This is a genomic window from Bacillus sp. HMSC036E02, from assembly GCF_001836235.1.
Taxonomy (GTDB): Bacteria; Bacillota; Bacilli; order Bacillales; family Bacillaceae_G; genus Bacillus_A; species Bacillus_A cereus.
Genome location: NZ_KV827856.1, coordinates 1 through 82,744 on the forward strand (window position 1 = coordinate 1; position 82,744 = coordinate 82,744).

The window sequence follows — 82,744 nt, forward strand, 5'->3', positions numbered from 1 at the left end:
TCTGCGCTCTTATTTTATGTTGTTCATACAGTTCTTTTAAACGTGGTTCTAATCGGAAATCTAAATCATTTGTTAGCATATAAGTGCCCCCTTTTCTTACCATGAATATTCAGCTTATTTTTATCTCTAAAAATTTTCTACAAATAAATATTACTTTCCTTTTTTTAAATCAAACATAGCAAACTTGTAACAAAACTCTTTAAGAGTGCTATATTTTCATAGGATTTTTTTATCAAAAGAGGGACCGTTACATCTATTTTCTTTTTTATAAAATAGATATTGAGGCAAACAATATGTTAGTTAGTCAAAATAAAAACTAACCTCAGTAAATACAGAATAACATTCATGGATAAAGATACTCGTCATGTTGTAAATTTTGGTGAGTGTAAAAAGGTGCATGCCTATAAAGAATCGTTTTATAATAAAGATTGATAGTGTTTTATATACACTATCAACTTATTTAGACGTAAGATTATAATCCAATATATTAGATTAAGCGCTTGAAAAAAATATAGTTGATGAGATAGCCTTAAACGACAATTCCCAACAAGCTTAATACACATTGGCTATGATGAGTTAGACCAAATTTTGTGAAACAGTATACAACAAAAAGGGAAGAGGCGATAAATATGCAGTCAACGGAAGCGCATATGAAGGAAAAACAACGAAGAGAAAAAATAGAAATTATATTTAGTCACAGGGTAAAAGGGGAGAATTTTTTTCACGGTTCTTCCTATCAATGGAAAAACATTGTATATCAAAATTATAATAGGATACAACAAAAAGAGTTGGAAATTGAACAACTCATTTCAAAAATGGAAAAAGAAGGGATCCGTTTTACGCAGCACCGTTCCCTCATACACTATCCCGTCATTGATTTCGTAAAATATATAGCTAAGATTTATAAGGAGCCCCTCGAAATAAAATAATCATATTTATAAAAGGTTTATTTCCGGGGGTTTTTTTAACTTAAAATCAGGGGTACCGCCCCATTTCCATCAAGATAAAGTTTTATAACACCCCCAAAACGAAATTTTTAGGTTTTATTGTGAAAAAAGCCTATTTATCATTTTTGGGGTGACCTGTTTTCTTAGGTTGATGGGATACCGCCATCAACCTAAGAAAACAACATGCTAGGAGTATACTAGATTTTATACAGTTTTTCTGCTAATCCAATAACCCAAAAACCATGCCAGGATAGGAATGTATAAAAAATGAATAGAGTTATCGAAAAAGAAAAAGTGGATTACACCACTACTTTCCCTGCTACCCTACTACTAATAGTTATTTAAAACAAACCAGGTAATTTAACACTTAAATATTTAGGAAGAAGGCTCAGAATGAAATTAAATAATGAAAAAGATGGCATTGTGTTTGCAGTACTTTCTTATATTATGTGGGGTATTACTCCAATTTACTGGAAGCTTATTCAACACGTATCTTCAGGAGAAATTCTAGCACAACGAGTCTTTTGGTCCTTTATTTTTATGCTTGTACTTTTATTTTTCATGAAGAAATGGTCTACATATGTTGAATTCATGAAAGAAATTGTTAAAAATCCAAAATTAGTTTTGTCACTTATTATTGCTTCTGTACTGATTAGTTCAAACTGGGGTATCTTTATGTGGGCAGTGCTTAATGGAAAAATATTAGAAGCAAGTCTTGGTCAATACATTAATCCTTTAACAAGTATGTTAATCGGTGTAATCGCATTAAAAGAAAAGTTAAGTGGTTCTCAAATTCTTGCATTTATATTAGCAGGCATTGGTGTATTAACACTAACGTTCCATTATGGTGTGATTCCTTGGATTTCTCTTAGTTTGGCGCTTACCTTTGGATTTTATGGTTTAGCCAAAAAAATGATTAAAACAGATTCAGTCATTGGATTAACACTTGAAACGATGGTAATTTCGCCTATTGCGTTAGTATATTTGACTTACTTGATGTTTCAATCTCAAATACAATTTTTCAATTCTGTTTCAACCAGTTTATTATTAATAGGGAGTGGCATAGTAACAGCTCTACCACTTTTATTATTTACAAAGTGTGCTAAAAAAGTTTCATTATCTATGCTTGGTATTCTCCAATATATTTCACCAACTCTGTCACTAATAGCCGGTGTTTTTCTTTATAACGAAACGTTAACAAAAGCTCATTTTATAGCTTTTACCTTTATTTGGTTAGCCCTTGTAATTTATACTTTTTCTTCCATAACAAAGTCAAGTAAAGAGAGTAAAAAATAAATGAGTTTAACTTATAAATAATGAACTACCTGTAACGAAAATTATGTAAATAAGCTGTCCATATGGGCAGCTTATTGTATTTTTGCTTAGCGTTTTTTTGATGCATGTTGAATTGATGGTATTTTTGTACCAAGTACAAGTATGAATGCAACAAGTGCTAATCCTGTACATAGAAGAAATAGATAATAGAATGAAAATGATTTTATTACCCAAAGATCTAATACTGGTCCTAAAGCCATGCCATTGCTTCTCCACGAAGAGATCGTGGAATACATCAATCACAGCCTTTTCTATTGAACTTGTAGCAACTGCCCAGCTGATTCCATGGAAAATATGTAAAATCACTAAGCATATAGCCCCTGTTATCCAAGTATAAAAATACATTGTCTTTACAAATAATACTCAAACATTTTTGCAACCTTTTCTTTTATTTTTTCTTTTATAGATAATTGGTTGACGTCAGAGGATGTTACTTGCTTTGAATTTTGTAAGTCTGCATTAATCACTGGCTTTATTCTCGAAATATAGATAGGGTCATGAATATAACAGTTCATTTCCTCATTTAAATGAAACGAACGTGAATCAAAATTCACGGTCCCAACCATCAATACTTTTTCATCAATCAAAAATACTTTACCGTGTAACACCCCATTTTTGTAACCATATACTTCCATCCCCTGTTTTAATGCTTTTCGGATATATGGATATGCTGCTTCTTTAACTAATAGTGCATCCGAATGAGGTGAGAATAGAATTTTGACACGGACTCCCCTCTTTCTTGCATCTACTAATGCATTCCAAATAGTTCTGTCTTTTGGTATAAAATAAGGTGTTAATATAATAATGGATTCTTTTGCTTGTTGAAACAGCATTTTATAATCTTGCCCAAGTTTTTCTCCACTATAATATGCAGTAAATCGTTGCGAGGTTGCTCCCTTTTCCTTTACCGCATTGTGTATCGGAATCGGTTTCTCTGAGTTTCTCTTCCAGTCTAATACAAATTGTTGTTCTAAATCTTGAACTCCTTCTCCTCGTATTTGAAGATGATAATCTCTCCAATAACCAAGTTTTTCTTTTTCTCCCAAATACTTCTTTCCAATGTTGAATCCACCAATGTAACCAACCTTTCCATCAATAACTGAAATACGACGATGATTCCGATGATCCAAAGAAGAAAAAAGATAAGGGAAAGCAGGTTTATTGTAATATGTAAAATGAACTCCTTTTTCAACTAATAATTCTCTTTCCTTTTTCTTTAGTAAAATTCCACCTAACCTGTCCAAAGCATAGTATACTTCTACACCTTCTTGACTTTTTTTCCGCAATAACTCTAGAAACTGATGGCTTACTTTATCATCAGCAATAGAAAAAAAGTTAACATGCACGTAATGCTTTGCTTGCTCTATATCTGAGAATAGTTGATTGTTTAACTGTTTCCCATCTGTATACAAAATAATATCACTTTGACGCATAGGGTATTGACTAGAATTTTGGCTAAATACCCCATTTTTTTCTGCTATCGTTCTGTCAATTTCACCCCAAACAAACAGAACTAAACATCCACCGATAAATAAAAAGAGGAATACTCGGAAAATTCTTCTTATCTTTTTCAGCACATTTAATCTCCTTTATATATTATCGTTTTATTTCTGTTAGTTTTTGTTATTGGGACAAAACTATTCCATGCATCTATTAGCTAAAAAAATCCCTCTTTGAATGATTAACTATAAAATTTCTCATTCGCATAACCCTAAAATTGGAAGTCGTACAATGATAATAAAATAGGCACTCTATATTTTGAAGTACATTTACAAGGAGGAATACTACATGACAGTAAGTACTAAACTTAAACAAACTATCGCTGGATTAAAGAGTGCTCAAGCATGCCTAGAAGGATTTGTTCTTGATACTGATAACAAGCAAGCAAAACAATTATATAAAGGTGCAGCACAACAAACTCAAGAAATTATTGAATCTTTAAATCCTCGTCTTCAACAAATTGAACATGAAGAGCCTCAGTACAAGTAATAACATAATACCTTTCACATAGAATATCGTCCCCATGGAAGAGTGCCCAGCTTAAATAACGATTATCATAATGCTAATTATGATTAAAGGGTCTCACCATATTGCCATCAATTTAAGAATTCAAAATTACCCCAAAACGAAAAAATGAGTTCAACTCTCATGGACACCTATGAAAAGATAAAATTTTCGTTTTTGGGGCATTTCAAAATATTAGCTTGATTGGCATAGGGGTACCACCACATACCCATCAAGCTAAAGATGTATATTTCATGCACTTCCGTTCTTGATGCTCACATGCTTGATATTTTTATTTGTTTTTAAAGTTTGCTTTTGATTAAAAGGGAAAATACACGCTATAAAAATAAAACCCCAATCTCTCCATATTAAAATCGAGAAATTGGGGTTTAGTCACGTAACAATATTTTTTATTTAAAACAAATAACTAATTAATAATCCTGCTGACAATAAGAAGCCGAAAATCGTATTTGTCATTGCTGTTGATTTCATTGCGATGCGCATATATCCGGGATCCTTTGCCCCTTTTTGGAAACTTTGAATCGCAGAAATTGGCTTTCTCAAACCTAGGAACATAACTAATGCCCAAGGGCTTATATAACCCATTAATACAATTACGGCAATCCATAAATACGCAATGAAAAAGGCTACCGCTAGTGTTACCACAGCTTTCTCTCTCCCAAGGAGGATTACTAATGTCTTTCTTCCACCTTTAATATCTTCTTCGATATCTCTGATGTTATTCGACATATTGATTGCACCGACTAAAATTCCAATTGGAATGGAAATCAATACACTTTCAATCGTTACAGTATTCGTTTGAATAAAGAAAGCAATGAGTACAAAACATGTCCCCATTAACAATCCAGAAACTAATTCTCCAAACGGGGTGTACGCAATTGGTAGTGGACCACCTGTATATAAATAGCCAACTGCCATCCCAATTAAACCAATAACCACTAACCACCAACTACTATTCATACAAATATAAATGCCAATAAAAGCTGCTACTACATACAATAAAAGCGCAACTGTTAACACATTTTTTGGCTTCAATCCATGACGGACAATTCCACCACCGATGCCAACGGATTCAGCGGTATCTAATCCACGTTTGAAATCATAGTACTCATTAAATAAGTTCGTTGCTATTTGCAATGCTAAACATGCAACCATCATCGCAATAAATAACAGCCAATCAATTTTGGCAATATAAAGTGATGCCACTGTTCCTAAAATTACAGGAGAAAACGTCGCCGTTAATGTATGTGGGCGCGTCATCTTCCATATTAATTTAGCGGAACTAATTTCTTTTTCTGTCCCCATAACTCTGTTCAATCTCCCTACATTTTAAGTATAAATTACTAGCAGTATCTTTCTATCTATTTCCTGCCACGCATCCATTCATTATATCAATAAATGATTATCCTTTCTAACAAATCTACTTTTAATAAGGTGAAAAATTATAAAATGAAACTTTAATCAGTAGGAGTTTTGTCACCCCCACTGATTATTAGTACATATCCATTGGTTTTTTACGGGCAACCCTCCCATTCGTTGAATTTTGTGGTGGGAGTCTTACTGCCCGTTAATGCGGGATAAAAAAGAAGTCAAATTACTTCCAAACAACACCTCGCCTCTCATATTCCATTCTGTATTCAACGGCAGCCGCAATTTTAGGGCTTGCGAATCTTTCCGTGATCCAAAGTCCCAAATCAACTCCTGAAGTAACTCCTCTTGCAGTGATAATATCCCCTTGATCCGCAATTCTGTAATGAAGAAGCTCTGCCCCGTATTCACTCATTTCATCCTGTGCCAAATAGTGCATCGTTGCCTTTCGACCGTTCAATATACCAGAGGCAGCTAATAGCATACCTCCTGTACACACACCAGCAACAATTGTTCCTGCATTGTGCATCTCGCTAATCATTTCGGTCAAAGTACCAAGCTCTGCTTGCTTTCGTGCCCCATGCTCTGCTTTATGATTCCAGCCACCACCAGGTACAATTAACAAATCTGGCCTATTATCCATTCGTAAAAAATCATGTAGTTTAACCGTAACTCCAAATGAAGTCGTAACTTCTTGTTTTTGTTCACTCGAAACGAATTCAATTGTAAATGGAGCCCCTTCTTCTATCGCTCTTTTCAGTACCTCAAACGGTGCGAAAGAGACAAGTTCTCCGAAACCATCAAACAATACTATTTGTATTTTCATTTTCGGACACCTCATATGCTTTCTTTTTTAAATTGTAGATATATATAATGATTGGGCAACCTCAAAGTGTAAATTGTAAAGTATACCTAGATTATTCAAATAAAAAATAATATCCCACATAGTTAAATACATTTGTAAACCCTACATTTTCCACAACTGCAACAGAAGGCTTGTTCAATTCCATACAGTCCCAATATGGAATAATATCATTCTCCAAACAATCTTTCACAAAACTATGCGCTATCTTTTGAGCTAATTTTCTCCCTTGGTGACCTTTTATCGTTTCCATATCTATACAATGTATATTTGCAAATACAAAACCTGAAAAACATACACTTACAATTAGATCATCATAAACAACGCAATAACCGATTCCCTCATCGAAAAAACAATCCGGTGAAGACCAAAACTCTAAAATTTTTGATTGTAAAAAATCAATATTCTTAAATGTATTGTTATTATTTTCATAGAGAGCTTTACTCATTTTCAGCACAGTATATCCCTGTTCAAATTTAGGCTCATGATGATTGTCATAATCCTCTTTTCTTAGCGTATACACTCTTTGATTCCAACTCTTTAATTTACGGTGCTGAAATATTCTTTCAATTGTTTTGTTCCATTTTGAATGATTACCGATTCCTTCAAAGCAATCTAGTCCTACCTTCCTCGCCTCAGGTACTATTACATTATTAATAAAATGATTCATTTCTTTATTAAACTCTTCATTTGCAGAATCTCCAATGAAGAAGAATCCATCATTATTACCTAACCAAATAAGTCCCGAATTAGGAGCAGTACTATTATCTACAAATATACGACCAGGGTTCACTCCTGCAATTACAGCACGTACCTCTAATTGACCTTGTTCATTCACTAAACTATTACACCTATAAAAATCATTCTTGCTTAGTTCACAGATCATACGTTACATCCCCTTTTTTAAACTGTTCTATTCTAACTTTACCACTTTCACATAATATTCTGTATTATTTTCAAGAGTGGTTTTAAAGCGATGCGATAAGTAAATAAAATACATAATAAAAAAAAGTCAATCCCCTATAAGATAGAAGATTGACTCTTTCCTTTATTTACTCCCCTGTTTCAGAAAATCGCTTTATACGTTCACCAATTTCATCACGAACACGTTGAAATTCGGACCACTCTTTTCCTGCTGGATCATCAAATCCCCAATGAACACGATTTACATGCGGCGGAGTAGATGGACAAACAGAATCCGCATGACTACACAGCGTAACGACTAAATCAGCACTATTTAAAATGTTTGCATCAATTATATCTGATGTTTGATTTGTTATGTCGATATTTACTTCGTTCATTGCTTTAATTGCATTTGGATTTACTCCATGTGCTTCAATTCCTGCAGAATATACATTCCATTTATCACCTAAATATTGTTTGCCCCACGCTTCTGCCATTTGGCTTCGGCATGAATTTCCTGTACATAAGAAATAGACTGTCTTTTTGTTTTCCATGGTATTTTCCACCTTTATTTTATATTTAGACTGGTTGGTCATTAAAATATTTACGTTTAAACCAAAAAGCAACGTTTACAAGTGCAATCATTACAGGTACTTCAACTAATGGTCCGATAACTGCTGCAAATGCTGCGCCTGAATGAATACCAAACACCCCAACTGCTACAGCAATTGCTAACTCAAAGTTATTACTACCTGCTGTAAATGCTAACGTTGTCGTCACCGGATAGTTTGCACCAATTTTTCTTCCCATAAAGAAAGATACAAAAAACATTACAATAAAATAGATTAATAACGGAATCGCTATTCTTACCACATCTAATGGTACGCTAACAATCATCTCCCCTTTTAAAGAGAACATAATGATGATTGTAAATAATAATGCAAGTAATGTAAGTGGACTAATCTTCGGTATAAACACCTTTTCATACCATTCTCTTCCTTTTAACTTAACGAGTACAAAACGTGTTAACATGCCTGCTATAAAAGGAATTCCCAAATAGATAAATACTGATTTCGCTACTTCTCCCATTGTAATATCGACAATAGCCCCTTCAATCCCTAACCATTCTGGAATGACTGTTACAAACACGTATGCATAAACGGAGAAGAATAACATTTGAAATACTGAGTTAAAAGCCACTAAACCTGCTGCATACTCTTTATCCCCATCTGCAAGATCGTTCCAAACAATTACCATCGCAATGCAACGTGCTAACCCAATCATAATGAGACCAACCATGTATTCTGGCTTATCAGGAAGAAAAATAATTGCTAACACAAACATAAGTACCGGACCAATAATCCAGTTTTGTACTAAAGATAAAACCAATACTTTTACATCTTTAAATACGCGGCCCATTTCCTCGTAACGAACTTTCGCTAACGGTGGATACATCATGACAATTAAACCAACAGCTAGCGGGATAGACGTTGTTCCAACTTGTAATGTATTCAATCCGTCTACTACACTAGGAAATACAAACCCTAAACCAATCCCAACAGCCATAGCTAGAAAAATCCATAGTGTTAAATATCGATCTAGAAAAGATAAACGTTTCATTTTATTTTCCATCTCCTATTAACAACAAGAATTTTGTTCTACTACGTTAGAAGTCGTGCAACAAGGTGCCTCTTCTATTTTATGAACATCACTCTGTGCTTTTGTATAAAAGAATTCCCACTCGTTCCCATCAGGATCCGTTACCCAAAACTTATCTTGAACCGCATAGCAACAAGTCGTATCCATCTCATCACGCGCAAAGAAACCTTCTTTTTCTAATCTTTCTTTATGTAACGTAATTTCTTCAGCTGTATCCACTTGGAAACCGAAATGATTTACCTGATTTCCCTTCACTTCATCTCGTACGTTTAGCGTGAAATTAAGTCCTGGCGTCTCTAATAAAAATTTTGCATAATCTACTTTCACCTTAACTGGTGACACACAAAATACCTTTTCGTAGAATTCAATAGACTTCTCTAAATCCGTAACATTTATACCGACATGAACATATCTCATAGCTTATTCCTCCTCTTTATATGTTATTAATCAATTTTTTTTGATTAATAACGCAAAATTTTAACAACAACTACCTTTGCCTGTTTTTCTAAAGATACAGCACAATTCTTCTGATAACAAATTATTCACTTCCGCATCATTTAAATCATAATAACTCCACGTACCTTTTGTTTCTTTTACAATTAAACCTGCATCTAATAAAATCTTTAAATGATAGGACAATTTAGATTGCGTCATTTCAAAAATCTCTGTTAAATCACATACACAAGTCTGGCCTCGCTGGCAAAGTTCATACATGATTTCTAAACGTTTTTGATCAGCCAACGCTTTAAACTTTTTCTCATATAACTGAAAATTTTGTGCCACTGTAGTTCACTTCCCTTCATCAACTTTTTTTGATGTTTATAGTATATACGCTAGTGAGTTTATTATGCAACTTATTAATCAATTTTTTTGATTTAGAAAAACTTCCTCCCATTATATCTTTTTACAACTTAATAGTTACAATATTTCCGAGAAATGGAGTCTCTATAACTATTTTAAATTTTAATTTGATCATTATAGAGTAGTGCCCCATCACCATCAATCTAAGAAAAACAAATACCCCAAAATGAGAAAAATCGATATAACTCTTCGGCAAATAAAGATAACTCTTGTTTTTAGTGCATAATCATAAAAAGCACGTCACCCTTTCTCATTAACATAAGAGAATAGTAACGTGCTTTCAATTTCAAAAATAGTCTAAATCCTTAAGTTGATGGTTGTGGGGCGGGCCCCAATAAGAACGGTATCTAAGATTGTATGAAAGGTGTTAGTTCCATTCAAAAGGCCTCAGCCGACGATTAACTCAAGTACCGGTTTCGGATGACCCCCATGTGATGAAGTTCGTGTCCTGCGATGCCGTACGCGAGGGCGCGCGCCGTAATGCTTAGGTTGTTGGCTGTACCCTTGCGGTTCCACGCCTCCGCCGGTAGCCCGCGCAGCAATGTGATCGTTGATTGCCGGACGGCCTGGTAGTCTTCGGCGAGTTGCGCGATTGTCCAGCTTCCGAAAGGAGGCATGAACAATTCCTGATCGAAACCGGTCAGCGGCGTCTGGTCCCCTCTTGCGAACCGGAGCAGGCGGTAGGTCATGACACGTTCCGCGTCTGTAATGTGGCCCACAACTTCTTTCAGTGTCCATTTTCCTTCCGCATACCGATATGCGGCCTGGCTTTCGGTCAACGATGCCAGGAACTCGGTCATTTGCTTTTCCTGAGCGAGCAGAATGTCGATGATGTTACCGTCTGGCACCAAACGGATATATTCGCCGGAGCTCCCAGCGTATTCTTCTTCTGATGGTCTTTGATTCATGCGTAGTCACCTCTTTATGTATATATAGAAAATTATAGCACTCGTCTATGTCTAATAAATTCGCGAAATGATAGAACTTCCCTTCTAATAATTGAGGCTAAGCAACTATTTAGTCGGTCGCCACACTATCCTGATTCCTTAGCGCAATAAGCAATTCTAATCAATAATGCATAAAAATTAGAAGTTATACAATATTTCAAAGTTATTAATATATATTAGTTTATTCCGAAACACACATAAATATATTTTGTCGAAACTATTAAAAAGGGAGAATTTCTCTAGCTGAAGAATTAATAATTGTGTTACCAATATGTAAAAATCTCAATTTAAAACTAAAGGAGAACAAAATGGGACAAATAATTGTATCGATGTACCTCTCACTAGATGGTGTCATTGAGGAACCAGCTTGGACTGCTCCATACTTCAATGAAGAAGTGGCAAAGTTTCAATCCAATTTACTGTTTGAAAGTGAAGCTCTTCTACTAGGGCGAGTAACCTATCAAGGTTTTGCAGCTGCTTGGCCTTCTATGACTGATGAAGAAGGTTTTGCTGATAAGATGAACAGCATGCCTAAATTTGTTGCTTCAACAACTTTGGAAAAAACCGAATGGAATGCAAATCTTATCAAGGGTAATATTGTAGAAGAAATATCGAAACTGAAGGAACAGCCTGGTCAGAACCTTTTAATCTATGGCAGCAGTGATCTTACACAAACATTAATGCAACATGACCTCATTGATGAATATCACTTTATAGTCAATCCCGTTATCGTAGGGAGCGGAAAGCGTCTCTTTAAAGACCAGAACAATACAAAAGCATTAAAACTTATAGAAACAAGAACGACCAGTTCAGGTGTCGTTATTCTTTCCTATCAGCCGGAGAAAAAAGAATAATTACTGATAAATTATATAAACAAAAAAACTCATCAGAATAAATCCTGCTGAGTTTTTTTTATAAGATAATACATATATTAATTTATAAAAATTACACGGGTTAGTACTTTATCAGTCATACCTACATAGGCATCGGATATTCCATATGTTTGCCCTGTTTGGAGAGAGCTCATTAATACCTCCATATCTAGCTGTATATACTCTGTACCTTTCTTTATTCTTCCATCCTGAAAATAATCAGGTTTGCAATTTTTACAGCCCATACAAAGACAAGGATCCAGAGAGTAATGATAATAATGCCTGTTATCCAATTCTTTGGTTTGCTTATTGTCTGTCTTTCCTCTACCTTTCTTTTACAATCCTCCAACACTTCTTTAGGAATAAGTTTTAATGCCAAGTATACACCTAATGGTACAAGAATCAAATCATCAAGATACCCCAAGATTGGAATGAAGTCTGGGATTAAATCTATAGGACTAAAAGCATACGCAACAACAAGCATTGTAAATAATTTAGCATACCAAGGGACTCTTTCATCTCGATATGCCAAATAAAGTACAAGAAGTTGTTTTTTTAAGTTTCTAGCCCATTTTTTCATTTTTTGTATGATAGATATTTTTTCTTCTGTTTCTATCGGTTTATTTTGATTCAAATTATTCCTCTCCCATTTTATTACTTCGTACATCTTCTCAGAATTGTTCTTATTAACTGTATAATAATTGCGTAGCTACTATTGAGTCTAATACTTTATTTTAATAAAAACTATTTATAATATAAAACCTAATGATCAGTCTACATTTTAATAATCAATAAATTAGAAAGATAAGGGATAAGAAACACATTTAAATCAACTAGGTTTAATCTAATCCAGTTTTTAAGTGGGAACAAGCATGTGAGGGAGGGATCCCCAGATTTTCGTTCTGGGGTATTCTTTAATTTTAACCTGATAGACATAGGAGAAAACTTCTAATTTAGTAATTTGTGCAGTACAAGCTGTAACTAAATCTATTAATCTGACATACCATATAAATGTAACTTTAAATCAATAAAAAGTTGCAAAGGAGGCGAATATAAAATGGCATCATTTGAAATTGGAGCAAGATCTCTTTTTAACTTTCGAAACGAACGCTTTTTCTTATTAGTTGAAGATGAAATTACAATTCCAGATAAAGGTGTAGAAATTGATCCAGTTAATATCTATGAAATTGACGAGCAAACTTTCGATTTTATCAGAGATGAAGGAGATACACCTGTAATTGAACCAGTTGATACACTTCCAACTGTACCATCTGAATTTAAATTAGAACGAAAATGTATTTTCACAGTCGATAATTCATACTTTGTAATATACGATTTAGAAGATGGAACTGATAACAACGTCCTATTAAGAATCAGTGCAGCATTATTTAATTCATTAAGAAATTCTGGTGTTCGTGAATGTTTTCCTCAAATTTTCATTTAAGAACATAAATTAATTAGACCTCAAATGGAATACTCTTCGAACAATTTAACCCCTCGTAGTTTTCTACAAAGGGTTAAATTGTTATGTAAAAAGTTTTTTAATTATTAGCAGTTTTTGGCGGTTCGACAGGTACGATTGCTAGTCCAATTCGAGCAACCTAAGAAAAGCAAATACCCCAAACAGTACGATTTTATTTCAAAGACAACGTTCTTACTACACATTTTTTATTTATCCCACACTCTCATATGCTAGTATTACTATTTTTTATTACTAATGTTGCCGTTTCACTCGGATGGCTAAGAGGAAAATGATGGCCATATGGAACAAAATCAACCTTACCAAGATGCGATGGAGCAGAATAACCTCTGTCATAATCCCCCCAAATAATGTGAAGATTATACTTTGTTACTTCATTGAAATCACCTTGATCGTTTTTCAGTAGTAAACTGTTAAGCTGAACCGTAGTATTTAAAATTCTAGGAGAAGTAAAACTGTTCCTTATTTTTTCAATATAATGTTCAGGGATGCTCTCTATACTTTCAAACAAACCATTACTTAATAAATATCGCTCTATGAAATTAGTAGTTGCCAGTTTTAATGTCCATTTGTTCATAAATTGAGGAACATTTAGCGATTTAGCATTTTTTTTAACAACAGGTGGCTGAAGTAAAGTGATTGAATACTTCTTATCTATGTACTCTTGTACCAATGCTTCCAGAAGAATAAATGCACCGAATGAATGACCAATTAGATGTGCACCATTAGTAGCTTTCTCCAATAACTTTTTCACTACATTCAAATAGATATCTAGAAGATTTTTCTCTCGTTTAAAAGGAGAACGTCCCAAACCTGGAAGATCCAAGATCCATACAGGTTGACCAGTTTTTTCATGAAGCTCTTGTGCTAAAGGAAATAAATCCTCTCCATCACTCAATAAACCATGTAATAAAATAAACGGTTTACCCTCTCCTTGTAATTGGTAAAGGGTAGTGTTATCGCATAATGTTCGTTTAAATAAATGATTATGCTGGCCATTTTGATCTATCATTCGATAATCCAGATCAGCTACTACGGCAGGGAGAAATTTCATTACACTCGTCTTCTTAAACCAATCCCCTTCCATAATTTTTTTCGCTGAAACATTTGAAAATTTTCGTTTTGTAATAAAATTCAGTCCATCAGAAGGAATTTTTGTTATTTTACTTACTCCACTATTCATAATTGTTTTCATAAGCGGCATTGGAACCGAGATCTTTGGTGCCCTCATATTCATACTTTCCGACATAATACTTAATAATTCAGCAATGTTCTGATCGTGCTGTTTGTCTTCAACAAGTGTATATGTTTGAATAGTCGGTTGCTCCAACCTGAAAACCTGCACAATAAACTTCGCAAACTCATCGTTTGAAATAAGTGGTAACCTATATCCCTTACCTCCAGGAATCACTGGCATGAGCCCTCTTCGCATACTCATCACAAGCAAACCTAATCCTGCTATCTGCTCTGTACTCCCTGTTTTACTACTACCGACTACAGTTGGTGGATTAATTACAGAAAGCGGATAACCTACTGCTGATGCCTGTTGACGGATATAAAGATCTGCTAAAAATTTTGTTCTCTCATATGGATTTTTTATTTTCAAATAACTGTTTCCTTCTTTAAACACATCAATTGCAATCTTGCTATTTTTATCATCAAAGGGGCTCATATAACCTACAACATGAATAAATTGTTGCAAGCCCTTCAATTGATGAATACTTTTAGCTAATTCACTAATATGTTTCGCGCCATTTAAAAATACGGAAGCTGCCTCTTTACTTGTCGCTTGAATATCCATGGGGCCTCCTGCGTGAATAATCACATCCGTTTTCAACACCCTCTCCTTATCTTCAGCACTTAGACCTAAATCTATTTTCGTCAAATCACCTTCAATAAAGTGCATAACTGCCTTTTTTAAGATGCCTCTTTCTTGAAAAAGGCGTATTGCTTTACTTTTCGACCTCACTAAAAGAAGAATTTTAACATCCTCTTTGGCTAATTCTTTCACTAATTGCTTTCCAATAAAGCCTGTTCCACCAGTTAAAAATACTGTTCTCATATAAAATCTCCTTTTTAGTACTATTCAGTACTAATTCGATGTAAAAAAAATGCTTCTTTTATCGAAGCAATTTTAAAAAATGATCTGCTGTTTTCGTAATTACAGTTGCATCCTTCAATGTTTCTGAAATAAATAACGCTCCTTCAAGATTTGTAATAAAAAGGGATGCAACCTCATCAATATTAATCGTATTTCTGAATTCTCCATTCTCTACCCCTTGTTTAAGTAATAGAGAAACTTTCTTTTGTAATCCTGTAAAAAAAAGACCTATTTTTTCTTTTATTTGCGTGGCCTGTTTAGGACTTTGAATATAAAGAGTAATAAATGGACAGCTCCCCTTATACTCTCTCGACTGAACTCCTTGTGATAATTGCTTTAAAAACTGTTGGATACGATCTTCAACTAAAAATTGGCTCTGAGAAATTATGTCATCAATTGCAGATTGATACATTTCAATCCAATAATCAACGACCCCTTCTAATAGTACTTCCTTATTAGAAAAGTGATAATACACATTAGACTTTGAAACTTTGCTTACACGTACTAATTCATCCATACTTGTATAAGCAAACCCTTTTTCTAAAAATAATGTTGCAGCTACTTCAATCACACGTTTTTGATTCATTAATTTTACCTTTGTCATAACTAGAACTATATAGTACTAATTTAAACATTGCAAGTATTTATGTTAATTTTTAAAAAAGTTTAATTAAAAAAGTTCCACTAACATTGATTTTACTGCAAAAAAATCTTAGCATCAGTGTTACAAAAAAAAGAAAGGGAGTGGATCCCCCACTCCCTTTAACCATCTACCCCTGATTCTTCTGCGCTTCTCTAAACTCCTCCTTCACCTTCTCTAACAACCCTTCTTCCGTAATTAATCGATATGCCGTATTCGCTAGTACTTTTGCCGATGTAATTAATGCTTTATCTCCAAGTTCTGAACGTGCTGCTTCTCTAAATTCATTCGTATGTGCAATTAAATCATCTGGTCCGATTTTAATGTACGGATGAATTGTCGGTACGACTTGACTTACGTTTCCTGCGTCGGTTGAACCAATCCCTACTCTTTCTTTACGATTTACATCTTCACCTAATAGTTCTAGTTCTTCCGCTACGATATCGTTATATGTTTTTGTTACGAGTAATTCATCGATTTCATTTTGGAATTGATGGATTTTTACTTTCGCACCTGTTGCTAATGCTGCTCCCTGTGCAATGTTTCTTACTTTTTCTGTTACTTCCGCGCATCTTTTTCTCGTTGCTGCACGGATGAAGAATCTTGCTGCGGCATAGTCAGGAATAATATTAGGTGCTTTTCCTCCCTCTGTAATGACGCCATGAATTCTCACGTCTGACGGAAGTTGTTGGCGAAGTGCGTTAATACCGTTATAGAGCTGAATAACCGCATCTAATGCGTTAATCCCTTCTTCTGGCGAAGCTGCAGCGTGAGCTGTTTTTCCGTAAAAATGAAAATCAAGCGGATCGACCGCTAGTGAAGGACTCGTTGTCGCTGTCTTTCCGCTTGGATGAATCATAAGCGCCGCATCAATGTTTTTAAATAAGCCTGCCTTTACATAACTCGATTTTGCGCTACCGTTCGGTCCTCCTTCTTCAGCTGGTGTTCCGAACACGACAACTTCCCCGCCAATTTCTTCAAGCGTTTCTGATAATGCAATTGCTGCTGCAACGCTAATTGTGCCGATTAAATTGTGACCACACGCATGGCCTAGTCCTGGTAAAGCGTCGTACTCCGCTAAAAATGCGATTGCTGGTCCTTGTTTTCCAGAGCTTTTTCGCGCGATAAATCCCGTTTCATGTCCAGCTATATTGTGCTGCAACTGAAATCCTGCACTGCCTAGCAATAAACTTAACGTTCTAGATGCATAAAACTCTTGGTTACCAATTTCCGGATTCGCATGAATATCATGACTTGTTTCTATGTACTTTTCCTTATTTCTTTCGATACTCTCTTCAATTGTTTTTCTTTGTGACGCTACTCCTGTCGCTCCCATTTTTCTTCCTCCTTTTATTTTCACATAAAAAAGCCTCTTTCTAAAAGATAGAAAGAGGCTTCTGTATATACAGTCAAAATGAGCTTCTTTCTTATCTTTCAAGTTACCTTGCTGGAATTGGCACAGTATTCATAACGAATCCGCTGCCGAGGTATCATAGGGCCAGTCCCTCCACCTCTCGTGATAAGAATTTTCATAAAATTATATTAAATTATTTTTTATTCTAAGTTCATTCCAAGTAAAAGTCAAGGAATTCCTATCCGAATTTACCGAATATCTAAAAATCCTTTTAATACACCAATTGTCTCAGGTGCTTGCAGTCTTGCACATACGTACGGAAATTCCGTACTACCTTCAAACATCATTTGAGATGTAAGCGGTGCGCCTGCCCAGAAGATTTCATCATCAATTACGATAAACGGGAATGCTTTATTTTGTCTTTGTAACTTTACATTTTTCAGTGGAACTGGTCCATCACTATACACTGTTATTTGCGCATTTGTACGCATTAACGCTTGCCATACTCGTTTATCCACTTGTTTTGTACTTGGAAGTGAAATAATAATTTTTCGTTTTGCGGCTAAAATATCTTTTAATAACCCTTTCGGCTCTTCAAGATTCATTTCCATAAACCAGCGTAAACGTTTCGAAATTTTCCGTTCCCACAATTGTCTTGATGTCGTGCGATCATACACATCTCCGTGACGTTCTATATGAGCTGTTAATTGTGATAATGCTTGTTTTCTCGAAAGGTTTTTACGCATATAATGGCAATCTGATAATTGAATGAACTTCCCTCTCGCCCTTGTCACTGCTACATTGACGAGGCGATGGTTTTTGTGATCAAAGAATAATACGCCAGGTCGTTCTTGCGGATAACTGTCAACCGTATCAAAGATCATCATATCTCTTTCAGAACCTTGGAACTTATGAACTGTCGCCGCTAAAACTGGTATGTTTTGATATTTCGTTCTCTGCAACATTTCTCTAATACACGTCGCTAAAAAGCGTGACTGCGCCCTGTAAGGTGTCACAATACCAATTGATTGCACACCGTCTAACAATCCGATTAACATCATTTGCATTGCTACTAAACCAGACATAATGTTAAAACGTGAACCAGAAGCAGCATCTTTTAACGAAAAAGCTCCCATTTGGCTCGTATCAAATAAAACACTCGCTTCATTTGCGAACGGCTGCAATTGCGCAAGTTCTTTACGCTCTGAAACAGACGGATGATCGTATACTCTATTTTTATAAATAAACGAATTCGTAAACTTCGATATATCCGCATGCATACGTCTTTGTTCCTGCAACATAAATAGGTTTGGGTGTGCTTCTGATTTATTAACAGACTCAACAATCCCAGCATGGTAAAACATATCTTCCCCAAGCCATTTGCGAACGAGTTCATGATTTGCCATCGCAATTGGAGGTAACTGTAAAAAGTCACCGCAAACGACGATACGTTTTCCAAGTGAAGCAGCTAATGCAATTTGCGGAACATATGCCATACTTACTTCATCTACAACAACTAAATCAAATGTGCGCTCATAAATAAGTGAATCAATGGCACATTTTGATAAAGTTGCGCCGATTACTTTTGCATTTTCAATATATTCTTTTTCTACTTCTTTAATTTTAGCCTTTTGCTTTCGAAGATCACTTTCAATCTCTTGTATGCGCTTCTTATCAGCAGATGTTGCTTTATACGATAAGATTTTTTCACGAAGATCTTGTCGTGTCTCTTCTAAATAGAGTCTTTCCTCACCCCAAGATCCGTTCGTCGTTTCAACTAACTTCGACGCAAGTAACGTTTCATGATTTCGTATATGTTCATGTTGACTATAACCGTAACGAACAATTTCGCCAGGCTTCCATTTCTTTTTCTTCTCAATTTGCTTCGTTACTTCACTCATTAATACGTCTACTGCCGCATTACTATGAGCCAACACAAGTACCGATTTTCCTTTTTGATAATGAGCTGAAATAATACGTGATAAATTGTAAGACTTCCCTGTTCCTGGTGGTCCCCATACGTACGTCGTCGGATTGTAAAACGAACGATACGCCAATTCATTTTTCGGATTTTTCATCTTCTCAATATGTTTCGGACTGCTCGTCCCATCAACAAGACGCTTTATACGATTACGTTTCAGCTTATCTTTACGTGCTTCTTTCAACCTCTCTTGTAGTTGCTCTAAAAGTTGCCACGGTTCACTATATAAAACAGCTTCTCGTATTTCACCTTGTATATAATCATTTAATTTCAGTTCTATTTCTAATCCATGTACAGACAATACTTCTCCTGTCGCTTCCTCACCATCAAACTCAATTCGAATGGGTGAACCTTCAGGTAAGCTTACTTCCGAAATAAGCTGAAATACGTATACTGTACTTTCATAATCTGTATATAAAAAACGACCATTCATGATAGAAATTTTACTACCACCTATCGTTTTCCAATGTTTAATTTCATATGCTAATGCATAATGCCACTCTTTCATCGTTTCCGATAATGAAGGAGTTTGAGTAGTTGTATTCATCGTATAATCTCCTTCCTTCTCCCCAAACATACTTTCTCACTATACCATATAAAACGCTAAAATTTGTAAGGTTTTTATCTTGCTTATTTTCTTAATTTTCAATAACATATTGTATATAATTTTCAGAAAGAAGGAATCTACATGCCAGTTAGAAGAATTGAACACGTCGGACTTATGGTTGCAAACTTAGAAACATCTATTTCATTTTATGAAGAAGTAGTCGGCTTACAGCTCATGAAACGTATGGGTCATCCGAATCCAGACTTAAAACTCGCTTTTTTAGGTGTAGAAGAATCAAAAGAAACGATACTAGAACTCATTGAAGGCTACAACTCTTCTCTTCCGGCAGAAGGAAAAGTACATCACATTTGCTTTAAAGTGGATTCATTAGAGGATGAGATCGAAAGACTGAAGAAACACGCAGTAACCTTTTTACTAGGAGAAGAAATCGAAACATTACCAGATGGAACACGTTACATATTCTTCGCTGGTCCTGATGGAGAGTGGATTGAGTTTTTTGAGACGGAGAGATAAAGTAAGACTTTAGGATAGAAAAGGAGCCGGAATTCCGGCCCTTGTTTTTAATGAAACATATTTTATTATAGGAATAAAAAGAAATAGGATATCCTCTCCTATTTCTTTTCTTAGTGTTATAAAAATCTTTCTAATAACTCTAACTTGCACAATGCTTCCCGTTAATATAATAGGCTGATTCTGTGAAAACTGTAAATACAACCTCTACTTCTGGAAGTCCAAAATCCATTACATATGTAGTAATGGCCTTGGCAAATCGATCACGAATTTCCTGTCCACGCTCGAACCATTTCACTTCAATAAGAGGAAACGCTTCTATTTCTTCTCCATTGAATACAAACGTAGAACTTGGTAGTTCCAAGGTGAAATTATCCGTACCACACTCACAGATATCTGCGAGTTCTTCTACCAATGGCTTGCTTATGCTTTTTAATTGTTCAGTAGTAATTCCACGAAACACAACATGCGGCATGTTATTCCCTCCGTTACATAGCTTTATATTTCCTCATATCATAACACAATTTATTTTGCTGCACTAACATCTATTCGTACATTTCAATGACATTCTTAAGAATGATCATATGTTATTGAAGCTAATATAATCAGGAGTTAAGGAAAAGCAGACTGATAGAATTAAAGGTGAAGAGGTAATACTTGACCTCAATTCTAATCGTCATATAATCAATGCCATGCACAAAATGACTCATCAAAAAGTATTATCTCATGAAAAGCAAGGATTTATTAAAATGACTCCAGAAAACATCGAAGCAATACGTTGAGTAATTGATGAAAATAATAGTGGAACCTTACAACATAAAGAATAGTACCTCAAGATTTTGATTGGTTGGTATGAAGGCGATTTTTCCCTTATCGTTTTATGATATGCTAACAACATTTGATAAAATACGGTATCTATAGACAGTCAAACACCTTTAAAGATACCTCGTCCAGTTCTTGCTGTTGCAAGATAAACAGCATGTAATCAGTTAACCACCCACATTAGTAACGAAAACATAAAGAAAAGGCATTCCAAATATGAAACACCTTCTTTCGTTTTATAAAACCATCCAACACGCTGAACTTTTCAATTTAATATAATGACTCGTTTAACTAAAGAAATTGATTACGTGCATAACGCTCTTCTCACTTTTCTTGCAAAATTTAGTGGATCATCAACGTCTTCGATATTAACGTAAATTAAATTTGGATCATCACATAACCACTCATTGTGTATAGACGAAACGATTATTCCTTGTTTAATAATTGTCGCCACAAATTCAGTGACTTCTTTTTGTAAGAGTGCTACTCGGCCTAGGCATAATGCCCGTCCAGTTTTATTGTCTCGTGATTCGAATGAAAAGGAAGTTGTTACTCTAAAACGTTTTCCCAAGATTGTGGCTCGTATTTCATCACGGTTTATTGTTGCCACGCATTTCCCACCAGCGAATCCTTCTTGACCGCCAATGATTCTTGCAAACTGTTGACAAATTGATTCCTCATTAACCGCCATACCTTTAATCATTCCTCCTTTTACTATTAGATTATGAATTCATACATAGGTCTGAAACGGCAATGAATCTAATCTATTATAAAAAAATGATGGCGATCTACCGAAAGCTATTAACTCAATTATTCTTGATCGTATGAATTGTTATCAGAGTTTAAATGGTGCAGAATTTTTATTTTATGCTTAATGGACATCGGAGACTGAAAGCAAAACTCAGCTATTATAATGGTAAGACATTTTTAAAGAGCATAAAAAAGACACCCTAAGGTGCCATCCTCCGACTTGAGAATTATATCTATGTATGGAGAAATTTAGAAAAGACAAATACAAAAGAGAAGATTCTAACTATAATTTATAGAACTCTTATGCCATGACTTACTTACATATTTCCTTATTTACCAGAAGAAGAATCTCAGTTACATTATTTTCTGAACAGTCTCGTTAAAGCCATACCAAGAAATCCAGCGCCCATTCCTATTAGCCATCCAGTTTGGGCATTACCTAACATAGATCCCACTCCTCCACCAAGAAACATACAGCCAACGAATACTAATCCTCCAATTCCCCAATTCGGCCGTTCCATAGTTCCATCACATCCCTTCCATAAAACATATGCGATTAACTAGCCTAACTTTCTTGCATAGGATTGGTAATTATTTTGCTTATGTTTTATTGAAGGGCATTCAAAAGATGCGGAGATTGAGTCATTTGAATAAATTACAGAAGGAGAATTTCATTTTTTCATATCAAATAACTTAAGAGTGTGTTCCACAATTTATGACTCCCCCCACCGCTATCCAGCTCAGATAAGAAAGCAAAAACGAAAATTATATGCATCATTGACTACTGTTAATGAGACGTTATGTTAACCTCACATGAAGACCCTATTCATCCAAATTTACACAAAGTTGTCCTTGCTGATGGTACAATTAAAATCATGGAGGGATATTATGGGAATTTTTTTGTAATAACACTACTTCTTATAGACGGCACTGCAATATTGTTATTTTTCTTGTCTGTTTCACCAAAAATTAAGGCTAAAAACCTATCTTCAATAATGATCTGTTTAGGAATAAATCTAATCATAAGTCCAGCGGCTTTTCTTATAGGTGGGATAGCTGATTATGCAGGTGTAGCAGCTAATTATGGGGCTTATTTTGCGGGCGAGTCGACAACAGCGCCTCCTCTAGTTAGTCGTGCACTTTATTTTTTGGGAGGATTTCTCTTTATTCAGGGAATACCGCTGCTCATACTACTTGCAGCTTTTTGGAAGTTTGCTAGAGCAAAGAAAATAAAACAAGTATAGAAGGATGAGTGGATGCATTTTAGAGTAGGGATCCGCTTTTTTCTCGGTACCAATAATAGGATTTCATGTCATACAATGGAGTTAATATTAGAAAACTGTGGGGATGATTACGTTGATAAAATTTGTAATTAGTTATGCTGCAAGTCTGTTTGCTTTTATTTTTGGATGGTTCTTGATTTCATATATTTCTCATCCTAGCTTTATTCACCCGAACGTTGTATTAGGATTCATTAAAACGATCTTCACTTATGGTAGTATACCAGCTCTTATAGCTTGTCTAATTGGGGAAGTGTTATACAGGAAAATCAAGCGATGTAGAGAATTTCAATTTGGAGTCCCTGTATTTATAGGACAAGCAGCTCTCTATACAATTATACCATTTCTTGTTCTTTTTCCTTTTAATTTTTCGCATTTCTTTGACTTTGTTGCACCTGTTATTATGGGGTCCTTAGCTTTTTATTTCGTACGTAGAAAAATATAATTAACTTCAAGAGTGTGACAAAAAGAAGCCTGATTAGTAAAACCACACTGTGTAACCAAACGGAACGAGAACAATCAAAACGCCGTCATTGCTTCTATTAAAAGAAGAATTGAAAAGTTAGAGAAAAAGAATAAGGTATTTGAGGAAGAAAGTAAGAGTGAAAAAGAAACTGTAAAGCTTACTGATTACCTTTTAAAGTTTACAATCATTTCCTAATTGCAGTTAAATATTGTAGTAAGAAACCGAATCCCACCGCTTAAGGGTTTCGGTTTCTTTATTATTTTTTCTTTTTTTAAGAAGTGGTATTTGGATCCATTCATTTTCCACATTTATTTTTATATTTTTTTCTAAAAGAAGGTTTCCATTCTGATAAATCCTGATAAACAAACGTTATATTATTACATATTCTCTCTGCAGCTTCGTACATATGTTTTATATCATTAGCCGTAAATACTATAGACCCTTTGCGTTGAGTGCTATCTACAATAGTTGGTATGGTGTCACCCTCTTTTACTAATAGATCAATTAATACAACCTCCGATATGTTAGTTAACTCTTTATACTTGATTTCTTTTATGCAACCTGGTTTTGGGATCAGACTTAAAGACATAGCTTGACATTTTGAAGGTACACATCTAAATTCATCTATAGTCTCAGTAGCTAACGCATCATAATAGTATCCAAATTGAGAAATGCCAGTTGTTAGTTCCACCATCTTCCAGATGTTGCCGCCACCTATTCTAACTTGAGATTCTATAATTATTGGCTTATTTTGTTTGTCTATCTTTACTTCTGTATGAGTAATGCCGTTTTCCATTTGCATGTCGTCCAAAAATTGCATTACTTTTTCCATAATTAATTGTTTTTGAGATTCATCTATAGGTGCTGGCATAATAGTATAGTTTATTATAAACGTATCTTCTTTAAATACTTCAGCTGATATCGCTAGTATAGAATGTTTTTTGTTATAAGAAACGGTTTCAACCGTATAAACTATATCACCTTCAATATACTCTTCCACTAAAACAGGTAGTTGAATACCATTCTCTTTAATAAATACCTCTACGTCATCTCCCGTGTCTAGCTTAGATACACCTTTACCACCTGCGCCAATCGGGGGCTTTATTATAATCCTATCTTTTTTGTTCAAAAATTCATTAATACCTTTAATGTTATTGCAAACTTTCGAATCTATAGAAAAGTCTTTACCTGCTAGCATTTCACGCATCATGTCTTTATTACGGGTTATCATATTAGCATTGTAAGAAGGTCCTTTAACATTAAAAATCTTTGCAATTATGCAAGCCGTATCTAATGCTGTTTCGTTGAAAGATACAACCACATCAAATGGTTTCTCTTTGAATAATCCTTCAGCGTAGTATATAGACAAGGGTATGTTTGTCGTGTCTAATTCTTTTTTATAGAAACATTTTTCTAAGATAGCCCCATCAAAATATATGTGTTTAGCGTAAGATCCTATATACGAAACAGTATACCCACTGTCTAATGCATCTTGTATAGGCTTTGTCCATCCCCCTATAAATAAAATGTGTGTTTTATTTTCTATGTCATTTCCTTTTAATACCTTATGCATCATAATCATCTCCTCTAATATGAACTCGTATATTCAATTTCATTTCCTTTTGATACGCCTCGTCTTAACAACGCCACTAAACACAATGTTGTTCCGAAGCCCCCTATAAATAACGTAGTTTGAAGCCCAAATATAGAAATTAAAAATGCACTAGCAAAACTTCCTAATGCCCAAGCTCCCCAATTCAGCGTACGCTGTACAGCATTTACTCGGCCTAGCATGTGATTTGGTGAGGCAAGTTGTCGTATAGTTGCAGCGTAAGGGCCAAATACACCTTCTCCCATACCATGTATGATACTTGCGGCTACTATTCCGTAAACTGTTCCCATATACCCCATTATCGGTATAAAAGCCAAACCGGTAACTGATACAGCAGCGCTATAAATAAGCATTTTTGCATTATTAATTTGTTGACTTTTTTTCATAAGTATCGTATTACCTATTAAAAATCCCACCGCTGCTGAACCTATAACAAATCCTATTTCAATTTCAGATAGATTCATTACCTTATAAAGGAATATTACTAAAATGCTATTTAATATGTATTTAAAAAAACCGTAAACAGCACCACAAGTTACAATCGGCTCCAATACAGGGTGTTTTTTGAAATATACCAAACCTTCATATATGTTTTGGTATATAGATTTTACATTTACGTCTTTTAAAGAACCTTCTGTATGCGGTTTAAACTTTGAAATAATTAATACAAACATAAAGCAAACAAAATACGTTACTGCGTCAACAGTGAATGAGCCTGTTAATCCAACTAGAGTAATGACGATTCCAGCTAGCATAGGACCAATTACTATAGAAAGAGACTCCGAAAGTGCTAGTTGTGCATTTCCTTTTTTTAAGTGGTCTTTATCTGTTACTATTTCCGGTAAAAAAGAAGGAATGGCAATGTTGTAAAACGTGGTGAATATTCCATTTAAAAACATGATAAACACCAACAAAGGGAACGTTATAATATTTGTTACAGTCAGTATGAATACTGATAAAAACAATACTCCTTGACATAAACTACAAATTAGCAAGACATTTTTCCTATGAAAAATGTCTATTAAAGCACCGGCTACTAACCCGAAAATTAGATAAGGAACGAATATAATCCCACGAAGCATAGCAGCATTTGCTTCGCTTGTTTGTAACACCTCTAATGCAAAAAGTGGCAAAGCTACTATTGTAAACTGAATACCCAACAAACTTATAGACTGTCCTAACCAAAGCTTGTGAAAATTAAAATGTTTGCTACCTTTCATAATATCCCCCCACTAAATTCATATTTATAAATTATCAAGTTAACGATATAAATAAGAACAGGAAAAGCCTATCTTTCAACTAATGTCTGTAGCACATAAAAATTCGAAGCCTAATATAAAAGCGATTTTAGTTTCAAAATGAAGACTTGATCTTTAGAGCTCTCTTGGCTATTAAAAAGCTCATTTTCCGAAAAATAATTCTGCATTCGTTTATAAATCAATTGATATACAGATGAGATTTATTTGTAAGAATCTAGTTATTAATTAGCTTGCTTCGAATTCATTTTCCGATTGTATGTCACTTTGAATCACCTCCAGCATCAGTATAACCTTGAAGGCACGCTGTTGTACGCATTTTGGAATGTAACAGCAAGATAACGAAGCTACGATGACGAACTGAATGGATTTAACCTTGTTATTAGAGGACACATATATACATGACAATTGATTAAAATAGGTCATGCACGATGAAATAAATTTTTAGATAAACCAAAATAACCAGCAAAAAGCCCCTTCAAATTTGAAGGGGCTTTTTAATATATAGAAATTAGCTTAAAGCAAAGATAACATCTCTTGAAGGGGGCATTTTTTTATTATTCATGTTTATTGAGGAGCCTTCGCTTGAAGCAACTTTAACCCCATCCCAATAAAAATTAGTCCTGTTACTTTATTTAGAATCATTCCTACCTTTTGACTTCCTCTTAATTTTTTGGTGACATAGGAAGAGAAATAAGCAACAAATAAACACCACAATAGTCCTGTTACTGTAAAAGTAATTCCTAAAATGATAAAAGGTATAGGACCTGAAGCCTTTGTATCTATAAACTGCGGCAGAAACGCAATAAAGAATAAAGAGACTTTTGGATTCGTAAGACTTGTTAAGAGCCCTTGTAAATATATCTTTCTAATGTTCAATTTATTGGATGGGGCTTGAAAATCTACATTTGTCTTATCAAGTATCATTTTCATTCCTAAATATACAAGATAGATAACACCTATAATCTTAATGGTGTTAAATAACACAACGGATTTTGTAAGTATAATAGATAAACCAAAAGCAACCAATAACGTATGGACTAAAGAACCAGTAATAATACCAAAAACAGAATACACACCTGCTTTTCTACCTTGTGAAATACTTTTTCCCACAATATACATGGTGTCTGCACCAGGAATTAGATTTAATAAAATTCCTGTTAGTAAAAACACTTCATAATTAATAATACCGTACATTTTAGCACCCCTATCTATTTTTTAGTGCCCTTATTGATATTAAATGAAACACAAGAAAAAGAAAATAATTTTCTATTTATTCAATAAAATCAGCGAATTCTTGATTTACAATCGATAAAACTGATGGAATGTACCATTCGTATCGCGGACCGAAAACTCACTATTGAATAAATAAAACCCCAGAAATCCAAAGGTCTCTGGGGCTCCATTATATATTTAGCTCTTTTTGCTTTTTGTTTTGTTTATGTCTATACAGCAATTTTCGGCTTATTAGAGAAATCACTAATAAGGTCAGAATTAATAAGATAAGTTGCATAAATGATAAATCAAAATATTTAGCACCTGTAACGATTAAAAGTGTAGAAATCGTGCCTTTTACAACAAAAAAAATAATAACCCATAATCCGCCTTTTTTCCAGTTCATTTTATATTACCCTTTCCTACGTTTAAATTCTTAAAATATTTAATGATAGTTCTTAAATGTGACAACTTAATAGAAATCTATTATATTAACAAAAAATTCATGTCTAATTACATGCAACGATTCTATATTAAATGAAAATGATATTCATCGTCAATTTTATTGACTATTTGAATACTTATTATTTCTTTCTACTTTGTTTCTTATAAGCAACACACTTTTATATTCAAACAAAAACACCTCCATTACATTTGCACACTTAGTATGCGAATGCAAGAGGTGTTTTTTCATATACCATCAGGTAAGATTTCCTGCTTTGTTTATTTCTTGATACGTAGCTATTTTTTAATACACAATAACTGGATCATACGTGTTCAAACTATCATATACAGTTTTTGCAACATTAGGAAGAAGGTTCACACACCCACCTGATCCTCCTGTTAAATAAGCATTATTTCCCCAGTCTTTTCGCCAGCCGGCATCGTGAAATCCTTGACCACTATTTGTGAATGGAACCCAGTAATCTACTTTAACCGCATAATCAGCTTTTCCTACTGCGTTACCTCTTAGCGTATATGGTGTTCGTTTATATAGGACGTACCACACACCTGGTGATGTATCTTCACCAGTACTATGTTTACCAGTTACTACATTTGTTGTAACAACTAATTTTCCATCTTTGTAAATCCAAATTTGTTGCTCTGCAATTGAAACTTCTGCATACGTGTCTCCGATGCCATTATTCGATGTTGTTTTATAACCGATACCTTCCTTCTCCCAACCATTTCCGTGAATATTAGAAGCAGAAAGCGCCTTTTCGCCTTTCTCAAAGGCTTGTTGAACTTGTTTAGTTTCTTTTTCAACATCTAGTGCCCAGCCGTATCCCTGTCCTTTTACTGATATGACTGAACCGGAATGCGTTTTAAATGAGAAATCTTTATTTAATGTTGATTTGGCATTATTAATTTCAGTGATTTTCTTCTTAATGTCACTCGCATCAATTGTAACTTTCATATCCTTTGACATAGAGGCATTTTGAATTAAATCTTTCGCTTTTAAAGGATAAACTTCATCCTGCACTTTATACTCAACAGACTGCCCAAGAAGATTCTGTAGTGCTTTCTCCTCTTTTTTGACAATCGGATCGTCTTCTTTAATAGGTTTTATGTATGCAGACTTCAGATGAATTTCGCTTTTATATTTTTGCTTATCGTAATCTTTCAGTAGACTAGTAACGTCATACTGTTTTCCTTCAACACTTTTCGAAATAACAATTTTTCCTTGTTCTAGCTTCGCCATAGCATCTTGAGGCGCTTTTAACTTCTCATTCATTGAGATGAGCTTTTCTTCTACAAGTTTTTTCATCGTTTCACTACGATACTGATCTGCCTTCTCTGGTAGCAATGAATAATTTTCTCCCTTTGAGGAAGGGAAAAATGTCCACTGTTTTTTTAATAGTTTCTTAACTTGAGGCAAATCTTTTTCCGTAAGTTCCGTTTTTGTATCTTTTTCATCTAAAATTTGTTGTTGATCAACATAGACTTTGTTTGCTAGTCCAGATGTCTTTAATTTCTGTATTGCCTGATCAGCACTCAGACCACCAACTTTTGTGTCATTAATTGTAACATTCGAATTGAAGTGAGTTGCCTGATAATAACTCATTCCCCCAATAAGAAGTGCAAATACACCAATACCCGCTGCAATAAACTTCCAATTTGTATAACGTTTTTTTGATCTTACTCGTTTTTGATCAATTTCTTCAACTGATTCATTTGTTGTATTGTTGTTCATCAATCTTTCCCCCGTATGCATTAACGTCAAACGATTTTCAACTAAAATCATAAACTAGTGTACCTTATTTTTCCTAAAATTTCATTATTTCCGACCACATTTTATCGCAATTTAATGATTAAATTTAGATTTTTCAATAGTACGATGCATTGCACAGCCCTTTACAAGTTATAAAATGAAATTTCAATCAACCGTTATACCAAAGGAATTAACTACATCTTCTTCGGAAAATTTTTTCTCTTTACGCAAAATACGAATTATATTATCCATTTTATAAACATCACCTCCTAATTTTGTCAAAAAAATAAACGATAGTCCTTCTATCTAAAATGTAGAAGGACTATCATTTTTTCAGTTAGAGTATTTGTATAATCGTTTAACTTTTTATTTCCTGAAGGTCAAACGTGATGAAGATGATGAAATTTCATCTCATAGCCTTTAAATGAAAACATTATGTTTTTTATGGCAAACCAAGTTTATTTTCTTAGCTTGATGTACCCACATATCCAGCAGCCTAAGATGAAGTAAGAGTCTGTTCAACTAGATTTTTTCTAATATTTTTAGGAGCATCTTATTTCGCCTCGTCATATTTCACTAATTGAATTTAAAACACATCCGTATGCTATTTAGTAAAATTTACGATTCGAGACGTAATTATTGCAGTAATTAAGATAATAATAGCGGTTATCAAGCCAGATTCTCCAACCCAAATCTCAGTTTGATATCCTGTACTTGCACGTGCGAAAGGTCCTTGAATAATGGCATTCCAAGTAGTATGGATGATAACCGAAGGCCAAACGCTACCTGTGATTAGTCGTAAATAAGCTGTAATATAACTGAATGGCACAATACAAAAATAGATGCCAAGCACTGAAAGTAGGACAGATGGTCCCTCTACATATAGACCAGCAATAACAATTGGAACATGCCACGTTGCCCAAATCAATCCACTAATAAGGATCGGCCGTGAAAACTCTGCATCGACTAGCCTTGTGAGCATATAACCTCGCCAACCCATTTCTTCTCCCAAAACTGGGATTAAGTTAAGCAAACTTCCGAAGATGCCGCTCAATACAACTAGATAAATGAAACTGAATGGTGCCGCTACATACTGAAGTCCAAGTATATTGTAGATCGGTTCTAACATACCACCTTCAGGATGCTGAAACCTCGCAATTCCGCTCAGCCAGGCGATAGAATAAGTAATTCCACAAATAATCATAGGGATTAGCAGAGCAAAACCAATCCCCTTCCATACCTTTAAGTTACCGAGACCAAAAGATACATCTTTAAACCCTTCTTTCAGTATTATGCGAGTCAAAATAGAAGAAAGTGCTGGGGTAAACATATATACCACAATAAGCGGCATACTTTTCGTAATTATTACTACTACATTTAGGATAATAGAAGTAATGATTAAAATACTCAGAAAGAGTTGAAGTCCTATTTTAGCACGTTGGATTTTATCTTTATTGTGGAACGATTTTGCGTGTAATATCATTGTAATCCGCCTTCCCCCTTTCATTCACTTGTTTATCGAATTTACTTCTTGTCATTTCTACAGACACACCTTAGAATAAAAATATTTTGGCATACAGATTCATTCATCTTTAACATCACTCCCAAATTTATAATCTAGTTTTACTTGCAACTCATCCATGTAATTATTATTTATAAGTTGTCATAACCGATAGTACAAAAGTGTAATAATTAGTCTATGACCTGTGTCAATTAACCTTATGACACTATGTAACTAGAAAATATGATATGGAATAAATAACAATTGAATTAAGGCAATTGATTCGTGCAAGTACAATGAATCATTCTTGCTTTTACAAATAATTCAATTGAGGTGGAAAAAATGAATAAGAAAAAAATAATTGCAATGGTTAGTACAGCTCTATTAGTCACAGGAGGTGTAGAAGTAGGAAAGGCTCAAACAGTAGCAGTCGAAAATTCAGGTCAATCAATACAAAAAAATATAGTTAAATCCATACAATCACAGGCTTACCCATTAAAAACGATAGAGCCGTCAAAATCATTTGAGGATTTAAAACCACTTAAGAAAATGATTGGGAGCGCACAATATGTAGGATTAGGAGAGAATACTCATGGAAGCTCTGAAATTTTCACTATGAAGTTTCGCCTTGTGAAATATTTGGTTACTGAGATGGGTTTTACAAATTTCACAATGGAAGAAGATTGGGGAAACGGCTTAAAACTAAATGAATATATCCAAACAGGAAAAGGAAACCCTAGAGATTTTTTAAAGTTGTTATATCCTACTGATGAAATTATAGCCATGATTGAGTGGATGAAAGATTATAATGCTGATCCATCCAATAAAAAAAAGATCCAATTTATTGGGCTCGACTTAAAAACGTTGGACCAAGGCAGCTTTAATAAAGTAATTGATTATGTAAGGGTGCATCGACCGGATTTGTTGGCAGAAGTAGAAGAAAATTATAAAGAATTATCGTCTTTTACTGAAAGTATACAGGAATATATGAAACTTACTCCTGAATTGAAAGAGAAGTTCAAAGCAAACGCTGAGAGGGTAGCTCGATTACTAAAAGATGAGAGTGAGCAAGCCAACACAGAAATAGTTTCACCTGAGTACATCTGGGTGAAAGCAACGGCAAGTGCAATAGAGAAATTTACCACAATGCTACTTCCTAACGACTATCCAAGTATGATAAAGCTACATGAGCAATACTTGGCCGATCATGCAATGTGGGCACAAGAGACATTTGGTGGTAAAACGATGGTATGGGGACACAATATTCATATAGCTAAAGGAATTATCGATGAGCAATTATATCCTGATGTTGCGGGGCAGTTTTTAAAGGAACGTTTAAACAATAATTATGTCACAATTGGTAGTACAACTACGGAGGGGAATTTCACCTTATATAGCGAATATAATCCTTCCACCGGAGGTAAGATTACAACAGACGCTATTCCACAAGATGTAAAAAGTTTCAATTACACTCTCGGAAAAGTGCCCTATAAAACGTTTTTATTGGATAACCGTCACCTTAAAGGACAAGCAGAGAAATGGGTTAAAGCAAAAAGACCATTACTAAGTATAGGAGGACAAATCATCCCCAACAGTTCGGTATACTTTGATACTTCATTGCTTGAGCAATTTGATATTATTTTTCATATTCGAAAAACAAGTCCATCTCATATTAAATAAAAGTACAAAACAATCCCGTTCTTGCAGATGTAAGAACGGGATTGTTTTGTGGGGATTAATAAAGTGAAACTTTAATCAGCAAGTTTTTGTTCATCCCCCACTTATTATTAGCCTTCACCAATCGTGCGTTTACCGGCAGCCCGCCCCCCACCTAACGCTGAATTTTGAGGCGGGGGTCTTACTGCCTGGCAAATAGCGGGATACAAGCATCTTTGTTAACTAGAAGTAAACTGCTCTCCCCCTTTTTAATATCATTTAGAACTGTCATATGACACTTTTACACTAGTGAGAATGACAAAAAAAGCAGTATGATTCGGTTATTACATAGATAGGAGCGATGAACTTTATGAAATCAAAATTCATCCAGAATGGTTATTTTTTATTGCTAACTTTCGTTACAGGATTATTTTATTTTTGTTTTTATCTAATAGCTCTGCTATTCAGTTTTACCCTTTCATTTACGGTAATTGGGATTCCACTAGTTATACGCGTACTACAGACTACGACACCTTTTATCCAATTCGAGCGCATACAGACGAAAATTTATACTGATATTTCGACCGACTCTTACGATAAAAGTATAAAAATGGCTACATCAAACTGGACTCAGGTGAAATTAGTGCTTACAGATCGTCGCACTTGGTCTGCTGTCTTTTGGTTAATGCAGAAATTTGTGATTGGCATTTTCAGTCTCATTAGTGCAATCATTTTTTATGTAATGCCACTTATGCTCCTGTTGGCACCACTACTGTATCGATACATCGATATGAATATTATATTCATACAGATAGATACTTTTGCCAAGTCACTCTTTGTAATGTTTATAGGTATAGTATTTACCGCCATAAGTATTAGGATAGTAGAAGGTTTGACAAAGAAAATTGGGGGCTATACACGTAGTATGATTCGGCAACTAAATCAATAAAAGTTTGCAGTCTGTGAATAGTATCGTAGTTTTAAATTAAAAAGTATAATAAAGCAGGAAGGATTAAATTATAATATAGGAAGAAAATGGTAGGCTATTTAGGGGGTAAAGAACTTGTTAGATATGGTTAAGTATTGGTTTTGGTATGATTGGATTATGTTGGGGGTACGCCTACTTGCTAGTGTGTCTATCATTCTAGCTACATTAAATTTTCAGGATGGTTTAACATTACCACTTTGGAGTATTATTCTTTGGGAAATTATTGCCTTCTCTATTCCATGGGTAGCCTTACTATTCAATTATAAATATTATTTGTTCACAGAAATACTGCTGTATGGTGGACTATGTATATATTTAACCTCATTATTTCCAGGAGCTTACAACACATTTCTTATATCAGTGTTTCTAATTGCTGCGAATAGTAAGCATTTGTCCTATTATTGGACAGCTCCAATAACAGTTTTTATAACGACTGGAATTTTCTATGCGGTTGCGCCAAGTAATAGCTATTGGGTTATGGTCACCTATTATGGATTCGCATATGTAATGGGTTTCGCTTTTCATTTATTAATCGTCAATCATAAACAAAATGAATCAATTCGTAAACAAAACGCGGTACTTGAGCAATATATGTCTCAGATTGAACGCATCACACTGGCGGAAGAACGGAACAGACTGTCGAGTGAGCTTCATGATACAGTTGGTCACGCTTATACTTCTATTATTATGGGGATGGAAACGTTGCGCACCGAACTTGCTACTGAAATGGGTATACAGAGGCTAGATTCTCTGCTTGAAATGGGACGGAAAAGCATCGAGGACGTGAGAGGTTACCTACATCAAATGGATTCTCCGTGTCAATCGCCTTCCTTAATTCAATCTCTCCAAAATCTTGGAGCCGAATTTCAGGAGCACGCTCAGGTTAATGTAAGTTTTCGAGCATACGGAGAGGAATATGAATTGTCTCGGCAAGCAAAGATAGCGTTCATTCGTTGCTTACAAGAGTCCCTTACGAATGCAGTACGCCATGGTCAGGGAACTGAAATTATAGTTTCATTGCAGTTTGAACAACAATATACGAGATTAGAAATTCAAGATAATGGAAAAGGAAATGTAGAATGGCAGGAAGGCTTCGGTATGAATGCGATGAAAGAACGAGCAATGAACTTGCAAGGTCAATTGTCTGTATATACAAAGCCAGAGGAAGGAATGCTTGTTACTTGTACCATACCGCGACAAACTGAAATAAAAGATGGACTTATTCGTTTGTTAATTGTAGACGATCAGCCATTTGTCCGGGAAAGTTTGAGGACACTACTCGATAGATATGAAGATTTAAATGTAGTCGGTTTAGCTGAAGATGGCAATGAAGCCATCGATTTGTGTGGGCGCCTTCAACCCCATGTTATACTTATGGATTTAGATATGCAGCACATGGATGGAGTCGAAGCAACCAAAAAAATCAAGCAACAATGGCCACATATCCGCGTATTAATTTTCACAACGTTTCAGGATACCGAACAGGCGTTGGAATCACTTCGCAACGGTGCGGATGGTTTTTTACTTAAATCTATTGAAACGTTGGAGCTAGCCAATACGATCCGACTTATTCACAAAGGTGGGACACTAATTGATCAGGGAATGTCTCACAAAATATTTGAGAAGTTTGATGAGCAAAAAGAGACACCAGAATCAAAAGCAACCGCTTATGAGCTAACAGCTAGGGAAATAGAAATATTACAGCTAGTAGCAAAGGGACTTCGATACACTACCATAGCATCAAGGTTATATTTATCGAATGGTACGGTCAGAAATTATGCTTCCACAGCTTATACAAAGCTAGGAGTCCGTAACAAAGAAGAAGCTGTTCAAAGGGCTCTAGAAATTGGAATTATTGAATAAAAAAGTGTTTTTTGTTTCTTTACAGCAAGATGAAATGTAGTTACAAGGTACAGTAAAGGATAAAGTGAAACTTTAATCAGCCCTCACCAATCTGGCTGCCCGTTAATGCGGGATAATCATGAAAATTCCCCTTTAAGAAAAAAATAAAAAATCAGACAGTATACTTGAATTGCTCTTCGCATGAGAATATACTAATAAAGCAGGCTATGACGTTCCTTCCTTCTAACTTCTTTGGCCAAATAGGGATGTTACTTTCCTGCTAAACACATAGGCTATGACAATTCTTCCTTCTTTGTAGAAATTTCAAATTGTTTTAGAGTTGTCAATTCCCTATGAAAAATAATTAGACTATAAAACCTCTTTCTTCTTTGGGATTGCATAAACTTTAGTTTATCAACCATTGATGTAGAGGTTTTCTTTTCTTAATTAACAAATTACCACTTAACAACTAAATGTTATATCCCTAATTTTCCACTAAAAAATAGCTATGTACCCTCTGTGCATTTTTCTACAATTAGTGTGTTTATACATATAAAAATAAAAATCTACCACTGAAAGGAGGACAGTCAGACTATTCCCCTCTTTTATAAGGCGTGAATAGCTGGCGTTCTCATGAAAAATTCTATTTACATAAGAAGAAGTTTGAAAGTAATTATAAAAAGAGAAGAAAATAAACTACCGAACATTTATTTAGCCACTGTTTTAAAAAACTTGGAAAATTTAGGATTTACTTTTTCCGAGCCTTTAATAGAAGAGTTGCAAACACTTTCGGTTGATGCATTCACATCGTTTTACAAAGAGTTGGTAAAACATTTAAAAGAAATGGTTGGAGCACATATTCAGTTTACTCCTATGTATCCAAACTTTCCGCAACAAATGATGGATTTAAGTGACGCTGATTTATACATTAATGCCATTATTCATTATGTGACGTTGCGCCTACCTGTATCAAAAGTAGAAGAACGACTCCCTCTTTTAGATAGAGTTGATTTGAAAGTTATTGACTTAGGAAGTGAAGAAGATTTCAATCAAATGATTTCTCAATTGATTAGTGCAAACAGCTCTATTTCCTCAACTGATAAGACGGATGTAGAATGCGCTATTACACACACTGAAGATGTTTCCTGTTTTCTACCTAATGTAATTCCTCATAAGGAAAATATGTCTTTTATAATTGGGGTTTTATTAATAAACAGAAAAATATCAGCCGATGCTGCTGCAAAGTATTTTAAAACAGCAACTGATGTTCTTCGCCTTGCAGTTGCTTTATCTGAAGGCGATGTGAGTTTAGCATCCTCCGTCCGATTCAAGAAGTTTAACCGAGCAGAAAGACGCTTCCTTTTAGGATTGTTAGAGCAATGCGGAAACATTACCGAAGATATGCTTCGATACAAAAAACGTTGGATTCGTTTAGGTGAAATTCTTCATCCAGCAGAATATCATACTCGTTTCCCAAAAACCCACCGAGCATTTGAGATTCTTCGCAACAACATTAAAGTTGAAACATTTAATGGAAAAATAGAAGCAGCTTTGTTGAATCGTGATATCATGACAGCAAAAAATCTTTTAAAAACTCGCCCGGGGGAATTTGCCAGACGCTTGGATCATTTAATCCGTTTATGTAGTGATAAGTCAACAGATGTTTTCAATATTCTCGAAGATTTTCTAAGTATAATAGGAAACGTTTCTACTCCTGTATTACTTCAACTCACAGCTCATTTTAAGCATCGAAATGATAAAAATGAATTTCGTACCTTTTTTCCAAAGGGAAATGCAGCAAAAGCTATAGGTATCGAAAATACACTTCCATTTATCTCAGAGGATATTTGTTTAATGATTGTAAAAATGTGTGAAGATACTTTAAAAAATCGCTTCGCAGAACTTCCAAGTCTCGGAAAAGTATTTTTGGATGAACAGTTAAAAAATCACTTAGTTCCCTTCTCTCAACGTTCAGCCAGCAAAGCGCTTCGCACATTATCTCGAGGAAGTAAAGTAGATTTGCCAGAAGGAGATACGATTCGTTTTTTCCTATGGTGGAAAGAAGGCTATGTGAATGGACAACATACAGGACGTGTTGACATTGATTTATCTGCTGCAATGTACGATGAAGATTGGCAATACAAAGAACATGTATCCTTCACGAACTTACGTTCAAAAAATTTCAAAGCCTACCATAGCGGAGATATTACTTCTGCACCAAAGGGGGCATCTGAATTCATTGATTTCGATATTCCGTCTGTGCTGAAATATGGTGCACGCTATGTAGTAATGACTTTGCTTTCTTACACAGACCAACCGTATAAAGATTTACCAGAATGCTTTACTGGTTGGATGGTTCGTCAATATCCTGGTTCAGGTGAAATATTTGAACCTTCTACTGTTCAAGATAAAGTGGATATTACTGCCGACACCCAAATCTCTATTCCAGTTATTTTAGACTTAAAGGAACGAAAATTGATTTGGACAGATTTGTCTCTTACGAGAGATCTAACTTATGATAATACCATCGAGGCTAATCAAAAAGGTATGATACTAGTTGGGAAGGCTTTAACTAATTTAGTTAAACCGAATTTATATGACTTGTTCCGATTACATATTGAAGCTAGAGGTGAACTCGTTCAAGACATCGAAGAAGCAGAAAGCATTTTTTCTTTGGATAAAGGGATTACTCCTTTCGATATTGAAAAAATAATATCTGATTTTATAGCTGACTCAAAAGGCTAACTACATTACAAACATTGATAATGCGTGGAAAATATCGATGTATAATGTCTATGTGAAACAGGACCTGATAGATGCATATCAGGTCCTGTTTTTTATTTAGTAGATACTAAATAGTCCGGTTAATCACTATTCATCTAAATACACTATACTAATAAAGTGAAATTTATTCGAAAGAAGTTCATTAGTTAATATGTATCTAATTAAGAAACAGTCATATACCAGCCCAAACATCTTTTCCATATCGCCCTTCATCTTGCACACGATCCAACCAATTTCTTGCTTCTTGTTCACTGACTTCATGAATTTCTTGATATGCTTGACAAAGGGTATCTTCTACATCCGGAGCCATTTTACTTCCATCACCACATATATAAAGATGAGCTCCATTATCTAATAACGAAATTAAATTGATTCTATCTTGTTTTATTAAATGCTGTACATATGTTTTTGGATGTCCCTCTAGACGAGAAAAAGCTGTGTGTAAAGAGATTAATCCATCTCTTTCATCATTTTCTAGTTCTGTACGATAAAGATAATCTTTTTCAGGATGACGACAACCAAAATATAGATGTGCTTCTCCTAAGTTAATACCTTTTTGCTTTTGAACACGACGCGCTTGCAAGAATCCACGGAATGGTGCAATTCCAGTACCTGGCCCAACCATAATAATTGGTGTTTCTGGATCTTTAGGTAATTCAAAGTTTGATTGTGGCGTTCGAATGAAACAGATAATCTCATCTTTATTATGACGCTGAGCTAAGTAATTAGAAGCGACTCCTTCATATGTCCCTTCCCCACTCCATGCAGGCGCATTAACAACACCGACCGTAATGCTCAGACGATTCTGTGCAACGAGTGGAGAGCTTGAAATAGAATAGTAACGCGGTTTGAGCGCAGGAAGAAGTTCTAAAAAGCGTTCAAATCGGATTTCACAAGCCTCATACTTTTCAAGAAGGTCCAACATTGAAATCCGTTTCTTTAGTATTTGTTCATGGTAAACTCCTTCTTCTAATAATGCTTCCAATTCTTTTTTATGAGGAGGACATGCTGTGAATGTTACCATTTCTCGTATTTGTGCTCGAGTGGCTGCTTCTTGAACTTCAACACTATAACTAAGAAGGTCCAATAAACTAACAGGACTGTCTAAAGGTATGTGATTTATACTTCGTCCACTTGCACTCAGTATAACTTGATCCTTCCCATTTAATCCAAAACGTTTTAAAATTCGGTTGATATTTTTCTCGCTATTAACTGGCAACACTCCAAGGTGGTCTCCTTCTTTATATGTAGCGCCTTCTGGCAAGGATACCTCGATATGTCGTGTACTTCTATCACTACTGGATGATTGGAGTTCACGATTTTCTAGTATAGATGCATAAACTGCTTCATATGTTCGTGCAAGAGGAGATCCTCCAAGACGACTGACAAATTGCAAACTCAAAGTACTGCGCTCTTTTTCCATATTTTTGTTGAGCTCCAATCCAAATGCCTTCATTGCATCAGACCACATACTTTGTTTCCATTGCTCAAGCTGTTCCTCGAAATCACCACTTGCATCTGCTTCTCCGCGTTTAGAAAATCTTGTTGCTCCTTTTTGAGCCATCTGCTCATCAATGTATCTTGGAATCCGTTGATAGGTACTAGCCCAATTATGATCTCCACAACCAAAAACTGCGTATTGAACACCTTTTAGCTCATCCGGTTTTAGTTCCTCCAACCATTGCACAAACTGCCCTGCATTACTTGGTGGTTTTCCATTATAAGAAGAAGTCACAATAAGTACCGCTCCTTCTTTTGGCAAACTTCCAATTCGATCGTTAAGAGCTACCACTTCCGTTTGAACCCCTTCTAAACTAGCTGTATCCGCTAATTCTCTTGCAATACCTTCTGCTACCCCTGTATCCGAGCCATACAGAACAAGAAGTGAAAGATTATCGGCCCCAATAATAGAAGGTGTCTTCTGAACGTGCTGCTTAATTTCATCGTTTTTCAGCTTGTCCTCTGTAGGTGCAAGAGCAGTAGGATGGCTAATAGTTTGTTTTCGGGGTAGAATCCTAATCTTAAAATCACCGGGCTTTAGCGTTAATGTTTGTTTTACTTCCAGCTGATAGTTTTGATAATCGATTAATTCAAAATGTTGAAGAAGCATTCCCATTACAAGAGTGGCTTCATGAAGTGCAAATTGCATACCGATACATGCTCTCTGGCCATTTCCAAATGGCTTATAAGCATGATTAGGAACCTTATCCAGCTCTTCAAATCGTTCAGGTTGGAATTCTTCCACATTGTCTCCCCATGCATCTTTATCCCTATGTAGCTGTGGAATAAGAACAGAAATACGATCTTCTCCTTTCTTAATTGGGTATTTCCCGCCAATCACTGTATCTTCTTTTGCATAGAGACTGAATGCTGGAGCGGTAGGCCATAGACGCAGTGATTCATTTAAAATCATCCGTATATACTTCAGTTTCATAACTTGTTGGTATGTTGGAGTCGAATCTGTCAAAACACGGTCTACTTCTTCATAGGCTTTTTTCAATTTATCCGGATTCTTTAATAAAAAGTAAATTGCAAAAGATAACAATCCACTTGTTGTCTCATGCCCAGCTATTAAAAAAGTGATAATTTGGAAACGAATGTTTTCATCATCTAATTTTTCACCAGTTTCCGGATCTGGCACATTTAACATACGGGAAAGTAAATCATTTTCTTCCTGATTTCCACTACTTTTACGTTCAGCAATAATATTATCTACTAAAGAAAACATAGATTGGATATCATGCTGAAATTGACGTTTCGTTCTCCACATAAGTTTGTCTTCTATATCCAGCCGCTGCAATTGGTGCATCGCCTCATCTAGAGCACGGGTCATGCTAGTAATAAAAGGATGAGGTGTCTCACGATAAAAGCTATTAAATCGGTAATTAAAACCACATAGACCAATTGTATCTAACGTAAGGCGAGTCATATCCTCTGGAACATCTACGTTTTCATTCGGATTAAGCCGTGCCCATTTTTGAACGAGTTGTACAGCAATATCAACCATCATAGCATGGTAATCTTTCATTGCCCGTTGGCTAAATGTAGGCATCAAAATATTATGAGCTTTTTTCCAGTTAGGCTCGTGAGTCTCGCTTGTAAATAATCCGTCTCCAGCAAAGGCGCGAACTTTTGCTAAAGCACCCTCTATACTTTTATCGAACCGTGTTTCGTCACAGACTTCTGCTACCAGTTCATGTCCGGAAACGACAATAATGGTATCACTTAAAGTTTGAATTTGAAAAATGGGACCATACTCTTCCGCTATCTTGATAAAGGATAGGGTCGGTTTATCTTTATCGATTAATGGGAGATTACCCAGCGGTCCATATGTTTTCGGCTGAGGAATGGCAGATACTTTTTTTTCCATTTAAAACACCCTTTCAAAAAAGCATGAAATAACATATCCCATTTAATAAAGAGGAAATAGCAACTAATCGCCTGGGATAAAGATATGTAATTGATTACCTTATTTTATCTTTTCCCTAACTATTCATGATTATGATATTACGTATAAGCTTGGCAATTAGATTTCTAACTTGTAGAAAAATACTAAATTAAAATGAAGCGAATAAATATAGTTGGAGCCTTTTAATGTTGGTGTTAAAAGATAATCTAAACTTGTAATGTTTATGAGAAATTGCAAACGGATCTCATCTCTTGTATTTGTTTATAAAAACGATTATTTTGATTCATTTTCTTCTAAAACACCCCAAAAATAGAGAAGTTGACGAGCTTAAGATTGTAGTATTCGAAAAATCAGTAGTTTAGTTAAACCAATACGATAAGCAAGTATACCGTGTTACTAATGAAAGAGGACCTGATATGAACATCAGGTCCTCTTTTACTATATAATTATTTCCCTGCTTCTTTTAGTTCTTTTCCAGCTTTAAATACCGGCGCCTTAGCAGCAAAAAACTTGTAGGAATCATTATCAAGCGTTTTATTTTTCTCTACCGATTTAGCTTCTCGACAGCTTCCGCACTTGTATCTACACGTTTAACGAAAAAAACTAATAGTAGTGCAACAACATTCATGCCAAGCGCTACATAAAACGAATATTGAATTCCAGATAATAAAGCCTTCTGAGTTACTATTGCCTTCGTAGTTTCTGTAAAGGTTGTTGGATCTATATGAGACATTAAACTTTCAGCTTTTGTTTTTGTTACAGAGTTCATAATCGTAACAAGAATAGCAGTACCAATCGAACCAGACACTTGTTGAGCTGTATTATTAACAGCTGTACCGTGCGGATTTAAGCGAGTTGGCAATTGATTAAGACCATTTGTCATAAGTGGCATCATAACCATCGCCATCCCAAACATCCGCAGTGTGTAGATAAGAATAATATGTGTGTGACTAGAGTCAATTTGCAGACTTGCCAACATATACGTTGAAACAGCTGTAATGGAAAGCCCCACTATGCCAAGAATCCGAGGACCATATTTATCAAATAGTTTACCTGTAATTGGTGACATAATCCCCATTATTACCGCACCTGGAAGCATCATCAGCCCAGAGCTCAGCGGCGAAATACCACGGACGTTTTGTACATAAGCTGGTGTTAAAATCATACCCGAAAACATGGCCACCGCGTTGACAATTGCAATTACAGACGCAAGTGCAAACATTGGGTACTTGTAAACACGTAAATCCAATAACGGCTCATCCATTTTTAATTGACGAATAATGAAAGCAATTAGGGCAATAGCGCCTATGATTAAGGTTGTTAAGACAACTTTATTCGTCCAGCCATCGGAGCTTGCAGAACTGAATCCATATAACAAACCGCCAAAACCGACAGAAGATAATAGTAATGAGAGATAATCAAGTTTTGCATTTTTGTTTTGTTTCATGACATTCTCAGATTTCCAAATCCCTAACAGTAAGCTAATGATTGCTAACGGTAAAATCATTTCAAAAAGCAAACGCCAGTCATAATACTCTACAATATAACCTGATAGTGTCGGCCCAATTGCTGGAGCTGTAATCATAACTAGTCCAAAAATCCCCATTGCTGTTCCCCTTTTTTCTCTCGGAAAGCTTACTAGCATAATATTCATTAACAAAGGTCCCATAACTGAAGAGCCTGCCGCTTGAACCATCCGACCAGTAAGTAATAAACCAAAGTTAGGTGCTACAGCCGCTAAGGCAGTACCAAGAATAAAAATCACCATAGATGTAATAAATAGGCTCCTATTCGAGAAACGCGTTATTAAAAATGCTGAGGCCGGAATTAATATACCACTTACAAGCATATACCCTGTAGAAAGCCACTGGATCGTTGAATAATCTTGAATGTTTAAATCTTTCATTATTGATGGCAAGGCTACATTTAAAAGGGAGTTATTTAGAAATGAAACAAATGCCCCAATAAAAAGGATTACAAGCATTACATATGGTGGTTTTCTTTTATGTAATGTTTCACTCATATATTTAATTGCCCCTTCATTATAAATTTCATTGATTCGTTTAAATCGTTTACATATTTGCACAAGAAAATATTACCCTTGCAGTATTTTGCCAAACTCTTCGAATGGATATTCTCTTTTTAGCAATTCCACTTGCTCAACATACCATTTTAAAATCTTTTTGTTGATTAAACCTTTATAAAAATGTTTGTTAACGGAATTTAAATTAGGCTGAAATACACAAAATAAGCAACTGAAAATCCCCTTCTAAAATAAAGTGAAGCTTTAAATCAATGGGAATTTTACAGGCAGCGAGAAAAACCAAAAAGACCACGCACCCATTCCTTTAAATACAGGCTTGTAGATCTAGTTATGTAACCATCCATAAAAAGGAATATTACATAGGCTAAGTCTAACATTACATTTTTAAAGTGAGGAGAATAAGCGTATGGACCAATATTGGTATTTGAATTCACAGGGAAATGGGCAACAATATAATAACCAAATTTCATTATATTCACAGTCCGAAATAACTACATCTGAGGTAATGAATGATTTGAAGATTCCTGAAAATTGGAGTTACCGAGTCTATCCAGTTAGTTGGGATTCATCAGCCAATTATACGGGGTTCAATCCCCGCCCCCCTCTCTTCTCTTGGGGGCAGCCAATTAATTATGGAGGGATAATGCCCCAAGGTCATCCTGCTAATTGGACTCCATTACCAAGTCATGCAGGTTTTAATTTTCAAAAACCTCCCTTCCCCTGGGCGCAACCATTCAATCATACAGGGATGTTCGCACAAGGTCATCTTGCAGCTTTACTATCGCCGCCAGCCAAGCCTTTTCATTTCAATACCAATAACTCGGGTGTTTTTGGAAACCCTCCAGGATGGGGTGGTCCGTGGGCCCCAATGGGATGGGGAAATAACGGAGGTAACGGTCAGCTAGGAATGCTTGGAAACTTACTTACAGCAGGAAAAGGCACCATGAGTGGAATAGGAATGATCAGTAGTCTAATCGGGATGGGGAAGTTCTTCTTTTAGTTAATTAGAACAGGAGAATGTGGCTGTAGCTTTAATCAGCCACATTTAAGGACAGTAATCTCCCACCTAACTTCCTAGCATAGCATTCGCGGAAATTTTAGGTGGATATGTATTGTTACAAGTTACTGTTTTACTTTGAGTGCTCCTTTACTTTCTTATCAAGTGCCTTACTATAAGCATCTTTGTTTTCCTGTGATAACTCATAAATTGCTTTTTTCCAATGCTCTCCGTCTACACCTGATAAAAATTCAGTACCTTTCATTGTAGCTTCTTGAATCTTCTGTTTATCTTCTTTACCAGCATCCTTAATTAACTTCGTTGCTTTTCTTGCCTCTGTTACCCCTTCTTGTATGGATTTGTGAATGTCTTTGTATGTATCAGGTACTTTTATGTGTTCCATATTGTCTAAAATTTTATCTATCTCGTTTGATGTTTTTAAAACAGCTTTTGCTTTTTCTTTGTCCTTTAAGGATTCTCCTAAGTTTAGTAACAGTTCATCCTTCTTAAATTGGAACTCTACCACTTGCTCACATATGTAGTACGGATACTGTTGTTCAGAAATTACTGTTTTCGTTATTGCTTTACTAGTTTGCTCAGTCTTATGAGTAGAATCTTTATCTCCTACCTCGCATCCGACTAACAGCATAAATGGAACTGCTAACGTTACTAGTTTCTTTGCTCTCATTATGTATTCTCCTTGTAGAAAGTATTGTAAGTAATTAACATATCAAACTATAACATACATTACATTATGGTTCACTTCCATTACGCTTTTAAAATATAAAATACGAATACACCCCATAAGCCACAAATAAGATTAATAGAATAGAAATGCCGAGTACCGTATATATAATCCATTTTAAATTTGAGTTCATATAATCCTCCCACCTCTCGACAATTCCAGTATATAACAAAAAAGCATTGGATACCCAATGCTTTTTACACTTACGCAAATAAAGAAGTATTCGCATATAAAGCTGGTGAACCACCTGAATGTACGAATAAAATATTGTCTTCCTTATTAAATTTATCTTTTCTAATTAAGTCGATTAATCCCGCTACTGCCTTACCTGTATACACTGGATCAAGTAAAATACCTTCTGTTTTCGCAAGTAACTGAACTGCCTCTACCATTTCCGGCGTTGGTAACGCATAGCCTGGTCCTACATATTCATCAAAGCACGTAACAGCGTCGCGCGAGATAAAGTTTGGAATACCAACATGTGCTGAAGTTTCATCTACAAGTTTTGCTACTTTCTCTTCTTGCTCAGCTTTTCCTCTACTTACGTTAATCCCGATTACAGGAATATGGCTTTGTGTTCCAGAAAAACCAGTAACTAAACCAGCATGCATACCGCCGCTACCACTTACACAAACAACTGAACTGAAATCAATTCCTTGCTCAAATGATTGCGCCATAATTTCTTGCGCACAAGCAACGTATCCCATAGCGCCCGTAGGGTTTGATCCACCAACTGGAATTACATATGGTGTATTCCCTTTTTCACTTACTTCTTTTGCTACTTTATGCATTTCTTCCATCAGGTCTGCTCCGTTCGGTACAACAATTACATTTTCAGCACCTAATAAGTGATATAAGAAATAGTTTCCGTTAAAGTCTCTCTTCTCTTCTGGCTCAAGCCCTTCCTCTAATACAAGGATACATTTCATTTTTTCTTTTACCGCAGCTGCCAGTGTCAGGCGGCAATGATTTGACTGAATACCACCAGCTGTAATTAACGTATCTGCACCATTTTCCTGTGCATCCGCAACTAAAAATTCTAACTTTCTCGTCTTATTGCCACCAGCTGTTAAACCAAGTAAATCATCTCGTTTAAAATAAATAGTTGGGCCACCAAGTGCTTCAGAAAAGTTGTTTAACTTTTCAATTGGTGTATATGATTCTGTATATTTTTTTCTCGGGAATTTAGCTAAATTCATTGTAACGCTCCTTTTGTACTTCTTTCACAATATATGTAACGTTACTATTATTACACGTAAAAATGGTGAAGTCACCTTTCTCGGTTAAAAATGTATTAAAATTCGGTACATGAAATTTATATCGGCGGTTTTTCAAATATATCAGCGATTTTCAATTTATATCGGCGATTTTCAAAATATATCAGCGATTCTCAATTTATATCGGCGATTTCTCAAATATATCGACTTACCGACAAAAAGTGACAAAATAAAAAGAGCCCACACATTCAAATGCAGACTCCCTCTAATCACTTATTTACCGAAAAACGAAGTAACTGTGTTAATCCCGGCTCTAAATTCATTTCACCTTTATGGCGTACGTATACGACTTTATCCCCATCAAATTTCGGAGGGTTTGCTTTACTATACGTATGCCACTCATTCGTTCCTTCTATAGAATACTCCATATATTCAGTTGCACCGACAATTATATTTTCACTATCATCTGCCGTTACATTTGGTGCCATCTGCGCAATTTTTGAATCACTAATTAATAACTTCTTTATATCCTTATCACGTTTGTAATCGTAAGCTGTCACAATTACATCGTTACCATATGCTTTCACTTGTAACCCTTGTTTAAATGAATAGCCATCTGGAGCAGTTTTCTCTCCTCCATTTGGTCCTGCTGACATCCAGCCTGTTTCAATCCCGCCCGTATTTACAACAGTGAAACCTTTTTCATCTCCGCCTTTAATTTTCTTTTTACCAGCCCAGTCAGGTAAGTTTAAATCCCAATGCGTATGGCTCGTGAAGAAAACAACCTGCGGATAGTCTTTTAATATATCGTACAATTTATCCACGTTTAAATAATCTTGTAAATACGGCGATTGTCTTGATCCCGATACCGTATCAGGTAAAACGTGATGAGAGAAAATAAAGATTGGCTTATTTTTATCTTTTTGACTATACTCTTCTAAATTTTGTTTTAACCAACCTAATTGCTCATCACTCATATATACTTCGTCCCACATTTTTGAATCGTGGTATTTCATATATTTTTCAGTTCCTAAAAATAAAAGTGGATAGCCATCTAATTCTTTTTTATGATATACCTTTTCTTGTCCACTAAATTGTAAGTAGCGACCAAATAGTGTTTCTTCCGTTACACCATTTGGCCATGTACTTTGAGAGAGTTTCCCATCCGCTGTCCATTTACCAGCATAAAACTCATGATTCCCAACAGTAGACCATACATTTTCCGGATGCTTATTTTTATTTAACACACGCTTTACATCATCATATTGTGACTGTTGTCCAGTCGGCGTTATATCCCCATTCATAATAAGCGCTCTAGAAAGTGGCGTTACTTTATTCATATCTTTTAATACGTGATCAAAATCTCCTAAATCACCTTGAATGTCACTAATAACATTAAAAGTTGTAGCTGATTTTCGAACTTGCTCTTTCCCTTCCGCATGTGCTGAAAATGTAGGTAATAATGCCGCCATAACTGCTAACGAAGCAACTGTCTTTTTCATACAAATTCTCCCCCTAATAATAGAATGTACAAACTGACATATTCTGCTTTCTCTTAGGTGCTTGTCCAATTCACATTATAGGGGGAGATTGTAAAGATTAATGGAATAAAAAATTAAGTGTTTTTTAAGAGATTTTGTCTTTTTTCACACTCCACAATTAGCAATTCGCGCCAATATAGCTTTCTAGTCTTTAACATTACATAAATGTAAATGAATATGATGAATCTCTTAGTTTAATATGTTGTCTTTTTAATCTCTGTTATATAACCGCCACAAAATATGCTATCTTTTCAAGTTCTCTTTCTTTAATAAACGTTACTCCTCTTTTAATTAGCCTTAAAATTGTAAAGTGGCTTAATAATATGTTTAATATCAATTGTTTCTTTTGTATTCTCAATAATTTCATCCATTGGCTTATATACCATTGGTGCTTCATCTAAAGTACTTTCTGCAACAGATGTAGTCCAAACCTCTGTCATTGTATTTTGAAAATCCTCTAAGTTAAGTACTTCTTTCGCCTTCTTACGGCTCATAATACGCCCTGCTCCATGAGGGCCAGAAAAGTTCCAATCTGGATTTCCTTTACCAAATGCAATGATTGAACCATCTCTCATATTGATTGGAATGATTACTCGTTCATCTTTCTGAGCTGAAATAGCACCTTTTCTTAGAATCATATTGTCCATATCGATGTAGTTATGGATTGTAGTGAATTGATCTGTTACTTTCCAATCCATTTTAGTGACGATTTCATCAATCATTGCTTTACGATTTAACTCCGCATATTTTTGTGCAATTTTCATATCATTCATGTAATCTTTAAATCCTTGTCCTTCTAAATAAGCTAATTCTTTACGAATCACCGGTTTCTTAATTTCACGTAAAGCTTCATGTATTTCTCGTTGTCTGCCTTCTTTCGTTAAACGCTCAATCATTTCTTCTTTAATAGATTTAACGTTTATAAGTTGCTCGTAAGCAAAGTTTTGATAATACTCTGCTACTTGTTTCCCTAAATTACGCGAACCACTATGAATAACAATGTATACATTTCCTTCATCATCCTCATTCAGTTCGACAAAATGATTGCCCCCGCCAAGTGTACCAATACTTTTTTGAGCACGTTGCAATGTAAACGGGGCTCTTACACTATCAAAATCAATCATTTTTGAAAATCTATGTTCCTTATCTCGAATACGAAAACCACTTGGGACAAATTTACGTATCGTTTCGTCTAAGTAATCGAAGTTGATTTCCTCTTTTTTCTTATTAATTATAACAACCTCCATGCCACAACCAATATCGTACTTACCTCCCAGTTTCCTGAAAGTGTGGACTATACCTTCTCTACAGTCATCGAGATATGCAGTCTCTACTGTAGGCTCACCGTATTAATTATTCCTCTTCAACTCAAAATGGATGAGGAATAATTCTGTACCTTAGTCTGCTAACATGGTACAAGTCTCTGAACCATTCGATTATGTCACCATAACCACTGGCTGCTGATTGCCCTCGTCTTTTATCGTTAGGGTTCCCAGTCAATTGAGTGAGTAGTTTAAAGTCTGAGCCGATTAGTTAACCCCGACTAAATTAGGAACAATCTTATCTTGAATTGTCATTGTTGTCCCAATCGTGCAACCTGCACCCGCATGTGTATCTGGCATAATACGAATCTTGCTATCCTTTACGAATTCTTGGTTACAAAGATCAATAATTTGACCTGCTGCCGTTTCTTCTACATTCGTAGTATATACTTTCGCTTCATTGTATTTTCCTCGTAATTTCAACATCTTCTATTTCCCCTTTCCTTTAGTTTCTACAAAACATTAATTTATACATATTATATATTTATAATTATATTTTCCACCACTACAGCTCATTTCCTTTTTTATAAAAAAAGACACAGAGATTCCTCCCCATGCCTACTAATTTCCTACCTTTTCACCGCATGCACATAATGCACTGTCTCAAAAGCTTTCAAATAATCGTTTCGTCCTTCAAAATATAATTTATTTATGTCTTCTGGCGATAAATGTTCATAAATGAGTAAGCCCGCCTTCTCTAACAGTGCTTCCATTTCGGCATAAGAAAAACATGATTTCATCGGTTCTCCGCCTACCGCAGCCATTTTTACCATGTTTTCAACTCGATTGGACAGTCCCTTTTCCGTAAACAAGTTTTCATCGGGATAATCGAAAACGATAGAACTTCCTTCTGGAACCATCTCAAATAAACATTCTATTAAACTAGAAAGTTCCTCTTTCGTTAAATAGTACGTTACACCTAATAGACTAAAGAACGTCTTTTTATTTTCAAATCCTTCATTCCGTAACTGCTCATAGAAAAATCCTTTCGTGAAATCCATCGAAACAAAATGAAGGTTATTTGGAACTTCAAGTTCTACTTCTTTTATTCTTTCCTTCTTAAACGCCTGCGTAGAAGGATGATCCACTTCAAATATTTCTATTTTATTCTCTAACTCTCGGTTTCTAAAACTGAACGTATCTAAGCCTGCACCGAGTATGACGTATTGTTTCGCTCCTAATGTAATTTCATGTAGTAATACTCTTTCACAATATGCGGCACGTGCTAAAGGTGTTGGTGATAACTGAACTTGTGTAATCCATTTTAATATTTCTTTTGGATTGTCTTGAAACTGCTCTGCAATGTCTGTATTGAAAAAGTGAATCCCTTGAACCATGTTCGTTTCAATATTGTTACGTTCTTTTTGTGAAATGAAATCTTTAGCTACATAATCATTAAAGATTTTAGGACTATCAAATTCACTATGATACGCCCTTCCGAATGCTGATACTAACGACGTTACACTTGCTTCACCTTGTTTCACGCACATACACTCTCCTTCATTTTCACAACAAAAATAGGGTTCCCCTGGCCAGGAGAACCCTATTATACACCTTATTTTTATATTGGTAAATTATATCATAAATAAGTTTTTTTGTCAAGTTTTCAGCCTACTAACGCTCCAATAATTTGTGTAATCTCTAGCAGGAAGATTTCAATCTACACCGAATATTCCAGTTCATAACAATACAAATGGAGGGCGTCATGAAAAGATTAGTCTTCATTACAGTTGGAAAAACACACAGTGGAAAAACTACATTTGCAAGAGCATTAGAAAAAGAGTTACCCCACTCTTTCGTTATGGATCAAGATAATCAAGCTGAATTTATTAACACGCATTACGAAAAATTACAGCCGGCTAAAGGCCCTAATACATTTAAGCACGGTCTTTCAAAATTCATTGTTGATTATGCGAAAGAACATTCAAATTTACACCTTATTATTAGTCACTCCAATCGCAGTAAAAATGGAAGGTTATATTTACTAAACGAATTATTTCCACAGAATGAATATGTACGCATACTCGTTCATTTTGACATTCCAGATGATGTACTTTACGAAAGAGTGGCTCGAAGCACGCGAAGTACCAATATTTTTAGAGGTGGATATTCTAGTTTCAAAGAAGTATTTGATCGACAACAAACTGAATCACTTCACGATGATGTGGTAGATCCTATAGAAAATGAGGCTGATTATTTGTTTGTTATTTGCAATAATAAAGATATAAGCTTTACTATTGAAGAAATTGTTCATCTAGCTAAAGATTTATCCCCTACTCCAAAATAAGAGATTATAAAAATTACATAATCATAGATTATTATGCAAATACTTCCTCTAGACGGCGCAGATGGTATATAATGATGGAAGAATCTACTTCTATATGCTCATTTTTACACAAAACAGTTCATGCATATGAAAGAAAAGAGGTACAAAAATATGAAAACAAAAAAAACAATTGCTGCGTCTACACTAGCTTTAGCAATGATTGCTGGCGCGAACTCTGCTCATGCGGAAGTAAATGATGCTACTCCTCAGCAAAGTACGGGAGATCGATTAGCTGAAATTAAGCAACATAAGCAAGAGTTAGATGCAAAATTGCAGCAACACAAAGAAAACGTGGATCAAACATTAAATGAACTTAACAAGGTTAAGGAAAATGTTGATACGAAGGTGAATGAACTACATGAACGTAAACAAGTTGCTGATGAAAAAATTAACGAAGTTAAACAGCATAAACAAGAACTAGATGCAAAACTGCAGCAAGACAAACAAATCGCCGAAGATAAAATCGCTGAAATTAAAGAGCATAAAAAACAAGTAGAAGATAAAGTTGCTGAAGTAAAAGAACATAAGCAAAATATCGATAACAAAGTGGATGAGATTAAAGAACATAAACAAACTGTCGATGAAAAAGTGAATGAAATGAAGCAACATAAAGAGAACATTGATCAAAAGGTTAATGAACTTAAGGAAGTTAAAAAACAAGTAGATGAAAAATTAGCTGAGTTAAAGAAAGCGAAACAAACTGCTGAGGACAAACTCGCTGAACTAAAAGAAAACAAGCCGAATACTGGTAACACGTTAGAGGAACTTAAGAAAATTAAAGGCAATTTAGACAGTCTTTCCGCTAACTTAGAATTAGCTAAACAAGATGTAAAAAATAAACTAGCTGTTTTACAAGAAGCTAGACAAGATTTAATTAATAAAATTAACGAAATTAAACAATCGAAACAAACTGTTTCAGATGATTTATCAAAGAAAAAACAAGACTTAGATATTAAAATCAACGACTTTAAGCATACTGAGAAAAAAATTGACGACAAATTAGCTGAGTTACATACAACGAAGCAAAATGTTGATAACAAGATTAATGAAGTATCACAGTCTAAACAAACGCAAGAAGATAATGGTACTAAAAACAATAACGCTAAAGAACTTCCTAACGCTGGTAGCGAGCAATCAAACAATATGGCTCTAGGAATGCTATCTGTATTAGGCGGTGTTTTATTACTTACTCGTAATAAAATTAAAACGTTATTCTCTAAATAAGTCCATAAAAAAAGGAAAACCGCACATACATGTACGGTTTTCCTTTTTTTATATTAACTGTCCATCTCGAAGCGTCAATATACGATCACATACATCAAGCATTCTTTCATCATGTGTAATCATAATTGCTGCTTTTTGGCTCTCTTTCACTTCACGTTTCATCATTTCAACAACTTCACGTGCGCGTTTTGAGTCTAAGCTTGCCGTTGGCTCATCCGCTAATATTAAATCTGGGTTGTTCATGAACGCACGAGCGATTGCTACCCTTTGTTTTTCCCCGCCAGATAGTTGATTTGGATAATGATTCTTTCTTTCTCCTAATCCAAATGCCGCTAATAAATGATCTGCACGCTTTTCGGATTCTTGTTTACTTTCTTTTTTTAGCTTTGCAATGTAAAGTAACTGTTCTTTCACATTTAAATATGGAACAAGGTTTGCAAACTGGAAAATGAAGCCGATTTTTTTCAAACGAATGTCTGTCATTTCCTTTTCTGATAACTGTGTAATATTTTGCTCACGAATGTAAATATCCCCTTTTGATGGTGATAATAATGCACCCGCGATTGATAATAACGTACTTTTCCCTGATCCAGAAGGACCGACGATTCCGATAAATTCTCCGGCTTTCACATCAAGCGATATCGGATGAAGGGCTGTTACTTCCGTATTCCCTTCTCCGTACACTTTACTTACTTTGTCTAATTTTAATAATGAAGTCATTACATCCCGCCTCCAATTGCTTCTAATGCATCAACTTTTAATACTTGGTATAACGAAATAAGTGTTCCTAAAATACTAATTACGATAAAGATTGCTGCATATTGCGCAATCATCGGTGTTGTTAATAAGAACGGCATACCTGCTGGTAAAATTTGTTCTAACCCTTGTACAAGAACGATACTGATTACCATCGCAACGACTGATAAGAATAACGCCTGCACGACTAAGCTATTTGCTAAATACGAGTTCTTTGTACCGATTGCTTTTAATACACCTAATTGCTGTGTTTTTTGCAGTGTAATAACGTAGAAGAATACACCGATTAGTAATGCAGCGATAACAAGTAAGAACGCAATGATCATCGTTAATGTTCCTTGTTCTTCTTTAAATCCTGGAATACTTTGTAGCACTTCTTTTTTGTCAATTACGTGTGCATTTTTAATCTCTTTATCTGTGTTAAGTGCAATTGCACTATAATCTTTTTGGTTTGGTTGTGAAATAGCACCCCATACGTCTTCATTTACATAAACGACTGGTGTATGGCTAAACATTTGATCTTTCGTAAATCCGACGATTGTAAATTCTTTCTTTGAAACAGGATCGATAATTGTATCCCCAATATCGATTCCTTTTTCTTTAATTGATTCATCAGCAACCATTTCGTTATTTGCTGTACCTAATTTCTCCCCTTTTACAATGTTCGGTTCTAAAAATGAATCCCGTTCACTTGAGAAAATAGCGATATCAACCTTTTTCGAACTATCTTTCTTTTCATATGTTGAAACTTTCACACGAAACGGAACGGCTTCTTTCTCGCCTACTTGATTTACTACGTTATCTACATCGTCTTTCTTAATTTGTGAACGAAGTAATTTATTTTCCGCATCATCTGCTAAAACGAACTTATTCGCCTCCATATTTTGAATCGATGAAGCATTATCATATGATAGTCCATTTGCTAATCCTGAAATAACAAGAACTAAAAATGATAATAACACCATAATCAGTCCGATTAATCCGTATCTTAATTTTGATTGTTTCAATTCACGCAGAGCTAAAAACATTTCGCTCGCTCCTTCCTCTTTCTTTCTATGCACTAATCATAAAAAAGAAATATGAACGGAATATGAACAGAAGATTACAGAGAGTAAGATTTAATTTTCAGAAAGTATTGAAAATAAATAGAATCCTTGATACAATTCAGTCAAATAATATTGACCGAGTAATTTAATTCAAGGAGTTGATCATGTTGAAGCCCGTATTAACACTAACTACTTATAGCCAACTAAAAGCATTAAGCGATCCATTACGTGCCGAAATGATGATACGTCTATGCGAACGTCCTTATACTGGACAATTACTATCTGAGAAATTCGGCATTTCAAGGGCGAAAATTCATTATCATTTAAAAGAATTAGAAAAGAATGAGCTTATAGAGATCGTTTATACAGAAGAAAAGAATGGGATTGTTCAAAAGTTTTATCAATCTGTCGCTAAAGGCTTCACCCCTGCCGCAGATCTATTACCTCATTTAGAAATATTAAGCGAATCAGGTCGCCAAATCTTTTTACAAATGATAGAAAGAACGAAAAGCCAAATTCTCGCTGCACCAGAAGAAGCTTTTACATTACAAAATGCAAGTGAAGATCCAGCTAAGTGGAATTACGTTTCATCCTGCTGGGAATTTGATGCTACGCCAGAACAATTTCAAGTGTGGGTGAAAAAGTTTTATGAATTAATGGCTGAATTAAACGAAATCACAAAAGGTGCAGATAAAGATCCGAATAGCAAACCTTATTATATTTCTACTACTGCACTTCAAATCGCTGAGAGAACAATGCAGCAATTTATTAAAAAAGAAGAAAAATCGTAATACGATTTTTTTTACCGAGACGGTCAATTTTATTTTACCGAATAAAATTATTATAAAGGAGTAGATAAAGTGGACATATTAAAAAACCGAAATTTCCTCTTATTATTTTTAGGGAGAATTTTTACAAACATAGGAGATAGCTTGTATTATGTAGCAGCAATGTGGCTCGTATACAAATTAAGTGGTAATCCTTTTTATTCTGGATTGGCTGGTTTCCTTACGTTATTACCTTCTGCATTACAATTTCTTACTGGTCCATTCGTCGATAGATGGTCAATAAAAAACACCCTCGTCATCACACAAGTTTTGCAATGCATTCTTATTTTAATCATTCCTATTACACACTACTTCGACCTATTAACAGTCCAACTACTACTCATCATCATGCCAATCGTAGCCTTTATCGAACAATTCGCCTATCCCGCACAATCGAAAGCTTTACCACTTCTACTGCATAAAACACAATTATTAAAAGGAAACTCACTCTTTTCATTTGCATATCAAGGCATTGATTTAATTTGTACGACTCTTTCTGGAATATTAGTAGCACTATTTGGCGCAATTACTTTATATGTGATCGACTCCTTTACATTCGCGATTACTGCCCTTTTGTTCTTTTCATTAAAAATGCCAAAACAAACTGAAGCAGACACAACACTTTCAACAAAGCAATATTTCTCTGATTTAAAAGAAGGCTTTTCAATCGTCTTTCGTTCATTGATGGGTGTCTTCTTAATCGGTTCCATTGTCGCTAATTTTTCAATCGGTATGACGATGGCAATACTCCCTTCTTTCGCTGATTCTTTAGGCGGTGTGAAATTATATGGTTTCTTTTTAGCCGCTATATCCGCTGGTTGTTTAATTGGAGCACTATTCAGTTCATGGGTTGGTAAATATAATGTTGGCCGTGTCTCCATTATTAGCTTTGCAACTGGCGCTTTCTTTTGGTTTCTCTCTACGGTTGTACCGTTTCAATGGTTATCCATTTTTTTATTCGGCTTAGCTTGGATACCAATTGGTGCGACCAACATATTATTTGCAACTATTGGTCAAATTGTAATTCCAAACCAATATCTTGGACGCATCAATTCAGTCACACGGAGTATGGGCACAATTGCTATGCCGCTTGGCTCTTTAATTGGCGGATACACTGCGAATGTATATAGTAGCCAACTCATTTTCGCGCTTGCTAGTATTGGGATTTTATTCATTTCCCTCGTATGGCTACTTCATCCGAAATTACGGGCTTTGCCGAAAGCAGATGAAATTACAGCGGATACTTTTGAGCTTCAGTTTAAGGAAGAACGGGTGAAAGATACTGCTTTGTAACAGAAATACAGTACGTGAAATTTATATCAGCGATTTTTCAAATATATCAGCGCAAATAGAATTATATCGGCGATTTTCAAAATATATCGGCGCAACTCAAATTATATCAGCGATTTTCCGATTATATCGACTTACCGACATAAAACGACAAAAAAAGAGGCCGTTCCGAAACAGCCTCTTTCTTTCCATCTATTTCGGAAGCTCCACCCGAACGGTCGTTCCTTCCCCCTTCGTACTATACACCGAAACGTTTCCATGATGCAGTTCAACAATCTTCTGCACAATCGACAACCCTAAACCGCTACCTTCTACGTTTCTCGTCCTTGCTGTATCTACTTTGTAAAAACGGTCAAAAATACGATCCATTTCTTCTTTTTCCATACCGATTCCGTTGTCTGATATAGAAATAATGACACTAGACTCTAACTCTTCGACGAAAAACTCAATCGTTCCACCATCGTTTGAAAACTTAATGCTATTCGTAAAAATGTTACTCCATACTTGATGAAGTAAGTTTTCATCACCTTTTATAGTGATATCTGGCACATCAAATTCAACGGCGATATCTTTTTCCCGCCATTTCCACTCAAGCATAAAAATGACGTCTTTAATTTGCTTCTGCAGATTGAATTCTCTTATTTGTAGAACCTTCTCTTCTTTATCTAATGACGCAAGGGTAAGTAACTGTTTACATAAACTAGACATTCGCTTACTTTCGCCCTCAATAATTTGTAAATAATGATTTCTTTCTTCCTCACTCATCTTTTCTGTTTGCAACGTTTTTGAAAAACCTTGTATGGAAGAAAGTGGCGACTGAAATTCATGTGAAACGTTCGAAACGAATTCTTGTCTCATTTCATCTAGTTCTTTAAGACTCTTCGTCATCTTTTGGAAGCTTGTAGATAACGTTCCTATTTCATCTTTTCGTTTTACATCTAATTCAATTTCATATTCCCCACTCGCAATTTTTTGCGTAGCCTTCGTAAATTTACGGATTGGGCGAACGATGTAACCTGCTGCAATCGCTATAAAAATAATACTTAATAGTACGATAAACCCTAGTAATACCGCTAGAAAAATTCTCATCTCGCCGAATTGTTGTTGAACGTCAGGGCGAATGAATAAAGCGTACTGTTTATCACTGTGTTGTACTGGGACACCGACGCTATTAATTAATTCATTATCGAAAAACCCTGTAATAAAGAGGCGCGTTGGATATGTAGAAACACCATTAAACGTTTCTCCTTGCAATACTTTATGAACAGTAGCATCGCTAATAGACGTCTTACGAAACGCATTACCGATACGCTTTCCATTCTTTTGATCATCGACAATATAAATTTCATACCCTAACTTTGCAATAGAATGTAAGTACGCCTCTTGATTTTCTTCACTTTGCTTTTCATATAACGATTTAACTTCTTCAGCATACTTTAAAATCTTTTCACTGTTATACGGTTTTAACTTCACTTGATAATATACGTTCGTTAATAAAAAGCCGATAATACTACTAAGTAGCATAATGCCGACTGTCATAAATACAAATCTAGAATATAGTGATTTCATCTTATTTCAACTCCAACTTATACCCGAGGCCGCGCACTGTCGTAATTTGAAAATCATCCGTTCGTTTTGAGAAACGATCTCGCAGCCTTTTCACATGAACATCAACTGTTCGTTCATCTCCTTCAAAATCCATTCCCCATACTAATTCAATTAGCTCTTCTCGTGAAAATGTTCTTCCAGGATAACTAGCAAGTTGTGATAATAACTCAAATTCCTTTAAAGGAAGCAAAATTGTTTGACCGTTACACTTTACTTCTACACCTTTTCGATCAATTGTCGTTCCGTGCAACGTAATAATATCTGCACTCAGCATTTGATAACGTCGTAATAAAGCTTTCATACGGAAAATCACTTCCGCTGGTTCAAATGGTTTTACGATATAATCGTCCGTACCAGAAATGAATCCTTTTTCTTTATCAACTAACTGATCTTTCGCCGTTAATAAAATAACCGGTATATCATGATACTTCCGGATTTCTTCACATAACGTATAGCCATCAACGAACGGCATCATAATGTCTACGATCGCAAGATGAATATTTTCCTTCTCTAAAACGTCTTGCGCTACCTTTCCATCTTCTGCTTCAAAAACTTTAAACCCCTCTTTTTGTAAATGGTAATGCAACAACTCTCTAATATGCTTATCATCATCAGCTAATAAAATATGTATCATCTTCATTAAACCCTCTCTTGTTCATCCTTCTACATCCTTACCTTAAGAAACAATTGAATTTTTTGCAAGAAAAAGAATCTATTTTGAAAAAAGACTATTCAAAATAGATTCTCACGTTTTAGTATTAAAATTATTTTAATCAAAAACAATTTCTAAGCCTTCGAAATATCAACAAATCCTTCTCCGAACACATCACGAACATCGTGTATAGCGATGAACGCCGCCGGATCCGTAGTTTGAACAATCCGTTTTAGCTTCACTACTTCTTGCTTATTAATAACAACATAAAGAATATCCTTCGGCGTTTTCGTGTAATAGCCATGACCTGAATACACGGTAACCCCTCTCCCCATTAAGGTTGTCACCTTCCCGGCAATTTCATCTGGATTATCAGAAATAATCGTAATAGCCTTCTTCGGATTTAACCCTTCAATTACAAATTCCATCACTTTCGTTGCTACATATAGCATAATAATTGTTATCATCAGTTTTTCTGCACCAATGATGAAATAAGATGAAAACGCAACGATTAAATCGAAGAACAGTAGACCGTAGCTAATACTCCAGCCTAAATACTTATGCGTCATTCTTGCTAAAATCGTAGTACCTGCTGTCGTTCCACCAACGCGAATGATAAGACCAATACCACACCCGATAAATATTCCTCCGAAAATGGCATTTACAAGCATTTCATCCGAAGCAATTGTCCATCCTTCTGTTAAATGAAGAAATAGCGAGTTAGTCACTACAGCGATAATCGTATAAATTGTTGTGATTTTATTTAAAAATTTATAACCGACTATTAACAAAATCGCATTTAAAATTAAGTTAACTAAACCTGGTGACCATTCAAATAAATAGTACGTAATAATCGTGATACCTGTTACCCCACCCTCACCAAACTCGTTCGGGATAACAAATAAATTGACACCTAACGCAAAAAGAAATGCACCAATAATAATAAAAATAATGTCTGTCGTTCTTTTTTTCATACAGTACCTCACTTCTTATGTAAATATTTATTCTGTCATAAACTCTCACCATTATATCGTGGAATATTCAAATCGAACAGTGGTTTGTTTTTATTTTAATATAAGATAAAAAATCAACATTATTTATTATGTACTGCAAATAAAGTTTTGATTTCAACCGTAATTTACTCTTAAAAAGAAATGCTGAACATTGGCTTGCGCAAATTTCAAATAAAAAAGTACCCATCTAATTGTCATACGCAATGAGATGGGTACTGCCTGATACATTTAGTTTTTACATGTATTGTTTGGAGAAAATTGCAAATAACGACCTATACTCGCCTTATTAAGACCAAATCCATACATCATCATTATTTTCAGCGTTCGTCTTTGCTTCATGAACTTTTTCAATATGATCAACTGTGTTCCAGTTAATAGAAATACCACCCCAGCCTACATACTTCATATCAATTTTCACTTTCTCACCCACATTAAATACTTGTCCCTTTGTTAAGAAAACATCAATAATAGCTTTCTTCCCATTTAGCGATGGATACTCAACTACAACATATTTAGTAGCACCGTCTCCCTCATCTTCCATCGTTCCTGCTTTTGATACTTCTCCAATTACATAATTAGGTGAGCCATCTTCTTTCATGTGCATACCTAACTTGTTTGTTGTATTTTCAACTGCAGTTGCAACCATATATTCTGTAAAATTACGCATCATAGATCCAGTAGCTTTTACTTCATCTCCTACTTTCACATTTGAAAGTGAATCAATATACACACTAACCGGTTCCTCATATTGCTTAGATTTTACAACAATTACACCGTTACCTACTTCTACTACTCGTCCTTCTAACGTCGAGAAATTCGATTCAATAGAAGCTGCACTCGCTTTTGTTACTTCTAGTCCTGGTAAATTTGTTCCTGATAATGCTGCGATCCCTAAAGCACCTGCTAAAATTAATTTTTTCATACCCATTATGAAACATCTCCATTCATGATGATTTTATTTTTTTGATTGGTATCGACCAAACTGTAATCATTATAGTTACAGGTAGTGAAAATAACAACCGTTTTCCTCATGCAATGTTGCATACTGTAATTTTCAAATATAAATCGGTTATTCCTATATTCAACACTAAGACTGAATTCTTGAATCCCAGCAGGTAAACGGATTGATGATGAAGAAACTAATGTCATACATCATATTTTTCAATGATACAGTTTGTATAATCGTAGTCCATTACATTATGTAGGAGCGGAGTTAACATGTTAAAAAAACCAAAGAGATTACAGCCAGGAGATACCGTGGCGACAGTAAGTCCTTCTTGGGGAGGAGCCGATAACGATATGACAGGACTCAAATAAATAAAAAACACTCCTATAAGATATGACTGTGAATTGGTACTTTTCAAATGATATGAAGATTACTTCTCTAATGATAAAGGGGGATTTACGTGTATGGACGTAACATTTACAGTAAGTAAATGGGATGAAAAACTAATTGATGATACTAGAAAAGATTTCCCTATTAATATTGCCCATGTTGAATATGATATTGATGGAGAATTAAAAGGAAAAGCTTTTGTTGAATACTTATTATATTATCTAGACTCAAATATAAATGATGGTCACTTGGCTACGGCTAAAATTTCTGGATTTTTACACTTTGAAGGAATTTATAAGGGGCAACAAGGGACATTCACAGCTATAGAGCAAGGAATATTTGATAAAGGAAATTTAGATTCCCCAGGAACAATTATTAAAGCTACCGGTAACTTAGAAAATCTGAGAGGGTCCTATAATTATCAGTTTACAGGTCAAACTAGTAAACTAATTTTAGAATTTGAACGTTAGCAAAATACCTTATAATTTAGTGGAAAGGACATTTCTTGTAATACTAGGAATGTCCTTTTTGTTGACGAGCTGATTCAACTATTTTCTAATAGTTAAGAAAAGAACAGAATATACGTTATGGGGGAATTAAAACGCTAAGCCTGAGAGGCATGGAGAACCCACTTATTCATTACTTCTCCTATTAAAGAATAATCCCCGAAAAACTCCCCTTCATAACTTCTTTTCCAACTTGATTCACACATGTAAACATCGCAATTATCTTTGTACGTTTTTTTCATCAGGTTCTAATTGTTCAATTGTTACGTCACAACGAATAGTTACTATTAATTGGTGACTTTCGATCAAATGAAAATCGCCTCTTATAGAGAGCAGTTTTACTTATATTTATTCTTATGCAAATTCTGAAGCATATTCTTCGTATGTCTTTAATGTATTAAGCAATCGAGCTGATTCAATCATGATTTCGTTCGAAGAATCAGTTACACAAATGACAATAAATCGATTATCATCTCTATCTCCAAACAATCCTTCTGATTCAAGTTCCATTAACACATTTAACGTTTCTTTCAACAGTGTATTTACTCGTATGTTAAAGTCATCTTCGACGATATTATGATATTTCTTAATAATTTTTTTCACTTCATCAAACATTCCAAAATCGTCCCATTCGCTCCACTCAACAGATCCGTATCTATAATAATTGTATAAAGGATCCGATTTATTAACTTTGATTAGTCTTTCTTCATTAGCCACTGGTCCAATGCTATTGACACAATCGTCTGTTAATATGGAGTACCCATATATTGTGTCAACACCGCACCTAGTTAAAAGTTCGTTATAATGACAACGAATTGCATTTTTCAATTCAACATAAAAACTTTTTTGAAGATGCATTTTCATCGTATTTCCTCCATTTTTTTGTAGCGACCTGCTGTTACATATTTCAATCTTAACATGAAAATCAACATTAAACGTTAACTGAGCCAAAATAAGAAAAACCGAAACTCAAATCATTTCGGTTTTTCAAAACTATAGAAGTCAATATTTACTTTAAAGAATGGACAAACAACCCACTACGCAGTTTCGGTTCAAACCACGTTGATTTCGGTGGCATGACTTCTCCGGCATCTGCGATTGCTAATAAATCTTCCATAGATGTCGGATATAATGCGAATGCTGCTTTGTATTCGCCGCTGTTCACAAGGCGTTCTAGTTCTTCTAATCCGCGGATTCCTCCGACAAAATCGATACGTGAATCAGAACGCGGATCATGTATTTCAAGTACTTGGCTTAATAAATGATCTTGCAGGATAGATACATCTAAACCTCTAACAAGATCATTCGCATCAAATGTTTCTTCTTTCACAGTAAGCTTATACCACTTCTCATTTACATACATACCAAATGTTTTTGGCTCATTTGGTTTATACGGAGAAACAGGTGCTCCTTCTACATAAAAGTACTGCGTAATTTGATTTAAAAACTGTTCCTCTGATAAGCCATTTAAATCTTTCACAACTCGGTTATAGTCCCAAATAGATAACTCATCATGAGGGAATAAAACAGATAGGAAGAAATTAAACTCTTCTTCTCCTGTGTAATTTGGATATTGTTCTCTTCGCATAAGTCCTACTTTTGCAGCTGATGCAGAACGGTGATGCCCATCTGCAATATAAAAATTAGGAATATCTTCAAATGCGTTTACTAAAGTCGTAATTACATCTTCATCTGCAATCTTCCACGCAACATGCTTAACACCGTCTTCTGCTGTAAATGTATAAATTGGCGCATGCTCTTCTTTCCAGCTTCTAATTAAATGCTTTACTTCATCTTTTGTACGGTACGTTAAAAAGATCGGACCTGTATTTGCGTCACACACATCTACGTGGCGAATACGATCTAACTCTTTTTCATGACGTGTTCTTTCATGTTTTTTAATTGTATCATCTTCATACTCATCAATAGATGTACAAACGACAAGGCCTGACTGCGTTCTTCCTTGCATCGTCAGTTCATAAATATATAGCGCTGGCTCTTCATCTTGTATGAACACTTCTTCTCGTATAAATTGCTTTAAATTGTCGCCCGCTTTTTCATACACGCGATCATCATACGGTGACAGTTCAGGGTCTAAATCAATTTCTGCTTTATCAACATGCAAGAAAGAATATGGATTCCCTTTTACAACTTCCCTTGCCTCTTCACTATTTAATACGTCATACGGTAAAGCTGCAACTTGTGCTGCTTTTTCCTCTACTGGACGAATGGCCCGAAACGGTCGGATTTTTGCCACATTCCTCTCTCCTTTACACAATCATTCGAACGGCTACAACACCTGTAATTTTGCTTATATTTTCCACAATATTCTCTTTTATTATATCATCAATTCCGTTATCGATATCAATCATTGTGTATGCCCAAGAATGTTTACTACGATTAATCATATCGGCAATATTAATATGATGTTCCGCTAAGCATCCTGTAATTTGCCCTACCATATTCGGGACGTTTTGATGCATAATTGTAATTCGTTTCTTTCCGATATACGGCAATTCTACGTTTGGATAGTTTACTGAATTACGAATATTTCCTGTCTCTAAATATTCACGTAATTGACGCGCCGCCATTACTGCACAATTTTCTTCCGATTCAGACGTTGATGCGCCAAGGTGAGGCGTCGCTGTTACATTTTTCATCTTTATTACATTTTCATTCGGGAAATCCGTTACGTAATGTGTAATAATATCTTCTTCTAATGCTGTTTGAAGAACCTTTTCATCTACAAGTTCTCCTCTAGAGAAATTAAATAAGCGCATCCCTCTTTTCATCTTCTCTACAGCGTGTTCCCCAATAATCCCCTTCGTTTGATTCGTAAGAGGAATATGCAGTGTAATATAATCACACGTTGCAAAAATTTCATCAAGGCTAAATGCTCTTTGCACATGTGTAGAAAGACGCCAAGCTGTTTCAACTGAAATATAAGGATCATATCCGATAACATCCATCCCTAACGCTAACGCATCGTTCGCAACTAAAGCACCGATTGCGCCAAGTCCGATAACACCTAGACGTTTCCCTGCAATTTCTGATCCAACGAATTGTTTTTTTCCTGATTCAACAAGCTGTGGTACTTCTTCACCCTCTAAGTTTTTCGTCCAACTTACACCATTAATAATGTTACGTGAAGACATAATAAGACTGGCAATAATGAGTTCCTTTACAGCGTTTGCATTTGCCCCCGGCGTGTTAAATACTACAATTCCTTTTTCTGTACATCGCTCGACAGGAATATTATTTACACCAGCGCCAGCTCTTGCAATCGCCTTTAAGTCTTTTGAAAACTCTTCTTGATGTAAAGAGTAGCTACGAAGCAAAATTCCATCTGGATGATTAATTCTATCTCCTACTTCATAACGTTCTTCAGTAAAAACTTGCAAGCCTTTTTCTGCAATTTGATTTAACGTTTGAACACGAAACATATCCCCATCTCCCTATCTATTCTCAAGCTCAAATTCCTTCATATAATCTACTAATCGTTTTACGCCGTGTGCTGGCATCGCATTGTAAATACTGGCACGCATACCGCCAACTGAGCGATGTCCTTTTAACGTAACAAGGCCGCGTTCCTTCGCTTTTTGTAAAAACTCATTGTTAAGTTCTTCTGACGGTGTTGTAAATGGAATGTTCATAAGTGATCGATGCGCAGGATCAACTGGTGAAGTAAACAATTTAGATTCATCTAAAAAATGATAAATAAGTGAAGATTTCATTCTATTTTGTTCTTCAATCGCAGATACTCCGCCTTGCTCTTTCAACCACTCTAGTACAAGTTTTGTTACGTAAATACTAAAGGATGGCGGTGTATTATATAAGGAGTTATTTTTACTGTAAGTTTCATAATTTAACATTGTCGGACAAGAGCGATCTGCTCCCCCAATTAAATCTCTTTTTATAATAGCAATCGTTAAGCCCGCTGGTCCTAAATTTTTTTGTGCTCCCGCGTATATAAGACCAAACTTCGAAACATCATATTGTTCTGACAAAATATTTGAAGACATATCCGCAACGAGCGGCACTCTTTCTATATGTGGAATATCCACATATTTTGTCCCCTCAATTGTATTATTCGTTGTAATATGTACATAATCTAGTTTTTCATCGCTTAGTAAACCGTCCAGTTTAGGAATCGTAGTAAACTTCTCTTGCTCGGAAGAAGCAATCACTTGTACTTCCCCAACTTTTTCGGCTTCTTGCAGTGCCTTTTTAGACCATGAGCCAGTTAGTACGTATCCAGCTTTTTTATACGTATTCATTAAGTTCAGTGGTATCATAGAAAATTGTAATGACGCACCGCCTTGTAAATATAAAACATCATACTCATCAGGGATGCTCATTAATTCACGAAGTAAGTTACTCGCTTCCTCTATAATACTTTGAAAATAAGAAGATCGATGACTCATTTCCATAATAGACATGCCTGTCCCGTTATAATTTACAAGCTCCTTTTGCACTTTCTCTAAAACTGGCAAAGGGAGTATTGATGGTCCTGCTGAAAAATTATAGACTCTCTCCATTACCCTCATAACCTCCCTATTTCTCATTTTTATTAATTTTTAAACTTTCTGAATTATAACCCGAAATATAATACGTGGTCAATTTGTTTTCTATTATTACGGCGCAAGACGCAATGGAATCGCTTGCATGTGCAAACTATTTTTATAAACATACAAAAAAGTGTTAAGTACATAATCGTACTTAACACTCTAGTAATAAAGTATAATTGCTAATTATCCGTGAAGAACCGATCAAAAATTTGATAAATAGCAGAAAGACCAATGAGCCAATAAATAGTGTCCACAAGCGCCGGCATAGAACCAAACCATTTCTCAACTACATTGTAATCTAACGCTACAAACAACCAATTCAAACCGCCGAGAATCACCAAAATTACTGTAAGGTAAGACAAAAATTTCATTATGATTGCCCCCTAGGTGATAAGATGGTGAAAGGCCTTTCACTAGAAATATATGTAGTAAACTTCAAAACTTACCTATTTTGTAAAAATTATTTTCGGTACCAGCCGTTAATAACTGCCTCCGCTTCTTTACTATGTATTTGATACGGATGTGTACTATCATTAGAGCCAATAAACCAAATTGAAAAACCTTTAAAATATGGTTTCGGTTCTAATACATCGCGGTAAGCACGCCATCCATTTAATTGTACATCTTTCGAAAACACATTAGAAACATCTGGATTCCACGGATTTTGCAGTCCAAGTTCACGCGCTGGAACGTTAAATCCACCAAAATAAACGGGCTTTCCTGTTGCATTATGTAATTGTTCCAATTGCTGAACAACATTTTGTCCACGGTTATATACTGTCGTCGCAAATAAACTTTGCTTCACTTCTTCATATGACGGATTTCTTTTTCCAGAAACTTCAAACCAACTATCGATACTAACAATATCTACCTTCTTTAAATACGGACGGTTTATTTTCTCTATAAACTTCGCTTCATAAGAAGGATCCCAGCTTGCTGTTAACCACCAGTTCATTTGATACAAAACATTTCCTTTATACTGATTACGAACAAAATCAATTGTATCGCTCCAGTATCCTTCTGCATACTCCATATTCACGAAATTAGAAGCAATCTTTAGTCCATACACATTGTATTTACTTGTAATGGAATTAAAAATATCTTGCAGAATAACCGTCTTCCAATTCCAGAAGAAATCATTAATGTTACTTGGGTTCCATTCTGTCTCTCCAACATTCCCCTGCTGAATATATGGGAACGGTTCCACTATAACTTGAATATTACGCTTTAATAATTCTTGAATTAAAATAATAGCTTGTTGCTTTTGCGCTTGATTAATTACCATATTAGTAGAAGTCACATTTGGGATATCTACTTGAATCGGTACATTTACTGTATTTAAATTTAAGCGCTCCACATCCGCTAATACTTTCGCTACATTTCCAACTTCCCATACTGTTACGTTTCCTGATTTGATTTTTCCAGATTGAACAGTATTTACATCTGCCTGTACATTTCCTTGAAAACAAAAAGAAAACAACATAATAAACACTCCTAAAAAACTTATTAAACTCTTATTTTTCTTCACAACTTTCCCCCTATAATTTTTGCCTTTCTTGATTATTTTATACAACGTTTCACATTTATTCCAGAAAAAAATGAAGTGCCGTTCAACTATATTCATATAAATCTTCTAAAAATAGTAGGAAAAATAAAAAAGGAGCAGATTTCCGCTCCTTTTTATCCTTTTACGATTGAAATTATTGAATCCCTTCTGGTAACTTAATTGAATCAAACTTTTCATATGAATCAATCTTTATACTCACAACTGCATCCAATTTTTCCTTATCTGTACTAGCTTTTTTATCTGAGTTACTTTCACTCACTTTTATAGTTGTTCGCATCTCTTCAAATTTATAATCTTTTGTTATTATATATTCAATATTAAACGCATCCATATTAAATCCTTCCGTTAATTTTTTCATATCTCCATTAATTTTTTGTAATGTATCTACCGCTTCTTTTCCCTTTAAATCAAGTGTAAGTTTATATGTGTCTCCATCTTTCTTTGCTTTCATTTTCTTAGCCAAAGCTTCCGGTAAATCTAACTCATTAAGTAAATTTTTACTGACCATTACATCATTTACATTAAATTGATCATTAGGTATCGTAACTAACTCTCCTGTATCAGGGTTTTTCACTTGAGCAGCGACCTTTCCATCTACTTCATACGTTACAATATCTGTACCACTTATTTTCATTTCAGCTCTAGAATTCTTCAGTTTCGGCTCCATTTGTATTTTCATTTTAATTTCTTCTGATTGGCCGCTCCCCTTCATTGACATAAGAGATGTCAATGTAAGATATTCCTCTTGTTTTAATCCGTCAGCTGCTTTTTTAAAAATATCTTTCGCTACTAACTCTTTTTCTTTTTTTACAGATACTGTTTTAGGTCCACTTGTTTTTTCACTGCTACAACCAGTTGTTAAACCTACTATTAGCGCCAAACTAGATATTACAACCATTTTCTTCATACTGATTCTCCCCATTTCCCACTTAAAAATATTTTCATCCCATGTATAGTAAATCAACTGAAATAAATATATATACAATAATTATTTAACCTCTAAACGAAACCAGTTATTCAATCCGTATACTAATGTAACTAAAGCTCCTATCATACCAAAAACAACAATATTTATACCAATTGACGAACCAAATAAAACAGCCATCATTGACACCATCAGTAATAGCATAGCAATACTATTTATCTTAATTTCTACTACATCGCCATCCTTTACTTTCTTTTCTTTACTTCCAAAAAAGAATTGTTTTACTTTAATATTCGCTTCATCTAATTCAAAAGGAAGCGTATATTCTTCGTTATTCTCAAGTTTCATTACTACTTCGTTATCTACCTTTACAGCAACTCTTGCTGCTCCTCCCATTGCCCCTGTTGCTCTTATTACTTTAATACTCATGCTAAATCTCCTCTCCCCCTATGACTTCTCCATGTCATTCATTTTTGTAATTCTTCTCTTATGAAATCCTTGAATGTAAAACAAAAAATGTATTTGTATGACACCGAAATCTTTTACGCTATACACCCATTTCTCGTTAAACAAAATATTCCAACAGAAATTATAACAAGTTCCTGCAAATTTTTTTGTCAAATTTTGTCGCGTTTACAAAAAAAGAGACTCTTACATATAGTAAAAGTCTTTTCTATCATTACCGTGGCTGTAACGTTAACATTTTCCCTTCTATTCCCGCTGTATTCAGTGTAGTCGTATGATAAATCATCTATTTGATCATGATACCAATCCCTTCTAAAAGGATAAAAATCCTCTTCCCCCTAATTCGCTTCTATTATGAAAGAACCTTTTGAAACATTGAAAAACCCCCTTCATTTTCCTACCAATGAAGGGGGTTTTTCTTATCGTTCGCTACGCCAACTTTCATTATGCCCAAGATTTGAATCTTTCGCTACTTGCACATCATATAACATTTCACTAAAGAAGCGTTTATCTACTTCTTTTGGTACAATGCGTCTTTCATCATCAATCTCATCGTATTCATATGAACCACGATTCACTGTACCTGCTTTATAAAATTGAATGTCAAATACACATACATCTTCTTCATCTTCATAACCAATCGGTGCTCCGCTAAATGACAATTGCACGCCTAATCCGGTACGAGTATCTTCTTTGTAAAATGTATAATATACACCGCCATCTTGAACAGACCCACGGATCCATCCAAGCTTCGTCATCTTACCGAATAACGAACGACCATTTAGTAAAATACCGCCAAATCTCTCAATAGCACTCTCATCATTCTCTTCTACTACAAACACTGGACGCTCAATTTGTAGGAACGGCTGAACAATTTCCGCACTTTCTAATTGCTCTTTCCATAATTCCTTCTCCGCCTCAGGCAATTCTAACGGATGAACGAAACCAATAACAGTGCCAGATGAAAGTTCATAACTCTTCCCGTCAATTGTACAGAACACGCCACCTTCTGCATAACGGAATGCCTTCAGCAACTTCCCCTCCTTATACTCACCCCAAATGAGTGAAATAGAAAATTGCTTCATAATTGGATTATCCATAAATACAGACTTCCATGCATTATGTGACCAATAACGCTTTAATGAAAGTGCCGTTTCCAATCGTTGTTTTTGCATGGAAAGAGTATTTCGGAGTTCCTTCTTTAAAGAGGCTAATTCTTTTTTAGCCTCTTCAGCCTTTTCTACATTATCTTTTGCATTCGGCTTTGGAAGTGACTTCATACGTTTTCCTTCTTCTGTCTCTAACTCAATTTTTGACTCTGTAGTTAAAATGGCAGTAAAACTTCGATTCCCGAAATCCATTATTTTTTCACCATGTATAGTAAAGCCAAGGTCCGGCACCAATTGATCTTCCAGCTCTTCCTCTGTTATACCACGTGTTTTCGCAGCAAGACTTAGCGCTTCTTTTGCTGCATTACGTACTTGCTTATGTTTATATTTAAATGCTATTGCATGAATAGACATAAGTGCAAGCTTAGATGAAGACAAACCTAAAGCACGAACGGCATCCGCTGCTATCTTTCCTCTCATTTGAAGCACCCATTCATCAATTTGCTTTATAAGTATGTCGACCATTTTGTCGTCACTATACATTCCGTATAACGAAAGAATTCCACGTTTCTTCACATCTGCGTCTTGAGAAATCCATATTTGATATATTGTTTGCACATATTCTTTTAAGTCCTCTTCATTTAAAGCTCTACTAATTACTTCTGCTGTTTCTTTCTTCTCAATAGCAGCATCTGAAATATACTGTTGTAAATAGGCTAACGGAATTGCAGCATCAGCAATTTCATCAGAGTCACGTAAACGGATTTGTGGCTCATCCCCAATCAATTGCAGAAGTGAATTTCTTGTTTGTTCAGTTAAAATACGTGCACATAGTTCTTCTATCTTTTCTTCCTCCGTTTGAAATAAAAACGAGAATTTTCCTGTGAAAGATTCATTTTTACTTTCTTGCAAAGCTTCCTGTACAAGTTTCGTATATTTTTCAAGCTTATACTCTATAAGTATTTTCATCACATTTTCACGAACAATTTTCTTTTTATTATGAAGTTCAACTGCTACATCTGCTGCAGCTTCTACATCTTTTGAAAGCAGTTTAACTACAGACTCACGCATTTTTTTAGATGAATCTCCTAAGCTTTTAATTAAAATTGGACGCATTTTAATCATGTTATCCTTTGCTAACTCTTCTAAAATATATGCTTTGGCCACAGCAGAATACTCATCAAATCGTTCAATGATGTACGCTTGTTCTTTTACAATTACACAAACAAGCGCTTCCTTCGCCTTATTTCGCTCTTCACTGTAGCATGCAGCTTCTTCAACTGCATAAGCGATAAGCTTTTCCTTACTTAATCCATACGAAAGCAGATCTTCTAATACTTGTTTCGGTTCTACTCCTCTGACAGAACATTCGTAAAGAAGTTCGTATAAATTAACACTATCTTCATCTCCAAACTGTAGTGTAAGTACAGCTTCCCTCTTCGCTATATCATCTATATCCCAAAGAAGCGCAACCTCTAACACCGGCATACCCCAATACATACTTCTATATTTCGGATTTTTAAGTATTTGCTCCATATCCTCAAGTGACAATTTCCCTAGTAAATAATCACGATATGTATCCCGCACTGTAGACAATTTTATTTGCAAAGCAGCAACAAAAAATTCTTCTCGCATTTTCCCTATATTTAGCTCATATCCTTTTTCAGCTAACGTGCGTGCGATGATGAGATAATTCATTTTACTTACATATTGCAAAGTACGTTGAATAAATTCAGGATCTTCCTCCAACATAAAGCATAGCAATTCATATTCATACGTCTTACAAAAATCCTCACTATTTAAATCATGTTGCCTTAGACGATGCGCAAAAAATCTTTCCTTAGAAATCCAAAACTGTGTACAAAAACTTTGAATTTCTTCATATGTTTCTCTATTTACACTACCAGTTTTTTTGTAGTTTTGAGACTGACCGAGAGTGTGACACATATAACGTGTTGCATAGTTTATAAAACCCCAAACATTTTTCTTCGCCAATATTTCAATATATCGCCTCGCAACATTCGAATATTTATGAACACAAAATAATAGCCGCCAAATATGTTCCGGTAAATTCCCACCTATAAATACTTCACTATCATCTTTACCTTTTAAATACCGTTTAACTGCTTCAACCTTTTCCTTTTCCCCTAGCAGTTTCAATATAAATTCTGTATGTTCTTCTAACCTCTCATTCAATAAAGAACTATATGTACGAAACTTTTCATAATCTACATCAAACATTACAAGAAGTAATGTTACTTGCTGGTTAGTTGGTAAAGTATGTAATTCTCCCTCTATATAGTTCGGATTCTCTCTTGTTAACTCTCTAAGAAAAACATCTGCTTCATTCACATAACTTGAAATACTGGATAAATATTTACATGCGATTGCTACAAGTTTGTCCAAAGGAAGTGCACTTTTTTCTAAATAAATCTTCATTTTAGAAAAACTGACATGCGCAAAACGGACTACAAGAACATTTAATAATTGCTCCTCGAGTATATGGTAAAATAATCGAAAAAAATCCGGATTTTGTTTATGCACTTTCCTAAAATCGTTTATAAATCGCTCCGCAAAATCGCTTCTTTTTTGATCACGAATTGTCGTTAGTTGAATATCTTTTAAAATCTCTTCTTCTTTTGTCTGTAAATATCGTTGTGATAATTGTTTCTGTTCTTCTGTCATATTAATATATTGAAACAACTCAGATGTACTAGTAGTCAAACTTTGTACCCCCCGCATCTTTTTATCTATTATAAAAATACCCTTATTTAATGGTAGTATAGCATAAATCTCACAAAAACGAACATATATTCTATGTTAAGTTAATGTAAATTAAAATACACTACTCAAAATACATTTCCTTCTCTCTAAACTTCCCATTACGCACTTCTCCCCACTAAAATCCTTTAATTTTTCACTACACCAATTCCTCAAAATCCACTTCACATAAGCTAACGTTTTCTTATTATTTTCAAACGCAATTTTAAGTACCTCTAACACTTTCTCTCCAGAAAGTCTTTGTATCCAATTCTTCAATTCCTTCACAATATATGGGGATAAACTACTAATATTTTGTTCATAAAACTTATAAACTTCACTATTTGGAACGTCCTCTTCTATGGTTTCCACCTCTATCTCTTCCGCTTCTTCTTTCTCTTCAATAACTACTTGTGAACTACTATTATCCTCTTCTTTTGGCATACCAAAATGCTGCAATAATAATGGAATCTTGTATTCTTCTTCAAGGCATTTACGTAAAAATATATGTATGAACTTATTACTTTTTATAGTCTTTAACTCACGTAATACGCACTTCTCCACATTCGTATTTGAAATAGGGTTATAGTGTAACCAATTTATTATGAATACCTCTTTCGTTTCCGTATCATATAAAATCTTTCCATACTCAACAAAACTGTTTAGCAACTTCTCAACAGTCTCCATACTGTAGCCTGTTTCAAGCTCTGCCACACGCTTCGGTAATACGTAAATTCCACATTGCTTTGTTTTCGTACCAGTTAACAAATATATGTAAAAATAACGCTCCTCTGGCGTTAAATCTAATATGAATTCATCTTGCCAAAAGTTCACCTGCACATTACGGTATACCGCCATATGTTTCCCTCCACTCTTTGCTAGTAAATAGGAAAATTTTAATCCTTCATTATAAAGATAGGCATACGGGAATGGTTTTGGCATTCGAATTACAATTTTTTTACTACTACAACGCCGGTTTCATTTTTTCGCGCTTGTTTTGTTCTTGTAGTTGTTTTTGTTTTTGTTTTTTCTTAGTGATTTATTACTTGGTAGGGGCTTATGAGGGGCTTGGAAGGGCATTCTACATTACATACAATTTGTTCTTCCTACTAAATAGGAGCTATTCCAAATTATTATTTTGGATAGCTCCTTTCAAATTCTTCTTATTTTTTACTTCTACCAATGTCAGCTTCTACATACCATTTATTCTGCTATTTGCGGACAGTACAACTCTCATTTCAAAATTCGGTGAATAAACTGCTCGATTGCAATGCGAGTGGCCCTCACTGATTAAAGTTTCCTTTTATTTTTGCATTGAATCTAACATCTTCACAATAAAGGCAGCTGCCTGACCACGAGTTGCTGTACCTCGAGGATCAAACTCATTATTTCCAATACCATTAACTACCTTTAGACTGTATAATCGTTGAACCGATTCTTTGTATGTTATTAAATGCTTATCTGTAAATGGTAATGCTACTAACTCACCTGTAATTCCTTTATATCGTAATGCTTTGTCAATCATAATAGATACTTCTTCACGAGTAATTGGTGAGTTAGGATCAAAAATCCCTTCACCACGACCATTAATAATTCCTGCACTTGCACAACGTTTAATACCGTCATGAAGTGATGGATGTGCCTCATTAATATCTACAAATGACTTATTTCCCTCTGGTAGTTTAAGAGCATTCGAGATTAATTTTGCAAACTCCGCTCTCGTTACATTTCGATATGGCGCAAATACACCATTACCTTCGCCTTGCATAATACCTAGACTGTTTAATTTACGAATATGCTCTTCAAACCAGCCACCTGTAATATCATCTTTTGGTTTTTGTACTTCTTCCTTAGGCTTTTGTACTTCTTCCTTTGGTACATTGTAGTTAATTTTAATCCAGTTTGGGTCATAGAAAATCCATTCTCCATTACCTACTTTATACCAACCATTTTTAACCGCTAATACTTTGTAACGATCTCCGTTTGAAGCTTTACGTACAACACGATGTTCAATACCCGCATCACTACGTACATTGATACCACTACCATTTACCACTAGTTCCATGCTAGGTTCAGCTGGATTATTTTCATTTGGATTAAATGAGTCATTTTTATCTTGTAAAGGCGTATCAATCTGCGCATTTATATTTGCATACCACTGAATTCCTTGTACGAAACCAGCCCAATTACCACGTGAAATTAAAATGTCAGGACATTTTTTCCCGCTCCATTGTTGATGCTTGTAAATATGATCTGCACCAATTCCTTCTTTGTTCATTAAATAACCTGCAAGTCGTTTTGCATTTTCTAAAGCTTTATTGTAATCACCATCTTGGTTAACCGCGATCTCGATACCGATAGACTCCCTGTTTCCTGATCCATCTCCATCTCCTGCATGCCAACCATTTTCGTTTGTTGGTAAGTGTTGATAAATTTGTTTATCGTCTACAGTAAAATGCCATGAAGCTGTTCGGAAAGTGCCTTCAGTTGCTTGCTTGTATAAATATTTCGCATGATTTTCAGCATTAGCACCAGCGGCTGTATTTGCGGTCTCATGAATTGTAATGTAACGTGCTTTCATCGGATTTGCAGGACGAATATCAGGATTTCCTGCTGGAACAATCCACTCCACAAATGGAACTCCTGCAAGTGTTCCATATTTCTTCGTACTCTGTGCACTATATTGAATACCTCTTGGCTTTGCAACAGGTTTCATTTGACGATCAGATCCATCATTTCGACCATCTACAGATTCAAATGCCTTTTCAATGTTTGAAATAGCTTCCTTTTCTGCTACTTGTCCCTTCTTAGCATTTTGCATTTTGTTTAATTCTTCTGTTTCATCATGTTTATGCTTATATTCTTCTAAAAGCATTTTTTCATTTTCAGATACTTCTGCTTCGTTAATTTGTACATGATTAGGAACTTCCAACTTGAAATTAGAATAATTTAATCTGCTCGTTCCGTGTTCTCCTTGGGCAATATTAAGTTGATCAGTTTGAGAGTTGTTTATCTCTTCTGCTGATGCTGATAAAGGTACGCTCCCTAAAATCACTAGACTTGTTGATAGTGCGATTACTTGTTGTTTGATTGTCTTATTCATTATTATAATAAATACATACACACTCCCACCGTGTATGTATCTCAACCTCCCTTTATTGTCACATTAATTTTTAAAAATATGAATCTACTATGTACTTCTATTATATTTTCTTTTTATTTATATATTTTAATTATTTTATTTTATACCCATTAAGAAAATATTTATATGTCATCCCTACAGATGAATTTCATCTAATATACTTTTTATAAAATTCGTCAACAAACATTATTTTACAACTAATTACAAATACCGTCAAAATAATCAATTTAAACTTAGACAAATAACTGGCATACAATTTCATAATAAGAGATCCTATACTATCGAAATACATCTATTACAAATTCCCTTTAACGTTTTCAACAATCTCATTTATCGTATTCCGATCAAACTTATCACTAATTTCATATGACTCACGATCTCCTACGAATTGCACGCCTACGATATCATTGCGATCCTTACCGTATTGCACTTCAATAATAGATCCTCGCTCTATTTGTTCCCAAATGAGACCTGCTTCATCTTTATTATCTAAAATAATGCAGTCTTCAATATTTTCATCAATCCCAATTAACTTATTATCATCCATATATCCAATCTCGTATTGTTGCCGTTCTTTCGCTTTGCCACTTACTAATATACCTTTGCTACCATATGAGTAATCCATATAGTCCTTTTTCTCCGTTTGTACCGCTTTCGGCTTTTGTGCTTCAGTGTTTTCAGCAGCCCCACAACCTGTAATAAGACTGATTGGGATAACCACTATTAATACTAATCTAGTAAATTTTTTTATCATTTGTAACCAACCTCATATATTTAATGCAAAACTCCATTTATTACTCTATTAAAGAATAACATGATACTAAGTAAACAGAACGAAAGATAACATATTATTTACATACTCGCACTTTAATGAAGGACTAGGCCATTTAAACCTAGTCCTTCATAACTTTAACTTTGCTTCACATACTTAATTGTATTAAATGACGTCTCATTAAATAATCGCAAGTTTTCCCCATCATAATCTTGAACTTTATATGCTATTTTCTTTTTTTGAATTGTATCTTCTACACCGTCTACTAAACGTTTATTGAGATGTAAATAGATTGTAAAAGCTTCCTTATCATATTCCCAAGTTCCTTCAATATAATTCTTTTTATTTGGATACTCACCTTTACCATACGTTTCAAATGTCTTATCACCTTTTAAAATGAGTGACATATTGAAACCGTCTGTTCCTTGGAATCCCCAATTACCGATTAATTCCGTACCATCCTTCACATTCTTCATAACGTTATCTGTATTAATTCCAGCTTTCTTATCTAACTCTTTCAAATCTTTCATTGATACTGTACCGTCACCGATTTTAATATCCCCTTCAAGATCTTTGAATGCCTTAAGCCAGTAAATATCTCCTTCTTTCACTAGCTTTTCAGATTTCTCTATTAACTCTTTATCAGTCTTATCACCTTTTTCTCTTTTTTCTTTTCTGGTGAATACTTCATTTATTAAAGAAAAAGACTCTCTAAAATAACTAATTGCTTTTTCAAAATCTTTTTGTTGGTTTACATACTCTGCAGGGGGATCTATTGACTCAAATTTATCTAACACTTTATTTAATTCTTTCACACTATCTACTATATCTGATTTCTTTTTCTTACCGTCAAAAACCTCTCTTGTAATATTGTTATGCTCCGCAAACAACTTATCAAACTCTACTCCTAATTTATACACTTTATTAGGATAGTCTTCCTTTGAAACTTTTTCTTTCTTACTATTAGACTTCGATTCTTTTACTTTAGACTCTTCCGTTTTCTCCTGTTTAGAAGTGTTCGTTTTCTCAGAAACTCCACAACCAAATAACAACATGACCGGAACTGCTACCCCTAGTAGTTTCTTTGCATTCATGACTGATTTCTCCTTCTACTTGAATAAATTACTCCTGCTATACCCATCCTCTTTTTTTATCTTGTAATTAAAGTTACAATCGCAATAACTCCTAGAATCGGTCCCCAATATTCCATTTTTATAAAAAATAATGAGTGCTTTTTGTTAAACATAACTTTTTCACCAGTTTCGGCATCTATATAAACTTTCCCATCTGGCTTATTAATATATTTACCTAAATACCAAGACATAACCCCTGATATAATAAACATTACCGCCATTGGCCAACTATGGTCTTGAAAATATGTAGCGTCCCCCGTTATAGATCCAAAGATAGCCTTACCCAAAAGAGTATTAATAATTACAATAATTGCGACTAAAAAACCCCAACCAGACCAAATAATCATCTATTTCTCCTCCTAAAGCGTACAACTTTGTACTTTATGTTAATTTGAACTGCAAACGAAAATGTTTAAAAAACCGAATATTCAGACGTTAATAATTATTTTTAGCTTACATTCGATTCTAACTTTAATGTCCTAAATGCAAATGAACCAGATATAATTTGTAAAATTGTCGGAATAAGTAAAAAGAATAATGACATAAACAACATAACTATAGGAATCACAATCATACAAACTCCATAAACTTTATTATTAACCTTGTTTACTAAACACGATAAAATGAACAACCCTATTTGAACCGTTAAAATAATAGAGTAATAAGCTAAAAGTTCGTAATCAACACCTTCCATAATATTAAACGCTACAACTATTAATATTATGGAAATAATAATTCCCAAAATGCCACCAATTAAACCTAATACGAATTCAGGTGTTCTTTTCAATTCAATCCCCCTTTTATGAACCACTAACAGCTTGTATATTTTTCCCATTCACCATCATACCAAATATTCACTGGAAAAACTATACATACTTTTCATTCTTCCTTACCTTACAGTGACCTTCTTACCATTATAGATAGCTTGTAGCAGTCACAAAATCAAAACCTTCAAAATTACTAACCGGTTTCGATACTTTTAGAAAGTAGACATACCCCTTGAATACAATTAGTATTAACACATGAAATACGAAAGGCTTAAAAAGGCTTTCACATGAAGAAAGGAAGTTGCACAACTATGGATTTTAAAACAGTTATGCAAGAACTTGAGGCTCTAGGTAAGGAACGAACGAAAAAAATATACATATCTAACGGTGCGCATGAGCCAGTATTCGGAGTAGCTACAGGTGCTATGAAACCAATCGCTAAAAAAATAAAATTAAATCAAGAGTTAGCTGAAGAGCTTTATGCCACAGGTAACTACGATGCTATGTACTTTGCAGGTATTATTGCCGATCCAAAAGCTATGAGTGAGTCTGATTTTGATCGCTGGATAGACGGGGCATATTTTTATATGCTATCTGATTATGTAGTGGCAGTAACTTTATCGGAGTCAAATATTGCACAAGATGTTGCTGATAAATGGATTGCAAGTGGGGACGAGCTTAAAATGTCTGCCGGATGGAGTTGCTACTGTTGGCTTTTAGGAAATCGCAAAGACAATGAATTTTCCGAAAGTAAAATTTCCGATATGCTTGAAATGGTGAAAGATACAATTCATCATTCTCCAGAACGAACAAAATCCGCTATGAATAATTTCCTAAACACCGTGGCAATATCATATGTACCACTACATGAAAAAGCAGTCGAGACTGCAAAAGAAGTTGGTATAGTTGAAGTCAAACGTGATAATAAAAAAAGCAGTTTGCTAAATGCTACAGAGAGTATTCAGAAAGAACTTGATAGAGGAAGACTTGGTTTTAAGCGTAAGTATGTAAGATGTTAAAAGTATGAAGGTGTCAATCTAGGAGAGATTGACACCTTTTTTGTGGACATTACTAGACTAACGGAGCTGCAAGTTAAAGGGAACCAATCATTCATCTCCCACTATACATCTCAAACTTCTTCTTTCAATTTATATACCCTATCTCTTTTCTCATCATCTTTGATAAAAATAAGTTTTCCTTCTGTAACAAAACCTTCTAATAGTAAACATACTTGTCCATATGCTTTAGGCTTATTCGTAGTGAATCTTTCATCGGGTATTTTACCAGATCGTATTAATCGTTCACATAGCTCAAGCGCACTTATTTCTTCAGAATCAATTAATTCTAAAATATCTTTTTGTAATGGTGATAAAGGGGCTGGTACCTTACATACCTCAGCTACCTCCACCTTTTCTTTTTCTTCTTCAAATAAATCTTCAAATGAAATTTGATTCATTACATCTGTTCCTTTCTAACGATTGATTTGTATAATATGAACTGAATCCTATAGCGTATTTATTATTATGTATTACTTACCTTTTTTCATAAATCTCAAACTCATGTACATCGTTTCATATAGTATGTTTTGATTATACCAAATATACGTTCTGTTTTCTATTGTAGAATTTTCATAACAGAAATGAAAGTAATAGTAAACATTTCTCTTCTCGTTAGTTATATAGAAAACTATGTAAAAAGTTTACATAATAAAATTATAGTGATCTGTTAAATTTCTACGCTAATACGCAAAAAAACACTCGTTGCCTTTAATCGACAATCGAGTGCTTTAAGTTCATCTATTTTTAAGTAGCATAAATTTATAAATTTTGTAGTAACAGTATGACACCATTTATATGTCGTGACAACGACTATGTTAACACTTACGAGTTTGTATGAGTTCGTTAGTTTAATATACATTCCATATGTTTATATTCATCGCCAAATAAAATGCTATCTCACCTAAGATTTTACTTTATTTTCTATTCTATCATTGCACACAGTACTCCATGATGGTACAACCATCATGGAGTACATACTTTCAAAAAACCTTTTATTTTTTCTATCTACTTCACATAAACTTTGTTTTTCATTGATTTATATATGTGTTAATGTGTTTCGTTATCATATTCGCTTGTAGAATATAAATTAAGTAGTAAGTCTAAGTCATTTGAACGAATCCTATATCTCTATTTACCTAGTAATAAAATATCTATTTATTCTATTATTGTACTGGTCCCATAAAACTAGTAATAATAAGAATATGTTCCTTTAATTTGACCTTTTTTAAGTTCTCTACTTTTTCTGCTCCACCTAAACCTAATAGAGGTGTATAACCAAAACACTCCTCGTAATCTAACTCATTATATTGTTTAAGCGCTTCAGGATAAGGTTGCCAAGATAAATCTTCATCTCTAAATTCTAAATCAGTAATATTTTGAAAGAAAAATTCAAATGTAAACATAATGGTCTTTACTATACCATACCTGTAATTAAGTAATCTAACATATCCATCTGACCAAATAACCAAGTCTCCCATACCCGTAGCAAACAATACTATTGAATCCTTATATCTTTGACTACTCTCCTCCAAAATCTCTTTAAATTCCTCTGGATTTACACTTTTAAAATACCCTTGCATAAATGTACCAAATCCATAATTACTCCATAAATTTATTATTTCATTAGGTACTACATGTTTATACTTTTCAATGATTTCACTCGGAACTTTATTATGCAACTTAAAATCTTTTAAATATTGTTCCATCTAAACTCCTCCTCTAATGTGTTAATTTTACATTCAAATAAGTACTTTTTAGTTGTTCTGGTGTCATGTTTTTGGCTAATTCCTTAATTTGTTCATCAACAATATCAATTCTATAC

Annotated in this window: 73 protein-coding genes, 5 pseudogenes and 1 riboswitch; of the genes and pseudogenes, 20 read left to right on the forward strand and 58 right to left on the reverse strand. The window is 34.8% G+C overall.

Annotated elements, in window-relative coordinates; translation table 11 throughout:
* Positions 1-79, reverse strand: a pseudogene (locus HMPREF2590_RS18190) (acyl-ACP desaturase); the annotation flags it as partial.
* A 550-nt stretch (positions 80-629) separates the two neighbouring features.
* Between HMPREF2590_RS18190 and HMPREF2590_RS18195 the strand changes: the two are divergent.
* A complete protein-coding gene (locus HMPREF2590_RS18195; RefSeq protein WP_001191994.1) occupies positions 630-929 on the forward strand; it encodes a hypothetical protein in 300 nt (99 codons plus the stop codon).
* Between the two features lie 411 nt (positions 930-1,340).
* The gene (rarD, locus tag HMPREF2590_RS18200) at positions 1,341-2,243 is read left to right on the forward strand and encodes an EamA family transporter RarD (protein WP_050821970.1); all 903 of its coding nucleotides are present in this window, start codon (positions 1,341-1,343) and stop codon (positions 2,241-2,243) included.
* Positions 2,244-2,335: 92 nt separating this feature from the next.
* On the opposite strand, the pseudogene HMPREF2590_RS31115 reads toward rarD, so the two are convergent.
* Together HMPREF2590_RS31115 and HMPREF2590_RS18205 are read right to left on the reverse strand one after the other, a co-directional pair.
* A pseudogene (locus HMPREF2590_RS31115) lies at positions 2,336-2,645 on the reverse strand (MFS transporter); the annotation flags it as partial.
* Positions 2,633-3,859 (reverse strand): phospholipase D-like domain-containing protein, encoded by a 1,227-nt coding sequence (locus HMPREF2590_RS18205; RefSeq protein ID WP_050821971.1) that lies wholly within the window; start codon positions 3,857-3,859, stop codon positions 2,633-2,635. The pseudogene HMPREF2590_RS31115 and the gene HMPREF2590_RS18205, both read right to left, overlap by 13 nt.
* A gap of 211 nt (positions 3,860-4,070) precedes the next feature.
* On the opposite strand from HMPREF2590_RS18205, the gene HMPREF2590_RS18210 reads away from it, so the two are divergent.
* Positions 4,071-4,271: a DUF1657 domain-containing protein gene (locus HMPREF2590_RS18210; protein ID WP_000218933.1), complete on the forward strand. Its 201-nt coding sequence runs from the start codon at positions 4,071-4,073 to the stop codon at positions 4,269-4,271.
* Between the two features lie 429 nt (positions 4,272-4,700).
* Here HMPREF2590_RS18210 and menA read toward each other — a convergent pair whose 3' ends face one another.
* From menA to HMPREF2590_RS18250, 8 genes are all read right to left on the reverse strand, one after another.
* Positions 4,701-5,612: a 1,4-dihydroxy-2-naphthoate polyprenyltransferase gene (menA, locus tag HMPREF2590_RS18215; protein WP_000536355.1), complete on the reverse strand. Its 912-nt coding sequence runs from the start codon at positions 5,610-5,612 to the stop codon at positions 4,701-4,703.
* Between the two features lie 289 nt (positions 5,613-5,901).
* Positions 5,902-6,501, reverse strand: a complete 600-nt coding sequence (locus HMPREF2590_RS18220) for a DJ-1/PfpI family protein (protein ID WP_000701557.1) — start codon at positions 6,499-6,501, stop codon at positions 5,902-5,904.
* Positions 6,502-6,592: 91 nt separating this feature from the next.
* Entirely contained in the window at positions 6,593-7,423 is an 831-nt protein-coding gene (locus HMPREF2590_RS18225) for a GNAT family N-acetyltransferase (RefSeq protein WP_050821972.1), read from the reverse strand.
* 166 nt (positions 7,424-7,589) lie between these two features.
* The gene (gene arsC, locus HMPREF2590_RS18230) at positions 7,590-7,994 is read right to left on the reverse strand and encodes an arsenate reductase (thioredoxin) (protein ID WP_050821973.1); all 405 of its coding nucleotides are present in this window, start codon (positions 7,992-7,994) and stop codon (positions 7,590-7,592) included.
* A 25-nt stretch (positions 7,995-8,019) separates the two neighbouring features.
* On the reverse strand, positions 8,020-9,060 hold the full coding sequence (gene arsB, locus HMPREF2590_RS18235; protein WP_000826557.1) for an ACR3 family arsenite efflux transporter: 1,041 nt from the start codon (positions 9,058-9,060) through the stop codon (positions 8,020-8,022).
* An 18-nt stretch (positions 9,061-9,078) separates the two neighbouring features.
* Positions 9,079-9,516, reverse strand: coding sequence for an ArsI/CadI family heavy metal resistance metalloenzyme (locus tag HMPREF2590_RS18240; RefSeq protein ID WP_050821974.1), 438 nt, complete (start codon positions 9,514-9,516; stop codon positions 9,079-9,081).
* Between the two features lie 60 nt (positions 9,517-9,576).
* The gene (gene arsR, locus HMPREF2590_RS18245; RefSeq protein WP_000068188.1) at positions 9,577-9,882 is read right to left on the reverse strand and encodes an arsenical resistance operon transcriptional regulator ArsR; all 306 of its coding nucleotides are present in this window, start codon (positions 9,880-9,882) and stop codon (positions 9,577-9,579) included.
* A gap of 476 nt (positions 9,883-10,358) precedes the next feature.
* On the reverse strand, positions 10,359-10,868 hold the full coding sequence (locus HMPREF2590_RS18250; protein WP_001076310.1) for a DinB family protein: 510 nt from the start codon (positions 10,866-10,868) through the stop codon (positions 10,359-10,361).
* A 347-nt stretch (positions 10,869-11,215) separates the two neighbouring features.
* Here HMPREF2590_RS18250 and HMPREF2590_RS18255 point away from each other — a divergent pair, with 347 nt between their 5' ends.
* Positions 11,216-11,761 carry a dihydrofolate reductase family protein gene (locus HMPREF2590_RS18255; RefSeq protein WP_050821975.1) on the forward strand — a complete coding sequence of 182 codons (546 nt, stop codon included), beginning with the start codon at positions 11,216-11,218 and terminating at the stop codon, positions 11,759-11,761.
* Positions 11,762-11,850: 89 nt separating this feature from the next.
* Here HMPREF2590_RS18255 and HMPREF2590_RS29180 read toward each other — a convergent pair.
* Together HMPREF2590_RS29180 and HMPREF2590_RS18260 are read right to left on the reverse strand one after the other, a co-directional pair.
* Positions 11,851-12,015 (reverse strand): annotated as a pseudogene (locus HMPREF2590_RS29180) (IS4 family transposase); the annotation flags it as partial.
* Complete coding sequence (locus HMPREF2590_RS18260; protein ID WP_001075128.1) at positions 11,976-12,413, reverse strand: YkvA family protein; 438 nt, start codon at positions 12,411-12,413, stop codon at positions 11,976-11,978. The pseudogene HMPREF2590_RS29180 and the gene HMPREF2590_RS18260, both read right to left, overlap by 40 nt.
* A gap of 423 nt (positions 12,414-12,836) precedes the next feature.
* Here HMPREF2590_RS18260 and HMPREF2590_RS18265 point away from each other — a divergent pair, with 423 nt between their 5' ends.
* Positions 12,837-13,223 (forward strand): type 1 periplasmic-binding domain-containing protein, encoded by a 387-nt coding sequence (locus tag HMPREF2590_RS18265; protein ID WP_050821976.1) that lies wholly within the window; start codon positions 12,837-12,839, stop codon positions 13,221-13,223.
* 241 nt (positions 13,224-13,464) lie between these two features.
* Here the strand turns inward: HMPREF2590_RS18265 and HMPREF2590_RS18270 are convergent, their stop codons facing one another.
* The 4 genes from HMPREF2590_RS18270 to HMPREF2590_RS18285 form a co-directional block, all read right to left on the reverse strand.
* Positions 13,465-15,321: an alpha/beta fold hydrolase gene (locus tag HMPREF2590_RS18270; RefSeq protein WP_050821977.1), complete on the reverse strand. Its 1,857-nt coding sequence runs from the start codon at positions 15,319-15,321 to the stop codon at positions 13,465-13,467.
* A 58-nt stretch (positions 15,322-15,379) separates the two neighbouring features.
* Positions 15,380-15,946 carry a TetR/AcrR family transcriptional regulator gene (locus HMPREF2590_RS18275; RefSeq protein WP_044584626.1) on the reverse strand — a complete coding sequence of 189 codons (567 nt, stop codon included), beginning with the start codon at positions 15,944-15,946 and terminating at the stop codon, positions 15,380-15,382.
* A 184-nt stretch (positions 15,947-16,130) separates the two neighbouring features.
* A complete protein-coding gene (locus tag HMPREF2590_RS18280) occupies positions 16,131-17,336 on the reverse strand; it encodes a M20 family metallopeptidase (RefSeq protein ID WP_044584627.1) in 1,206 nt (401 codons plus the stop codon).
* 88 nt (positions 17,337-17,424) lie between these two features.
* A riboswitch (SAM riboswitch) is annotated at positions 17,425-17,526 on the reverse strand.
* Between the two features lie 76 nt (positions 17,527-17,602).
* Positions 17,603-19,912 (reverse strand): AAA domain-containing protein, encoded by a 2,310-nt coding sequence (locus tag HMPREF2590_RS18285; protein ID WP_030026370.1) that lies wholly within the window; start codon positions 19,910-19,912, stop codon positions 17,603-17,605.
* A 111-nt stretch (positions 19,913-20,023) separates the two neighbouring features.
* On the opposite strand from HMPREF2590_RS18285, the gene HMPREF2590_RS18290 reads away from it, so the two are divergent.
* Entirely contained in the window at positions 20,024-20,416 is a 393-nt protein-coding gene (locus tag HMPREF2590_RS18290; protein ID WP_001145284.1) for a VOC family protein, read from the forward strand.
* Positions 20,417-20,555: 139 nt separating this feature from the next.
* On the opposite strand, the gene HMPREF2590_RS18295 is transcribed toward HMPREF2590_RS18290, so the two are convergent.
* The gene (locus tag HMPREF2590_RS18295) at positions 20,556-20,888 is read right to left on the reverse strand and encodes a DUF1904 family protein (RefSeq protein ID WP_001120970.1); all 333 of its coding nucleotides are present in this window, start codon (positions 20,886-20,888) and stop codon (positions 20,556-20,558) included.
* 130 nt (positions 20,889-21,018) lie between these two features.
* Here HMPREF2590_RS18295 and HMPREF2590_RS30025 point away from each other — a divergent pair.
* Positions 21,019-21,237, forward strand: a pseudogene (locus tag HMPREF2590_RS30025) (DUF6241 domain-containing protein); the annotation flags it as partial.
* A gap of 302 nt (positions 21,238-21,539) precedes the next feature.
* On the opposite strand, the gene HMPREF2590_RS18300 reads toward HMPREF2590_RS30025, so the two are convergent.
* Both HMPREF2590_RS18300 and HMPREF2590_RS30430 read right to left on the reverse strand, forming a co-directional pair.
* Positions 21,540-21,926, reverse strand: coding sequence for a DUF1259 domain-containing protein (locus tag HMPREF2590_RS18300; RefSeq protein WP_001986336.1), 387 nt, complete (start codon positions 21,924-21,926; stop codon positions 21,540-21,542).
* A 418-nt stretch (positions 21,927-22,344) separates the two neighbouring features.
* Complete coding sequence (locus HMPREF2590_RS30430; protein WP_000441008.1) at positions 22,345-22,506, reverse strand: hypothetical protein; 162 nt, start codon at positions 22,504-22,506, stop codon at positions 22,345-22,347.
* 354 nt (positions 22,507-22,860) lie between these two features.
* Here HMPREF2590_RS30430 and HMPREF2590_RS18305 point away from each other — a divergent pair, with 354 nt between their 5' ends.
* Together HMPREF2590_RS18305 and HMPREF2590_RS18310 are read left to right on the forward strand one after the other, a co-directional pair.
* Positions 22,861-23,229 carry a hypothetical protein gene (locus HMPREF2590_RS18305; RefSeq protein ID WP_033685804.1) on the forward strand — a complete coding sequence of 123 codons (369 nt, stop codon included), beginning with the start codon at positions 22,861-22,863 and terminating at the stop codon, positions 23,227-23,229.
* A 103-nt stretch (positions 23,230-23,332) separates the two neighbouring features.
* Positions 23,333-23,710, forward strand: coding sequence for a hypothetical protein (locus HMPREF2590_RS18310; protein WP_030026376.1), 378 nt, complete (start codon positions 23,333-23,335; stop codon positions 23,708-23,710).
* Positions 23,711-24,026: 316 nt separating this feature from the next.
* Here HMPREF2590_RS18310 and HMPREF2590_RS18315 read toward each other — a convergent pair whose 3' ends face one another.
* From HMPREF2590_RS18315 to HMPREF2590_RS18340, 6 genes are all read right to left on the reverse strand, one after another.
* Entirely contained in the window at positions 24,027-25,304 is a 1,278-nt protein-coding gene (locus HMPREF2590_RS18315; RefSeq protein ID WP_000549721.1) for an ATP-grasp domain-containing protein, read from the reverse strand.
* Positions 25,305-25,318: 14 nt separating this feature from the next.
* A complete protein-coding gene (locus tag HMPREF2590_RS18320) occupies positions 25,319-26,563 on the reverse strand; it encodes an MFS transporter (protein WP_050821978.1) in 1,245 nt (414 codons plus the stop codon).
* Positions 26,564-27,166: 603 nt separating this feature from the next.
* Positions 27,167-27,796: a LysE family translocator gene (locus HMPREF2590_RS18325; RefSeq protein WP_000274241.1), complete on the reverse strand. Its 630-nt coding sequence runs from the start codon at positions 27,794-27,796 to the stop codon at positions 27,167-27,169.
* A gap of 208 nt (positions 27,797-28,004) precedes the next feature.
* Positions 28,005-28,220, reverse strand: a complete 216-nt coding sequence (locus HMPREF2590_RS18330; protein ID WP_001104104.1) for a hypothetical protein — start codon at positions 28,218-28,220, stop codon at positions 28,005-28,007.
* A gap of 342 nt (positions 28,221-28,562) precedes the next feature.
* Positions 28,563-30,008, reverse strand: coding sequence for a L,D-transpeptidase family protein (locus HMPREF2590_RS18335; protein WP_065845340.1), 1,446 nt, complete (start codon positions 30,006-30,008; stop codon positions 28,563-28,565).
* Between the two features lie 622 nt (positions 30,009-30,630).
* Positions 30,631-31,509 (reverse strand): CPBP family intramembrane glutamic endopeptidase, encoded by an 879-nt coding sequence (locus HMPREF2590_RS18340; RefSeq protein ID WP_050821980.1) that lies wholly within the window; start codon positions 31,507-31,509, stop codon positions 30,631-30,633.
* A 360-nt stretch (positions 31,510-31,869) separates the two neighbouring features.
* On the opposite strand from HMPREF2590_RS18340, the gene HMPREF2590_RS18345 reads away from it, so the two are divergent.
* From HMPREF2590_RS18345 to HMPREF2590_RS30030, 4 genes are all read left to right on the forward strand, one after another.
* A complete protein-coding gene (locus HMPREF2590_RS18345) occupies positions 31,870-33,207 on the forward strand; it encodes an erythromycin esterase family protein (RefSeq protein WP_050821981.1) in 1,338 nt (445 codons plus the stop codon).
* Positions 33,208-33,553: 346 nt separating this feature from the next.
* Complete coding sequence (locus HMPREF2590_RS18350; RefSeq protein ID WP_025966688.1) at positions 33,554-34,132, forward strand: sensor domain-containing protein; 579 nt, start codon at positions 33,554-33,556, stop codon at positions 34,130-34,132.
* A gap of 114 nt (positions 34,133-34,246) precedes the next feature.
* Complete coding sequence (locus tag HMPREF2590_RS18355; RefSeq protein ID WP_050821982.1) at positions 34,247-36,034, forward strand: helix-turn-helix transcriptional regulator; 1,788 nt, start codon at positions 34,247-34,249, stop codon at positions 36,032-36,034.
* 612 nt (positions 36,035-36,646) lie between these two features.
* On the forward strand, positions 36,647-38,758 hold the full coding sequence (locus HMPREF2590_RS30030; RefSeq protein ID WP_050821983.1) for a TerD family protein: 2,112 nt from the start codon (positions 36,647-36,649) through the stop codon (positions 38,756-38,758).
* Between the two features lie 211 nt (positions 38,759-38,969).
* Here the strand turns inward: HMPREF2590_RS30030 and cypD are convergent, their stop codons facing one another.
* Positions 38,970-42,167 (reverse strand): bifunctional P-450/NADPH--P450 reductase, encoded by a 3,198-nt coding sequence (cypD, locus tag HMPREF2590_RS18365; RefSeq protein ID WP_050821984.1) that lies wholly within the window; start codon positions 42,165-42,167, stop codon positions 38,970-38,972.
* A 583-nt stretch (positions 42,168-42,750) separates the two neighbouring features.
* Positions 42,751-44,229, reverse strand: a complete 1,479-nt coding sequence (locus tag HMPREF2590_RS18370) for a DHA2 family efflux MFS transporter permease subunit (protein ID WP_000005138.1) — start codon at positions 44,227-44,229, stop codon at positions 42,751-42,753.
* A 427-nt stretch (positions 44,230-44,656) separates the two neighbouring features.
* Between HMPREF2590_RS18370 and HMPREF2590_RS18375 the strand changes: the two genes are divergently transcribed.
* Positions 44,657-45,250 (forward strand): hypothetical protein, encoded by a 594-nt coding sequence (locus HMPREF2590_RS18375; protein ID WP_000373146.1) that lies wholly within the window; start codon positions 44,657-44,659, stop codon positions 45,248-45,250.
* A 130-nt stretch (positions 45,251-45,380) separates the two neighbouring features.
* Here the strand turns inward: HMPREF2590_RS18375 and HMPREF2590_RS18380 are convergent, their stop codons facing one another.
* From HMPREF2590_RS18380 to HMPREF2590_RS18410, 6 genes are all read right to left on the reverse strand, one after another.
* Positions 45,381-45,935 carry a hypothetical protein gene (locus tag HMPREF2590_RS18380; RefSeq protein WP_001201801.1) on the reverse strand — a complete coding sequence of 185 codons (555 nt, stop codon included), beginning with the start codon at positions 45,933-45,935 and terminating at the stop codon, positions 45,381-45,383.
* A gap of 260 nt (positions 45,936-46,195) precedes the next feature.
* Positions 46,196-47,191, reverse strand: coding sequence for a D-cysteate sulfo-lyase (gene cuyA, locus HMPREF2590_RS18390; protein WP_001046618.1), 996 nt, complete (start codon positions 47,189-47,191; stop codon positions 46,196-46,198).
* 287 nt (positions 47,192-47,478) lie between these two features.
* A complete protein-coding gene (locus HMPREF2590_RS18395; protein WP_000754269.1) occupies positions 47,479-48,711 on the reverse strand; it encodes a DUF4073 domain-containing protein in 1,233 nt (410 codons plus the stop codon).
* A 326-nt stretch (positions 48,712-49,037) separates the two neighbouring features.
* A complete protein-coding gene (locus tag HMPREF2590_RS18400) occupies positions 49,038-49,997 on the reverse strand; it encodes an RtcB family protein (RefSeq protein ID WP_050821985.1) in 960 nt (319 codons plus the stop codon).
* 282 nt (positions 49,998-50,279) lie between these two features.
* A complete protein-coding gene (locus HMPREF2590_RS18405) occupies positions 50,280-50,498 on the reverse strand; it encodes an RtcB family protein (RefSeq protein ID WP_000916247.1) in 219 nt (72 codons plus the stop codon).
* A 143-nt stretch (positions 50,499-50,641) separates the two neighbouring features.
* Positions 50,642-51,562, reverse strand: a complete 921-nt coding sequence (locus tag HMPREF2590_RS18410) for a class I SAM-dependent methyltransferase (protein WP_070861491.1) — start codon at positions 51,560-51,562, stop codon at positions 50,642-50,644.
* Between the two features lie 215 nt (positions 51,563-51,777).
* Between HMPREF2590_RS18410 and HMPREF2590_RS18415 the strand changes: the two genes are divergently transcribed.
* Together HMPREF2590_RS18415 and HMPREF2590_RS18420 are read left to right on the forward strand one after the other, a co-directional pair.
* Complete coding sequence (locus tag HMPREF2590_RS18415) at positions 51,778-52,359, forward strand: AAA family ATPase (RefSeq protein ID WP_050821987.1); 582 nt, start codon at positions 51,778-51,780, stop codon at positions 52,357-52,359.
* Between the two features lie 150 nt (positions 52,360-52,509).
* The gene (locus HMPREF2590_RS18420; protein ID WP_050821988.1) at positions 52,510-53,622 is read left to right on the forward strand and encodes an LPXTG cell wall anchor domain-containing protein; all 1,113 of its coding nucleotides are present in this window, start codon (positions 52,510-52,512) and stop codon (positions 53,620-53,622) included.
* 48 nt (positions 53,623-53,670) lie between these two features.
* On the opposite strand, the gene HMPREF2590_RS18425 is transcribed toward HMPREF2590_RS18420, so the two are convergent.
* Together HMPREF2590_RS18425 and HMPREF2590_RS18430 are read right to left on the reverse strand one after the other, a co-directional pair.
* Positions 53,671-54,342 (reverse strand): ABC transporter ATP-binding protein, encoded by a 672-nt coding sequence (locus tag HMPREF2590_RS18425; protein ID WP_000202597.1) that lies wholly within the window; start codon positions 54,340-54,342, stop codon positions 53,671-53,673.
* Complete coding sequence (locus tag HMPREF2590_RS18430; RefSeq protein WP_000477754.1) at positions 54,342-55,406, reverse strand: ABC transporter permease; 1,065 nt, start codon at positions 55,404-55,406, stop codon at positions 54,342-54,344. The genes HMPREF2590_RS18425 and HMPREF2590_RS18430 overlap by 1 nt, the downstream gene beginning before the upstream one ends.
* A gap of 185 nt (positions 55,407-55,591) precedes the next feature.
* Between HMPREF2590_RS18430 and HMPREF2590_RS18435 the strand changes: the two genes are divergently transcribed.
* A complete protein-coding gene (locus HMPREF2590_RS18435) occupies positions 55,592-56,215 on the forward strand; it encodes an ArsR/SmtB family transcription factor (protein WP_025966679.1) in 624 nt (207 codons plus the stop codon).
* 69 nt (positions 56,216-56,284) lie between these two features.
* On the forward strand, positions 56,285-57,544 hold the full coding sequence (locus HMPREF2590_RS18440) for an MFS transporter (RefSeq protein WP_050821989.1): 1,260 nt from the start codon (positions 56,285-56,287) through the stop codon (positions 57,542-57,544).
* A 189-nt stretch (positions 57,545-57,733) separates the two neighbouring features.
* Here HMPREF2590_RS18440 and HMPREF2590_RS18445 read toward each other — a convergent pair whose 3' ends face one another.
* From HMPREF2590_RS18445 to HMPREF2590_RS18460, 4 genes are all read right to left on the reverse strand, one after another.
* Positions 57,734-59,110 (reverse strand): sensor histidine kinase, encoded by a 1,377-nt coding sequence (locus tag HMPREF2590_RS18445; protein WP_050821990.1) that lies wholly within the window; start codon positions 59,108-59,110, stop codon positions 57,734-57,736.
* A gap of 1 nt (position 59,111) precedes the next feature.
* Positions 59,112-59,789, reverse strand: a complete 678-nt coding sequence (locus HMPREF2590_RS18450) for a response regulator transcription factor (RefSeq protein ID WP_000781961.1) — start codon at positions 59,787-59,789, stop codon at positions 59,112-59,114.
* 146 nt (positions 59,790-59,935) lie between these two features.
* Positions 59,936-60,775, reverse strand: coding sequence for a YitT family protein (locus HMPREF2590_RS18455; RefSeq protein WP_016118250.1), 840 nt, complete (start codon positions 60,773-60,775; stop codon positions 59,936-59,938).
* Between the two features lie 325 nt (positions 60,776-61,100).
* Entirely contained in the window at positions 61,101-61,742 is a 642-nt protein-coding gene (locus tag HMPREF2590_RS18460; protein WP_044584638.1) for an ATP F0F1 synthase subunit alpha, read from the reverse strand.
* A gap of 482 nt (positions 61,743-62,224) precedes the next feature.
* Here HMPREF2590_RS18460 and HMPREF2590_RS18465 point away from each other — a divergent pair, with 482 nt between their 5' ends.
* Positions 62,225-62,620: a DUF3224 domain-containing protein gene (locus HMPREF2590_RS18465; RefSeq protein WP_000383503.1), complete on the forward strand. Its 396-nt coding sequence runs from the start codon at positions 62,225-62,227 to the stop codon at positions 62,618-62,620.
* 390 nt (positions 62,621-63,010) lie between these two features.
* Here the strand turns inward: HMPREF2590_RS18465 and HMPREF2590_RS18470 are convergent, their stop codons facing one another.
* The 15 genes from HMPREF2590_RS18470 to HMPREF2590_RS18540 all read right to left on the reverse strand — a co-directional run bounded on the left by HMPREF2590_RS18470 (position 63,011) and on the right by HMPREF2590_RS18540 (position 79,884).
* Positions 63,011-63,520: a DUF4303 domain-containing protein gene (locus tag HMPREF2590_RS18470; protein WP_050821991.1), complete on the reverse strand. Its 510-nt coding sequence runs from the start codon at positions 63,518-63,520 to the stop codon at positions 63,011-63,013.
* 145 nt (positions 63,521-63,665) lie between these two features.
* On the reverse strand, positions 63,666-64,913 hold the full coding sequence (locus HMPREF2590_RS18475) for a DUF1015 domain-containing protein (RefSeq protein ID WP_001063068.1): 1,248 nt from the start codon (positions 64,911-64,913) through the stop codon (positions 63,666-63,668).
* A gap of 13 nt (positions 64,914-64,926) precedes the next feature.
* On the reverse strand, positions 64,927-66,099 hold the full coding sequence (locus HMPREF2590_RS18480; RefSeq protein ID WP_000490230.1) for a 3-phosphoglycerate dehydrogenase family protein: 1,173 nt from the start codon (positions 66,097-66,099) through the stop codon (positions 64,927-64,929).
* A gap of 12 nt (positions 66,100-66,111) precedes the next feature.
* Positions 66,112-67,194, reverse strand: a complete 1,083-nt coding sequence (gene serC, locus HMPREF2590_RS18485; protein WP_050821992.1) for a 3-phosphoserine/phosphohydroxythreonine transaminase — start codon at positions 67,192-67,194, stop codon at positions 66,112-66,114.
* 209 nt (positions 67,195-67,403) lie between these two features.
* A complete protein-coding gene (locus tag HMPREF2590_RS18490; protein WP_000670803.1) occupies positions 67,404-67,595 on the reverse strand; it encodes a DUF378 domain-containing protein in 192 nt (63 codons plus the stop codon).
* Between the two features lie 89 nt (positions 67,596-67,684).
* Positions 67,685-68,752, reverse strand: a complete 1,068-nt coding sequence (locus HMPREF2590_RS18495) for a glycoside hydrolase family 113 (protein ID WP_000739764.1) — start codon at positions 68,750-68,752, stop codon at positions 67,685-67,687.
* Positions 68,753-68,924: 172 nt separating this feature from the next.
* Positions 68,925-69,698 (reverse strand): DUF6612 family protein, encoded by a 774-nt coding sequence (locus HMPREF2590_RS18500; RefSeq protein WP_000738989.1) that lies wholly within the window; start codon positions 69,696-69,698, stop codon positions 68,925-68,927.
* An 81-nt stretch (positions 69,699-69,779) separates the two neighbouring features.
* The gene (locus tag HMPREF2590_RS18505) at positions 69,780-70,145 is read right to left on the reverse strand and encodes a hypothetical protein (protein WP_030026431.1); all 366 of its coding nucleotides are present in this window, start codon (positions 70,143-70,145) and stop codon (positions 69,780-69,782) included.
* Between the two features lie 455 nt (positions 70,146-70,600).
* Positions 70,601-74,014 (reverse strand): DUF4132 domain-containing protein, encoded by a 3,414-nt coding sequence (locus tag HMPREF2590_RS18510; RefSeq protein ID WP_070861493.1) that lies wholly within the window; start codon positions 74,012-74,014, stop codon positions 70,601-70,603.
* A 111-nt stretch (positions 74,015-74,125) separates the two neighbouring features.
* Positions 74,126-74,908, reverse strand: coding sequence for a DnaD domain-containing protein (locus tag HMPREF2590_RS18515; protein ID WP_050821994.1), 783 nt, complete (start codon positions 74,906-74,908; stop codon positions 74,126-74,128).
* 445 nt (positions 74,909-75,353) lie between these two features.
* Positions 75,354-77,153 (reverse strand): S-layer homology domain-containing protein, encoded by a 1,800-nt coding sequence (locus HMPREF2590_RS18520; protein WP_070861512.1) that lies wholly within the window; start codon positions 77,151-77,153, stop codon positions 75,354-75,356.
* A gap of 334 nt (positions 77,154-77,487) precedes the next feature.
* On the reverse strand, positions 77,488-77,946 hold the full coding sequence (locus tag HMPREF2590_RS18525; RefSeq protein ID WP_050821995.1) for a hypothetical protein: 459 nt from the start codon (positions 77,944-77,946) through the stop codon (positions 77,488-77,490).
* Positions 77,947-78,101: 155 nt separating this feature from the next.
* Positions 78,102-79,058 (reverse strand): DUF3994 domain-containing protein, encoded by a 957-nt coding sequence (locus HMPREF2590_RS18530; protein ID WP_016118256.1) that lies wholly within the window; start codon positions 79,056-79,058, stop codon positions 78,102-78,104.
* Between the two features lie 56 nt (positions 79,059-79,114).
* Complete coding sequence (locus HMPREF2590_RS18535) at positions 79,115-79,444, reverse strand: hypothetical protein (RefSeq protein WP_000587853.1); 330 nt, start codon at positions 79,442-79,444, stop codon at positions 79,115-79,117.
* A gap of 101 nt (positions 79,445-79,545) precedes the next feature.
* A complete protein-coding gene (locus tag HMPREF2590_RS18540; protein WP_000831724.1) occupies positions 79,546-79,884 on the reverse strand; it encodes a DUF4064 domain-containing protein in 339 nt (112 codons plus the stop codon).
* 291 nt (positions 79,885-80,175) lie between these two features.
* Between HMPREF2590_RS18540 and HMPREF2590_RS18545 the strand changes: the two genes are divergently transcribed.
* Positions 80,176-80,883, forward strand: a complete 708-nt coding sequence (locus HMPREF2590_RS18545; protein ID WP_000346320.1) for a DNA alkylation repair protein — start codon at positions 80,176-80,178, stop codon at positions 80,881-80,883.
* A gap of 110 nt (positions 80,884-80,993) precedes the next feature.
* Here HMPREF2590_RS18545 and HMPREF2590_RS18550 read toward each other — a convergent pair whose 3' ends face one another.
* The 3 genes and pseudogenes from HMPREF2590_RS18550 to HMPREF2590_RS31225 all read right to left on the reverse strand — a co-directional run.
* The gene (locus HMPREF2590_RS18550; protein ID WP_001071909.1) at positions 80,994-81,320 is read right to left on the reverse strand and encodes a DUF3895 domain-containing protein; all 327 of its coding nucleotides are present in this window, start codon (positions 81,318-81,320) and stop codon (positions 80,994-80,996) included.
* Positions 81,321-82,085: 765 nt separating this feature from the next.
* Positions 82,086-82,628, reverse strand: coding sequence for a T6SS immunity protein Tdi1 domain-containing protein (locus tag HMPREF2590_RS18555; RefSeq protein ID WP_048519269.1), 543 nt, complete (start codon positions 82,626-82,628; stop codon positions 82,086-82,088).
* Between the two features lie 13 nt (positions 82,629-82,641).
* Positions 82,642-82,744 (reverse strand): annotated as a pseudogene (locus HMPREF2590_RS31225) (polymorphic toxin type 15 domain-containing protein); the annotation flags it as partial.

Bases quoted from the DNA above. Each gene is read 5' to 3' on its own strand.
- HMPREF2590_RS18195 (WP_001191994.1), top strand. From the start codon at position 630: ATGCAGTCAACGGAAGCGCATATGAAGGAAAAACAACGAAGAGAAAAA.
- rarD (WP_050821970.1), top strand. From the start codon at position 1,341: ATGAAATTAAATAATGAAAAAGATGGCATTGTGTTTGCAGTACTTTCT.
- HMPREF2590_RS18210 (WP_000218933.1), top strand. From the start codon at position 4,071: ATGACAGTAAGTACTAAACTTAAACAAACTATCGCTGGATTAAAGAGT.
- menA (WP_000536355.1), bottom strand. From the start codon at position 5,612: ATGGGGACAGAAAAAGAAATTAGTTCCGCTAAATTAATATGGAAGATG.
- HMPREF2590_RS18220 (WP_000701557.1), bottom strand. From the start codon at position 6,501: ATGAAAATACAAATAGTATTGTTTGATGGTTTCGGAGAACTTGTCTCT.
- HMPREF2590_RS18225 (WP_050821972.1), bottom strand. From the start codon at position 7,423: ATGATCTGTGAACTAAGCAAGAATGATTTTTATAGGTGTAATAGTTTA.
- arsC (WP_050821973.1), bottom strand. From the start codon at position 7,994: ATGGAAAACAAAAAGACAGTCTATTTCTTATGTACAGGAAATTCATGC.
- arsB (WP_000826557.1), bottom strand. From the start codon at position 9,060: ATGAAACGTTTATCTTTTCTAGATCGATATTTAACACTATGGATTTTT.
- HMPREF2590_RS18240 (WP_050821974.1), bottom strand. From the start codon at position 9,516: ATGAGATATGTTCATGTCGGTATAAATGTTACGGATTTAGAGAAGTCT.
- HMPREF2590_RS18250 (WP_001076310.1), bottom strand. From the start codon at position 10,868: ATGAATCAAAGACCATCAGAAGAAGAATACGCTGGGAGCTCCGGCGAA.
- HMPREF2590_RS18255 (WP_050821975.1), top strand. From the start codon at position 11,216: ATGGGACAAATAATTGTATCGATGTACCTCTCACTAGATGGTGTCATT.
- HMPREF2590_RS18265 (WP_050821976.1), top strand. From the start codon at position 12,837: ATGGCATCATTTGAAATTGGAGCAAGATCTCTTTTTAACTTTCGAAAC.
- HMPREF2590_RS18270 (WP_050821977.1), bottom strand. From the start codon at position 15,321: ATGAGAACAGTATTTTTAACTGGTGGAACAGGCTTTATTGGAAAGCAA.
- HMPREF2590_RS18275 (WP_044584626.1), bottom strand. From the start codon at position 15,946: ATGAATCAAAAACGTGTGATTGAAGTAGCTGCAACATTATTTTTAGAA.
- HMPREF2590_RS18280 (WP_044584627.1), bottom strand. From the start codon at position 17,336: ATGGGAGCGACAGGAGTAGCGTCACAAAGAAAAACAATTGAAGAGAGT.
- HMPREF2590_RS18285 (WP_030026370.1), bottom strand. From the start codon at position 19,912: ATGTTTGGGGAGAAGGAAGGAGATTATACGATGAATACAACTACTCAA.
- HMPREF2590_RS18290 (WP_001145284.1), top strand. From the start codon at position 20,024: ATGCCAGTTAGAAGAATTGAACACGTCGGACTTATGGTTGCAAACTTA.
- HMPREF2590_RS18295 (WP_001120970.1), bottom strand. From the start codon at position 20,888: ATGCCGCATGTTGTGTTTCGTGGAATTACTACTGAACAATTAAAAAGC.
- HMPREF2590_RS18300 (WP_001986336.1), bottom strand. From the start codon at position 21,926: ATGGCGGTTAATGAGGAATCAATTTGTCAACAGTTTGCAAGAATCATT.
- HMPREF2590_RS30430 (WP_000441008.1), bottom strand. From the start codon at position 22,506: ATGGAACGGCCGAATTGGGGAATTGGAGGATTAGTATTCGTTGGCTGT.
- HMPREF2590_RS18305 (WP_033685804.1), top strand. From the start codon at position 22,861: ATGGAGGGATATTATGGGAATTTTTTTGTAATAACACTACTTCTTATA.
- HMPREF2590_RS18310 (WP_030026376.1), top strand. From the start codon at position 23,333: ATGATTACGTTGATAAAATTTGTAATTAGTTATGCTGCAAGTCTGTTT.
- HMPREF2590_RS18315 (WP_000549721.1), bottom strand. From the start codon at position 25,304: ATGCATAAGGTATTAAAAGGAAATGACATAGAAAATAAAACACACATT.
- HMPREF2590_RS18320 (WP_050821978.1), bottom strand. From the start codon at position 26,563: ATGAAAGGTAGCAAACATTTTAATTTTCACAAGCTTTGGTTAGGACAG.
- HMPREF2590_RS18325 (WP_000274241.1), bottom strand. From the start codon at position 27,796: ATGTACGGTATTATTAATTATGAAGTGTTTTTACTAACAGGAATTTTA.
- HMPREF2590_RS18330 (WP_001104104.1), bottom strand. From the start codon at position 28,220: ATGAACTGGAAAAAAGGCGGATTATGGGTTATTATTTTTTTTGTTGTA.
- HMPREF2590_RS18335 (WP_065845340.1), bottom strand. From the start codon at position 30,008: ATGAACAACAATACAACAAATGAATCAGTTGAAGAAATTGATCAAAAA.
- HMPREF2590_RS18340 (WP_050821980.1), bottom strand. From the start codon at position 31,509: ATGATATTACACGCAAAATCGTTCCACAATAAAGATAAAATCCAACGT.
- HMPREF2590_RS18345 (WP_050821981.1), top strand. From the start codon at position 31,870: ATGAATAAGAAAAAAATAATTGCAATGGTTAGTACAGCTCTATTAGTC.
- HMPREF2590_RS18350 (WP_025966688.1), top strand. From the start codon at position 33,554: ATGAAATCAAAATTCATCCAGAATGGTTATTTTTTATTGCTAACTTTC.
- HMPREF2590_RS30030 (WP_050821983.1), top strand. From the start codon at position 36,647: ATGAAAAATTCTATTTACATAAGAAGAAGTTTGAAAGTAATTATAAAA.
- cypD (WP_050821984.1), bottom strand. From the start codon at position 42,167: ATGGAAAAAAAAGTATCTGCCATTCCTCAGCCGAAAACATATGGACCG.
- HMPREF2590_RS18370 (WP_000005138.1), bottom strand. From the start codon at position 44,229: ATGAGTGAAACATTACATAAAAGAAAACCACCATATGTAATGCTTGTA.
- HMPREF2590_RS18375 (WP_000373146.1), top strand. From the start codon at position 44,657: ATGGACCAATATTGGTATTTGAATTCACAGGGAAATGGGCAACAATAT.
- HMPREF2590_RS18380 (WP_001201801.1), bottom strand. From the start codon at position 45,935: ATGAGAGCAAAGAAACTAGTAACGTTAGCAGTTCCATTTATGCTGTTA.
- cuyA (WP_001046618.1), bottom strand. From the start codon at position 47,191: ATGAATTTAGCTAAATTCCCGAGAAAAAAATATACAGAATCATATACA.
- HMPREF2590_RS18395 (WP_000754269.1), bottom strand. From the start codon at position 48,711: ATGAAAAAGACAGTTGCTTCGTTAGCAGTTATGGCGGCATTATTACCT.
- HMPREF2590_RS18400 (WP_050821985.1), bottom strand. From the start codon at position 49,997: ATGGAGGTTGTTATAATTAATAAGAAAAAAGAGGAAATCAACTTCGAT.
- HMPREF2590_RS18405 (WP_000916247.1), bottom strand. From the start codon at position 50,498: ATGTTGAAATTACGAGGAAAATACAATGAAGCGAAAGTATATACTACG.
- HMPREF2590_RS18410 (WP_070861491.1), bottom strand. From the start codon at position 51,562: ATGTGCGTGAAACAAGGTGAAGCAAGTGTAACGTCGTTAGTATCAGCA.
- HMPREF2590_RS18415 (WP_050821987.1), top strand. From the start codon at position 51,778: ATGAAAAGATTAGTCTTCATTACAGTTGGAAAAACACACAGTGGAAAA.
- HMPREF2590_RS18420 (WP_050821988.1), top strand. From the start codon at position 52,510: ATGAAAACAAAAAAAACAATTGCTGCGTCTACACTAGCTTTAGCAATG.
- HMPREF2590_RS18425 (WP_000202597.1), bottom strand. From the start codon at position 54,342: ATGACTTCATTATTAAAATTAGACAAAGTAAGTAAAGTGTACGGAGAA.
- HMPREF2590_RS18430 (WP_000477754.1), bottom strand. From the start codon at position 55,406: ATGTTTTTAGCTCTGCGTGAATTGAAACAATCAAAATTAAGATACGGA.
- HMPREF2590_RS18445 (WP_050821990.1), bottom strand. From the start codon at position 59,110: ATGAAATCACTATATTCTAGATTTGTATTTATGACAGTCGGCATTATG.
- HMPREF2590_RS18450 (WP_000781961.1), bottom strand. From the start codon at position 59,789: ATGAAGATGATACATATTTTATTAGCTGATGATGATAAGCATATTAGA.
- HMPREF2590_RS18455 (WP_016118250.1), bottom strand. From the start codon at position 60,775: ATGAAAAAAAGAACGACAGACATTATTTTTATTATTATTGGTGCATTT.
- HMPREF2590_RS18460 (WP_044584638.1), bottom strand. From the start codon at position 61,742: ATGGGTATGAAAAAATTAATTTTAGCAGGTGCTTTAGGGATCGCAGCA.
- HMPREF2590_RS18465 (WP_000383503.1), top strand. From the start codon at position 62,225: ATGGACGTAACATTTACAGTAAGTAAATGGGATGAAAAACTAATTGAT.
- HMPREF2590_RS18470 (WP_050821991.1), bottom strand. From the start codon at position 63,520: ATGAAAATGCATCTTCAAAAAAGTTTTTATGTTGAATTGAAAAATGCA.
- HMPREF2590_RS18480 (WP_000490230.1), bottom strand. From the start codon at position 66,099: ATGTTTCGTGTTCAAACGTTAAATCAAATTGCAGAAAAAGGCTTGCAA.
- serC (WP_050821992.1), bottom strand. From the start codon at position 67,194: ATGGAGAGAGTCTATAATTTTTCAGCAGGACCATCAATACTCCCTTTG.
- HMPREF2590_RS18490 (WP_000670803.1), bottom strand. From the start codon at position 67,595: ATGAAATTTTTGTCTTACCTTACAGTAATTTTGGTGATTCTCGGCGGT.
- HMPREF2590_RS18500 (WP_000738989.1), bottom strand. From the start codon at position 69,698: ATGAAGAAAATGGTTGTAATATCTAGTTTGGCGCTAATAGTAGGTTTA.
- HMPREF2590_RS18505 (WP_030026431.1), bottom strand. From the start codon at position 70,145: ATGAGTATTAAAGTAATAAGAGCAACAGGGGCAATGGGAGGAGCAGCA.
- HMPREF2590_RS18515 (WP_050821994.1), bottom strand. From the start codon at position 74,908: ATGGCGGTATACCGTAATGTGCAGGTGAACTTTTGGCAAGATGAATTC.
- HMPREF2590_RS18520 (WP_070861512.1), bottom strand. From the start codon at position 77,153: ATGAATAAGACAATCAAACAACAAGTAATCGCACTATCAACAAGTCTA.
- HMPREF2590_RS18525 (WP_050821995.1), bottom strand. From the start codon at position 77,946: ATGATAAAAAAATTTACTAGATTAGTATTAATAGTGGTTATCCCAATC.
- HMPREF2590_RS18530 (WP_016118256.1), bottom strand. From the start codon at position 79,058: ATGAATGCAAAGAAACTACTAGGGGTAGCAGTTCCGGTCATGTTGTTA.
- HMPREF2590_RS18535 (WP_000587853.1), bottom strand. From the start codon at position 79,444: ATGATTATTTGGTCTGGTTGGGGTTTTTTAGTCGCAATTATTGTAATT.
- HMPREF2590_RS18545 (WP_000346320.1), top strand. From the start codon at position 80,176: ATGGATTTTAAAACAGTTATGCAAGAACTTGAGGCTCTAGGTAAGGAA.
- HMPREF2590_RS18550 (WP_001071909.1), bottom strand. From the start codon at position 81,320: ATGAATCAAATTTCATTTGAAGATTTATTTGAAGAAGAAAAAGAAAAG.
- HMPREF2590_RS18555 (WP_048519269.1), bottom strand. From the start codon at position 82,628: ATGGAACAATATTTAAAAGATTTTAAGTTGCATAATAAAGTTCCGAGT.